We start from the raw sequence: 114880 nt of genomic DNA, 5'->3' as shown, positions 1-114880 counted from the left end.
ATCTGAATGGAGGCGATGGCGATGATTACATCAATGGTGGTTTAGGTAATGACACCTTAACTGGTGGCCTAGGCAATGATTTGTTCGATGGTAGTTGGGGCAATGACACGTTTTTAATTGGCCATGCTGATGGTGAAGATAAAATTCATAATTTCAATGGCGGGGAGGATGTTGTCAAATTTACTGATCTGGCCTCGACTGAAATTATCTCGGTAGATAGGCTTTCAGAAGGTCAATTACTTTGGCTATGTCACCGTTAATTGTTGAAGAAATTTTATTTTCTGTGAAAAGCCTTATTTCATGCGGATTGTAGTTTTTGCTTAAAGCCGCGTCGTTTAAGGCTTCCATAATTAACGGTGACATAGCCATTACTTTTGACATATAGCAAAGGAAAGCTTCTCGTAGATAGTTATTTTTCGAGCTATGGTTTTCCTCCAGTGGCTTCATTTGAGTTTAGCGATGGCGTTGTTTGGGATTGGCAAGCAATCAAGCCGTTAGCTTTAAAACCCGGTACCAACGGTAATGATGTCTTGTACGGTTATGATGATGAACACGACATATTGAAAGGCTTGGCAGGTGACGATGTTTTGTATGGTTATACTGGTAACGATGTATTGGAAGGTGGCAGTGGCAATGATCGGTTATTGGCTGGAGGCATATTTTGGCCTGAGTTTGGTGATAATGACATTTTAAACGGTGGGACAGGCGACGATTATATGTCTGGCTCGGATGGTGATGATACTTATTTGATTGCGGCTAATGATGGAAAGGATACTATTAATGAAGGAAATACATATGGAGGTATTGATGTCATAAAATTTACGGATTTGGCTTCAACAGGCATCACGGAAATAAAAAGAGTAGGAGACGATGGCAGGTCATTGCAGTTGAGCTATGGTTCTGGAAGCCAACTGACGGTGACGGATTGTTTTAATTATTTTTGGGAAGGAGATAACAAAATAGAAAAAATCCAATTTATCGACGGTGTGACATGGGACGAAAAAATTATCAGAGAAAAAGCCTCGACACCTGGCACTGACGGCAACGATATAATTTATGGTTTCTACGATAGAAATGATGTGCTAAATGGCTTGGCGGGTGACGATAAATTATACGGGCTTTTGTTGAATGACACCCTAAATGGTGGCTTAGGTAATGATTTACTGGAAGGTGGTGATGGGGATGACAACCTAAACGGTGGTTTAGGTAATGACATACTGAAAGGTGGTTACGGAGATAATATTATAAATGGTGGTTTAGGTGATGACTTACTGGAATGCGATTTTGGAAATGATACTTTTTTAATCGCCAAGAATGACGGACAAGATGTAATAGCAAATGGGATGCGTTTTGGTAATGTCGTTAAGTTTAGTAACGTTACTTCAAGCGATATTACTTCTGTTGTAAGGATTAACGACGGAAAGGATTTGCTTTTACATTATGGCAGCGATAGCCAATTGAAGATACAAGGATATTTTGATGCCAATGGATATTATCGGGCGGATCAGTTTCAATTTAGCGACAGTGTGTCATGGGGTTGGAACGAAATTAAACCAAAAGTTTTGCAAGCGACCAATGGTGATGATGAATTGTATGGTGATGATATCAATGATTCCTTAAATGGTCTGGCGGGTAATGACAAGCTCTTCGGTTATAAAGGCGATGATAAGCTGACTGGTGGTGTAGGTAATGACGCACTGTTTGGTGGAGCTGGAAACGACACTTACCTCATCTCTAAAACAGATGGCCAAGATGTTATTTTTGATGAAAGTGGGGCAGATACCGTCAAATTCAGCAATGTCGCCTCAACTGACATAACCGATGTTTCCCGTATTAATACCATATATGATCTTCAGTTAAGCTACGGCAGCAATAGCCAGTTGACCATCAGTGAATATTTTAACGTAAAAGGTTTTAATGTTCCTAAAGATAGCCATCGCATTGAACAACTCCAATTCAGCGATGGTGTGACATGGACTTGGGAAGACATTAAGCTCAAAGCATTTAAATTGGGGACTAACGGAAATGATTCCTTATATGGTTATGATGATGAAAATGATACGCTCAATGGCTTGGCGGGAAATGATACTTTAAATGGTTTGGGTGGGGATGACAGCTTAAATGGTGGAACAGGGAATGACCAATTAATTGGCTCGGATGGTGACGATACCTACCTGATTGCCAAAGCCGATGGCCTGGATACTATTTATGACTATTCGGGCAATGACATAAGTAATTTGACATAAGTTTTATGGTATAAAATATAAGCTTTTTGAGCCACCGCCCCCATGCCACGTTTAAAATTTGTCCGGCCACTCAGCGACACAGACAAGCAAGAGTTGGATGCGCTTTACAAGACCCACCCAAACTTTAAGGTGCGAAGACGCGCCCACGCCTTGTTGCTGAGCGGCAGCGGGCATACGATAAACCAGCTACAAGCCTTTTCCAGGTTGACCGTGACCCTATCAGCCAGTGGATCAACCGCTTCAACGCGCAAGGTGTCGGCGGGCTTGGGGATTTACCGCGCCCCGGGCGTCCACCGATTTACACGCCCGAAGAAATCGCACTGTTCCGGGCCCAATTGGACGAAGAACCGCGCCAAATCAAGCAGGCCCAAGCCCTTCTGGAGGCCCGGACCCGGAAAAAGTCGGCGACCGGGACGTTAAGGCGCATTTTAAAAAAACCGGTTATTCATGGCGGCGGTGCAGGCGCTCCGTAAAAAGCAGGCGTTGTGCCGAGGGCTTTGCCAAGGCCAAGGACATCCAAACCGTCATGAAACAATGGGCCGATGAAGACAAAATCAGCCTGTTCTATTTTGACGAATCCGGCTTCAGCACCNCGTCCTCCGTGCCTTACGCCTGGCAACCCAAAGGCCNGACGTTGGAAATCCCCTGTTTCCATAGCCAGCGCCTCAATGTCCTGGGGTTTGTTTCCCGGGACAGCCGGTCTTTTTTCCACACCGTTGAAGGGAGCGTCAAAACTGAACAGGTGGCCGGGGCCTTCGACCTGTTTGCCGCACACTATGGCGACGGCTACGCCGTCCATAAAAAACCGTGCGTCGTCATTATTGACAACGCTTCCATGCACACCAGCCGCGCCTTTTTGGCACGCCGCGACGACTGGATGGCGCAAGGTGTCGTGTTGCATTATCTGCCGCCCTATAGCCCTGAGCCCGACCTGATCGAAATCGTCTGGCGCAAGATCAAGTATGAATGGCTGCCCCTATCGTGCTATGCCAGTTACGGGACATTGAAACAGGCCGTATTGGACATCCTTTCAAAATTCGGCGATGAATACCGGGTTACTTTTGTGTAATTACTTAGTGAAATTCAGCAATGTCGCCTCAACGGATATTATCCAAATCAATCGGATTCGTATCGAAGGAATATTTTTTCCAAATGAAGACAGTTTGCGTTTGGTTTATGGGGCTGGCAATCAATTGAAAGTTAATGACTATTTTACATCTCAGTGGGATGGTCGTATTGAGCAGTTCCAATTCAGTGATGGTGTCGTGTGGGATTGGGCCGACATCAAGGCCAAAGTCCTGCGCCCTTCAACGGTTGGTAATGACGTGCTGTATGGTTATAACGATCAAGACGACACGCTCAATGGCCTAGCCGGTAATGACAGGCTTTATGGTGATGGTGGTAATGACAAACTTGATGGTGGCACAGGAAATGACACCATGGTTGGCGGAGAAGGGGCGGATCAATATTGGGTGGACAGCACAGGGGATAGTGTCCAAGAATATGGCTTTGCTTATGATATTGACACCGTATACAGCTCAGTCAATTTTGCCTTGCTGGGAAGTGCTGCATTTGTGGAAAATTTGAATTTACTTCCTGGAGCAATCAATGGTGTAGGCAATAGCTTTGATAACATTTTGATAGGCAATGATGCGGCGAATAGCTTGGCTGGCTTGGGTGGCAATGACACCCTGAAAGGAGGGGAAGGTAATGATAGCCTCCGTGGTGATGACGATTTTGGTGGCGACATTCTTGATGGAGGCAACGGTGTTGATATTGCACAATATTGGAATGCAAGCTCTGGCATTGTCGTAGATTTAAACAAAATAGGTTATCAGGATACGGTTAGTGCAGGTATGGATACGTTAATCAGTATAGAAAACATTAATGGTGGCAGCTTTAATGACACCCTAACAGGGAATGATTTAAGCAATAGCTTATTCGGAGGAGCCGGAAACGATGTTCTTACTGGAGGTGACGGTGCAGACAATCTAATGGGCGGTAAAGGTAATGACTTTATTGATGGAGGTAATGGTATTGACATGGCGCATTACTGGAATGCCACAGCGGGTGTTTATGTTAATTTAAGTCTTACCAACGCTCAAAATACCAAAGGTGAGGGAATTGATACATTGCTAAATATCGAAAGTCTCAATGGTAGCGGATTTAATGACATTTTAATTGGCAATACTGCCGAGAATAGATTATTAGGCGGTGCTGGTAATGATGTCCTAAACGGCCTTTTGGGGAATGATGTTTTGACAGGGGGGTTAGGAAAAGATGTATTTATTTTAAACACGGCAATTGGCAAATCGAACCGCGATGTAATTACTGATTTTTCCGTCACAGATGACACCATCAAACTCGAAAACAGAGTCTTTATAGCATTAACGGCCACTGGCCAGTTAGCGGCAGATGCCTTCAAAATTATAGGCAACGGTAACGTAGTTGATAATACTGACCATATCCTTTACAACACCAGCACAGGTGCTGTGCAATATGATGCCGATGGTAGTGGGGGCCATCGCTGCAGTATTGGTTGCTATCATTGGCAAAGGCTTGGCAGTCACCGAAGCTGATTTTATGGTGGTCTAAAGCCTAAAAACCCATTTCGATCCCACCGAAGTACGCCGTGTCGCAGGTGATAGGCCACATCAAAGGCAAAAGTGCTATCCATATGGCGCGGGTCTATGGAGATAAAAAAAGTAATTTTGTCGGGCAGCACTTTTGTACCCTAAGGGCATAAAGGCACGAGGTTACTTTGTTTCGACGGTTGGTCGGAATGAGACGATGATTCGGGAGCATGTCCGTCACCAAGAGCAAGAAGGCCAACGAATTGAGCAATTGAGTCTTTGGAACTGAGCGCCACCTTTAGGTGGCTATTATATTGGAGCCACGTTAGCGATCCCGTTTACCGCTTTGAGCGGTTCACAATATAAATCCCACGGCTTTGCCGGGGGATATTTACTAGAACTAATGGTTTCCAGTCTATATATAATTTTTGAAAGAAATAGAGGCCTCTTTTATGTGTCATACTCAAGAGCTAAACATAACTTGGCAATTTTATTTATTCAGGAGTTATCAGCAAATGCGTTTCCTACAGTCGAAAATATTTTTGGAGTAGAGAATGTAATTGGTTATCCATTTTGGCCGACTTCTTGAAAAATAAAATCCATGGAAGAAACAGCGCAACAACGTACACACCGCTACATTTCGGCGCGATCGCAGCATCCTGCTTGGAAATTGTTGGCGTCCCGTCGTGCGCCTTTGGTGCTTGGCTGCTTGCAAACGCTGTTTGAACAGGCACATGATGGTATTCCGATGGATGAGGCCCTACACGCGCTCTCTGAAATGCTGGCATCTTATGTGAGCCAAGAGATTTATGAGATCGAACCGGAAAACATACACTTGCAGGCTGGGCGTGAGCTTCGGGCTTGGATTAAGCACTTGATCGTGGAAAGGGAAGGCAGGCTCTATGCGACCGATGCCCTGGAAACGGCGATACATTTTGTCGAGTCATTGGACAATCGCATAATGACCTCTACGGCGTCCCGTTTATCCGTAGTACAGCGCGAGATCGAAAATTTGGAAATGGGGCTTAATCCCAGCGCTGCCAGTCGCATTTCCAGTTTGCGACGTAAGATTAAAGATTTGGAAACTGAGTTGTCGGAAGCAGAGGCAGGGATTTTCACGGTACTGAATGAGACTCAAGCGGTTGAAGGTATTAGGGAAGTATTCAGCCTATCTACCAGTCTTCGTGCAGATTTTCGCCGAGTGGAAGATTCATGGCGTGAAGCGGATCGGGAGCTCAGGCAATCAATCATTAGTGAACAATATCACCGGGGAGAGATCGTCGATCGGTTGCTGGAGGGTCACGAAACGCTGTTAAGTACACCGGAGGGGCGAGTTTTTGAAAGCTTTCAGGAGCAGCTTCGTCAGTCCGTTGAATTGGACCAAATGAAGGAACGTCTGAGAACAATTTTAAGTCATCCGACTGTATCCAAAGCATTATCAAGGATTCAACAGCGCGAATTACGCTGGTTGGTAATGCGACTGGTTAAGGAATCGGAAGCAGTATTTCAAGCACGGGCACGCAGCGAAAGGGACGTTAAAGGGTTCTTGAAAAACGGTTTGGCGGCGGAGCATCACCGGGTTGGAAGCCTGCTTTCCGAAATTATGAATGTTGCACTGAATTTGGATTGGCAACGTCAGGCTGTACGGCGCAAACGGACTCCTCTGCCACCCGTGGGCGTGGCCGTTTCTGGGCTGCCGTTGGTCGAGCGTTTGCGATTTAAATCCCTGGATGACGATGTAAGCGCAGACCTCAACTTAAGTACAGATTCAACGGATCTGAGCCTGATTGACGATGATTTTTGGGCGGCCCTTGACGGTCTGGATCGGGAAACGCTGATCAAGGACACTCTGGCAATTCTAGCGGCCGAAGATAGACCGCTGAGTATCGCGGAACTGGCTCATCTTTTACCACCGGCTCATGATTTGGAAACTTTTGCGCTGTGGTTGGGTATGGCACGCGAGGCTGGTATCCCGATAGTTGAGGATCAATCCGAAGAGATCGAGTTGATCGATGACGAGCAGCGCCGCTGGCTGTTTCGATTGCCATACGCCAGTCTCGATAACAAGGCACTGGATAGCATTGATTGGGAGTTGTGATTGTGGCAGGGATTTTTGATCGGATAACTGGCGGTTCTGTTGATCAGGATGGCGTAGACGAATCACCGCTCGAAGGGACTGACGAGGCATCTGATGGTGACGTATTGGGAAATTCGACAGTTGACTCGAATGATGAGCAACGCACCAACCGCCGACTGCGTGAAGCCGTACAGGAACTGCTCAAATACGGTTTACTGGAGGAGATTCACAAACCGAATCTTTACCGAATCGCGATAAGTCACGTTCAAGAACTCTCGGATATTCTGGAACCCTTGGATCTGGCTATGGGTATAGACGAGGTGCGGGGTTTGGTCTTTGTTATTGTGCGGCAGAGCAAAGTGACGGAGCAGGATGATTGGGCACATCCTTTGGTACGAAGACAACGCCTTAATTTGGAACAGTCGTTGTTGGTCGCCATACTCAGACAACAGTTTATTGTCTATGAGCAGGAGTCTGGAACGGGTGCTAGTGATGCTGTCGTTGCTATAGACGAATTGATACCTCAGTTGCAGATTTATCTAGGAGATCTCGGTAGCGATGCCAAAGAGCGTACTCGAATCATTAACTTGCTGGATCAGCTTAAAGGGCATGGCCTAGTATCCACCATCGACTCTCATGAACGTGTGACCATCCGGCCAATTATTGCCCACTTAGCTAACCCAGAGAATCTACAAGCACTATTGAGCTGGCTTCGTGAACAAACTTCTGTCGCAGGAGAAGCAAATGATGACAAGGATGAGTTGGAATGAACCAAGTCGATCTTTTTGGGAATAGTGAAACCCTGATTCTTAGCCAGTTGGAGCTTTTTAATTGGGGGGGATTCAATGGCAGGCATCAGGCAGCGATTGACCCTGCCGGCACAGCAGTGATCGGTCCAACCGGCAGCGGCAAAACGACATTAGTCGATGCCTTAATGACGTTACTTTGCGCAAATCCTCGCTACAACTTGGCATCGACCGGTGGCCACGAAAGTGATCGAGATTTAGTGTCGTATGTTCGTGGCGTTTCCGGTCCTGGTGATGGTGGGACTGATCAGTCTCACATTGCTCGTCCTGGTAAAACTGTAACCGCTATTGCGGCCACATTTAGAAACGAAGACAAGCTGACTCGCTTGGGAGCTCTGTTGTGGTTCGAAGACACTAGTTCGACGGCTTCAGATTTGAAGAAGCTATGGTTGTTTACTGAGTCACCTGAACATACTTTGGAATATTGGTTAACTATTCACCATGAAGGTGGTATGCGCGCGTTGCGCCAAATGGAAAAAGACAGCACGGGTATATGGACATACCCAAGTAAAAAAGCTTTTCTGGCGAGGCTGAGAGATTATTTTGATGTCGGTGAAAACGCGTTCACCTTGCTCAATCGTGCGGCAGGCCTAAAGCAGCTGAATAGTATCGATGAAATTTTTCGGGAGTTGGTTTTAGATGATCATTCGGCCTTCGACCGAGCGGCCGAGGTTGCCAATAGCTTTGATGACCTTACCGAAATTCACACGGAATTGGAGATCGCTCGTAGGCAGCAGCGTTCATTGCTGCCTATTGCCGATGGTTGGGAAAAACATCAGCTGCTTGAAAAGGAATTGCTCGAAAAGGAAACCCTCAAACAAATTTTGCCCGTTTGGTTTGCCGAACAAGCTCATCGGTTATGGAAATCGGAGGCCGAACGGCTGAAAACAGCTTGGCAGCAGGCTGAAGACGTTAAAGCAAGTCTGGAGTCACAGGTAAAAGACAAAAAGAAAGAAGTCGACACGCGAAGGCAAGCATATTTAAACGCGGGTGGTTCCAGCATCGAGGATCTGGAGGAGCTGATCGGGGAATGGCGAAAAACATGGGAGAAACGTGCTGCTCATGCGCGGCAATATCAACAATTGGTACAGAACCTGGGCCTACCAGATCAAATCAATGCCGATATACTTGCAGCTAACCAGCAGGAAACTCAATTTCGGTTGTCGCTGTTGAAAGAAGAAATCCAATCAGCGCAGGATGAAGCATTTAACCGGGGAGTGGGTACGCGTAATGCCAACGACCAGTTGGAAAAATTGGAGAAAGAATACGGTGAGGTGTTGAACCGGCCAGGTTCCAACCTGCCATCTCTGTACCATGAGTTCCGAAAAGCACTGGCCCAGTTCCTTGAGTTGTCAGATGAGTCGCTTCCGTTTGTGGCAGAGATGGTTCAGGTCAAGGAAGACGAGCAAATTTGGCGTGGTGCTATTGAAAGAGCAATAGGTAGCCATCGGTTGCGGATTCTGGTGCCGCCGGAAGTGGCAGAATCGGCTTTGCGCTGGGTGAATCAACGAAATAATCGTTTGCATGTCCGCTTGTTAGAAGTGAAGCAGCCAGAATCCAAGGCGAATTTCTTCGACGATGGTTTCACACGAAAACTCAGTTATAAGGAGCATTCCTATCGTGAAGTCGTAAAGGATTTGTTGGCAGGTATTGATCGGCACTGTGTCGATCGTCCTGAACGGTTGCGTTACACCCCCCACGCGATGACAGTTCAAGGGTTGATGTCGGGACAATCTCGTTTTTTCGACAAACAGGATCAAAAACGTCTCGATGAAGATTGGTTAACCGGCTTCGACAACCGGGACCGTCTTGCATACTTGCAGCAAGAAATCGGTAGTGCCAAACAACTGGTGAATGAGACGACGGTACAGCTTGAGGTTGCCAGAGCGCTTGTAGAACGCTTAACGGCGCAGTCGTTAATCCTGGAGCAAGTGCAAAACTTAGATTTTGAGCAAATCGATCTGCCGGGGGCCGAACAAAAGCTTACCGAGCTAAACAATAGACTCGAAGCATTAACCAGTCCTAATTCCGATGCGGCCGTTGCAAAGTTGGCGATGCGGGATGCTGAGAACCAGTTGAAAGCAATTGAGAAGAAACACGAGAAGGCAGTAGGAGACTGTGCTCGGTTGCAAGGTGATTTTGACCGAGCCGTTGAACAAAAACGCAAAGCGTTTCGGCGCGCCGAGGCCGGACTGAAGGACGGTCAAAAACAACTCGGAGCAAAAAATTTTCCAGGGATTTCTGCCGATCAATTGGATGATATTCAGGACCTCGAGCGTAACGAAGATGTCGCATTACAGCAGCAGATAAAAAACTTACACGAAAAACTAAGCAAGCTGGCCCAGGACCTTGCGAGACGAATGTCCGACGCCCAAAAAGAAGACAGGGGTGCATTATCCGAAGTGGGTAGAGAATTGGAGGACATTCCCAAATATCTGGAACGCTTGCAGGTATTGACCGAAGAGGCTTTACCGGAAAAGCTCAATCGGTTTCTCTCGTATTTGAACCGCTCTTCCGACGAAGGGGTTACTCAACTACTCAGTCATATCGACAATGAAGTGTCGATGATTGAGGAACGCATTCAAGACCTTAATCACACCATGCGCAGGGTGGATTTTCAGGCGGGGCGTTACCTGCGCTTGGTGTCCAATAAAGTAGTTCATGAAAGCTTGCGTACTTTGCAACGTGCGCAGCGGCAGCTTAATTCAGCTCGTTTTAGCGATGATGCCGGCGAAAGCCAGTATAAGGCATTGCAAGATTTGGTGGCCCTGTTAAGAGATGCCTGTGAACGTAACCGCACGCAGGGTGCAAGGGCTTTGCTCGATCCTCGGTTCCGGTTGGAGTTTAAGGTTTCAGTGATCGACCGAGAGACCGGCAATATCATCGAAACTAGGAGTGGCTCGCAAGGTGGCAGTGGAGGAGAAAAAGAAATCATCGCATCTTACGTGCTCACCGCTTCTTTGAGTTACGCGCTTTGTCCGGATGGTAGCAATCGTCCTTTGTTTGGCACCATTGTGCTTGATGAAGCGTTTTCACGCAGCTCTCATGCTGTCGCTGGGCGTATTATTGCCGCTCTGCGGGAATTTGGACTTCACGCAGTATTTATCACGCCCAACAAGGAAATGCGTTTGTTGCGTAACCACACCCGCTCGGCCATTGTCGTGCACCGGAGGGGGCTGGAATCCACGCTTACATCATTAAGTTGGGAGGCTTTGGACGACTTTCACCAACAACGCATCAAAGCTCAGCATGAAGTCGCCGGCTGAAATTAGCGAACGTTTAGCCAGGCAATGGCATCAAGCTCAAACGCGCTCAGAGCGTCTGTTATCACCCGGAGCCTGGCCACTTATCATACCCATTGGTAAACCTTCGGCGCGCGAATTCTCGGAAAATATAAAGGCCGTTCAACACCACGTACAATCTTGGCAGGGTATTGCCATCGGCGACGTGGAATGGGAATTTGTCAATTACCGTGCTGGGGCCGAACCCATTCGCATACCCGTGCGCTGGTGCCTGCGAAATCCGTCGGAATGGGTGGCCGCAGCGGCCGATGCCACAGTCGCCGATGAATATGCGCTGCTCGAGCGATTGGTGGAAAGCGTTGAAGAGGTGTTTCGTCCTCTATTGGTTCGTCAGCGCGCACTTTGGCTTAAAAAAGATCCCAATGAGGTCATCGCTACCGTCCAACTTGCTGCAACCCTTTCCCCTGGATGTGCTCGCGGCAGGCCTCTGCGCTTGCTTGCGGAGCATGGGGTAGATACCAAATTTTTTGAACGGAACGGTACATTTTTGACTCGGCTACTTGATGAGCGTTTTGACGGCGCAGTCAGCGAGCAAGGTCTGGTTAATTTTCTTGACGCGCTCGAAGAGAATAATCATTGGGTGATGTTGGTTCCGCTTGAAAAAGGATTACTGCCATTTAAGCGTCTGAGAATCACAACGTCGGAACTAGCAGAAACTACGCTGCCATGCTCGCGTATTCTTGTTGTTGAAAACGAGCAGTGTATCCATCTCTTGCCGGAATTGCCCGATACCGTTGCAATCTTGGGAGCCGGGATGGATCTGCAATGGTTATGTTCTGATCAGCTGGATAAAAAATTGATTGCCTATTGGGGGGACATGGATAGTTGGGGTTTGCTTATGCTTTCCCGGGCTAGGCAGTACAGGCCAAATATCTGTCCTGTAATGATGACGCAGGCCTTGTTCGATAGATACTCGTCTGATAGCGCTGTAAATGAACCAGTCGTAGCGCAACCGGCTACTTTAGAGGGATTGACAGACTGCGAAGCGTATTTTTATCAATACCTGTTAAATCAAGAACGAGGGCGTTTAGAGCAAGAGTATCTACCAGAGCATGAAGTAGTAAACGCGCTTAATGCGTGGGTCAAGCCGAGTGTGTAGGTTTTGTGAACGTCATATATTGAGTTGCAACATAAACTTGTTAGAGCCGGGGGGTGATAAATTATAAATTTGATTTCGTAATGGTTAACCGGTAATCCCTCAATCAGTGCAGGTTTTCAACCAGGATCGGTCGCTGATTTGGGATGGAATACGCATATATGAAATGGGTTTGTCCGCTATGTCCTATTTTTACACGTATGTCGGCTGTACCCCTTAATATTCTTATCTTAGCGGCTGTTTTCCGCGTCCAACATCCATTACAATGCGAACCACTTCACATTATGGTATGTTAATAATAAAAATAGTTAAAAATTATGGATGCTTATGCAGCAGGGCCCTACCGGGTAGATATTATGGTTATGCTGATTGACGACCAGGCTATCGTAGGCAAGCTGTTACAGAACATGCTCGCCGAACATCCCGACATTTGTTTCCATTACTGCCATAACCCTTCATTGGCGATTGATGAAGCCATCAGCATCCAACCCACCGTGATTTTGCTGGATTTGCTGATGCCTGGCATCAATGGCTTGGATTTGCTAAAAAGCATCCGCCAACATCCGTCCACCCAAGATGTCCCGGTCATTATGTTGTCGACTGAAGATGACCCCAGCGCGAAAGTGAAGGCGTTTGAATGGGGCGCCAATGATTATTTGGTGAAATTGCCGGACAAAATCGAATTGGTCGCCCGCTTGCGTCACCACTCCACCGCGTTTATCCACAAATTGCAACGCGACCGCGTGTTCGATGCCTTGCAAAAAGCCCAAGCGGAATTGGAAAAGCAAAATATCGAGCTGTTGCGCCTGAGCCAACTCGACGGCATGACTGAAATCGCCAACCGCCGCTATTTTGATGAAAGCATCCAAATCGAACTGAAACGAGCCGTGCGTAGCCAGCTGCCGATGGCGGTGATTATGCTCGACATTGACCATTTTAAAACCTACAACGACACCTACGGGCATTTGCAGGGCGATGATTGCCTGAAAACCGTTGCCGCCATCCTCAAGCAACAAGTGCATCGTCCGGCGGATTTTGTCGCCCGTTATGGCGGTGAAGAATTCGTGGTGCTGTTGCCGGAAACCGAGTTGGCGGGTGCCGAACAGATTGCCGAAAACATCCGTTCCGCCATTTTTGCCGAACAAATCCCCCATAAGGCTTCAAAAACAGCCGCTTATGTCACCGCCAGCCTGGGTGTGACCAGCGGGTTTCCGGCCAGCACGGACACCGCCGAACAATGGTTGCAACAAGCCGATGCCCTGTTGTACAAAGCAAAGCAGTACGGGCGCAACCAGGTGCAAGCGTCGCCCTTGCGGATATTTTAGTGACCGGTGCAAGGCGTGATTAACGATTTTCATGAAATGCTCACCGCCTATACGGGCTTGACCATAGCCGACACCGATCAGGATAAGGTGCGCACGTTTTTGCAAAATCGTCTGGCCGAATTACGCTTGGAGGGTTTGCCTGCTTATCTTGGGCTATTGCGGGGGCAAACCCTCGATGCCGACCACGAATGGCAACAAGTCGTCCAGGCGTTGACCGTACCGGAAAGTTTTTTCCTGCGCGACAAAGGCCAGATGCACCTCCTGCAACAGCAGATTTTGCCGGAACTGATCCAACGCAACCGCCACCATCGGCAATTACGTTTGTGGAGCGCGGGTTGTTCAACGGGCGAAGAGCCTTATTCGCTGGCCTTATTGCTGCAACAATTGCTGCCGGATGCGCATGATTGGGATGTGCTTATTTTAGGCACGGACATCAATGATCAGGTCCTCACCAAAGCCCGCGCCGGATTGTATACCCGCTGGTCGTTGCGCGATGTCGGCCCCGACGTGCTGGCTTACTTCCAGCCGGCAGCGCACGGGTTGCTGTCTTTGGATGCGTCCATACGCGATAAAGTGACGTTCCGCCGCGTCAATTTGCTGAAAACGCCATTCCCGGATTTCGAAATCAATAATATTGACCTGATTTTGTGCCGGAATGTGTTCATCTATTTTGACCCGCAAGCCATCGCCACGGTCTTGGACAAATTCACCCAGACCCTACAACCTGGGGGGTATTTGGTCACGGGGCATGGCGAGTTGTACCAACAAAACCTTAATGGCCTAGAAACCCGTTTGTTTTTGGAATCGGTGGTTTATCAGCGTACCGTCAAGAACCCGCCCTTGGCGTTGGCCCCGCTGCCGTTGCCTGTGTTTGACCCGGTGGCCAGCCCTCCGGTTGAGGAAGCCGTGGCAACGCCAGCAACAGCGGGGACGTCTGCGCCGGAACCCGTACCTGACCACGCCACGGCCATGAAACAGGCTTATCAGGCCGGTGATTATGCGGGCGTATTGGCGATAGCCCAAACCATGCCCGCCCAAGATGCCGATTTTGCCGTGTATTATTGGTCAGCCAAAGCCTTTGCCTGCATGGGCCAATACCATACCGCCGAAACGCGTTTGCAATTGGCGTTTGCGTTAAATCCCCGTTCCGTGCCGTGCCATTATTTGTTGGCGCATATCAAAGAATTGCAGCACGACATCGAACAGGCCAAAAGCTTGTTGCACAAAACCATTTTGTTGGATGAAACCTTTGTTTTGGCTTATCTGGATTTAGCGGCCTTATATGAAGGCGATGACCCGGAAAGGTACGGACAATTGCGCGGGCAAGCCTTGTCCTTGCTGCACAAATTGCCATCTGACCATTATCTTGACGACGTTGATGCCTATGTCCGCGACCTTATCCAAGCCTTGCCTTAGACGTGTCCGCCATGACTGAGACCCCTACACTGACGGGAATGCTGGACGAGCCTTATTTTGTGTTCGCCCTCAACCAATTTTTTTATGCCGTGCCCGCCCAGCTTGTCCAAGAAGTCGTGTATTTGCCGGAACTGACTTTATTGGCGACCACTTCCGCCGATGTGGTCGGGGTGTTTGATTTGCGCGGCAGCCTGATTCCGGTGTTGGATGTGCGTTTGCGTTTCCGCCAAGCTTGCCCGCCTTATCAGGCTAGCGACGGTGTCATTATCCTGGGCGTTGGCGGGCAAACGTTCGGGCTGATTGTCAATGCCGTGTGTGATGTGTGTACCGCCGATTCCGTGCAAGATAACCCGTTGTTATTTGCCGCCAGCATCAATGCGCAATTGTCCGAACCACTGTTGCTGGGTAGCCTGACCAAAGATGACCGGGTCATCACCTTACTGAACGCCCCGGCCTTGTTGCGGCAGGCGCTGGCCGAAGCCCCCGGCAATGACGGCGGTCATCAGGATTTTTATGGCTTCGCCAATCCTGATGACCGGGCCGTGTTCGCATTGCGTGCCGAAAAATTGAAATGGCAAGAATGCCGCGAAGATGCCAGTGGTTATTTGGCCTTGGCGGTGGTGGTGCTGAATGGGGAATATTTTGGTGTTGATTTGTTGGCGGTGCGTGAATTTGCCAACATCGGCGATATTGTCGCTATCCCCTGCACGCCCGACCATATCTTGGGTTGCCTGAATTTACGCGGCACTATCATCACCTTGGTGGATATGCGCCATATCATCCATTTGCCGCCCCAAGCTGTACAAGCCAACAGCAAAGCCGTCGTCATCAATAGCAGCGATGATTTTGCGGTTGCCTTGCTGGTGGACACTGTTGTGGAAGTCATTTATGTCGATCCGCAAAATATCACGCCTCTGCCCTCAGCGGTAGCCCCGGTTAGCGGTGATTATTTGACCGGGGAAATGCGTTATCAAGATAAACTGCTGACTTTGCTCGACCTTGGCCTAATCCTGGCGAAGGGCGAGCTGGTCGTTGATGAAGAAGTGTGAGAGCCCCTATGCCACAAACAAAACGAAAACTGACCCATAACCTGATTATCCTATTCCTGCTCACCTCGGTGCTGCCCATTACCTTTATTGGCTTTTGGAGCTACCAGTCCGGCAAGGAATCCTTAAAAAGCCAATTCCTGAATGACTTCACCGCCATTGTCCAAGCCAAGGCACAAGCCATCAGCCAATATTTGGACACGGAAGTGATGCGCGTCGAAGATTTTGCCGCCGATGACGAGCTGTACCAATTGCTGGAACAAAGCGCTGGCGGGGCAGGTGGGCCGGATAACATGGCGGTGCAATGGCAGAAATTCATCAAAAGCAAAACCATTTCTTCCCAAGCCGATTTGACGCACGGTTATGCCGAAACTTGGGTCATGGATGCCAATGGCCGGGTGTTGGCCTCCACGGACAGCCAAGCGGTGGGGCGTGACGAATCTGCTGACGAGCTGTTCAGCGGCGCAGTGGATGGCCCTTATGTCAAAGACGTTTATGCCCATGCCGCCAGCAAACAATACAGTTTTGCAGTGTCCGCACCGATCCGCCATCAAGTTTCCGGCAAATTGCTGGGTGTGATCGCCAACCGCCTGAACTTGACGGCCTTAAATGACATCACCACTAACCGCCAAGGCTTGCGGGAAACGGGCGAGGCTTATATCGTCAACAAACACGGTTATATGATCACGCCTTCGCGCTTCATCCCCAATGCCGTGATGAAACAAAAAGTCGATACCCAACCCGTGCGCCTGTTCCAAACCCAACAGCAAAATATGGCCGGCCTGTATCCTGATTACCGTAACATGCCGATAGTCGGCGTTTCTGACGGGCAATTGATCAACAAGCACTACGATTTGGGCTGGTTGCTGCTGGTGGAAATAGACGAACCCGAAGCCAATGCCGAAATTGTCAAATTGCGTAACTGGGTGCTGCTGTTCGCCTTGGTCACGGGCTGTGCCGCGGCGGCGACGGGCTTGTTTTATGGCCGTATCTTAAGCCGTCCGATCAACCAGGCCACGGCGGAAATCTTCACCACCTCCAGCGAATTGTCCATCACCACCGATGAACACGAGCGCACGGCGGCGCAACAGGCGGTGGCCGTCAACGAAACCAGCGCGACCATGAACGAGCTGGGGCGTTCGGCGCAGCAATCCATCCTGCAAGCCGACACCGCCAACCAAGAATCCCAAAAAGTCGTCAGCAAAGCCCTAGCGGGTGCGCAAATCATGCAAGAATTGTTGGGCAGCATGGAGACGCTGAAGGTCAAGGTCGAGCAAATCGGCACCCAAATCTTGCGTTTGAGCGAGCAGACCAGCCAAATCGGCCATATCACCGAAGCCGTGAAAGACATCGCCAACCAAACCAATTTGCTGGCCCTGAATGCCGCCGTGGAAGCGACCCGTGCGGGTGAGCATGGCAAAGGCTTCACCGTGGTTTCGCAAGAAATCAGGAAACTCGCCGAGCAAAGCAAAAAATCCGCCGAACACATCAGCAATCTGCTGGAAAACATCCAAAAAGTCACCAACAGCACGGTTTTGGCGGCCGAAGCAGGCACGCAAATGGCGCAACTGAGCAGCCAACAGGCTGAACACACCCAACGCAGTTGCGATGATTTGTCCGATGCCATCAATAACATCGCCGATGTCTTGCAGCAAATTTCCCTGACCGCCAAACAGCAGGCCAATGCCACCAACCAAGTGGTGGAAGCGATGAACATGCTCAACACCGGGGCCAAGGAAACCGCCAACGGCATTTCCCAAAGCAAGATCGCCATCCAAAACTTGAACAAGGCCGCCGGACAATTGCAGAACATGATTTAAAAAAACGGTGGCGCAGGTTTAGTACAATGCGTTTGAAATCATTCGGATAATTGCCTGTTTTTAAAAAAGTCCACGACCCGAAGAGCACGAAGCGAAAAACACGAAAAATTAAACAATAAATTTAATAACTTAAATGTCACTTTCGTGTTTTTTCGTGCTTTTCGTGGACATAAAATAATTCATCCACAACCTCTATTGTTTATGCGTGGCCTGACCGACAACCCCCGCGTTATTTTGGAACCGACCTGACCCCTCATGATTGACGATCCCGACTTGCGGCAAATGTTCAAGGCAGAATGCGAAGAGCGTCTGTATAACCTTGAGCAACACTTATTGCAGCTGGAAAAAGAGCCGGAATTGCCGGCCCCGACGGACGAGCTTTTCCGTGAGGCGCACAGCTTGAAAGGCTTGGCGAGGATGCTGGGCATCACCAATATGGAACAACTGGCGCACCAATTTGAAAGCGTCCTCAAGTCCGCGCTGCACAACGGGCAATGGCCCCCGGTGGCGACCCTCGAACGCCTTTATCATGGCGTGGACAATTTGCGTGGTTTGGCCGGGGAAGCGGTCACGGGCATAGCCGCCGCCGAAAGCCTTACCGACATGTTGGCGCGTCTGACGGGGGAAATGCCCTTAGCCATGGCCGCCAAACCGGAGCCTGTGCCTGCCGAAGCGGCCCAGCCCGTGCAAGAACCCGCAGAAACCCCTAGCCCGCAAGCATCCACCACCAATAAAATCGACACCATCCGCGTCGGTACGCAACAACTGGACAGCCTGATGACCCATGTCAGCGAACTGACGGTCAACAAAAACCGTTTGGCGCAACGGCTGGGCGATGCCAACGACCTGATCTTTTTATGGGAGGAATGGAAACAGTACAACCGGGAACTCTACACCCCGGAATTGGCGCAATTGGAAACCCGGCTCTATGCCTTGCGCAGCCAATTGTACGAAGACAATAACCGCTTCGACTACCTGAACCACGAAATCGGTTCCGGCATCCGCGCTATCCGCCTGTTGCCGCTGTCCACCACCTTCAACCTGTTCCCCAGGATGGTGCGCGACATTGCCAAACAGCAAAGAAAACTCGTCAACTTGATGGTTGAAGGCGATGACACGGTTGCCGACAAGCGCGTGATTGAAGAGATCAAAGACCCGTTGACGCATTTGATCCGCAACGCCATTTACCATGCGATTGAAGGGCCGCAGCAACGGCTGGCGCTGGGCAAACCGGAAGCGGGTACGATCCGCCTAAAAGCCCACCAAACGCCGACCACCATTGTGATTACGGTCACGGATGATGGCGCGGGCATTAACGTTGAAAAGATCAAGGAACGGGCGATCCAAAACCAGCTTTATACCGCCGAAGACTTGGCCGCCATGAACGACAGGCAAGTGCAGGAATTGATTTTCAGCCAAGGCTTTTCCACCTCAGACCAAATCAACGACATTTCCGGGCGCGGTTTGGGCATGGCGATAGTCCGCACCACTGTCGAGCACCTTAAAGGCCATATCGAAGTGGATTCCACGCCCGGTCTTGGCACAAGCATCCAAATTGTCTTGCCCATCACCTTGGCGACCACGCAAGTGATTATTGTCGAATTGCAAAAACGCTATTTCGGCATCCCGATGGAAGCCATCGAACTGATCCGTAGCGTCACCCCGGAACACTTGTTCAATATTGATGGCAGCCTGACTTTGCTGCAAACCGGGCAAGCGGTGTCGGTGGCGCGTTTAAGCGAATTGTTGGGCATTGCCGACACCGCCAAACCAACGGCGGGGCTGGCGGTGATTATCGCCAACAAACATGGTAGGCTGGCGGTGCTGGTTGACCGGTTATTGGACGAACAGGAAATTTTGCTCAAGCCCTTGGGCGGCGTGTTGAAGCGGGTGCGCAATATCAGCGGTGTCACGGTGTTGGGCAATGGTGATATTTGCATGGTCTTAAATCCGCACGATTTGATAAAAACCGCTTACGGCAAAAAAATGCCAGTGCCGGCCAAGCAGGAAACCACCAGCACCAACATAAAACCGCATATCCTCTATGCCGAAGATTCCGTTACGGCCCGTACCCAAATCAAACGCTTTCTTGAGAAGGCGGGGTATCTGGTGACAGCGGCGGTGGACGGGCGCGATGCCTACGAAAAATTGGTGGGCAAAACGTTTGCGGCGGTGGTCAGTGATGTCACCATGCCGAATATAGATGGCCTGATGCTGACCGAAAAAATCCGCCGCCATCCCCAGTACCAGCAATTGCCGATTATCCTGCTCAGTGCGATGGACAAGGCCGATGACCGCCGACGGGCCTTGGAATTGGGGGCGAACGCTTATCTGAGCAAGGGCGCGTTTGATCAACGGCAGTTGCTGGATACCTTAAAAACCCTTGTCTAATCAGGAGGAAACGCATTGATTGATGTGCTTTTAGCGGATGCCGACCTGGCCGCCTTAACCGCCATCCAAACGGCATTGGCCAGTTATCCTGACATCCGTATTGTCGGTACGGCGCACAATGCCCAAACCGCCCTGGCCTTAATGGCCGAGCTCAAACCCGCCGTGCTGTGCAGCGAAGCCACTTTGCCCGGTGACGCCTTAGTTTTGGTTTCTGAAGTGATGCAGCGACAACCAACGCCGATCTTGATACTGAGTGCCGCCGTCCATGGCCATCCCGCCTTAATCGCGGACTTGCAAGCGGCGGGCGTGGTGGACGTGCTGGCAAAGCCTGCGCAATACCACGATTACGGCAGCGTGCCGTTTGGCAAAGCATTAAGCCGCAAACTCAAAGTGTTGTCCGGGGTGATGGTGTTCCGGCGCAAAGCCAGTTTCACCCCGCAGCCAGCCTTTGGCGGGCCCTTGCCAGCCCCGCAAAAACGGGCGCTTGAATTGGACGGATCCGGCTTCAAAAAACCTCATCAGCCACCGCTTGGCCAAACCCGCCGCCCTGCCACGATAGTGGTTATCGGCGCGTCCACAGGCGGCCCGCATGCTTTGGAAACCGTGTTGGCAAAATTGCCCGCCGATTATCCGCTGCCGATTGTTTGTGTGCAGCATATTAGCCAAGGTTTCCTTGACCCGTTTATTGTTTGGTTGGCCGGTAAGGTGAAACTGGCAGTTGGCATCGCCAAAGCCGGGGAGCAACCGAAAAGCGGGCATATTTATTTTGCCCCCGACCATGCCAACCTCGAATTGGACTGCCAGGGCCATTTCCGCTTTAGCCACGGCGCCGAATACCTGCATTACCCAAGCATCAACGTGACCTTCCATAACATCGCCCGTTATTATGGGCGACAAGCCATTGCCGTATTGATGACAGGGATGGGGGAAGATGGCGCTGACGGCCTGCACGCCATTGCCCGTGCAGGCGGAGTGACCATCGCCCAAGATGAAGCCAGTTCCATAGTCTTTGGTATGCCCAAAGCCGCAATTGAAAAAGGGGCGGCGCAAAAAGTCCTCAACCTGGAGCAAATCGCCGAAGAAATTTGCCGCGAATGAGTACGGGAGGCATAACCCGTTGGCAAGCCACCACATAGTTTGACGGGTGAATTTTCAAGGCGTGGTGGCCTTTAGATCCGGTGTTTAGGATGGCTGGGAACGGGATGGTGTTGTGTTGGCCTTGGGCTTGATGGTCATAAGGAGCAAGTATCTCTTACGAAAGCTAACCATTGCAGGTAAGCCGATAGTGGCCCCGTAAACCGTCCCGCCTCGACCGCTTGTTGAAAGCCCTTTTCATCGGGTAGCTTGTAGGCCTTGTTTGCCCAGGGTTTGGCGTTCTTGATGGGGGTATCAACTCAACTCAAGTGAAATTGAATATGCCCCCAAAGATACCCCCACGCTTGGCGGTATGTCAATGAATCTGGTTGCACTTCGTTGGACACAAAAAAACCCGCTAAGCCTTATGGCTTGCAGGTTTATATACTTCCTTGAATCTCTTTGGAATGTTGTTTGGTGGTGATAGGTGGATTTGAACCACCGACCTGAGGGTTATGAATCCTCCGCTCTAACCAACTGAGCTATATCACCCTAATTTATTAAATAAGCTCCAAAAGAGCCGACTATTGTATGTGTGTGACTATTTTATGTCAAACATTAAATCTAAAATGTACGACATCGCCGTCTTTGACGACGTAATCCTTGCCTTCCAAACGCCATTTTCCGGCATCTTTCGCGCCTTGTTCGCCTTTGTAAGTGACGAAATCCTCATAAGAAATCACTTCGGCGCGGATGAAGCCTTTTTCAAAGTCGCTGTGGATGACGCCAGCGGCTTGTGGGGCGGAGGCACCGACAGGGATGGTCCAGGCGCGGACTTCTTTGACACCGGCGGTGAAATAGGTCGCCAAGTCCAATAATTCGTAACCCGCCCTAACGACACGGTTCAGGCCTGGCTCATCCTGGCCCAGGTCATCGAGGAATTCTTTACGTTCCTCTTCATCCAGCAAGGCGATTTCGGCTTCTATCGCGGCGCAGATCGGCACGACGCGGGCATTTTCTTTTGCCGCCAACGCCATGACTTTTTCCAGCAAGGGGTTGTTCTCAAAACCGTCTTCTTGGACATTGGCGATATACATGGTGGGTTTGATGGTCATCAGGCACAAATCCCGAATCAGGGCTTTTTCGTCATTCTCCAGGTTCAAACCACGCGCAGGTTCGCCCGCTTCGAGTTGTTTCAGCACCCGTTCCAAAACGGCTTTTTTGGCTACATCATCTTTACTGCCGGATTTCGCCATCTTGCTGACGCGTAACAAGGCGCGTTCCACAGAGGCCATATCGGCCAGGGCCAATTCGGTGTTGATGGTTTCTATATCGGAAATGGGGTCGACTTTGCCGGCGACGTGGACGACATTTTCATCATGGAAACAGCGCACGACGTGGGCGATCGCATCGGTTTCGCGGATATTGGCGAGGAATTTATTGCCTAAGCCTTCACCTTTGGAGGCCCCGGCGACCAATCCGGCAATATCCACGAATTCGATGGTGGTCGGCAAGGTGCGTTCTGGCTTGACGATTTCCGCCAGTTTGTCGATTCTCAGGTCAGGCACGGGAACCACGCCAACGTTGGGGTCTATCGTGCAGAAAGGGTAATTTTCGGCGGCGATTTTTGCGCGGGTCAGGGCGTTGAATAAAGTTGACTTGCCTACGTTGGGTAAACCCACGATTCCACAATACAGTGCCATAGTAATTTTTCAGATAATCGGTTAAGTTAAGGGGAGGGTGCAGCAAACCCCGCATTATACAAGCTATCGCCTGAATCCACACGGCAAAACGCGGATTTCTTACGTTGGCGTTGATCCACTCTGACTAACGGGACAAATATGAATTACTGGCTAATGAAATCTGAACCTGACGCTTTCAGTGTCACGGATTTGGCTAACCGCCCTGGGCAGACCGAGCCTTGGGACGGGGTGCGCAATTATCAGGCACGGAATATGATGCGTGACGCCATGAAATTAGGCGACCAGATATTTTTTTACCACTCCAACTGCGCCGAGCCAGGGATAGTGGGCATTATGGCAGTGGCGAAGGAAGGTTATCCCGACGACTCGGCCTTTGATCCCGATGACAAACATTTCGACCCGAAAAGCGACCCGGCCAATCCGCGTTGGATCAGGGTGGATGTGAAATATGTCAGGACATTGGCCCGCACCATCACCCTGCAAGAGCTGAAATTGCAGCCGGAATTAAGCGACCTGGCCTTGGTCAGGCGTGGCAACCGCTTGTCGATCATGCCTGTCACTGAGGCGCAATGGCAGTTTATTTTGGCCTTGGAATAACGCGCAAGATAAAAACGGAAAGACAGTGTCGCAAGCCATATTTGATTTTGTTGGCAAGCAGGCCAATGGCCCTGGAGTGCAGGTTCCGGGGTTGGGCAAGCGGGTGGCTGTTCTGCCCGGCCGCTTGATCCAACGCCCCACCCAAAATGGGATGCTTGGGCTTATCCTAACGCAGCCCTTAAAACCTTGGCTGCCTCGGCCATATTCGCCAAAGAACCCCTAACATCCTCCCACTGCCGTGTTTTCAAACCGCAATCCGGATTGACCCATAGCTTGTCGGAGCCGACCCGTTCGCCCGCTATTTTCAGCAACGCAACCATGTCCCCGGTTGTCGGCACGTTCGGGCTGTGTATGTCGTAGACACCGGGCCCTATTTCGTTGGGATAATTAAAATCAATGAAGGCATCCAACAGCTCCATGTTGGAACGGGAGGTCTCGATGGTAATCACATCGGCATCCAACTCGGCGATAGCGGCAATGATGTCGTTAAACTCCGAATAACACATGTGGGTGTGGATTTGCGTGCTGTCCTGCACCCCGCTGGAACAGATACGAAAAGCCCGCACCGCCCAATCCAGATAAGCCTGCCAACGTGATTGCCGTGGCGGCAAGCCTTCCCTGAATGCGGCTTCGTCGATTTGAATAATCGGGATGCCGGAGCGCTCCAGATCATTAACCTCATCACGTATCGCCAGGGCCAACTGGTAAGCCGTGGTTGACCGTGGCTGGTCGTCACGGACGAACGACCAATTTAAAAGGGTGACCGGCCCGGTCAACATGCCTTTCATGGGCTTGTCGGTCAGCGACTGGGCGTAGTGGCTCCAACGCACGGTCATCGGTGCGGGACGGCTTACGTCGCCGTAGATGATGGGCGGCTTGACGCAACGGGAACCGTAAGATTGCACCCAGCCATAGCCAGTGAATAAAAAACCGTCCAGTTGTTCGCCGAAATATTCCACCATGTCGTTGCGTTCCGCTTCGCCATGCACCAAGACGTCCAGTCCCAGGTTTTCCTGTTCCCTGACGCAAAACCCGATGGTGTGTTCCATGCGCCGGACATAATCCGCTTCGCTGATCTGGCCCTGCTTGAATTCATGGCGGGTTTTACGGATTTCCGGCGTTTGCGGAAACGAACCGATGGTCGTGGTCGGATAGCTGGGCAGCTTGAGTTTGGCCCGCTGTTGCGCTTGCCGCACAGGGAAAGGGTTTTGGCGTTGGGCCAGCGTGCCATCAAGTTTCGCCAGCCCCGCTTGGACCGCCGGGTTATGGATCAAACCAGACTCCCGGCGTGTGCGGATGGCGGTAGCCGAAGCGGCCAGCTCAGTTTCAGCGGCGGCAGGTTCTTCAATGGCCAAACGCAAGATTTCCAACTCGGTGAGCTTTTGCCGGGCGAATGCCAGCCAAGGTTTGATTGCCGGATCCAAGTCGGTTTCACGTTCCAGATCAACGGGTACATGCAGCAGGGAGCAGGACGGCGCCAACCAAAGCTCGCCTTTAAACCGCTCCCGTACCGTCGCCACGGTTGCCAGCGCGGCCTTCAAATCGGTGCGCCAGATATTGCGCCCGTCGATAAGCCCTAATGACAGCACTTTATGGTTGGCGAAATTATCCAAAACCGCCGTCAATTGTTCCGGGGCCCTCACCAAGTCGATATGCAGCCCGGCGACCGGTAGTTTGCAAGTCAATGAGGCATGTTCCCCCAGTTCACCAAAATAAGTGGCAAGCAGCAGTTTAACCGGGCAACTTTGCAGCCGGTTATAGGCCCGTTCAAACGCATTCCGCCAAGCGTAAGGTAAATCCAATACCAGGATCGGTTCGTCAATTTGCACCCATTCCACACCCTGGGCTGCCAAACGGCGCAGGATTTCACCATAAACTGGCAGCAAGCGGTCTAGCAAATCGAGCTTATTAAAGCCACTGGCCGTTTTCGCCAGCCATAACCAAGTCAACGGCCCCAGTAAAACGGGCTTCGGTTGATAACCCAGCGCTTGCAGCTCGCGGGCCTCATCGAATATTTTGCTGCCGGATAATTCAAATTGCTGGTCCGGCGTCACCTCAGGCACCAGATAATGGTAATTGGTATCGAACCACTTGGTCATTTCACAAGCCCGAAAGGGGACTCCATCGCTTGCTTGGCCACGCGCCATCCTGAAATAGGTGTCCAGGCCAATGGATGACCCAAACCGCTCAGGGATGGCACCGAGCATGATGCTGGTGTCCAAGACTTGGTCGTAGTAAGAAAAATCCCCGACCGGGATCAAATCCAGCCCGCTATTGGCTTGCAGTTGCCAATGCCGTTGCCGAAGTCCGGCGGCAATGGAGCCTAAGGTTGCGTGATCAATGTCGCCGCGCCAATAACGTTCCAGGGCAAATTTAAGTTCGCGGTTCTCGCCCAGCCTAGGAAAACCCAAGTTATGAATTTTAGTCATCAATACTGCTCCACAATGTGCTTAAAAATAAAGGCCGCATTGTAGGGTTTGTATAATATGATTAATATTGATGGTTTCTCACTGTTCAATGAAATAAATTCATCAATATGGAACTGATCCATCTTCGCATTTTGTTGGCGCTTAAACGGCGTGGCACCTTGAATGCCGCTTCAGAGTCGCTGCATTTGACCCAATCGGCCCTATCGCACCAGATGAAAAACCTGGAGCAACGTTTGGGCATTATCTTGTGGCGCAAGCAAGGGCGCACCTTAGTGCTGACCCAGGCGGGCCATTATCTTTCCGAAGTGGCCGAATCGGTGATAGCCACCGTCGATTCCGCCGAGCAGCACCTGAACCTGCTGGCGGCCGGCAAAACCGGCAAATTGGTTATCGGCATCGACTGCCACGCCTGCTACGAATGGTTCCGCACGATCATGCAGCCCTATCTGCAAGCCTGGCCGGGGCTGGCTATCGAAGTCACCTCCCGCTACCGCTTTAATTCCTTCGAGGCTATCCGGCAATACAAGCTGGACGCGGTGCTGACCTCCGACCCGGTGTTTAACGGCGTGCTGCATTACCAGCCCTTGTTTGATTTTGAGCTGGTGCTGATTGTCGCCAAAGGCCATCGGCTCGCCGGATATGAATTCATTGAACCCTCTGATTTACAGCAGGAAACGATTCTGACGTACCCGGTCGAGCGCGAGCGCCTGGATATGTTCAGGAAAGTCCTGCAACCCGCCGGTATTGAACCATTAGGCCATGTCAGCGTAGAAGAAACCGACATTATGCTGCTCTTGGCCGCCAGCCAGCGCGGCGTGTGCTTGCTGCCGGAATGGTTGCTGGCCGATAAGGTGAAAAATCCCGATGTGGTCAGCCTACGTTTTAACAATTTGCCGTTGACCAAGACCATGTATCTGGCAACTCGTCATGAAGATGTGCAATTGGAATATATCCAGTGGTTGATTGCTTATGCGCGGGGGAAGGGGTGATTGCCATACCCGATCTGCGGATGGTGACAGCGAGGCCATCAATCCTGGTTCCCAAGCTCCGGGTTCACTGCCATTAAGTTAAGGTTTTAATCAAAATAAAACAATTAGTTACGAACGAATTTGTAGGTCGGGTTAGCGATAGCGTAACCCGACATTTGGGTGCTGATGCGTCGGGTTACGCTATCGCTAACCCGACCTACGATTGATATGCACCGCAAAAATACAACCGTAACCGCATGAATATTAATATTTATTCATTCATTAATTAATTTAATGGCAATGAAGCTCCGGCTTGGGAACGAGGGTAAGCAATATATGAATTATGGCCTGGGATATGCTGATAACTTCTGTTAAAAGCCGCAATTACCTCATTTCCATACCCGACAAAAATCTGGAGCCACTAACCCGTGAACCAACAAACGCCCCCGCTCACCCATAAAAAACGTTTGCTCAATATCTTTAGCGGCTCCGTCGGTAACTTGGTGGAATATTTCGACTGGGCGATTTACGCGGCTTTTGCATTGTATTTTGCGCCCGCGTTCTTCCCAGAAGGTGACCAAACCGCACAATTAATGAACAACGCCGCCGTGTTTGCCGTGGGCTTTATCTTCCGGCCTTTAGGCGGTTGGTTGCTCGGCAGCATGGCGGACCGCAAAGGCCGCAAAAGCGCGTTATTGTTGTCGGTCAGTTTGATGTGTTTGGGTTCGCTGATTATCGCCTGCACACCTGGTTATGCCGTCATTGGCGGCTGGGCGCCTGCGCTGTTGCTGTTTGCGCGGATGCTGCAAGGTTTCAGCATTGGCGGTGAATACGGTAGTTCGGCAACGTATTTAAGCGAAATGGCGCACAGCAAACGGCGCGGCTATTACTCCAGCTTCCAATACGTCACCATTGTCTTGGGGCAATTACTGGCGTTGGTGTTGTTGATGGTTTTGCAAAAATGGCTGTTGACCAGTGAAGAATTACACCAATGGGGCTGGCGCATCCCGTTTATCATCGGCGGTTTGTTGGCGGTGATTGCCATGGGTTTGCGCGGCAACATGGCGGAAACCACCGCGTTTGTCGAACAGCACACCTTTTCCAGCCGCAATACCCATCTGCGCGAATTGCTGAAATACCCGAAAGAATTGCTCACCGTGGTCGCGCTCACCGCGGGCGGCACGGTGTCTTACTACACCTTCACCGTGTACATGCAAAAATTCCTAGTCAACACCACCGGATTCAGTAAAGACGACGCCACCACGATTTCCGCCATCGCCCTGCTGGTGTTTATGGCCATCCAACCTTTGTACGGCTTGCTTTCGGATTTTGTCGGGCGGCGTTTTATGCTGATTGCTTTTGGTGCGGGGGCAACGGCGTTTACCGTCCCGATTCTGGCGCAATTATCGCAACCACAAAGCATGGCCTCCGCGCTCATCTGGTATATCTGCGCCTTGCTGATTATCTCCGGCTATTCCTCGGTCAACGCCATCGTCAAAGCCGAACTCTTCCCCGTACATATCCGCGCTTTAGGTGTCGGCTTGCCGTATGCGCTCACCGTCGCGCTGTTCGGCGGAACCGCCGAATATCTGGCCTTATGGCTGAAAAGCGTCGGGCATCCTGAGTGGTTTGCTTATTATGTGAGCGGGTGCGCTGCGTTAGCTTTGGTGGTATCTTTGGGGATGAAGGAGACTAAGGAGGTTTCTAGGTTGGATTGTGGAGATATTCGTAAATCCTAGATCGGGTTACACTTTCGATACCAACAGCAGGCACATTAAGCATCTCGACATATTTTTAGATCCCACTTGAAAGATAGCTTAATAATAATCGATTGTAGGATGGGCTGAGGCACGAAGCCCATAGGTACTGTGTGGTTTTGATGGGCTTCCCCCTTCGTTCAGCCCATCTTACGCGTTTTTAAGTCCCGCTTGATGGATGGCTCAACGCTGATTTTTCCAACCGTTCAGCCAACCAAACTTTAATAATAGACTGCCTAGTCACACCTAATTTACTGGCTTCCCTATCAAGTGACTCAATCATCCAAGTTGGGAAATCCACATTGACCCGCTTTTGTGTTTGTAAAACGCGTCTAGCTTTTGATAAATCTAACGCAGCGGTAAGGTCAGAATTTTCATCAAATTGTTGCTCAAAATCGTTAGCTTTCATACAGTGCAACCTCCTCGGTGCGTGAGCGACGGACAGAAATAAGCCTAACATTTGTACCCCGATAGGTAATCACCGCAGACCAATGTTTACGGTTAATCACACCAATAATCAAATAACGCGGCTCATCTACGGTTTTTGCAGGAATTTCCAAGAGCATAGGATCATTCCAAAGTGCTTGTGCGTTGATAAAATCAATACCGTGTTTTTCAAGGTTGGCCTGACTTTTGGTTTCGTCGAATTCAAACGTTATCATGGTATATAAATTATACCTTTATTGCATAAAATTCAATCTGTGTGCTTATAGTGATAACATTAATACGACGTAGCATCCCGAATGGCAAAAGTATAGAGCTGTAGCTTGGGAACATGCGAATGCGCGATACCGTACAGAGATGTAGGAGCGTAGGGCGGTTTCGCGCTAGCAAACCGCCATCGGTAGTCTAAAATGGTGGATTGCTAGCGCGAATCCACCTTACGAGTTTTAATTAGGGGAAGGGTTATCCCGCTCAGGACACAATAACAATCGATTGTAGGTTGGGATGAGGAACGAATCCCAACGAATTTGGACAAGATGAGTTATTGTTGGGTTCGTACCTCACCCCAACTTACGCGCTTTAACGAGGCTTTAAAGCGAATAGCGAACACACCAAAGAGACATTATTAATGGTGTAAAAGCAAAAAGAGGCTGCCCCTCCTCCAAAGAATGGGCGGCCTCAGTTTAAACCCCTAGCAGCTAGGGTAAGAACGGTAATGCTGGCAAACATACTCTAAACGCCCAAAGCGGACGCGTGTATATTCACGCACATAAACGTCCTTTGGTTTATCGCACAAGAACATACGAACCTCCAAAAAATAATGGAGGGGTTTTGGCTTTCCAATAGCTTCGGATACGTCTATAATCGACTTGCCTGTGATGACAAACCTAGGCTATAGGCGACAAAGGGTATGCCCCTTTTCACCTTTGTCATGCCAAGCCAATGCGCGAACATTGGCTTGTTTTAAAACCGCTACGCTCCTAAATTATAAAGAGCAAATTGGTTGCCTCCTATTTATCTCTAAGTAGTTTCTTAACACAAAGCCCGTATGACTTCTCTTGCCGGAGAATTACAGTCATGCGGGTTTTTTTGTTGCCATTTTTTAAGTGGCGTTTAGACAGAATTAAACCGCGCTATGCGGCCTATTGACCCCTGTCTTAATGCTATTGTACATAACTACAATTAAATCTCAATAAAAATATTGTTCAATTGATTTTTTATCTATAAAATTGACAATAAATAAATCAATTGGAGAAAATATAATGAACGCACCTCGCACAAGAAGCCCTAATTACCCTGCAATAGATTTAGGGGCTGCAGTAGATTTGGCAACAAAATTTGAAAAGCTTGCCAAGCGCCATCCATACCCAGTATCAGCAGCAGTAGAAAAAGCCTGGGAGATGAAGCCTGGGAGCAGTCGTGGCTTGCAGATGGTGGCAGCACTTAAACAATTTGGCTTAATAACCGACGAAGGATCGGGTGACGCACGGAAAATCAAATTAACGGATTCGGGAGCAAGAATTATTGCCAATGTTCCAAACAAAAGTGAAATCCTAAAAGAACTGGCGCTACAGCCAAAAGTACATTTTGATATTTGGGAGGCTAATAATGGCTCTATTCCGCCTGACGAAACGCTAAGGCACTACCTATCATTTGATTATTCTCCTCCATTTAACAGTGATTCTATTGATGGGTTTTTGAAGCAATTCAGAGGAACTCTTTCATTTTCTGGACTTGATCTAATAGGTGAGCCCTATAAAAATGTATCCCTAGGCAATGAATTACATAATACAGTTAATGATAAATCATTAACTTCTGGACAAGTTGATTCCCCTATTGAAAATAATCGATCAACTAAAAAAGGTAAGCCAAATATGAGACAGGAAATTTTTACCCTTGATGAGGGAGATGCGATTTTTGAATGGCCTGAAAAACTAAGTCAAGAAAGTTATGATGACTTAGAAAGTTGGCTAGAAATTGTTTTAAGAAAAGCTAAAAGAGCGATTGAAATTAAAAGCAATGCTAGCGAAATTTCAGACGATGAGTGATTTTGTCTAGCCCGCGTAGGGCGTATTAGCGATAGCGTAATGCGCCGGATGTTTAAGTTCCCAACATGCAGTTCAATGCCCCTTGGTTATTGCACTCTACCTCGCTAGAATTAAAAAATATTGCCACCAGAACATCTTTATTTAGTTTCAATTACAAACGGATTAAATAACATCACACCAGCAATTTTAATAAAATCATCCTCGTTTCGGCTCATTAACGTTTGTTTCTGCACTAAAGCCGTGGCGGCAATAATGGCATCGGGTAATTTTATCCGGTAGGTTTTGCGGATTTGGATACAGCAATCGGCAATGGCTTGATGCAAATTAATTGGCTATGTCACCGTTAATTGTGGAAGCCTTAAATGACGCGGCTTTGAGCGAAAGCCGCAATCCGCATTAAATAAGGCTTTGCGCCGAACATAAAATTTTTTCAACAACTAACGATGACATAGCCAATTAATTTCTTCAAACAGTGACAGCAAAGCCTTGGCAGCAATCAATGATTGCTCGGTATGTCCTTGCCAGCCTAGAACCTCAATGCGTGTGATTATCGAAATGGTACTGCCCGATAAAATATGTTCATCAACCTCCGCCTTAACGGATTCAGGTAGCTGTTGATTCAGATAGTAAATGAGCATATTGGTGTCAATGACCATTGGTTATTCCCATTCAGAGCGCATTTGGGCAATATCGTTGTCAATTTGTTGAATGGTATGTGGTTTTTCCATACATGCCCACGCTTGTTGTAAAATTTCCTGCGCCCGCATGGGTAAGTTTTGAGGGATTGTTTCAACTAAAGTCACAATAACTTTGACGTTATCTTGTTCAGGTGCGTCATCTAACCAATCTAAATGACCTTGTTTATAAATCGCGGCGTAACTTTTTAACATGATGATTATGTGGCAATGGTTATTTGTGGAATGGATAAACGTTGGCTGCTTCACTAACAGCAAACCGCCATAAACTGAACGGCTTACTGATTATAATGCTTTGGGAAATTAACAATTTATCATGATTTAACCCATAAGGTAGTTTCGCCGATAGTCAAACCATCATGATTCTTATGGTTTGGTGGTGGTTTGTTTCGAGAAACTAGCCTCCAATCATCTGGCGCTAAAACGTTTGCATTTGGCGACTGTAATCATTCAAGAGCCAGCAAAGCAGCTATTTTGGCTTTGATGTCGCGTAATTCTTGCCCGCTTATTTGGCCTTTATATTGGGCTTGTCGAGATCGCCAATCCAGGCTTTTAACTTGATCCGCCAATGCCGCGCCAGAGACTTCCGGGCCAGAAAGTACGACTTCGAACGGGTAGCCCTTGATTTGGTTGGTGATAGGCACGTAAACCAATAAGCCAGTTTTATGGTTATATGCTTGCGGGCTGAGTACAACCGCAGGCCGCCGCCCCGCTTGTTCATGCCCTGTTTGCGGCGTAAAGTTCAGCCAAACAATGTCGCCCGCTTCGGGAATATAGGGGGTGGGCATTACAGCTGCTCTTGTCCTTGTGCGCCACCAAAATCGACTTCACCATGCCGATTCATGTCGGTAATGCCATTGAGTAAAGCATCCAAGGTATAAACAGGCTGTACGGGCTCGATGATGATGCGACCGCCTTCAGACCGAACTTCTACCGCTTGGTCTAGGCTTAATTGTGCCGATTGCATAATGGCTACGGGAATCCGCACGGCTGGGCTATTCCCCCATTTTTTGAGTATTTGGACTGTCATTATGCCCTCACTATGTAGATACGTTTGTTTATACAAAAGTATAGGAGTTTTGTTTTTGTGTAGCAAGCCATTCAAAGCCCAACCCTTCAACAATCTTAGCAATCGTTTCAAAGCGAGGGTTGCCGTCCTCTGCCAGTGATTTGTAAAGGCTGGCTCTGGTAAGGCCTGCTTGCTTGGCAATTTCGGTCATGCCTTTGGCGGGGCGGCGATGTTGAGGGCGTGGATAAAATCGGAAGGGCTACCCGAGGGCGGGAGCCTTGCCGGATTAACTCAATCCCAGCTAAGCGCCCCGCCTGTTTGATACTCCGTCACCCGTGATTCAAAAAAGTTTTTTTCTTTCTTGAGGTCGATCATTTCACTCATCCAAGGAAAAGGGTTAGTGGCTCCTGAATATGGCACATCCAAACCTATTTGCTGGCAGCGGCGGTTGGCAATGAAGCGCAGGTATTCCTTGAACATACCGGCATTGAGGCCCAATACGCCGCGCGGCATCGTGTCTTCCGCGTAACGGTATTCGAGCGTCACGGCCTGCTGCATCAAGCCTTTAATTTCATCGCGGAACTCGTTGGTCCACAACCGCGGATTTTCTAGCTTGATGGTGTTAATGAGGTCGACGCCGAAATTGCAATGCAGCGACTCGTCGCGCAGGATGTATTGGTATTGTTCCGCCGCCCCTTGCATTTTGTTCTGCCGCCCCAGTGCCAGGATTTGCACAAAACCCACATAGAAAAACAGCCCTTCCATGATGCAGGCGAACACGATCAGCGAGCGTAATAATTGCTGGTCGGCGGCTAAGGTGCCAGTCCTGAAAGCTGGATTTGTCAAGGTATTGATGAACGGAATCAGGAAGTTATCCTTATCACGGATGCTGGGGATTTCCCGGTAGGCATTAAAGATTTCGCTCTCATCCAGGCCCAGGCTTTCAACGATATATTGGTAGGCATGGGTATGGATGGCTTCCTCAAAGGCTTGGCGTAGCAGGTATTGGCGGCATTCCGGTGCGGTGATGTGGCGGTAAGTGCCCAGGACAATATTGTTGGCCGCCAAGGAATCCGCGGTGGTAAAGAAGCCCAGGTTGCGCTTGACAACCAGCCGTTCGTCTTCGGTCAGCGCCGTGCTGTCTTTCCATTGGGCAATGTCGCGGTTCATCGGGACTTCCTGCGGCATCCAGTGATTGGCGCAGCCCGCCAGGTATTTGTCCCAGGCCCAATGGTATTTGAACGGCACCAGTTGGTTGACATCGGTCTGGCCGTTGATCACGCGTTTATCGTTGGCATTAATGCGCCCGGATATTGGCGGCTGGTTGGCGGCAGCCCGCCCTAAAACCGGTGCTGCAACCGCACTTGGCCGGGCCGGATCTTCTTTAACAAAAACGTCTTCTTCGAATAACAACATGGTTGCTTCCTTATTAGTGTGGCCAGGCCGGGTTGCCTGCCTTTTGCAACCCGGCACATTGGGCGTTAAAGGTTGGGTTGAAACGGCACCAACCCGGTCTAGTGCCCAGTCATTGATTTTTTGTCGGGCCAATCTAAATCCGGGGCGGACGGTTGTCCGCCTTTTTTATGGCTTGTGCCCATATCCGCAGCGGTCAGGCGGGCAACCGCCCGTCCCTACGAATAATACTGACAATTCAACATTGACTGGGTACTAGGTTATTGGCAGGCTTCGCAACCCGGATCATCGATCAAACATTGTTTGGGTTCCGGTATCAGTGCCGGCACCGCATTCAGTTCACCGCCTGCCCCCGTTGATTTCTCGGCGGATGTCGCCCCTAAGGAGCGCAGGTAATAAGTGGTTTTCAGGCCGCGCCGCCAGGCCAGCAGATAGGTGTCGTGCAGCTTTTTGCCGGAGGGGATTGCGAAGTAGAGATTTAACGATTGCGCCTGGTCTATCCATTTTTGCCGCCGGGCTGCGGCTTCCACCAGCCAGGTGGGGTCAATTTCAAAAGCGGTGGCATAAAGCGCCTTTAGCCCGTCAGGGATCCGGTCTATTTTAGCGAGCGAGCCATCGTAATATTTGAGGTCCGCCACCATCACTTCATCCCATAAACCCAAGGCTTTAAGATCCTTGACTAGCGCCTCATTGACGACGGTAAATTCACCGGACAAGTTGGATTTTACGTACAGGTTTTGATAGTCCGGCTCAATGCTGGCGGAAACGCCAACGATATTGGCGATCGTGGCCGTTGGCGCAATGGCTACACAATTGGAGTTGCGCATCCCGTGTTGTTGGATACGGACCCTTAACGATCCCCAATCCAGGGTGCTGTTGCGATCCACTTCAACCTGCCCGCCGCGTGCCTCGCCCAATAAATCCAAGGTGTCCAGCGGCAAAATGCCCCGGTCCCATAGGCTGCCCTTGAAGCTGGAATAAGCGCCGCGTTCTTGCGCTAACTGGCTTGAAGCCGAATAGGCGTGGTAGCACACGGTTTCCATGGTGTTGTCAGCAAACTCAATGGCCGCCATTGAGGCATAGGGAAGTTGCAGGGCATGCAGGCAATCCTGAAAACCCATGATGCCCAGGCCCACAGGGCGATGGCGGTGGTTGGAATTACGCGCACTGCCGACCGCGTAGAAATTGATGTCAATGACATTGTCCAGCATCCGCATCGCGGTGGTGATGGTGGCTTTGAGCTTGGTTTGGTCCAGTACCCAGTTGCCGTTTTCTTTTTGCAAATGCGCCATCAGGTTCACTGAACCCAAATTGCACACGGCGATTTCGGTCGCTGAGGTGTTCAGGGTAATCTCGGTGCAAAGGTTGGAGCTGTGCACCACGCCGACATGCTGTTGTGGCGAACGGATATTGCAGGCGTCCTTGAAGGTGATCCAGGGATGGCCGGTTTCAAACAGCATCGACAGCATCTTGCGCCACAGTTGCAGGGCAGGGACACGCTTGAACAATTTGATTTCACCGAGATCGGCACGGCGTTCGTATCCGCAATAAGCGGTGGCGAACGCATGGCCGTACTTGTCGTGCAAATCCGGCACATCCGAGGGCGAGAATAATGTCCATTCGCCGTTTTCATTGACACGCTGCATGAACAGGTCGGGGATCCAGTGTGCGGTGTTCATGTCGTGGGTGCGGCGGCGGTCGTCGCCGGTGTTCTTGCGCAAGTCCAGAAACTCCTCAATGTCCAGATGCCAGGTTTCCAGGTAGCCACAGACTGCACCCTTGCGCTTGCCGCCCTGGTTGACCGCGACGGCGGTGTCGTTGGCGACTTTCAGGAAGGGGATCACGCCCTGGCTTTTGCCGTTGGTGCCTTTGATGCGCGAACCCAGGGCGCGTACCGGTGTCCAGTCGTTGCCGATGCCGCCAGCATATTTTTGTAATAGGGCGTTTTCCTTGATGGCCTGGTAAATGCCGTCCAGATCGTCGCTGACCGTGGAGAGGTAGCAGGATGAAAGCTGTGAATGCACCGTGCCGCTGTTGAACAACGTGGGGGTGGAACTCATAAAATCGAAGTTGGACAACAGGTTATAAAATTCGATGGCGCGGTCTTCACGGTCAATCTCGTTAATCGCAAGGCCCATCGCCACACGCATGAAAAAGGTTTGCGGCAGCTCGATACGCCGTTCCTCGATATGTAAAAAATAGCGGTCATAAAGGGTTTGCAGGCCCAGATAACCGAATTTGAAATCACGCTCCGCCACCAATGCCGTAGCGAGCCGGGCCACATCAAACTGGGCCAAGCGCTTGTCCAACAAGCCGGCTTCAATACCCCGCTTGATGGTGTGCGGGAAATATTCGGCATAGCCGGATTTACCCTCCGGGGCACCAGCCATTGCCGCAGGGCCGGCACTTTCGCCCAGCACTTCAGCACGGATCAGATCCAGCAGCAAGCGTGCGGTGACGTAGTTGTAAGCCGGTTCCCGCTCAATCAGGCTGCGGGCGGAAAGGATTAGGGCGCGCCGGACTTCGTTAAACGGGATGCCATCATAACAATCGCGCACGGCTTGCTCGACCACCGCCTTCGGGCTGACTTCGGCGCCTAAACCCAGGCAAGCTCGCGACACCCAAGCGGTCAGTTTAGCGGCATCTAACGGCTGCTTGTCGCCATCAATATTGAACTGCAATTGCGGAGTGCCGTGTGCCTGGCCGGCCCGTTCGGCGGCATGTTTTTCCCGGTAAAGCACGTAGGCTTTTGCCACATCATGCTCACCGGAACGCATCAGGGCCAATTCGACCTGATCCTGAATATCTTCAATATGCACCGAGCCGCCGGAAGGGAGCCGACGCACCAGGGCGGTGACGACAACGTCTGTCAATAGGGCGATTTGTTTTCGCGTCCGGCTGGATAAAACGGTTTTGCCTTTCTCGACAGCTAAAAACGCCTTGCTTATGGCGATGGAAATTTTTTCAGGATTAAACGGGACAGCGGCGCCATTGCGGCGGACCACTTGTAAGGGAGGGCTTGTAAGATGCTGCCTGGAATGTGGCGGAGCATTCAAAGGGCCATTGCCCTTCACGGTGGTGGTGTCTGTATCGTACATGGATAGCTCCTTAAAATTAGGAGCGGGAATGACTTCAAAAAAGACGCGGCATGTCAAGTGCGGCGGGAAACTGGAGTTGCTAACGTTTACCGTTGTTGTTGCACTGGACCGGACGCCAATCTTAAAGACCAGCAGGCGGAAAGCGGCTTGGCACAAAACGGCGCAAACAGGACTTCCCATCAGCCGAGGACACCCCGCCTCAAACGTGTTGACAAAATATACGGCAGGTCTCCTGGCTTTCGGGTCATTGCGTGTGGCCGGCCTTCCCAAGTCTGCGTTCACGACCCAGTGGCATGGTTGACGACACACTATCCGATTACAGTTGCGGGGGCAGCTCCGGTTTTAAGACCACTTTATCAGTTGATCGGTCACCGGATTCCCTTTTATCCCAACTTACAGCTTAAGCCTAAGTGTGGGAACCGTATGCGGTTTAAGGTAACACCGGCAATCTCCCTCTGTCAATAAAATTCACAATATATAGGTATTTAATTAAAATAAATAACTATATGTAGTATTTGTGAAAGTGGCTTTGCAAGTGCGCTTGTTGTGCGGCCAACAAGCGTTTAGACAGTGTTGGCGTGCGATGCTGCTGGTTAGCGGAGGATTTTTCCGGATGAAGAGGTCAGAGGCGGCATTAGCGGGCGTGTGATAGGGGGAGGCCAGGGGCGTGTTCGCCCCTGCCAGGTGATGGCTTTAGCCATGTTTTTTAACTATTTGAAAATCTCAAGCTAATTTTCTGTTGCCGTCAGGCGTGCTTGGCGCAACAGCCAACACAGGTAGGCGGCGGCCGTGACGTCATAAGCCAGGCAGAACATCGGCCACCACAGCGGCACACCGGGGTTGGCGACCATTTGCCCGTGGAATAAATCAAAAACGCCATGCGCAAACAAGGCGGCGACCAGTCATAGGTTGCGCTTGAAACCCAGCACGGCAAGGGCGACAAACAGCAGCATCCCCGTGAGTTCAACAACAATAATCCCGGCCGCGCCAACCATGGCGGCAAACAGCACATAATAGGAGGCGATGACCACCATCACCGTCGGGTAAAACGCCCTGTCCTTATCAAAACCGGACCGTGTCGCCAGGACGGAGACTATGGACGCGATAACGCAGCCAAATATAAATGCCATATCACGGTAATGGGTTGATGATGTTTAAAATCAAGCAGGCTTAATGACTAGCATGTCGTTGCCGCCCCGTTGGAACTCATAAGGCACACGTTTGACCGCTGTCCTGAAACCCTGCTGTGCAAGCTGGTCTTCAACGACCGGGAGATGCGGCGACGGCAAGCCATCCAAAGCCAATAAGGGGAACACGCGCACTTCATCGGATACCCGCAACATGTCCAAAAGGGCTCGGATATGAAAATCCGCCGACAAGTGGGCGCTGTACAAAAACAGGAAATGGGACGACAAGGCCATGTCAAAGGTTTTGTCGGCAAAAGGCAAGTGCGGCAATTCCCCGGCGACGTATCGCCCCGCCTGTTTGCCGGATCCGAAATCTGCGAGAAACGTTTCCATGGCAAACATCCGTATCTGCCCCAGTTGTTCCACCGAGGGGATGGTGTCCCAGACATAATCGCGGTGGTTCTGGTGCAGTTGCGCCATCACGGTTTCATAGGTTCCGGCAATACGGCACCTGATTTGATCGGCGCTAAAGCCATAAACCGGATCGACGGAAACGATATTCCCGCCGCGTCGGGACAGTTCCGCATTGAAGCTGGCGGGGCCGTCGCCACACCCCAGTATGCGGCGTTGCAAATCGGCTTCCTTAAGCTCGAACATGCTGACGTATTCATGATACGAACGTCCCCAAGGCACGACTTTATCGAGCGTGAATCCCATGATGGCAGGCCTTTATCTTGGTTGAAAAACGGAAATGCTGATGGTGAACCCTGTTGTCATTTGCGGTTTAACGCCGCCGCCGCATCCTGTTCATGGCCTGCCAAATGCGCATCGCGCGGCGGCAAGACATCGGCCACGACTTCCAGGCGCTTCCAGGCCGGTGCCGGGGTTTCGCAATGGGCTTTGGGCACGAACGCCGATTCTTCAATCAAGGCCATTTTGTGGATATAACGCGGGCAGTTGGGGAACATTTCGCGCAGTTTCACCCGCAACACCAGCTGGGCTTCCGGCCAATGGCCTTGCAAAGGCTCATCATCTTGTATGAAGGCGTCGCCGTTAAAACGCAGGCGGGCTTGCCGTTGGAAATCCACGAACAGCAGGCTGACATGCGGGTTGACCAGCACATTGCCGGCGGAAAGGTACATGCCGCTGCCGTCATAAAGCGGAAATGCCAGGGTTTGGTCATCGACCACTTTCACCAAACCGACGCCGCCGCCTTTATAGGAACAATTGGGGCGTCCTTCTTGGTCAACGGTGGCGAAGAAAAACATGTTTTGCGCTTCAATAAACGCCTGGTCTTCGGGGCTGATCCGGTCGCCGATGATGGCTTCGACGAGGCGGTCGGCCATCGGGCGTGTTTCGAAGCGGTCTTGCAGTTTACGGCTGCCTTCATGGAAAAATGTGCTCATCGCTAGTCCTGTAGGTTATGGGTGGGTAAAGGCGTGTTGGGGGCGCCGTCCAAGCTACCTGCTATCAACAGGATGGCGGCTTGCTTGGCTTGGTCGGCGGCGCCTGAACGGCGTTTCATTTGTTCTGAGACAATCGCGCCTTCGATCAGCAGGCTCAACTGTAGCGCCAGGCTTTCAGGGTGTGTTGAACCGCACTGCCTGGCTAAATCGGCAATATAGCCTCGGAATTTATCATAAAATTCGGCGGACACTTGATGCACGGGATTGCCCTCCAGCGGAAATTCGGCGGCGGCATTGATGAATGCGCAGCCACGAAACTCAGGGATAGCCATCCATTCGCTAACCACATCGAAAATGGCCAATAACTTGGCCTTAGGCATGTCCGCTTTGCTGTCAATCTGGGCGACAAACCACAGCCGAAAATCTTCATCCCGTTTGCGCAGGAAAGCCACCACCAATTCATCCTTGGAAGGGAAGTATTTGTACAGGCTCATCTTGGTGGTGTTGGCGGCTTTGGCGATGGCATCGACGCCAGTCGCCCTGATCCCTTGGCTATAGAACAGTTCCGAAGCGGCTTGCAGGATTTTTTCTTGCAGGTTTATGGGCATGGGCAGGCGCAAAAAGGGTGGTTAGGTTTGCAACTATACCGGTCGGTATACTATAATCAAAACGATACTGACCGGTAAGTATTTTTAATTATAACCTGACGTTATGCAGTAACGTAGTTTTTATCCCGTTTGCCGCGTCGAGCACCGCAGTATTGGTCGGGACTAGCCCGAAGGGGTGCGGCATGGATGCCGCACGGCGGCAAAGGGGCAGGAAGCCCCTTTTGCCGTCCCCCGACCAATGCGAGGAGCGCAAGACATCAGCGGCAACCGGGCCGCCTTTTCTTTGGATACTTTCTTTTGGCGGAGCAAAAGAAAGTATCTCGCCTTCGGGTGCGGGAACCCGATTAAAAAAATATCGCGATAGCGACTCTACTTTTTTATTTATTTTCAACGCGTAGAAAAAGTTTGCGTAACATCAGTTATAACAAACAATTCCAACAACTGAGGCTTTATGGACATATTATTGATAGGGGCGGTGATTATGATTTTCGCCCTTTTGGCATCGGCATGGCTGATGACGTTTGCACGATGGTTCCCCGTTAAAGGGATTGATGGGGAATTTCTGGCCGACTATAAAACGCTCATCAGGGCGCATATTGATTTTGCGTTAATGGCTTTGTTTTGCCTGGCTTTTTATGCCGTGAAAGTGCCATTGCCCGTTACCGCTTGTTGGCTGGTCGTGATCGGTGGCATCGCCAATCCTGGCGTGTTTGTCATCGCCGCCTTTAACCCTGATTTTTGGCAGAAAACGGTTTGGAAAGCCTATACCGCCATTAGCTTTATCATAACAACGATTGGTTTCGCTTGGGTAGGGTTCACCTTCTTGGCGTATGCCGCATGATAATGCGCAGGGAGGATCATAGGAACGCAGCATTTCAACCCCCGTTTTTTACTCCCGCTTTGATCAAAGCCGCCATACCGGCCGCATCCAGTTGTCCACTGGCACTAAGCCCTTCGGCAACACTGGCCTGATTGCAGGGCGGTTGGTTTTGGCTGACTTTCCACTTGCCCGACAAGCGGGTGATCACCAATTCAATGCCGATGATGGCCTCCATGAGTTTTTCAGTGAACTCATGGGGGGCATCCGCAACCGCCCACGGTTCAGGAAAAGCCGCCTCGTGTTGGTTGGTCAGGGCTTCCAATTGGCTGCGTAGCCAACTGGCGTCATCAACCACCTGCAATTGGCCATAGGCATGGACGACCGTGTAATTCCAAGTGGGGACCACTTTCCCCGTTTCCTGTTTGGTGGCGTACCAAGACGGGCTGATGTAAGTATTGGGGCCGTGGAAAATCGCCAGCACCTCAGGCTCCGGATCCAGGTCATGCCATAACGGATTTGCCCGAGCGACATGGCCGCGCAGCGTGCCGAACGGTAATGGCGCGTCGCTCAGGTGCAAAGGGATGTGGTTGGCATTGAGGCCATCATTGGCAAGCGTCACCAGCGTCGCCAACGGCTGTTGGCGTATCAGCCCGTGCATGGCTTCGAGGCTCGGTTGGACAAATTGGGCGGGTTGGTACATGGGCATTCCGGGAGGGTTGGTAGAAAGATGGGGGCTTTTTATTTCAGCCCGGCCTACTATAATTCAAAACCACCCTCCCGAAAAACCCCTAAGCCGAGGAAATCCAATGCTGGAAATTAAGACTGAGATTGAAATCGCATCTGAACCGGAACGCCTGTGGTCTATCCTGACCGATTTTGCGGCCTATCCGCAGTGGAACCCCTTTGTCCGTTCCATACAGGGCGAGGCCAAAACTGGCGGGCGGCTAAGCGTTTCCGTGCAACCGGAAGGCGGCAAGCCCATGACATTCCGGCCCACCGTGCTGCTTGCCGCGCCTAACCAAGAACTGCGTTGGCTGGGGCATTTAGTGTTGCCGGGGCTGTTTGACGGCGAGCATTATTTTCAAATTGCACCCATCGCCCCTGGGCGGGTGTTGTTTGTCCACGGCGAAAAGTTCTCTGGCCTGTTGGTCGCGCTTGCCAAAACAAAACTGGAAGGCGGCACCCAAGCGGGGTTCGAAGCCATGAACAAAGCCATTAAAAACCGCGCCGAAAACGGGCAACCAGCCCGGGCCTAACAGGAACGGAAAACACATGAAGGCAACCATGATAAAAATCAGCATCCTATATCCGAATAATCCCGACAGCCGTTTCGATCTGCCGTATTACCTTGATACGCACATGCCGATGTCGATCAGGCTATTGGGCGCACATCCAGGTTTTCGAGGGGTTTCGGTCGAACAGGGCCTAGGCGGCGCGATGCCCGGTTCAGCGGCGGCCTATATCGTCATGTGCCATTTTTTGTTTGATTCACAGGACAGTTTCATGGCGGCTTTAATGCCGCATGCCACCGTGCTGCAAGGCGACATGCCAAACTATACGGATATAGACCCAATCATCCAAGTGAGCGACGTGCTGATTGCCCAATAAGCCTTACCGGAAAGTTTCCGGCATTGCTCCTTTCAAGGAACATCGCCTATATGCAAGCGCCACATAGACCCAATAGGCCTGTTTTTGTCATAAAGGCGACAATCTTACGGCTTAACAGGCCAATCAAAGGCGTCCAGAGTCCGGCAGGGTAGGGTTGCTCCGCTTGGTATCCCTTTTGCTTCTGTTATGAAAATCGACTGTATCCATTTCCCCGGACACTCCCAACTATGACCGAATTTCCGATAAAACTGGCGGTGGCCAGCAAAGAAGGTTTGGCGATCAGCGAACACTTTGGCCATGCCAAGCAGTTCCGGATTTACCAAACAGCCCTGGGCAGTTGCCAGTTGCTGGAAACCCGCGAGGTGGCCCATTACTGTCTGGGCCAGCATTCCGACCAGAGCGCCATGGCCGGTATTCTGGAAAGCATCAAGGATTGCCAGGCGGTCTTTGTCGCCAAAATCGGCGACGGGCCGACGGAAAAGCTCAAGGCCATTGGCGTCAGTGCGGTCTCGCATTACGCCTACGAGGCCATCGAAGCTTCGCTGCTCGATTATGTGCAGAAGGTGGCCACCGGGGAGGGGGTATGACCCAAGACCAGGTGGCCCGTTGGGTGCTGGCGCATCCCTTAACGCCTATCCATGTGGATTGCGCCATCACCGTGATGTTGAAAATCCTTGATGGCAAATGCAAAATGCGGGCAGCGGAAAAGCGGGTGATGGAACTGCTTTATGATGAGGTGAAAACCCAACCTGGCCTTCTGCTGGATACTGGGCTGCACCTGTTGATAGGGCAAGCCCGCGGGCAGCTTGATGAGCCGCTGAAAAACATCATCTACGAAAAACGCCTGCTGGCGGAAACGGCCATTTCCCGTCCCGTCATGAAAAGCTTCAAGGCCATGATCAGGCAGGAGGGTCTGCTCGGCTTTGCGTTGGACGAAGACGGGGAAGCCCCGGACAGCCCCTAAAAGACGGCGTTACCGGAAGCCAACTGAGCATTGCCTACCGGCTCCGCTTTACCCCTGCCCATCCCCCGGCGATGTCGCAAACCCATCAGACCCAGAGCCAATTGTTGCCATACTGGCATCCTCGCCACGACATATCTGCACAAAATAAAGCTAACAAACTGATAAGTATAATAAATTTTTATTATTCCCTTTTGGATCAAAATTTGCTTTTTTAATGGGAACGGCGGTACAGCCCCTTGTCCTGCCATCTTGATAACAGGTGATTTATGAGCAAAATCGGCATTTTTTTCGGAACAGATACGGGCAGCACCCGGCTGGTGGCTAAAAAGATTTACAGCCTATTGGGTGACGGGCTGGCGGACAAGCCCAAAAACATCAACCGCACCAGTGCCGCCGAATTGTTGGGGTACGATGCGCTGATCCTAGGTACGCCCAGTTACGGCGTAGGTGATTTGCCGGGTTTGTCCACGGGCTGCATGGAGGCGAATTGGGCGGAGTTCATGCCTTATCTGGACGGTGCCGACTTGTCCGGCAAGCGCGTCGCATTGTTCGGCCTGGGCAACCAGGAGCGTTACGCCGACCGTTTCGCCAGTTCGATGATCCACCTATACCGGCTGTTTTACGGATACGGCGCCGACATCGTCGGCCAATGGGGCACTGAGGGCTATCAGTTCGAACATTCGCACGCCATCATCGACAACCATTTTGTCGGCTTGGCACTGGACCAGCGCACCCAGCCGCATTTGACCGAGGAACGGCTGAAAATCTGGCTGGCGCAAATCACCCCGCAGTTGCTTCCGGTAACCGCCGAAGCGGCCTGAATGATGGAGACAATAGGGCAGGGTAAGGACATAAACGATCTGACACCGCTGGCAGATTGTTCGCTTTGCGCTTACCGAGGGACATTGCTGGTCACTGGCCGTTGCAAGCCGGGGGATTGTTGCGTAGTGGCGGATAGCGGCCGGCAAATCGACCGGTTTTTCCGCACCAACCCCGGCCTTGCCGCCGATTACACCCGGGACGTTTTTTGGGAACGGCGGGCCATCGCCGCGCGGTATTTGCCGACCAGCCAATTGCAACCCTTGCTGACCGACCCCGACGAAGCGGTCAGGCGGGTGCTGGCCTACCGCGTACCGTTGGAGTGGCTGGCGGATTTGCGTGACGACCCCGATAGGGAAGTCAGGATCACCGTCGCCGACCGTTTGCCGGAGCAGGACTTGGAGCTGATGGTGCAGGACCCCGATTACTTGGTGCGGGCCTATGTCGCCAAACGCCTTCCCAAAGGCCGCTTGTTCCGTTTGGCCGCTGACCCGGACAATGAAGTCCGGCGCACCGTGGCCGAACGCATCCCGGCCGTCAGCCTGGGCCTGATGGCCAACGATCCTGAAGTCAATATCCGCCGCATTGTCGCCCGGCGCATGGAACCTGAAGAGCTTGATTTGATGGCCAAGGATAGCGATTGGACGGTGCGTTATGAAGTGGCGCTACGGGCATATCCGGCCTTGCTGCAACATCTGTTTGACGATGCTGAAGAAGATGTCCGGCTAATGGCTAGGCAACGGTATGAAACCTTATCGTTGGCACCGTAGCCTGACAACGCGTCGTTTCCGTGGAAGAATGGATGCGGGGACGGCATGGCAGGACAAAGCCGGTGTAAGCGTTAGCACCCAGTCACTGTTGAATTGTCAGTATGATTTTTGTAGGGGCGGGCGGTTGCCCGCCTGATCGCTACGGATGTTGGCACAGGCCATAAAAAAGGCGGACAACCGTCCGCCGGGATTAAACCGCCCCGACGAAAAACCAATGACTGGGCGCTAGTAGGCGTGAAGCATTTTGATCGGCTTATGACAGGACTGGCACCCTATTTCCACCGCTTATCGGGGAAACACTGCCATTCCGGGATGGATTTCCGGAACGGCAGCTTAGGTCAAGGCCTGCTTACGCTGGCGGCCCTAGTCAATGCGCTTATTGCCAAATCAATCAAGGTCTTTTGGCAAGGTGAAAATATTCACCGAGGACACCAGCAAATCTGACAAATGCACCAACGTTTCAGTTTGTAAGCCTTGGTCATGAAGCTGGAGGAAGGTTTCTTCGGTGCTTTTTTGGATTTGCTTGGCGCGTTCCAACAAGCGTTGTGAGACCGCGGACTGGTTGGTGGAACTGGCGGCGATGGTTTGGACCAACTCCACCAGATTGGCGGTGGTGTCACGGGTTTCTTGCATTTCACTGCCCGCCTGTTGGGCGAGTTCAGTACCGCGCACCACTTGGCTGATGGCGTTGTTCATGGTGGTGACGGTGTCGGCGGTCTCCACTTGGATGTTGTTGACCAGCGAAGAGATTTTGGATGTCGCTTCGCGGGAGTTTTCCGCCAGCTTTTGTACTTCGTTGGCAACCACCGCGAAACCACGCCCCGCTTCACCGGCAGAGGCCGCGTGCATCGAGGCGTTCAGCGCGAGGATATGGGTGCGTTCGGCGATGTCGTTGATCAGGTTGACCACGCCACCGATTTCTTGGGAACGTTCACCCAAGCGTTTGATACGTTTTTCCGTTTCGCGGATGGTGTCGCGGATAGTGGTGATGCCGTTGATGGTGTCCAACACCGTTTCCTGGGCTTTGTCAGTGTTGGTGATGGCCTTTTCCGCCGCCATATTGCAAGACGCGGCCAGCTTGGCGATGTCCAGCATGGCGGCCGAAGCCGCGCCCAGTTCGCTGGCGGCCCTTTCCACCTCACGTTTTTCTTCGGCGGCGACCTCAATGACTTGTGACGATTGGGCTTGCACGCCTTGGGAAACTTCGGCGACCTGATGGGCAATTTTTGTCACTTGGCTCATGACCGACGCCGTTTCTTTAGACAGCAGGTTTAACGCGTCCGCCAACGGCCCGGTCACGTTTTCCGCCACATCCATTTTGACGGTCAAATCTTTTTGCGCGAGTTTTGCCACCGACAGCAATAGTTCCACGATGGAATTGTTCAGGGAGTCGTTTTCCAGCTCCATGTTGATCCTGACCATTTCGCGTTGGTCTATCATGTCATCAAACTGACGGCCTAGCATGCCGATCTCGTCATTTGTTTTCAGATTGGCGCGGACGGTGTTATCGCCAGCCGCCAGTTTGCGCATGACGCCCACCAGAAGGCCAATGGGTTTGGTCATCGAACCGATGATGACCAAGGCGACCAAGGCAAAAACCATGATCAGGGCAAAAATAACCATCGAGATGGTCAGCATCTGTTGGTTGGCCGCCTTGATTTGCTGGTTGAACATGGCATCGAGTTCTTTGGCCCCGATGTCTATCATCTTGAACATTTCATCAATCGCTTGCGTGTATTGCTTGTAGTATTCAGTGGAGCTGTAGCTAGGCGATGACCTGCCGATGATTTCCTCTTCAGACAAGGTGATGGCCTTATCCACTAACTGCGATGCCGATTTGAGCGGCCCTGACAGTGCCGCCGCCAAGCTTGGGTTATATTTTAAGACCTTATTGAAATCCCGCGTCGCTTCGTACAAATTTGAATTGGCGATACTGGTCATCAAGCTTAATTTACTGCGGTCTTGTAAGGAAATTACCGTGGGGGTGACGACCGCTTCTTTGCCTTTCTCTTTCGGCTTTACGGTCGCCGGTTTTGCCGCTTTTGCCAATAAACTGGTGCCCCAGCCCCTGGCTTGGCCTAGATACTCGGTCAATATCGGGCTGTCCACCAAGGTGGCCCGCATCAGGAAATAAGATTCTGCGTAAGGGTCTAGGGACAAACCGGAATCATCGACCACCAAATCCAAAACTTCCAAAACTTTGGCAATGAGCCGGGTGTGTGCCTGGAAATTTTCGTTCGGCGTCACCGAACGGTCAGCCACTTTTTTGGCAATTTTAGGCCAATCCAGTTTGATGGCTTCCCAGGTTTTTTGCAGTTCCGGGTCACTGATGCTTTTGCGTAGGCCATCAAAAACCGCAATTTGCTTATCCGCCAAACCCTTGGTGGCCTGTTCCTCTTCAGCCATGGCGGTGTTGCCGCTTAGCAGCCCGGTGGAAGAACCACGGTGCCTGGGCAGGATCTGCAACAGCTTGACCAATTCCTTACCCTGATACAAGCCTTGCTGCTCATGCTGGGTCACTTTGATCTTTTCTTGTTGGTTATCGACGTAAGCATAAAAGGCGACACCTACCAGGGCGAAGGCAAGCAATGCCAAAATGCCAAACTTTTGCCGCAAGGATAAGCGGCTAAACAAACTAATATTTTCTTGGGCCATGATTCAAACTCTATTCAATAAGATTGTAAGGTAATGCTTGCCAGGCGAATGGGTAGGGGTGGATAAGGCCATCCGTTGGCTTTTAACGGGTTGTCCCAAGGGCAACCCTAGGCCGGGTCGGGCAGGGCTGCGGTGCTTGTCCACTTCGGCCCCGCCCGCCCAGGGATTGGGCCAATTGTGTCGTGGCCAGGCCTGGCCGGGTCCCATAACATTGGCTTAATGGCATCCCTAAGCCGCCAGTTCGCCTTCAAGCAGATGTTGGATGGTTGCCAATAGATCATCTTCGCGCACGGGCTTGACCAAGTAATCATTAATGCCCGCCTCTTCGGCCATTTTACGGTGCGTTTGCGTGGTCCTGGACGTGATCATGATGACGGGCAGTGACTTAAGATGTTCCCGCGTGCGGATATGCGCGGTCAGCTCGATGCCATTCATGCGCGGCATTTCCAAATCGGTCAGCACAATGTCGGGGCGGTATCCTGCCAATTGTTCGGCGGCTTCGATGCCGTCCCGCGCCGTTTTTACTTGGAAACCCGCATCTTGCAGCAATTGTTCAAGGGCGCGGCGTTGGCTGAGCGAATCGTCGACGACCAGCACCGTGGGTAGCGTGGAGACGGGCAGATGGCCAGGGCTTGCGAAATAAGCCTCATAACCGTCCATGTCGCCGGCCGTCCGCAGCAATTCGGGCAAGTCCAAGACCGGGGCGACCGAGCCGTCCCCCATGATCGCCGCCCCCGTGAAGCCTGGGATTTTTTTGATATAAAAGCCCAGGCTTTTAATGACGATATCCAAGCTGTCGGTGATCGCATCTAGTAGCACGGCAGTGGTTTGGTCATTGTTTTGCACCAACAATGCCGTCCGGTGCCCCGTTTTTAGGTAGTCAGGAAGGTTGAGCAATTTATTCAAGCTGATGGCCGGGTAGGTGGCTTCATCCACCGTGAGCCACGCCCCATCATCCCCCAAATCACCGGCACCGATGAATAGGATTTGCCTGATGCCTTTGTTGGACAGGGCAAGCCGGTATGGCCCGATGTCGGTCAGCAAGGCATGGGAACGGCTGAGCGGCAGCGGTATTTTTATTTCAACCGTCAGCCCTTGGCCGGGCACGGAGTGCAAAGCCAGGGTGCCGCCTTGGGCAAGCACTTCGTAATTCACCACGTCCATGCCCACCCCCCGGCCTGATGTTTGCGTGGTTTGGGTGCGGGTGGAAAAATTGGGGCGCAAGATGAAGCGTTTTAAATCGTCTTCGGTCACCGCTTGGTCGGTGGTTATCGCACCGCGCTGTTCAGCGGCATTACGTATCGCGGCATAATCCAGGCCACGTCCGTCGTCTTTGATGCGCACGGCGATATGGTTGCCATCACGGTCAAATTCGATGCTGATGTGGCCCTGTTGCGGTTTGCCCAGCGTCAACCGCGCCTGCCCAGGTTCTATACCGTGGTCAACGGCATTGCGCAGCAAGTGCATGAGCGGGTCGACCATCGAATTGAGCGTGTCGCCGTCCACCATCAGATGTTCACCGGACACGGACAAGTCACAGTTTTTCCCGGTCAGACGGCAAGTTTGCCGCAAACTTCTCTGTAGGCGGGGGATAATCGAAGACACGGGCACCAAGCGCGTTTTCATCATCGCTTCTTGGGTTTCAGTGGCCAGGCGTTGCTGGTCTTCCAGCAATTTGTTCATGGCCTCCAATTCCTTGCTGGCATCCAGGTTTAGCTCCCGCGCATCGAATGCCGCTTCCACCATGCGGCGGCTGGCGGTGTGCAGTTCGTTATACTGGTCCATCTCCAGGACATCAAATTTGGGCGCCGAGCCCATCAGCGAACGGCCTGACAAATCTTTTAAGTCAATCAGCTGGTCTAGCTCTTCACCTAATTGGCGCAACAGCTCAAACTGCGCTTCCATGGCTTGCAATTGGTTTTTTATGCGCCGCAGCCGTTCGTTAGCTTGGCTGTTGAGGATGATGTTTTCACCCGCTTGCCGGAAAAAGGCTTCCATTTGTTCGGCCGCCACCCTGACCATCGTGGTTTGGGCTTTTTCCACCGGTGTTTCCCCAACCTCCGCTTGCCCGAGCCCTTGTTCAGATCCGCCGGCAACCGTTTGGGGGCCGCTATGGCCCGGGTGGGAGCCAGATGCCTCGATTTCGCCTATGCCTTCCGCGTCGATCCGGTTAGCCCAATCCAAAACTTTTTGTAAGGTTTCCAGGGCATCGACAGGTGGTGGCGTCAGGTCATTGAGCGACTCGCTCATGGCTTCCAGGCAGTCCGCCGCATCAACCAAGGTGTTGAGCAATTCATGCCCGGGCAGTTTTTGGTGTTCGGCGCACGCCACCAGAATGTCTTCGAGGAAGTGGGTCAGTTGGGCGATGCCTTTAATGCCCACGGTGTTGGCCGCGCCTTTGACGGTATGGGCGATGCGCTGCGCCGTTTCCAGGTCGGCCAAACTGCCACCTGCCCGCAGGGTTTGGATGGCGGATGAGAACACTTGGGTCTGTACCGGCAATTCCTGCAACAAAATGTCGAGCAATTCTTCATTGACATCATCCGGCAGGTCCAGGGACACATCCTCTGCCGTGGCGGTTTGCTGGCGGGCCGTGGGCTCACTGGCGCTGTTGCCCGTACCTGGAGGGGTTTGTAGTTTTACCAATATCTTGGCCGCATCGTCCATGCTGATAGGCAATGCCCACACCGCCTCGCCCAGTTGCGGGAGCATTTGTAGCCCCGCGCCCGCCTCGCTAAAGCTTGCCAAATAGCCGTGGACGCCGCTGATCCATGTCCGCATTGCCTGTAACTGCCCGGCGGTGAATGGGCCGGGCCCGGCACAAAAGAGCCGGACGTTCGCGTTGACGTGCCCGCAAATCATTGCCAGACCTTCGAATCCGGCCATGTTGGCGGCGTTCTCATAGCGTTCGAGGTTGTCAATGAGGGTTTCCAACTGTCCGGCCAGCGCCCCAGTTGCTTCCAGGTTTATGGAGGACAGCAAGCGGCTAATCAAGGCCGCTTCCATCTCCAGCAATTCCACCAATTCCATGGTTTCTTTTGAGGGCGCTGATGATGGCTCCGTACCTTCCAGGTCAGCAAAAAAATCATCGGCCTCCCAATTCCCGTCATCCAACAAATTTTGCGCCGTCAATTCTGTCGCGAGCTGGTTTGCCAGCATCGCCAATTCATTTTCATCCAGTGGTATTTGCAGGCCCGGATAGGCCAAGATTTGAATAATGGGGGGTATGGAGGTTTCATCCCCGAAACAGTATCTGCCGAACACGTCCGGCAAGTCCGCCAGCACGTCAAACAATTCAGGTGGGGCGGTTTCCTGCGTCAGGAGGTTGAGGGCTTCAACAATCAGCGATCCGGCATCGTGCAGGCCATAAAAGCCATCGGCGTCAGCTTGTCCGGCAAGTTGGGAAATGTTTTCGCGGTAATTTTCGAGCCGTTGGCCAGCGGCGGAAGCGGTAAGCCCGGCTTCATCGCTTTCATGGATCAAGGTCATCGGGTCTTCACCGACAGGGCCGGACAACTCATTCATAGTGTGGCTTCTTCTTTGTGGGTTTGCCGGATACCTAGGGTTTTGAACAGGGGTTCAAACTGGACTTTAAGCCAGATTTGGCCTTGATGGGCGTAGGCGTTGCGCGCGCAAGGCATTAACTGTTGCGGTAAGGCCGGTAAGGAGGGGAGGGGGGCGGCCATTTCCGCCAGCATTTGCGGATAACCGTCTATCCACAACGCCATGGTCTTTTCGCCCCGGCCTATGGCCAACAAGTAGCGTTTTTTAGGGGGGGCGGCGGTTTCGCCGGGCAACAAATGCAAGTCTATGACAGGCACAATATTGCCACGGATATTCAGCAAGCCGCTGAACCACGGTTCAACTTTGGGGATGGGATTGACAGGCAAGGGTTCGATGACTTCACAATGCAGGCTGATGGGCAATAAAAATCCCCAGCCGCCGACCCGGAACCCTAACAGGGATGCCGATGCGGGCGCGTCTGCCGGCAAAGCGGCATCGTTGGCGGGAAGGCCGCCAAGGTATGGCGGTTCGGGAGGTTTCGGGTGTCCGGCTTCCATGGCTACGCCCTAAATTAAAACGTCGCCAGCACATCGGTGATTTCGGCGGGTTCGAAAGGTTTGGCGATCAGGTTTTTCGCACCTTGCATCATTGCCCAAACGCGGTCTGCCTTTTGATGCCGGGAGCTGACGAAAATGACCGGGATGTCCTTGGTCATAGGATGGTCGCGTAACGTCCGGCAGGCGGCATAACCATCCGTGCCGGGCATGATGATGTCCATGAAGATAATGTCCGGCCGTTCCGTCTTGGCTTTTTCCACCGCCTCATCACCATTGCTGGCGGTCAACACGACACACTGGGTGCTTTGTAAAGCGTTTTTCAGGTTGGCAAGGTCAGTTTGGGAATCATCACAGATCAATATTTTTTGAATGGCCATAATTGTGGTATCCGAATTAAATGGGGTAGGGCGGGAAATGCGTTTCCGGCTGGCGCACCTTGCAAAAGTGAGCGGGGGATTTGGCATCGCCCCGGTATGTCTTATTGATGCGCAATGGGGTTATGCCTAGTTAGTGCCGCACGATATTGGCATTTTCGCGTTGGCTTTGCTCTTGCGGTTGGCGGGCGGTCAACCACGCCAACACCCTGACGCTGAGTTTTTGGAAAGCTTCATCCTGCACGGGCTTGGTCAAATACGTCGTACAACCCGCCATGACCCCTTTCACTTCATCCAACGGCGATGTTTTGCCCGACACCATGATAATCGGGGTTTTTTTGTAGCGCGGATTGCTGCGTAGCCGGGTGCACGTTTCGTAACCGTCTATGCCGGGCATCATCACGTCCAGGAAAATCACGTCATAATGGTTGGCATCAGCCATTGCCAACGCGGTTGTCCCATTTTCGGAAAAATCAATGCCGGAAATTTGTTCCAGTGCCGACAGCTTCAATTCCAAGGATTTTTGTATGGCAAGGCTGTCATCAACGACCAAGGCCCGATAACGGGGTTTGCTGGCCAGAGCCGTCACGTTGGCGACGGGTACGGGGGTTGGCGCCAATTCAGGTTTGGGGGTTATGGCGAGGGCCGGATGCGCGAACAGGGTTGCGGATGGTCCGGCCGGTGCAGGTATAGACGCCAACACCGCCATGAGCCTGCCGGCAGTCAACATGCCCCGGATATGATAAGGAGGGGCTTTGTCCAGTGGGCCTTGGCTCACGGCAACAATGTGCGGTTTTGCAGGGAGGCTGTTGAGGAGAAGGTCTTTTTTCCGCAGCGCCAAGGGATTGTCATAGTTGACCAGCAACACATCCATATGGGAGTCAGTGGGCGGCACTAGACGGTAACTGTTTTTGTAAAGCGGTTGTTGCTGAAAAAGCTGTTTGAGCTTTTCTTCAAGCGATACCCCAAACCCCAAAACGCAGACTGATAATGATGTATTAGCCTGTCTGTCTTGGGTATTTTGATGTTCCTTGCGCATATTGTTCACTTGCATAAAGAGTACTCCTGTCCAATAGATTAGCGTCCGCTTCCGGCGATCTCCGCGCCTATATTAAGCCCTATCAATCGCTTGTAGGCATTGGCATGGAAACGATGGCTTAAGCGATGTGTCACCCAAGTTGCAATCATTTTATGCCGGAGATAAAAAAGCTATTCATTTCAGATTACTGTTGTGTCAATAATGCAAAAGCACTTTTAATGCCAAAAAAATATTTTATTTATATAACAATTTGTTATGTTTTTAAAATAACTAAATAATTTGTTTTTTATGTGAATTTTGCACCAAACAAACAGGTAAAAATACCAGTATTGCATTAATATGGTGCAAAGATTCGTGAATGACTTAAATTGGTGCGGCAGGGTTGGGTGAAGGGGTTTGCGGTTAGCCGTGGCCGAGCATTTTTGCCATGACGGCTGGAGTGATGCTTTAGAGGGGATGGGGTTGGGCGCTTGGCGCCCAGGCCTTAGCCAATAAGCTTAGGGATAGGTGGAAAGCCGCCCCATTAAAACCCGGTATTCCAAGCCAGGGCCGCATAGCAGATAAGAGGCTAAAACATGTTTTCTTGGCCCATTTTCAAATTTAAACTGATGGCATGGTTGCCAAGGCGGGATCTGTTGGCTCCCTCCCCCCATGCTTTTGGGGGCGGCCCGGAATGGGGGCATGGTTTCAGGAGATCTCCAACAGCCCCGTTATGGCGCAGGCGTTATGGAAATTAATCACTTTTTCTAACGGCTGCTGGGTGGCTTTGGCGATTTCAGGGAGGCTCATGGCTTTATTGGCGGTCATGAACGCGGTGAGCGGGAAAATATGCCGCTCTTCGGGGATAGTGGCTGACTCCCTGAGCAAGGCCTTGTCAGGATTTGCATTAAGGCGCACGGGGGAGTCCAGTAGATGCCCGTGGAGCAAACGGCCTTGCGAGGCATATAAAGCCGCCCTGAACAGCAAGTCGGAAAGTGGCCGCCCTTGGCCTTTGGGTAACGGGGTCTCTTTTTTCCGGCGTACCCATGAGCGGCCAATTTGTACGACCTCTTCTGCCGCGCCGCCATTGTCGATAAGGCCAACGTCCAATTCCGGCAAAGGCGTGGCGCAGAGCCGGGCAACCCCCGCCGCATCAAGTTCGGTGTAATATTTGCCTTCGGCCGGAACAATGACCAGCGGTGCCCCGCCCGCCAATGCGCAACGGCGGGCCAACCGGTCTGCCTTGGCTTTTTCCAGTAAGCCGGGCAAATAATTGGCGGGATTGAAGGCATTGTCCTGTTCGATTAAGCCGATTATTTCGCAGGCGTTGTAGAATTCAAAAACCTTAAATAGCGACATCCCTGTTTCGGCGGCCACAGTGAATAAATCCACGCTGGATTCGAGCATAAATGCCGCCAATATCGGTTCGTGTTCCCGATGGAACAGCCTTGAAAAATCAGGGCTGGACATTAAGCGGACAGGGGTGTCGGGGCGGCAACCGTGCAACAATTTGCCTTCGGAAGCACAAAGCGTGGCATACCAGAGCAGTTCCGACAAGGGTTTGGCAATTAGGCCGGGGGTTGCCGTTAAGGCCTTGCGATGGATCAGTGTGCGTCCGGCTTGCACGTCGTGGTCACCGCTTGTGTCGGGATGCCAATCCGGCATAGGTTTGACGTTGACATCAAACGGCGCGGCAAGGCATAGGGCTTGCAGGTCTTGGATGTCCTGCGACGCCATATAAAAGGCATATTCCGCAGGGACAATATAGACATCCGGGCAGCCAGGATGGACGCAATGGCGGGTGACGCCATCGGCGATGGCTTTTTGCATTAATCCCAGAAAATGGAATGTGGGGTTGAAATCCCCTTCTAATGTTTGGGTCATAGTAGGCTCACTGACTTTGAAGATAAGTTTGAGTACGTGATTTTGTATATGAAGCATTGATTGTGCCAAATATATACAGATATGCGCAAAGGCGGGAGCCAACGGCCTACGTAAATTAAAATAACGCGCACGGGGCGCAACACCACACCCGATCCCCAGCATGGCCAACCCTTTGTGGCATCCGCCACACTTAAAATCAAGGGTGAAAAACCGCAATAAGAATGTGCACAAAATAATTTATTTGCCTTAAATTGGTGCGGGTCTTGGCCTTCCGTTGCAGCTTCCATTGATGCGGCCAGATTATAATTACTGGTATGGATCATGCTTACACTTTCCAGTAGAGCCGGGCTTCGCCTTTAACTTCCAGGTTATTCGGATCCGGCTCCAAAGCTTAGCGTATCGGCAAGATAACCCGTTTTTAAGGAGAGTCACATGAAAAATCGATTGATCACTTTGGCATTGCTGGCCGTGCTGATGTCTTCCGGCCTGGCGGTGGCCGACACGGCGGTACCGCCGACACCTAACAAAGGTGATACCAGCTGGATGATCGTTGCCACGGTGCTGGTGATTTTAATGACAATACCCGGATTGGCCCTGTTTTATGCCGGGATGGTCCGGGCGAAAAACATACTCTCGGTCTTGATGCAGGTTTTTATGACATTCTGCATGATTGCCGTCTTATGGGCCTTATATGGTTACAGCATTGCTTTCACCGAGGGCAATATATTCTTCGGCGGTATCGATAAATTCTTTCTGAGCGGCGTTACGCCCGACTCTGTGGTGGCCACCTTCAGTAAGGGGGTGTATATCCCGGAGTATATTTACATCATGTTCCAATTGACCTTCGCAGCGATCACCCCGGCGCTCATCATCGGGGCTTTTGCCGAACGGCTCAAATTTTCCGCCGTGCTGTTGTTTATCCTGTTGTGGTTTACCTTTTCTTATTTGCCCATTGCCCACATGGTCTGGTATTGGGCCGGCCCCGATGCTTACACCGATGCGGCGGCGGCAACGGCGGCAACGGAAACGGCAGGTTTTATTTTTCAAAAAGGCGCGCTGGATTTTGCGGGCGGGACGGTGGTGCATATTAACGCGGGCATTGCCGGCCTAGTCGGCTGTTTACTGGTGGGCAAACGCATAGGTTTTGGTGAGGAGTCCATGGCTCCGCATAATGTCCCGATGACCATGATGGGCGCGGCATTATTGTGGGTCGGTTGGTTCGGTTTCAATGTCGGCTCCAACTTGGAAGCGAACGGTGCGGCGGGACTGGTGTTTGCCAACACGCTTTTGGCAACCGCCTCGGCGGCCCTGGCATGGATGTTTGCCGAATGGCTGAGACGGGGAACACCTAGCATGCTGGGGGGCGCTTCCGGTGCGGTCGCTGGGTTGGTCGCCATTACACCGGCATGCGGTTGGGCCGGGCCTATGGGGTCTATCGTGCTGGGATTGATAGCGGGGGCCGTATGTTTTTGGGCCGTGACGGAATTGAAAAATGCCTTGGGCTATGATGACTCCCTGGATGTTTTTGGCGTCCATGGTATCAGCGGCATATTGGGTTCACTGGGCACGGCTTTCGTCGCCTCCCCCGCCCTGGGCGGCACGGGCGTTTACGACTATGTCGCCAACGGAGTCGGGGAATACAGTATTATGACGCAATTGCAAAGCCAGCTTTGGGGGATTATTGTAACCCTCCTGTGGTCAGGGATCGTTTCATTCGTATCCTATAAAATCGTCGACATGCTGATTGGCTTGCGTGTGAGCGAAGACGTCGAACTCCAAGGGCTAGACCTATCCGAGCACGGTGAAATTGCTTATCACGATTAGTTGGGCTTTAGGCTAGAAAGACTGTAAAGGGGGCAAATCTAAGTTTGTGCCCCCTAAACATTGCAAGGGCATTTTTCTGCAAGTATCAAACGCTAGTTTTGAAAATTTTTGCACCCAATTAACGTGACGCTTGCCCGGCTTAATTTATTTTGGTGCAAGCATGCCACCCTTGTGCTGGACGGCCTGTTGGCGGGTTTACGGCGTTAAGCTTTGACGCGGGTGATTTTTAAGACAATTTCGAGCTCTTTCAATCGGCGCATGATTTTTGCCAAATGTACACGGTCCCGGGCTGTCAGGGTGATCAAATCAACACAGACACGGTCGTCCTGGTCAATCACGTTAACATTTTCAATATTGGACTCCATGTCCGAAATTGTCGAAGCAATGGTTGCTAAGGCGCCGCGCTGGTTCATGATTTCCAGTCGTAATTCAGCAGGGAAATCGCCGACAATGTCTTGGCTCCATTCGACTTCCAACCAACTGGTGTCTTTTTTTCTTAACACGACGCGGTTACGGCATTCATGGTGATGGACCACAATACCCGTACCCGGATTAAAAAAACCGATGATGGCATCGCCGGGGATCGGGCGGCAGCATTTGGCAAGGGTGATCACCATGCCTTCAGTGCCTTTTATGATTAGCGGGGTTTTTTGGATTTGTTCGTTGCTGTTGAGCTTTATATTGGCGTTTATGTCGTCTTGGGTCAGTTGCTTGGCAACCAAAAAAGGCATTTTATTGCCTAAACCAATGTCTTCCAGTAAGTCGTCCAGTGAATTTGAATTGATGGCTTTAAGCAATGCGTTGATGCGGGCCGGGTCAATATTGTCCAGATGCAAATTCATCATTTGCAGCTCTTTATCCAATAACCTACGGCCTAAATTAATCGCTTCTTGCTGCTTGAAGTTTTTCAGGTAATTTCTAATGCTTGAGCGGGCTTTTACGGTAATGACGTAGTTTAACCACAACGGATTGGGCCGCGCCCAACCAGCCGTAATGATTTCTACGGTCATGCCATTTTCCAATTTGGATTGTAAGGGCACCAGTTGCCTGTCTATCCTGGCAGACACGCAAGCGTTACCAATATCGGTATGCACGGCATAAGCAAAATCCACGGCCGTTGCTCCCCTAGGCAATTTGATAATCGCGCCTTTAGGTGTAAAAACAAAGACTTCCTGCGGGAACAGGTCAATTTTTAAGTTATCAATAAACTCTAACGAGTCCCCGGCAGATTTTTGGATTTCCAACAAATCGCGTAACCATTCATTGGCTAGAGCCTGGGCTTTTTCAGTTTTATCATCATCCGATTTATACAGCCAATGGGCGGCAATACCGGATTCGGCCATGCGGTGCATATCATGGGTGCGGATCTGTATTTCGATAGGCACGCCAAACGGCCCCATCAACACCGAGTGCAATGATTGGTAGCCATTTTCTTTAGGTAAGGCGATGTAGTCCTTAAAACGGCCGGGAATGGGTTTGTAAAGGTTATGGATCACACCTAACACGCGATAGCAGGTGTCAACGCTATCGCAAAAAATCCTGAAAGCATAAATATCAAACACATCCGATAACAAAAGTTTCTTATCGGTCATTTTTTTAAAAATGCTGTAAAGGTTTTTTTCCCGTCCTGCGACTTCACAGTCCAAATGGGCTTCGGACAGGCGGATTTTGATGGCGCTTTCGATGGTCTCCACGACTTTGCGGCGGGAGCCGCGTTCGGTCTTGACCGCTTTTTTTAATTCTTCATAACGCTCTGGATACATTGCCGCGAAGCTTAATGATTCCAGTTTATGGCGGATGTTATTCATACCCAGGCGGTTCGCCAGCGGGGCATAAATTTCTAAGGTTTCATGGGCGATGCGCTGTTGTTTTTCAGTGGGCATTGCACCTATTGTTTGCATATTGTGCAGACGGTCAGCCAATTTGACGATGATCACGCGCAAGTCTTTCGCCATTGCCAAAAACATTTTGCGGACATTTTCGGCTTGGGCTTCGGCGCGTGATTTATTGTCGATTTTGCCAAGCTTGGTGACGCCATCAACCAGTTCGGCAACTTCAATGCCGAACTCATTGGCGAGCTGTTTTTTACTGACTTTGCAATCTTCGATGACATCGTGCAGGATCGCCGCCATAATCCCGTTGGCATCCATGTGCATTTCCGCCAGGCTTATGGCAACCGAAATCGGATGGCAGATATAGTCCTCGCCACTTTTACGGATCTGCCCCTCATGGACCCTTGCGCCATATTCATACGCGCGGATGCAATCATTTACCTGGCTTTGCTCCAGATAGCCGGACAAGGTGTCGCTTAGGCGGCGGACGAGAATATCTTGGGGGCGTTCCAGCACGGTCATAGAAATAGGGCGGCGGATTTAGAATACTGACGGGTAATCCTGGACTTCGGCGGTGCGGTGTAGGCGTTTGATGTTCTCGTCGGTCACATGTCCCGCAGCTATTTCCCGTAACGCCAATACGGTGTCCTTATCTTTTTGGCGGGGGAGAAATTCAGTTGCGCCTTGGCTTAGTTGCCGTGCCCGGGTGCTGGCCAATAGCACCAGTTTGAAACGGTTTTCTACATGTTCTAAACAATCTTCGATGGTAATTCTAGCCATTATAATTCCTGTAATAAAAAAATTTGCGTGCTGCGCTAAAAATAAAAGCCCACCACACTATATGTACGTTATGACTATAACAGAACTATAAAAGTGCGGTGAACTTATATTAATTTGCCATTAGGGTTAATGGCGGATGATTATTGCCTTGATTTTAGGATGGCCACGGCGGGTAGTTCTTTGCCTTCCAAAAATTCCAAGAACGCGCCGCCACCTGTTGAGGTGTAAGACACATCATTTTCAATGCCAAATTTGTCGATTGCCGCCAAGGTGTCACCGCCGCCCGCAATCGAGAAGGCCGGGCTTTCGGCAATCGCTTTTGCCAATGCCTGGGTGCCGTGGCTGAATTGTTCGATTTCAAACACACCGACCGGGCCGTTCCAAACAATGGTTCCGGCTGATTTTAACAAGCTGGCATATTGGGCGGCCGTTTCAGGTCCGATGTCCAGCACAAAATCATCTTCTTCAATATCAGCAACATTTTTCACGGTGGCGACCGCAGTGTCAGAAAATTCTTTGGCACAAACGACGTCAACGGGGATAGGGATGTCAGACCCGGCTTTTTTCGCCGCTGCGATCAGGCTTTGGGCTTCGGCGATCAAATCGGGTTCATAAAGCGATTTACCGACGGGGAAACCGGCGGCGGCAATAAAAGTATTGGCAATGCCGCCACCAACAATTAGCTGGTCAACTTTTTCTGACAAGGATTTCAGGACAGTCAATTTTGTGGAAACTTTGGAACCACCCACAATGGCGACCAAGGGTTTGACTGGGGTTTCCAAGGCCTTGCCTAATGCGTCCAACTCGCTGGCCAGCAGCGGGCCGGCACAAACGACAGGTGCAAATTTGGCGACGCTGTGCGTGGAGGCTTGGGCGCGGTGCGCGGTGCCGAAAGCGTCCATGACGAACACATCACACAATTTCGCCATTTTTTGACCCAGCTCATCGCTGTTTTTTTCTTCGCCGACGTTAAACCGGACGTTTTCACATAACACGACCTCACCTGGGGCAATCGTGATGCCTTCCAGCCAGTCCTTTTCCAATCTCACAGGCTTGCCCAATAAGCTAGCCAAGCGCTCGGCAACGGGTTTCAACGATGAGTCTTCATCATATAAACCCTCAACCGGACGGCCTAAATGCGACATGACAATCACCGCCGCACCGGCTTCCAAGGCTTTTTCAATGGTTGGCACACTGGCTTGGATACGGATGTCGCTGGTCACTTGGCCGTTTTTTACCGGTACATTCAAGTCTTGACGGATTAATACACGTTTACCTGATAAATCCAGATCAACCATTCTTTGAATTGACATAGTTCACTCTCTTTTGTGCTGTTAAAGGAATCAGTTGGTTTTCCATTTGATGGAGCAGCCAATGCTGGCTATTTGCCGCTCCGGGCCATGGCCTGTTTGCGCGACGGTTTTCATAGCCTCAAATAATTCGCGTATTGTATCAGCTGGAGCGGTTTCGCGGCGGCTGGCATCCAAACGCCCGCGATATTGCAGCTCAAAACCAGCGTTATAACCGAAAAAATCCGGTGTGCAAACGGCGCCGTAAGCCTTGGCCACCTCTTGGGTTTCATCCAGCAAATACGGGAAGGGATAATCATGCAGACGCGCCGCTTGCTGCATATTGGCAAATGAATCTTCTGGATAAGCCTCGGTGTCATTGGACATGACCGCAACCGACGCAATGCCAAGTGCTTGTAACTCGCGGGTATCCCGCAAAATCCTGTCATGTATCGCCTTGACATACGGGCAATGCTGGCAAATGAACATCACCAACAAACCTTTTTCACCCATGCAATCGGCTAATGTCCAAATACGCCCGTCGACACCCGATAAGGAAAAATCCGGTGCGGGTTTACCAAAATCACAAACGGGGGGTTCCAATGCGGCCATAGCAAACTCCTAAAAGGTGATTAACCGCCGAACGACAAGTTCAGCAAGTCGTTGTCCAAGCGTCCGGCGCGGAAACTTTTGCCGGATTCGACCGCCGTGACGATCACGCTGGCAGGGCTGAACAGCATGGCGTCAACTTTAAAGAAATCGTATTTGTACTCTTTAAAAACTTGCGCGAACGGTTTGCCATAATCTTTGGAAGTCGAGCTAGGCAATTCATCCGCCAGTTTTTCCGCCGCTTCGTCGCTGCCTTTGACAAAAAGATGCACCAGGCCAGCGAACAAAATCGCGTCATTGGTGCGGCCCATGGCTTGCACGAAATCGGGGTGCGGTGGGCAAATCGGCGCACTGCCGCTGCCGTCGATGATGTTTTCCAGCGGGAAGTGCAGGGCGTGGGCTTTGTGCATCGCCACTTCCAACACCCGGCCGACGACTTGCACGCAACCTGCCAGACTGCTGGTTGGCGTGACAATGATGGTCAAATTTTCAGGTGGCACGCCACAGGCGGCGGCGACTTTATCGACAATTTCCACAGGCGGGATTTTGTCGTTTTCAATCACCAGCACGGTTTTGTCGTTGGCGTCTTGATAGGCCAGTTCCTTGTACAACTCTTCAACGGGCTGGGTCACGCCGTCTTTGGTTTTGGTCGCCATCGCCCGCGCCGGGCCGGAACCCAAGGCGTAATATTTTTCATGTGACAAACTCCAACCTGCGTATTGGCTACCCAAACACGCCAACACGGGGTTGGTGCTGTGGACATTGACCGTCAAAGGCCATTTTTCCGTGTAAGCGCTTTGCGACAAGGTCACCGTACCCATGCCGCCCAGGCAAATTTCAGTGATGATACGGCCCGCTTCTAATCCGCCGGGTACGTTGATGCCCGCGTCAATGATTGTGCAGCCATTATCCAGCGTTTGCAGGTGCAAACGTAATTTATCGGCGTTGTTAAGCAGCTCTTGCACTAAAGGTTGGGCAAGTTTGTTCACACTAGCTTTGAATTCCATGAAGATAAAAACCTGATGATTTGGGTTAGAAAAGGATGTTATATAAAGTGTAATTGGCTGAAGATAGCACGTTGTTGGTATTGTAACTGTTCGCCTACGCCCTGTGCCGTTTTATGGTGTGCAATGATACTGCAAATTGGTTGTCCTGTGCGACAGATAACACCAGATGGCGGCACATCCATACAATTTTCAGGCCATTGCATCGTCGTTGGAATGCCCAGGTCACACGGCGCGTAAATAATTTGGTAGGCGCTGGCTTGAGTGACGGGCCAGCTTTGGGCGGACGACAATTGCCCACTGATGTGGCAGGCCAGCAAATCACCAGGATATAACTGCATGCTCGCGGAAGGGCGGGGATTGATTTCCAATACCCACAAATCCCCACCATCTTGGATAAAATCCAACGAATTTAGCCCTTTCAAATTGAAAGCCGTAACCAACCCTTCCAACCAGCGGCCAATTAACGATTTTTGCTTGTCGCTTAACCCGGTTTGGTTGATGACCCCGGCAAAAATAAACAGGTCTTCGCCATGCGCCACTGTCCATTGCCGGTTAAAGCCAATGACTTGCGCATGGCGCCCATCAGCCAAAAACAGCACGGAATGGGGGCTGCCCGACCGCTGCTCCTGCCAGTAACACGCCGGTGCGCCACCCTCTGTCCGCCAAAGCCTAATACCGATCCCCCCCTGCCCATGCAGGGGTTTGCTTAACCAGCCCTCAGGATCATCAGGTGCAGTGAATACGCTAGCCGGGTAAGGGATGTTTAACCTCGCCAATACCTGAAAAAAATAGGGTTTATAGGTGATGTTGGCGAACGTTTCCGGCGCATTACCACGGAGATCCAAACGTTGCTGTAAGTAAGGCAGGGATTCCGGAAAAGCTTCAAAACCACTGCCATAAACGGCTTGCTTGATAGGGTAGTGGTTTAGGAAAAAATCCACGGCGGGGGCTATGTCGTTTTGATGTAAGGAATGCACCTGCCGCCAAGCACGGGCGGATTGGCGCGTGTCCATATCGGCATATAAATCAATCACCAGCGGTATAAAGCCCGCCCGTTGGGCGGCTTGTGCCAACATGCGGGCGGAGTTGGCGATGATTAGCAGGTGATTGCTCATTCTATGTCGGTTACGGCGTGGCGATTTGTGTCAGGCATTGGTTCTAGCGTTTTGTTAAACAGAGGGCATCCTTTGATGGCGTGTTATCTCTATCCTAAGGCATCGTTACATTGCATCCAATGCCGTCTTGTATTGGGCCAGCTTTTTTTGGATATGGGGGGTGCCAGGGCAAAGTTTATCGGCCTGCTGCAATAACCGGTACGCAAGTTCAATATCTGCCTTTTCGACATGTAATGCCAAATCCCTCCAAATATCAGATTGGTTAAATGACGGGCCGGCAGGGGACTTTGCCATCTGTTGTGTAGCCAAATCCATCACTGCATCGATACCCGCCAATGCAATGCCTTCCAGTTCTTCGTAAGAGGGTTTGATGCCGCCCGTCGGTTGGGCGACTTTGTCATCAAAGGCGGCCGCATCCCAATAGCGTTGATCGGCAATGAATTTCCCTTTGCAGTCTTCATCAATAAAATCCAGTAGGGCAAGATTACTGTCCCGAGTTTCTTCGATAATTGTTTTTATATGGGCCGGGTCGAGCACCCAATCCGCTTCGCCTTCGAGTTTCAAATGTTTTTCAAGGATAAAATCTATTGCCGAAGCATGGGGGCTAGGGCGCAACCGCTTATGTGTTTGGAACAGGCGCAAAATGCCATTAGGCAAACTCTTATTTGCCATGGCGTGCGGTGCTTGGTGCACCTGTTTATCCAAGCGGATCACGCTTGAAAAATCGTCCAGCAAATTGTTGTCCAGCAAGCGGACATGGACACGATTAACCCAGCTTAAGCCATTAAGTTGCCTAATTTTTTTTTCATATTTGACGGCGCTGACCGATTGGGCCACCCAGTCATCCAATTCTTGATTAGCCCAGGCCCCCCACTGCCACCAAGAGCTATTGACCCGCGTGACCGGTGGCCTTATATAGATAATAAAGTCCACCTCAAGCTTATTGTTTTGAAAAAAAGAAATGCCATCCCATTCTGCTTTTTTATTGCTCCAGCTTTCTTGCGAAAGGACAACATGATTTTTTTCTAGCAGCCCGATAAGCTGGTCTCCGACCGCATTAAAATACTCTTCGGGTGATGGTTTCATCAGCGGAAAGGGTATGGAAGTGATCGAACCGCTGTGGTTTTGACCCGCAAGTTGCGTTAGTTCCTTGCCATAAAGGACGCGCCGGTCATTAGTAAGCGCAGCATAAACCATATCATTGCCGTTTTCGCATTTGAATTTTTCGTAACGGGAAAGGAAGGCTTGGATAGAACTGCTGCCGCATTTACCAAAGCCAGCATGGAGATATAATTTTTTCATCTATTATCCTGAATAATGGGCAATCAATTGGGGAGCAGGCTCAATACCAGTGAGTAATGGGCCGTCATCACAAAACAGTTTTTACCACGTTAGACCCATTGCCGATAAATTTTGGGGTAAGCCCGCTGGCATCAATGGTAAAATCCAAAGCTCACAAGCTATTATATTAAAGGAAACCATGAGTCAAATTACGATTGAACACAACCCTAGCCAGGAACGTTTGGAAGCATTGGGTGTTGCCAACTGGCCTATCTGGGAAAAGGAAATCTCGGCTTTCCCGATAGATTTTGATGAAACAGAAACTGCCTATGTCCTGGAAGGCGAAATTATTGTCACCCCGGTTGGAGGGGAGCCTGTCCGCATTGTACCGGGTGATTTGGTGATGTTCCATCAAGGTTTGGACAGCCATTGGGAAGTGGTCAAACCCTTGCGCAAACATTACCATTACGATTGATTGCCGGTTTTCAATGTCATAAAAAGGCATCCATAGGATGCCTTTTTTATTGTTGCCATCACTTATGTTTTGATAAGGCCAAATTGGAAAATTATCATGGAAATGCACCAACAACCCCAACCAATAAAATCATGGGGCGTCTTGCTGGCCACTTGCCTGATCTGTTACCTGGTATTGGCGTCATTGATTTTATGGGTTGGGCGGGGGACTTTTGGCGCCTTCATGCTGGGGTTGGCATTTGCTGTTTACGTCGGATTACCCTCATTTTTCATTGCCTTGGCCGGGTTTGTTGCCGGGAAACTCCTCAACAAACAGCAATGGCTTGGCTACGCTAGGAAAGGGATGGCCGTTTCAGGTTTTATTGTCGCCTTAGTGATCCCGCTTTGGGGTTCAAATGAGGTGGCCCGTCATGATGTCAGGCAGGCACAAGCGTTTTGTGAAGCCCTTGCGCCTGTATTAGATGCGCAAAAAGCCTCGGCGGGCGCCTATCCGGCAAACCTTGCTAAGCTTATGCCCCCAAAAGGGCTGCCCTGGCTGTTTAAGGACGATAGTTTTTATTTTTCAGACGGCTTGATGTTTAAGTTTTCTGTGCCGGATGAGGCCGGGCTGATGGGTGGCTGGGAGTACACAAGCTCCAACCGGACTTGGCAACATTGGGATTAAAACGAATAAATTATCCATTGCAGGCTACTCATGAAAACTTTCTTTTCGTTCCAGGCCTTTTTGTTGCTTTTGGGCTTATGCCTGACGGCCAGGGCTGAAAACCCGCAAATGACGACCGTGCAAGGCCTCATCCATGAGCAACGCACCGATGTGAAATCACTGTCATCATGGAATGCGCCGGGTGACCCGTTTTATGTTGTTGAAAGCGACGGCGGCGGACAGAATTTACCCCTTGATATTGTTCTCCTTCCTTCAAAACATGTCAGCACCGAAAAATTGCAGAAATTTGCCGGACACTATGTGGTGTTAACAGGTTATTACAGCGGAGGGAAACGTCCTGATACCCCATTAGCCAGCACCATCGGACAAGTCCCGATTGAGCCAAAATTCGAGAGAACCCCCCAAGGCGAGTGGGCCAACGCGGATTGGCAAGTGATGAAGCGTGGCTCAGGTTTTGTCGTGCTAGCCATTGCTAAAGCATCCCCGATTAAAATGACCATACCGGGTGCGGTGGTGGATTATGAATGGGCCCATGCATCCAGCCGCTTGGCGGTATTGGTTGTGGATGGGCGACAGCAGGGCAGGGTGATGGTCATTGATGCCGGGCAAACCACACCGGTCGCCGAATTCGCGATACCCCAGGCCTACCGTCCACGTTGCTTTGCTTGGTTGGGCGATGATGCCGGTTTCCTGCTGGCGATGGCTAAGCCGGAACATGAAGATGACGTGGTGGAGGATAATTTTTACCGTTATACCTTTGCCGGGCGACAATTTGAAACGGTGTATCAGGATATTGAACGCCAGTTCGCGCATGTCTTTAGCATCGAAGTGGATCAAGGCTCAAGTTTTTGGGCGGCGGCCTCGGTTGGCGAAGGCCATCCGGATCTGGCGGTCTATCAGGATGCAAGGACGGTGCTGATGACGGATGTCTACCCAGGCTCCATCGCCCCCTTGTTCTGGCAAGACCATCATCTCTGGGCTGTGACTGAGGCATACCTTGAATTTGGGTTTACCCGAAATGAACGCGCCAGGCATCCACATTTTAATACGCGGCAATATCCCGAACGGGACTGGGGTGACGTTGTTGCTTATCGGATTGATCCCGCAACCCAACAATCTGTGCGTGGCAAGACCGAAATGGCGGACTTGCAAGCCGCTTTAGATATGTCCCATGACCATCGTTACCGTGCCGGGCTAACCCGTAATGAAAGCTCTGTCACCCTAACCATCGTCCCACAAGCACCCCAGTAAGCCATATCGGATATTAACGGTTGATGTCAGGGGTCACGGATGGATATAGACGCTTAGGCCAGCATTGACACGGCTGAACAAATCAGCGACATCGGCGTTTTTCATACGGATGCAGCCATGTGATTCGGGCAACCCCGCCATCAACTCATCCGGGCAGCCGTGTATGTAAATATAACGCCAGGCGGTGTCGACATCACCGTAACGGTTACGCCCTGGCTCCAATCCGCCTAGCCATAATATGCGGGTGAGTATCCAGTCGCGCTCCGGATATTGCTGTTTAAGGGCTTGGTTATAGATTTCCCCAGTGGCGCGCCTTCCAATGAACACGGCGTTCAAAGGCTGGCCAGCGCCTATTTTAGCGCGGATTTTATGCCAACCCAGCGGCGTGCAATAACTGCCTTTTTGTGCGCCCGTACCTTTTTTTGCCGTGGAGACAGGATACGTTTGGACAATCTGATGGTTCTCAATGATTGCTAGCTGTTGGGCACTGATAGAAATATCGAGAAAATCGGCAGGGGAAATTGGGTTGGGATCGGTCATATCCGGGGCTTTAAAATAGTGGCCAATAGGCTTGGCTAACAGCAATGGCGGCAACATCAGCGCATGAAGCTGATTTCAGTGCTTTTTGTGCCGGTGTTATTTTTTTTGATAACCGCCAAGTCACAATCTCCCCGTCCCCCCCAGTTAGATGCGAGGAAAGCATAATTGTGGTCGGTCACATGCTGTGGCGTGCCTGTTTGTAATAAATAGTGCTGAAAGTTCGTCGCACCTGACAAGACGCTCACTTCTGTGCTGCCCGTACCCGTATTATTTTTTTTGACAATAATCAAATCAGGCCAGCCATCATTATTCCAATCCGCGACGGCAAAGTTGAAACTGTCATCAGTTTGGTGCAAGGCCGTACCGGTTTGCAGCAGATATTCCTGATAATTGGACGAGCCTGATAAGATGCTGACTTCAGTGCTACCCGTGCCTGTATTATTTTTTTTGATAATGAACAAATCGGGCCTGCCATCCCCTGTCCAATCGGCAACTGCGAAACTAAAATTCCCATCGGTCTGATGCAAAGGCGTCCCGGTTTGCAATAAATATTGCCGGAAATTGGTTGCGCCCGATAAGACGCTAACCTCGGTGCTGCCCGTACCCGTATTGCTTTTTTTGATGATGACCAGATCCTGCCAACCATCTTTGTTCCAGTCTGCGACGGCAAACTCAAAACTATGGTCAGTCTGGTGCAGGGCGGTGCCAGTTTGCAGCAGATAGTGTTGATAATTGGAATCGCCTGACAAGATGCTGACTTCTGTGCTGCCCGTGCCGGTGTTGCTCTTTTTGATGATAAATAAATCCGGGCGGCCATTGCTGTTCCAATTTCCTAACGCGAAGGCAAAGGAATCATCAGTTTCGTGCAAGGCAGTACCCGTTTGGAGGATATAGTTTTGAAAATTTGCAGCCATAAAATTAATTTGTTTACAAAATGAAGGAAGTGGTGGATTAGGGATGTTTTGACGACTGATGTTGCAGCAAAAATAATACCAAAAAGAGCTTACACGTTTGACAAGCCTTTGCTGGCATGCAAGAGCCAGCTAACGGGGATCCTCAGACCTATACCAAAGGGGATAGGTCAAAATTGGCCGTCATGTTTTTGAAAATGACGGCGATTGGCCTGTGTGTCTAGCAACAATCTACATTATTTTTGTGAATAAATTCACCTTTTTTGAAAATTTTTCTGGGTTCAAAAAATATTACCAACTTACTGTGACAAACAATTTACAAACTCAGCGAAATTAACTCCTTCCTCCACCCGACCATCAATCCGAAACGACTAAAACAACCGCCTGCACCGCAATCCCTTCCTTACGCCCTTCAAACCCCAATTTCTCCGTTGTCGTAGCTTTGACGTTGATGCAATCGATCGCCACTTGCAAATCTTCGGCAATGTTCTGGCACATTGCCGCGATGTGCGGGGCCATTTTGGGGGCTTGGGCGATGATGGTCATGTCGGCGTTGACCAGTTGGTAGCCTTTTTCCTGGACGATGTTATAAACATGGCGGAGCAGGACGCGGCTGTCCGCGCCTTTAAACTCAGGGTCGGTGTCGGGGAAGTGTTTGCCGATGTCGCCCAAGGCCACCGCGCCGAGCAGCGCGTCGCACAGGGCGTGCAGCACGACATCGCCATCGGAATGCGCTTCCAGGCCTTGTCCGTAGGGGATGGTCACGCCACCTAAAATAATGTGGTCGCCCTCGTTAAAACGGTGGACATCGTAGCCTTGGCCTATGCGTATCATTGTTGTTGCTCCATATAAAAGTTGGCGAGCGCCAGATCTTCGGGACGGGTGATTTTGATATTGTCGGGGCGGCCTTCAACAATTTTGGGTTGTTGGCCTTGCAGTTCCAAGGCGCTGGCTTCGTCGGTGATTGCCGGATTGCCTTGGTGCATCTCCAAAGCATTTTTTAGGGCTTGGTAACGGAACATTTGCGGGGTCAATGCCCGCCAAATATGGCTTCTGTCCAACGTGCCGAGGATACTGCCTTTATCGACGTTTTTTAGGGTGTCGTGCGAAGCCAACGCTAAGATGCCGCCAACGTCGTCATCGCGCAAAGTGCCGATAAGCAGGTGGATGTCGCTGGCGGTGATGCACGGCCTTGCCGCGTCATGCACCAGCACCCAATCATCATCGGCCGCCAGATGCCGCAAGGCGGTCAGGGCGGATAGCACGGAATCAGCGCGCTCGATGCCGCCTTTGGCACGGATAATTTGCGGATGGCTGGCGACGGGCAAATCTGGCCAGTAGCCGTCGTCTTCGGAAACCGCCACGGCGATGCCGGCAAAAGCTTCAGATTGCAGCAAGCGGCTTAAGGTATGTTCAAGTACGGTTTTGCCGCCCAGTTCGAGATATTGTTTCGGGCGGCCCGCGTTCATCCGCTTGCCTACGCCAGCGGCCGGGACAACGGCCCAGAATTTTTGTGGTCGGGTCATTATGAGAAGGTTTTGTGGTGGTTTAGGTCAGACCGGAACGGGAAGGCCCGTTCCGTAACGTTTTTGATGTCCGTAGGGGATGATAAAACGTTACGGTTACGGTTGCAAACCCGTTACCCGATAAAAGCTAAACCGTTTCGGCTTGGGTTTTATGATGGTCCTCGCCCAACATCAGGTACACGGCAGGCACGACGAACAAGGTGAAGAAAGTGCCGATGGCGATGCCGGTGGCAATCACCAGCCCCATGCTAAACCGTGACACCGCCCCTGCGCCCGTTGCCATAATCAAGGGCAACACGCCCAGCACCATAGCCGCCGTGGTCATCAGGATCGGGCGCAAACGGATGCTGGCGGCGGATTCTATCGCTTCGCGCTTGCCCATGCCTTCTTTTTGGCGGTTGTTGGCAAATTCCACGATCAAGATGCCGTGTTTGCTGATCAGGCCCATCAAGGTGACCAAACCCACTTCGGTATAAATGTTCAATGTCGCATTGCCGATGCCTAAGGCGATAAAAACTAACGCCCCGGCAATTGACATCGGTACGGACACCAGAATGATCAGCGGGTCGCGGAAACTTTCAAATTGCGCCGCCAAGGCCAAGTAAATGATGATGAGCGCAAACAGGAAAGTAAACACAAACCCGCTGGACTCTTTGATCAATTGCCGCGATTGCCCCGCATAGTCGATGCTGTAAGTCGGCGGCAACACCTTTTTGGCAATGTCCTGCAAAGTCGCCAACGCGTCACCCAAGGTCACGCCAGGAAAAGGCACGCCCACGATCATCACGTCATTGGTGCGCTGGAAGTGGTTCAGCAACCGCGGCACGATTTCGGTGCTGAGCGTCGCAATAGTCGACAAGGGCACGCTACCGCCATCGGCGGTACGGATGGGGTAATCCAGCAATTGCTCGGGGTTCAGGCGGAATTTTTGTTGTATCTGCGGGATGACCTTGTAAGACCGCGCATCAAGGCTGAAATAATTGACATAACCGCCGCCAAGCATTGACGCCAAGGAAGCGCCGACATCCTGCATGGTCAAGCCCAACAAGGCCGCCTTATCCCGGTCAATGTTCAGGCGGGTTTGCGGTTGGTCGTAACGCAAGTCGCTGTCGACAAAAATAAACCGCCCGCTTTTACGTGCTTCCTCCATAAATTGTTCATGGACAATGTTCAGCTGTTCAAAAGATTCGTTGCTGCCAATAATGAACTGCACGGGCATGCCGCTGCTGCCGGGCAAAGGCGGCGGTTGGAAAACGGCGGCTTTGACCCCGGCGATTTTGTTCAAATCGTTTTGCACTTGCGGCAGCATTTGCGTGGCGGTTTGCGGGCGCTCATGCCAGGGTTTTAGCACCATCCCGGAAATGGAGGAACCCGGGGCTTCGAGTTGGAAAACATGGTCGGTTTCGGTGTATTGATGGAACGCCTCATAAATCTGTTGGCTATACATCAGGCGTTGCCCCAACGTGGCGTCGGGGGCGGTGTTGGCGATGCTGATGATGACACCTTGGTCTTCCTGCGGGGCCAGTTCGCTTTTGGCGTTGGCGTACAGGAAATAGATGCTGCCCAGGATGATCAGTGAAAACACCGCGGTCACCGGCAAATAATTCAACGTGGCGTGGAGCAAACGCCCGTACATTTTGCTCAGGCGGTTAAAATTCCGGTCTATCCAATCCACCAAACGCTCTTCCCAGCCGCTACGGTCATGCTTGTGGACTTTTAATAACCGTGAGCTCATCATCGGCGACAAGGTCAGGGCGACAATGGCCGACACCGTGACGGCACCGACCACGGTGAACGCGAACTCAGAAAACAAGGCTCCCGTCAAACCGCTTTGGAAGCCGACGGGCACATAGACGGCGATCAGGACGATGGTCATGGCGATGATGGGGCCGGTCAATTCCTTCGCCGCCAACAGTGCCGCCGGAATCGGCTCCATGCCGTCTTCCAGATGGCGGTTGACGTTCTCGACGACGATGATCGCATCATCGACCACCAAGCCTATCGCCAACACCAACGCCAACAACGTCAGCAAGTTGATGGAGAAGCCGAAGATCAGCATCATCGTGAACGTGCCGATCAGCGACAAAGGGATGGCGATGACCGGAATCAGCACCGAACGCGGCGAACCCAAAAACGCAAACACCACCAAGGTGACGATAATCAGGGCTTCAACCAGCGTATGGACCACTTCATGGATGGAGCTATCGACAAACTTGGTCGAGTCATAAACGATTTTTCCGTTCATCCCTTCCGGCAGTTGTGCCTGGATGTCAGGGAACACCTCGCGCACCCGTCCGATCACGTCCAACAAATTCGCGCTGGGGGCGATTTGCAGGCCAATATAAACCGCCTTGTCACCATCGAAAGACACGCTGGACTCGTAATCATCCGCCCCTAGAGTGACGTTGGCGACATCTTTCAGGCGGATGATCGCGCCACCTTGCTGCTTGATAATCAGTTCCTTAAATTCGGCGACCGAATGCAAACCTGTCGATGCGGTCAGGTTGACCTGCACCATTTGCCCTTTGGTTGTCCCAACGCCTGCGATAAAGTCATTTTGTTTCAAGGCATTGCTGACATCGGTGGCGGTCAGCGCATAGGCCATGAGCTTGTCGGGGTCTAACCAGGCGCGTAAGGAGAAGTTTTTGCTGCCCAATAATTCGGCTAACTGGATGCCTTCCACCGATTGCAAACGCGGCTGCACGGTGCGCACCAGATAATCGGTGATATTGTTGGCGGGCAAGGTGTCGCTGGAAAAACCGATGTACATCGCGTCGATGGTTTCACCAATTTTCACGTTTATGACCGGACGTTGTGATTCCGGCGGCAGTTGGTTGAGCACCGAATTCACCTTGGCGTTGATTTCGGTCAAGGCTTTGTTCGGGTCAAAATTCAGGCGCAAATTGGCGGTGATGGTGCTGACGCCGTTTTGGCTGATGGAGGTGATGTAGTCAATGCCATTGGCTTCGGCGATCACGGTTTCCAATGGCGTGGTGATAAAGCCCGCGATGACATCCGGGTCTGCGCCGTAATAGGCCGTAGTGACGGTGACCACGGCGTTCTCGGTGCGAGGGTACTGCAACACAGGCAAGCTGGTCAGCGAACGCAAGCCCAGCACCAGCAACATAATGCTGATGACCATTGACAAAACAGGGCGGCGGATAAAAATGTCGGTTAGGTTCATAGTGGCCTACTGGTCAATAGGTTGGGGGGCAGGGTCATTGCTGGGCAGCTGGGTATTGTTGACCAACACCGTGGTACCGTTATGCAGTTTGACTTGTCCGGTCGTGACAACGGTGTCCCCATCTTTGATGCCTTTGAGAACGCTGATCTGGTCGCCGCGTGCCGCGCCAGTGGCCACAAACACCTGATGCGCGACCAATTTGGCTTGGCCTTTATCATCCTTGCCCTTGTCTTCAACCACAAAGACACTCGCGCCCAAGGCATTAAAGCTGATTGCGGTGCGCGGTACCGTGATCAAGGGTTGCGCGTCACCCGTGACGACATGCGCCTTGGCATACATGCCGGGTATCAGGCGATGGCCAGGATTTTTCAAGGTGGCGCGGACTAGGACATTGCGCGTGTTGCGGTCGACTTTGGGGTCAATCACACTGATTACGCCAGCAAAATCTTGTGCCGGATAAGCATCGGTTTTTAAGTTGACGGATTGCCCGATTTTTAACACCGCGAGGTTTTGCTGCGGCAAGTAAAAGTCGGCGTAGACCGTATCGAGGTTTTGCAAGTTGGTGATGCTCACCCCGGCATCAAGGAATTGCCCGGGGTCGATGTTGCGGATGCCCAGTTGCCCGGCAAACGGGGCGCGGATGGTTTTTTTATCCACCAATGCCTGTTGCGCGGCGACATTGGCGAGGGCGATGTTCAAATTCGCCCTGTCGATGTCCACCGTCTGCTGGCTGATGGCTTTGGCGTGAAATTGCGCTTCGGAACGCCGGAAAGTGATGCGCGCCAATTCGGCGGTGGCGTTGAGCGATTTCAATTTGGCGATTTCGTCATCGGCCCGCAATTGCACCAGCGGCGCATGGGCGGCGACGTTATCACCTTGTTTGAACTGGATTTCACTCACCAGCCCCGCCACTTCTGAGCTCAGTTCGACACCTTGGGCGGCGCGTAGCGTACTGACGGCTTCAAGTTCCGGTAACCAGTCTTGGAAACTGGCGGTGATGGTTGAAACCGTTTGCGGCGGTTCGCCTTGGGACATCATGAATTGCTTGATCATGCGCCCTTTGAATTCGATAAAACCAAACACACCGCCCAGCACCACGCCGACAACGATGAGCATAATGAGCATACGCTTAACCATCTTATTTTCCTGTTCGAAATTGTTCGTTGATGTTTAATGCCGTCCACGAAATGCACGAAAGGCACGAAAAAATTTGTTGTTGGCGGATCCTGTCATAGGCCGGGGCTGGGCGGGGAATCCCCCATCCTTGCCTATGGGTTATTTTCCTGTTCGAAATTGTTCAAATTGTTCCAGTAAGGACGTGGGTTTCTTGGTTTTAGGCTGGTTGTCCGTAAGCGTTTTGGCCAAATCCGCCCGTTGCCACCAACCGCCGCCTAAGGCCAAAAACAAAGCCGCGGTGTCACTGAGTTGCGTGGCCTTGGCTTTGATTTGCCCAAGCCGCGCTTGCTGGTCATTGTGTTGGGCGGTCAATAAATCCAAATAACTGACCGCGCCAATGAGGAATTGGGTTTGGGTCAGCTCCAGGGTTTCATGGGCGGCACGTTGCGCGGATTCCTGGGTTTTTAGTTCTTCGGCATCGTATTGCAGGGCGTTTAGGGTGTCCGCGACATTTTTAAAAGCCGTTAAAACCGTGCTGCGGTATTGTTCGGCGATTTGTTGGTATGCGGCTTTGGCGGCCCTGCGCTGATGCGTCAATTGCCCGCCGTGGAAAATCGGCTGCGCCAAATTGGCGGTCATGTTCCAAATGTCGCTGCCTGGGGCGAACAAATTCCCCGCTTCCGTGGCAATCGTGGACACATTGGCCCTCAGCGTAAAATCAGGGAAGACGCTGGCGATCACCACGCCGATTTGCGCGCTGGCGACGTGTAACAGGGCTTCTTGGGCGCGGATGTCAGGGCGTTGTTCGACCAATTTGGACGGTAAGCTGAGCGGCAAATGGTCCGGCAGGGTGATTTCCTCAAGCTTGAACTGTGCCGCCAAATCGGTGCTGGGGAATGTGCCGACGAGCACTTTCAGGCGGTTGCGCAATTGCGCGAGTTGCTGTTGCAAGGGCGGCAAAGTAGTTTTGGTCTGTTCCAAGGCCGATTGCTGCGCCAATATCGCCGTTTTTGACGTGCTGCCCAACTCAAATTGCTGTTTGATCACGTCCAATTGTTGAGCCTGCGAAGCGATCATTTCTTGGGTCGCATCAATTTGCGCCCGTATGGAGGCTTCTTGCACCGCCGTTGTGACGATGTTTGACGCTATCGTCAAAAACGCGCCTTCCAATTGGAAACGCTGGAATTCCGCTTGGGCATCAAGGCTTTCGATTTGCCGGCGGATGGCCCCGAACACGTCCAGCGTATAAGAGATGCCTAACGAGGTGTTGTAAAGGTTGTACACCGACCCTTTAAAATTGGGGTTACCAAATTGTGCGCCGGAAATTTGCTGGCGGGTCGCATAGCCCGTCGCGTCGATGGCCGGCCATAACGAGCCTTCCTTGGACGAAGTGTTTTCTTGCGCCTGGACTAAGGTGGCATGTGCCGATTGCAAATCCGGGTTGTGCTTGATCGCCTGTTCAATCAGCAGGGTCAAGGGTTTGGAATGGAACAGCGTCCACCATTGCCCCGGCAATTCTTTGCCCAACCGCAAGGCTTTGACCGCGTGTTCCGCTTCGGCCTTATCCGTGTAAGCCGGAACATCGGGGCTGGCCGGACGTGTGAAATCAGGCCCCAATGTGCAACTGGACACTGTCATCATGCCCGCCATCAGCACTAGGCGTAAGCCTTGCGGTCCGGCGCTTGGCGTCTTTAAGGGATAACCCCGTCGTTTGGATAGCATGTAATATCTTCCCCTTGGATAGATGGTCTGTGCCGAAGCAGGTTAGCGGGTTAAATCGTGGGCGCCGTGGCTTGCCGGATCCGGGCTTTATTTAGTGATCAAACCATTAAGCAACAGGTCGGCCACATGGTTGGCGATCGCTTCAGGTTCTGCATACTCAGGCCGCCAACCTGGAAAATGTTTGTTCAATGGCTGGTGGTCGACATAAATTTTCACCAAACCAATAATCGACGTCGCCACCAGATAGGGATCCCGTTCCGGGGCCAATTCCGCCGCCAATTGCAACAGCAAATCAAACTGGTTTTTAAACACGCCCTGCGCCAATAACTGCATACGTTCAGGGTCGGCTTCCATAATCTCGCGCTGCACCAAACGGCAAAACGTATTGTCTTGCGACATGACTGTGATTAACGCACGGATGAATTTTTTCAGTTTTTCAACGGTAGGGCATTCCGCTTCCCACACCTGGGCAAAAACCGCCTCTTTGCCAGAAAACGCATAGCGGGTCGCCGCTAAATACAGCGCGTTTTTATCCGGGAAATGATGGTAGATGGCCGCGACACTCATATCAACGCTAGCCGCCAACTGCCGCATCGACAGTCCGGAATAGCCTTTTTCGGCAAACAACATGATGGCGGCACTTAAAATTTTTTCTTTGGAAGTCACTTTTCTTATAACCCTAACGAACGTTCGGTAAAATAGTATCACCGAAACTTTAATCGGCAAACCTTTTTTGGCCATGCCGTCGTAAAGCCGCTACCAGGCAACGCTTTTGCCAGCCGGACATCGGCATTGAAAAGTTTCTGAATATTTCCCTATCGCTTACAATAGCCGGCACCATCCTTTTCCCATCACCGTATTGGCCGCCGCCATCAAGCCAGGTGATTGCACTGACCCACCGTAATACACACAAATGAAAAAATTAAGATGCGCCGTGATTGGCACCGGTTATTTAGGTAAATTCCACGCCGAAAAATACGCCTCCTTACCCGATTGCGAACTCGTCGCCGTGGTGGATGTCAACCCCGCCGCCGCCAGCTCCGTCGCCGACAAACACGGTGCGCAAGCCCTCATTGATTACCAATCATTGCTCAATGGTTCAATCGACGCGGTCAGCATTGTCGTGCCCACGACCTTGCACCATCGTGTCGCCAAAGATTTCCTCAATGCGGGTGTGCATGTGCTGGTGGAAAAACCCGTCACCGTCACCGTCGCCGAAGCCGATGACCTGATCGCCACCGCCGCCGCCAAAAATTTGATTTTGCAGGTCGGGCATCTGGAACGCTTCAACCCCGCCGTGTTGGGGCTGGACAAAGACGAAAAACCGCTGTTCATCGAATCGCACCGCTTGTCGCCGTTCAACCCCCGCGCCAACGATGTCAGCGTGGTGCTGGATCTGATGATCCACGACATCGACATCATCTTGGCTTTGGTCGATTCTGAAGTCGAACGCATCGACGCCAGCGGCACTGCGGTATTGACGCAAGGCACGGACATCGCCAACGCCCGCTTGCTGTTCAAAAACGGCTGCGTCGCCAACGTCACCGCCAGCCGCATCAGCATGAAACTGGAGCGTAAAATGCGCCTGTTCCGCCCCAGCTCTTACGTCGCCGTCGATTTCCAAAACAAAACCCTGACCAAACACCGCACTGGCAAAAAAGAAATGTTCCCGGGCATCCCTGAGATTGAAACTGAAGAATCGGTGTTTGAAAGCGGCGATGCTTTGTTGGCGGAGATCCGGCATTTTGTCAGCTGCATCCAAACAGGCAGCAAGCCGTTGGTGTCTGGTGAAGCAGGGCGTAGGGCCTTGGAGACGGCGATCCGGATTACGGGGTTGTTGGGGGAGAAATGAGTTTTTTGTCGGTCGGGAAATATCTGGAAATTGCATTGTTTCCCAGAGTCCCCACGCCGTAACGTGAAGACTCTGTGAAAACATGGGGCGTATTAGTGTGTGTTTGGCATATTCCCCGAATATTGTTGCCACAATAAAAACGGCACTTTTAAATAATCCCTAGCAGGTGCGACCCTAAAACCATTTGGCATAAGAAGCCAATGAAAAAAGCCAGCGTCCGAAAAAACGGGACTCCGAAAGTGTACAACAGCAAATGGATGAGACGGGCGAAAAAATACAGGATGCAAGCATTTGCAGTCAAGGCCGTCGACATCCCTGTCACGTGAACCATCAACACGAGCGGTGCGAAGACCACCAAGTTTTCAACCGCGTTGTCGTGCGCCCGCATCAGCCGCTCGGCCCATTGTGCTTTCGGGCGCAAATCAGGTTGCGGATTCATCAACGCGGGCCAAGGTTGGTCTTCTACCAAACGGTTGACTATATAAGGCACCCAAATGACAGCCGTCATTAGGATGGTTAACGTCAGCCAAAAGAGTTCAACTGATAAAGTTTGCATAATATTCGCTCCCAATGGGGGGTGATTAATAAGGGATGGTGTTTTAGCCGTGCCAAATTCTCCAGCACCCTATTAATGTAGCCTTAATGGCTGTTATTGAATAGTACGCACAAATATTGTATATAGTGTCTTATTTGATACTAATGGACGCAAAAATGCGTAAACAGCGCCACCCAGCCTATACCAATTGTCCTGTTGAAGCGGCCCTTGACCTCATTGGCGGTAAATGGAAAGCGATCATCTTGTTCCGTGTCTTGGAAGAAACCCGCCGTTTTAACGAACTACGAAGGCTGATGCCAGGTTTGACCCAACGCATGTTGACCAATCAATTGCGGGAACTGGAAAGTGATGGCTTGATAAACCGTAAGGTTTACGCCGAAGTCCCGCCCAAAGTTGAGTACTCAATGACGGAATTCGGTAAAACCTTAAGCCCGGTTTTATTTGCTTTAAAAGAATGGTCCGAGGTTCAAATGTTGCCACGCATGAACCAAGCCACTGAAATATTAGATGATTCTTGAGCGATGGCGGGATTTTATCGCCTAATGCGCCCCCTGCTGGCAACCAAGCCGGTCTGGAAATAATCAATGGATGCCCTTCGGGCTGTAACAATGAACTGTTAGATGATTTAAAAGAGTATTCAGCGACTGATTTTGATTGGCTTAGTAGCTCAGGCCTTTATGGCCTGTGGGTTACATCCCACAACCTCAAATTAATAACAAACCACAAAACCGTGGAGATAAGGAAAAAACATGATACCAATGGTAAACCTCAAGGCCCAATACACTGAAATTAAAGACGAAGTCGAACAGGGCTTGGCGCAAACGATAGAAAACTGCTCGTTTATCTTAGGCCCGAACGTGCAGGCGTTTGAGCAGGAATGCGCCGCGTATTTGGGCGTGAAACACGCGCTGGGCGTAGCTTCTGGCACGGACGCGCTGCATTTGGCCTTGTTGGCGGAAGGCATAGGGAAGGGCGATGAAGTCATCACCACGGCGTTTACCTTTATCGCGACCGCGGAAGCGATCAAATACGTGGGCGCAACGCCGGTGTTTGTCGATATTGACCCGCGCACCTTCAACATCGCCCCTGAAGCGATCCTCAAAGCCATCACCTCACGCACCAAAGCCGTGATGCCCGTGCATTTGTTCGGCCAGCCTGCCGATATGGCGCAAATTGTGGAAATTTGCCAAGAACACGACCTAAAATTGATTGAAGATTGCTGCCAATCCTTTGGCGCCAGCGTCAACGGCAAACAAACCGGAGCCATCGGAGATTCAGCAGGGTTTAGCTTTTTCCCTAGCAAAAACTTGGGCGCATTTGGCGATGGTGGCTTGGTCGTCACCCATTCCGACAGCACAGCGGCAAAACTAAAACAACTGCGCAACCACGGCTCCAATGTCCGTTATTACCATGACATCATCGGCTACAACAGCCGCTTGGATGAAATGCAGGCGGTGATCTTGCGGGCGAAACTCAAACGCCTGGAGCAATATAACGAGGGCCGCCGCCGCGCCGCGCACCTTTATTCCAAGCTGATGGCGGATCTGCCGCTTACCACGCCCTTCGAAGACGGTTTGGGGGTGCATGTTTACCATCAATACACATTGTTATCCGAACGCCGCGACGAAATCATGCAAGCCCTGCAAGCCAAGCAAATCGGCTGTGCGGTGTATTACCCAGTGCCGCTACATCAGCAAATTGCCTTTAAGGAAGAGTGCGAAGGCATGTCGTTGCCAGTAACCGAATCCGTCGCCGCCAACTGCTTCTCCCTACCGATTTGTCCATTTTTAAAAGACGAAGAAATTCACGAAATTGTTGATGTCATTAAAAGCGTCTTTTAGTGGTTTTAGATTGGGGTAAACCCAAAAAATGTAGGGTGGGCAATGCTTTTCTGCCCACCATTTGCCATGACAAGGTGGGCAGAAAAGCGTTGCCCACCCTACCATAAGCGTACAAAAGCCCTCCATGTCAAAACCCTTAACCGTAATGTTCAGTGCCGGTGAATCGTCCGGTGACCAACACGCCGCCAATCTGTTTCTGGAGCTGAAAAAACAACTGCCAGACCTTCAGGGCATTGGCATGGGCGGCACAAAAATGGCGGAAGCGGGTGTCGATATCCGTTATGACTCGGCGGCTATCGCGGTTATCGGCGTGGTGGAAGTCATTAAGCATTACGGAGAAATCCGTCGCGCCTTGGCCTTGATGCAAAACCTCATCGCCAGCGAGCGGCCTGATTTGCTGGTGTGCGTCGATTACAAAGAATTCAACTTCAAACTGGCGAAGTTTGCCAAACAGCAAGGCATCAAAGTCCTGTTTTACGTCAGCCCGCAAGTCTGGGCCTGGCGGGCAGGGCGGGTGAAGCAATATGGCAAAGTCATCGACATGATGGCGGTGATTTTCCCGTTTGAAACCGCGTATTACGAAGCTGAAAACGTGCCCGTGCGTTATGTCGGGCATCCGTCGGTCGATAAGGTCAAACCGCAACGCAGCAAAACCGAGGATTTGCTGGCCTTTGGATTAACGGAAGGCAAGCCCATTGTCGGCTTGTTACCAGGCAGCCGCGCCAATGAAATCAAACGCCTGTTGCCTGTCATGCTACTAGCCGCCGAGCAATTGCACAAACTTGTGCCTGGCCTGCAATTTATCCTGCCGCAAGCCGATGCCATCTCGGATGCCTTGCTAAACAGCCACTTATCACAAACTACGGTCAACGTGACCGTCATCAAACACCAGCCCTACGATGTCATCCAATGCTGTGATGCGGTCATGACCACCTCCGGCACGGCAACCCTGGAAATCGTCTTGCTGGGCGTGCCGATGCTGATTTGCTACAAACTCGCCGCCATCACCTATTGGCTAGGCCGCTGGCTGGTCAAAACCCCGTTCATCGGCTTACCGAACATTGTCGCCGGCAAGCTAATCATCAAAGAATTCATCCAACACGAAGCCAATCCCGAAAATCTAGCCACCGAAATGCTGAAAATGTTGACCGATGGGCAATATGCCGGACAAATGCGTAAGGATTTGGCGGATGTTAAAGCGGAACTGGGGCAGGGCGGTGCGTCAAGGAATATGGCGGATTTGGTTGTGGGGATGCTTTTAGGTGACTGACCCCATTATGATTGACCACAAGCAAGCCCATCAAGACGGCTACGCCTTGCTGCGTGGGGCGATCCCGACCGGATGGTTGGATGAGCTTCGTGCTGCGTTCGATGCGGGCGTGATGCCTTCGGATCAATGGCCCGTGCCGCGTGGGGCGGACTGGCGCCATTCGTTGTTAGACCTCGACCCGAACGTGCAGGCCGTGTGCCGCCTGCCGGAGCTGCTGGCCGTGGTCGGCGGGCTGATTGGCGAACGGTTCTTCCTCTCGCAAGTGGAAGGGCGCGAGCCCTTGGCGGGCGGCGGCTACCAGAACCTGCACCGCGACCTGTCGGCCCAACGGCCAGGCGATACGGTGAATGCCATCGCCTATTTCGACGATTATGGCTACGAGAACGGCGCGACCCGTATCGTCCCCGGCAGCCACCGCCCTACACAGGATGAACCGCCGTTTGACTTCAATGACGAGTCCCGGTCGGTGCAGCTCTCAGGCTCCGCTGGCGACATCCTGGTGTTCGATGCCGATCTGGTGCATGCGGGCAGCTTGAACCCGACTGGCGCGCGCCGCCGCTCCATCCTGATCGGCTATTTCGCCGGGCCGCTCTACGCTACACATCTCGAAACGGTGAGTCTCCGCAACATCCGAATGGATAAGGTTGGCTGGTTTGATCCGCCGGGGCTTGTCTTTGGCGAGTGACAGCGGGCAAGGTGGGAATAATCCCGTATTGCGCTACCGCTCCATACGGGTCACGTCTGGAAGGCGGGGTTGTTTGGAAGAAAATTGGTAGTGCTTGCCCAGGCAATGATCCAGCCATTTTTGCAAAAAGTAATTCAGCCGCCATTTGTAATTCATGATGTCGCGGCTTTTGCGGGGATCGGGGAAAACCCGCGCCACCCGCGCCCTGGCATGGTCGCTTAACACTTCCGCTAGCCGCGCATCCAAGTACACGCGGATAATCACCGCCGGGGCCATGAGTTCGTTGGTGTTGTTGCTAAAACAATGGCTGAGTTCGACGGTTTTGGTGTACGGCGTTTCTTCTATCACTTCCAGATACAGCGTGGTTTGCGAAGCCGCCAACCCTATCGCCGCTTCTTTGATATCCGACAGATCAGGAATCAGGCGCAGCAATTTCTGGAAGTTGGATTCGCAAATTTGCTCCAGGCAATACGAGGTGTTGACGGGCAGGAAGACGCTCATGGCCTGTCAGTTTTCATGGTAACAGGCATACGCGCTGGCGGTTTCCCACAGCGCTACCTGGGCGACGTTGAAGCCGGATTGTTTGAGGTATTGGTAGAGCATTTTGCTCAATACTTCGGCGGTGGGGTGTTCATCCAAGGCCATAAAGCGTTCGTTCTGGGCCGTTAGCATCGGGATGATGGGGTCGTCTTTGTGCAGCAAAAAATTATGGTCCAGGTTTTCATCAATGTATTTTTCCACGCAATCGCGGATGTCGGCAAAATCACAGACCATGCCCTGCCCGTCCAAGGTTTCCTGCTGGATGGTGATTGACGCTTTGACACTATGCCCATGCAAATGGCGGCATTTTCCGGCATGGTTCATTAGGCGGTGCCCGTAGCAAAAATAAACTTCTTTGGTAATGCTGTACATAAAATCTGACAAATCGGCGGGGGGTAAAGAGGGAGGCAGTTTACTATAATTCGTCGCCTTTGCGGGTATGATTTACTTATCCACGCCACGAAGGGCGTGTAAAACTGTTAATTTTTATCTTTCCGTCTTGAGGTTCCCATGCCTGAAAAACTAACGCCCAGCGCCGTTATTGCCGCCGAACAGCCCGCACGCAGCAAACCTTCGGTATATCCTGAACCGTTCGCGTCGCGGATGGCGGGCAGGGAGAAACAGCCGCTGGGCGATGTCTTCGGCCTGAGCAACTTTGGTGTCAACCTCACGCGTTTGGCCCCTAATGCGGTTTCGGCATTGCGCCATGCCCACAGCAAACAAGACGAATTTGTCTATATCCTCCAAGGCCAACCGACACTGCACACCGACGAGGGCCGGACTTTGCTATCGCCCGGCATGTGCGCAGGTTTTAAGGCGGGTACAGGCAACGGGCATTGCCTAATCAATGAAACGGACGAAGACGTTGTCTACCTTGAAGTCGGCGACAGGACGCCAGGGGACGAAGGCAGTTATCCCGATGACGACCTCAAGGCCTTGCTTGTTGAAGGGGTTTGGCGGTTTTTCCACAAAGACGGCATACCCTATCCGTGACCGAAGGCCTTTAGTTGCAATGGCATGGCAACGGGCCTTCCTTGATGGGCGGCTAGCCACGCCAGCAAAAAATTACAATTTATGTTTAGAATAAATCGCCAATTTTCTATAAAATCTACGGTTTACCTTTAATTCGTCATAGCGCATCTTCATGGATTTAAAATTTCTCGATTTCGAACAACCTATCGCTGAATTGGAAGCGAAAATCACCGAACTCCGCAATGTGGAATTCGACAACAGCATCAATATTTCTGATGCCATCAAACAATTGGAAGATCGAAGCCGCTCGCTGACCGAAACCATTTTTGCCGAACTGTCCGATTGGCAAATTTCCCAGCTTTCCCGCCATCCAGGCCGTCCGTATACGCTGGATTATATCGGGCTGATGATGACTGATTTCCACGAATTGCATGGGGATAGGGCGTATGCCGACGACCCTGCCATCATTTGTGGTTTGGCGCGGCTGGATGACCAACCCGTCGTCATCATTGGCCACCAAAAAGGCCGTGACACCAAAGAAAAAATTTACCGCAATTTTGGCATGCCACGCCCTGAAGGCTACCGTAAGGCCTTACGCATCATGAAAATGGCGGAACGTTTCCAACTGCCGATTATCTGCCTGATTGACACCCCGGGCGCATACCCGGGCATCGGCGCGGAAGAACGCGGGCAAAGCGAGGCGATTGCCAGAAATTTGTTTGAAATGGCGAAACTGAAAACCCAGATTATCTGCACCGTGATAGGCGAAGGCGGTTCTGGCGGCGCATTGGCGATAGGCGTGGGCGACCGTTTGATCATGATGGAATACAGCACGTATTCAGTGATTTCCCCCGAAGGTTGCGCGTCAATTTTGTGGAAAAGCGCCGAAAAATCACAATTGGCGGCGGAAGCGATGGGCATCACCTCCGACCGTATCCGTGAACAAGGCTTTTTGGATGAAGTCGTCCGCGAACCTTTAGGTGGCGGCCATCGTGATTTCGTCACTACGGCAAAGAATTTGAAAGAAACCTTGTTGCGTCATTTGGCTGAATTGAAACAGCAATCTTTGGATGACCTGCTGGCAAGCCGTTACCAACGGATTATGAATTTTGGGGTGTTTACGGAATAATCACTAAGATGGCAAATTGCGCTAGATGACCATGTGCCGACCTATAGAACTAGAAACCGGGCGTTTGTGCTTGCGGCAATGGCAGCCCAATGACCGCGCACCCTTCGCCGCCCTAAATGCAGACCAGCGGGTCATGGAATATTTTCCCAGCCCGCTTGACCATGCGGCTAGTGATGCTATGGCTGAGCGTTGCCAATTGCTAATTCACGAACGTGGCTGGGGGTTTTGGGCCGTTGAAACGAAGGCAAACCGCCAGTTTATTGGGTGCGTCGGTTTGCATATACCGAGTGCCGAATTGCCTTTTTCGCCGTGTGTCGAAGTCGGTTGGCGGCTGGCTTATCCATTTTGGGGCAAAGGTTATGCGACTGAAGCGGGGAAAGCGGCTTTGGAAGTTGGTTTTGGGCGGCTAATGTTTGCAGAGATTGTTTCTTTTACGGCGGTGGGCAATACCAAATCTCGTGCGGTCATGGAGCGGTTGGGTATGAACGGGGACAGCGCAATTTTTGAGCATCCGGATGTGCCGTTGGGGCATCCGCTGCGCCCACACTGCCTGTACCGTTTATCACGCAACCAGTGGCTGGCACAAGATGGCCAGGCACGGCCGGAAGAGTAGTGCGGGTTTTACTGTTCGAATACATTTCCGGCGGCGGTTTCAACCAACAGGAACTGCCGCCTTCATTAGCCAAGGAAGGCTGTTTGATGTTGCAGGCCTTGCTGGATAATTTTGCCCAACTGCCGGCTATCGAGCTAAGCGTCATGCTCGATTACCGCTTGCTAGGCCAGCTCAATACCTCGGCGGTAAAACAACTCATCATCGTCAATCCCGATACCCGTGTTGAGGCCGAATTCGCCCGGCACATTACCAATGCCGATGCCGTCTGGCCGACCGCGCCGGAATTTGACGGCATTTTGCAACAACTCTGTGGGCTAGTGGCAAAGCAAAACAAAGTCTTGCTAACCTCTCCTGCCGATGCCGTGGCGGTGACAGGCGACAAATACCAAACCTTTCTGCGTCTGCGCCAACACCAAATCCCTACCGTTCCCACGCAACTGGCCGAATACGCCGATTATGCTGAAGGCGAGTGGATAATCAAGCCTAGGGACGGGGCAGGGTGCGGCGATAGCGTCATACTGGCAACGCAACAAGATTTTACCGACCAGCCCCGTAACGACCGCTTTATCATCCAACCACATGTGCAGGGCGATAAAACCAGCTTGTCTTGCTTATTCCAACACGGCAAAGCGTGGCCGTTGTCGGTAAATTTACAAGGCTTTGCTATCATCGGGCAACGCTACCAACTCACCGAAATTGTAGTCAATCATTCAGACGACCACGATAAATACCGTCCGCTAGTTAAGCAACTCGCAGCAGCATTTCCTGAATTATGGGGCTATGTCGGAATTGATTTGATTGAAACCGGATCTGCCGTGCTAGTGCTAGAAATCAATCCGCGCTTGACCACGTCCTTTGCCGCTTTACAAGCCGCTTTGGGTTTAAATATTGCCGACTTGGTGCTGCAATTGCTGGAAGGCGAACCAGCCATTTACCCACGCCAAAATCAATCCATCACTTTGAAAGTCCATTCATGACAACGACTTATAGCCTAGGCTGGGACATCGGCGGGGCGCACTTAAAAGCAGCCGTGATTAATCCTGACGGCATCATCATTGATATTTTCCAGCAGCCTTGCCCTTTGTGGAAAGGCTTGGCAACTTTACACGCGGCGGCCAACGCCGTACTGCAAGCCTTGCCTGACGCACATTACCGCCATGCCATCACCATGACGGGTGAATTGGTGGATTTGTTTGACGGTAGGGATGAGGGGGTCCGGCAAATCATCGCCACCATGGAGAGGTTATTGCTGGATGCCGGCATGTTGGTTTTTGCAGGTAAACACGGCTTATTGCCGCATCATCAAATTACCGCCGCGCATTACCCGGACATTGCCTCGGCCAATTGGCTGGCAAGCGCCGGATTTGCCGCACAAACGGTAGGTGAGGGGATGTTTATCGACATCGGTAGCACCACGACCGATGTGCTGGTGTTGAAAGCCGGCAACGTGCAGGTGCAAGGCTATACCGATTACCAACGCCTCATCAGCAAAGAGTTGGTGTACACGGGCATAGTCAGGACAGCGGTGATGGCGGTGGCGCAAACGGCAACGGATGAAGGCCATGAGATCGGGCTGATGGCGGAATATTTTGCGACGATGGCGGATGTCTACCGCGTCACTGGCGAATTAAACGAAGCCCATGATCAAACTGACACGGCTGACGGTGCGGAAAAAACGCCTCAGGCCAGTGCCAGACGCTTGGCGCGGATGATAGGCTGCGATTTTTATCCCGGACAATTGCCGCGTTGGCAACGGTTTGCCCATAACCTCCGCGGGCAGCAAGTGCAAAAAATCCGCTTGGCCTGTGAACAGTTGTCGGCAAACAGTGGCCTATCAGCAAATGCCCCCATCATCGGCGCAGGCATAGGCCGTTTTTTGGCGCAACAACTCGCCGGGCAATGGGCTAGGCCTTATCTGGATTTTTCACGGCTATGCCAGAGTTCCGCAACAACACCCAATGCCGCCGATTGTGCGCCTGCGGTGGCGGTGGGGTATTTGAACCATCACCTTAAGTAGTAAGGTGGGGTACGGAAAGGTCAGTCTGCCGGGCCATAAACCGTTTTGCAATCCAAACCCTCGCTATCGCAAACCACGTTTTTCTTCCACGTTTTCGTTTCGGTAGCGCCCAGGCTTATTTCATCATCGCCGTAACCTTTATTCGGGATCAGCCTTAAGGTGTTGCTCTCTAAAACCATTTGGAAATGCTTCAGTGTGGTCATGCCAATCAGCACTTCTTCCAGGGTAAAGTTAATATCCGCTTCCGTATCTTTTAATACCGCGTTACCCAGCTTCATTTCCTTGATCCTGGATTTTTGGCCAACAGCAAGGCCATTGGCCGTTTCCACTTGATTTAATTCACCTAGAGGCAGGTTAGCGAGTTTTGCCAATTTCAAGGGTACGGTTGTGATTGATGCGCCCGTATCAATCACATACGGCATACTGACCCCGTTGATCAAAACCTTGCCCCGAAAATGCCCACGGCCATCCCCGTGGATCACAATAGTGCCGTCGGCTAACTCGCTGTCATCAGCTTGCGGTTCTTGGGTTATTTGCGGCAGCGAAGCTATATATTCTTGGGGATAAGCCGTGTCTTGCGGTTCCGATGGCTCAAGCCCGGTGTCCACAGGTGGATCGGTTGGCACGGTTTGTTGCAAAACCATAGGTTGGGGCTGGTCTTGTTGATTTTGCGGATAGTGCGGGTTGAAATGCATGTAAACCCACACGGCAAGGAATGAGCCTACGACGTAGCCCATAAATTTTAACCATAGATTCATAACATTGCCTTGGGTGTAGGTTAATTTAAGTTTTAATTTAAAAGACTTATTGAGGTTCTGCAAGTTTAAACCTATTTGCAATACCTTTTGCTTTTTGCCACCACTATACCCATCAAATCTAAACGTTACGAAATGCCCTAGCTATTGTTACAATAATAAAAACAATCTATATCAATCAGACATTTCCCCATTATGGCTACATTAACCTTTGACACCCATGAATTCGTCACCGAATTGAAACAAGCGGGTTTGACGGAAATACAAGCTGAAGCCATCACTAAGCTGCACCAACAAGCCACCAATGCCGTTGTCGAGTTTGTCAAACATGAACACAGCTTAGAAACCTTGGTCACCAACAAGGATTTGGATGCCCGTATCAAGGAAACCGAACTAAAAATAGAACTGGTGCGTTCTGAATTGAGGCGGGATATTGCTGAAACCAAAGCCGAACTAATCCGCTGGGTGGTGGGCGTGGGCATATTGCAGATAACCATCATCACGGCATTGCTCCTTAAACTGATTGGCAAACTTTAATCACACACAGCAAGCGGTACCCCGAAAAATCCAATCACACCATACCCAACGCCCACCAGCTCAGGGTCACCTCCCTTTTGACGAGCCGCTACAGCCGTTCAATCAGGTTTAGATTAGGCGAATAGCTGGGCAAAAAGCACAACCCGATGTGCAAACGGGCGGCGGCTCCAGGGCAAGCGCATATAAATAAATTAAACAATCAATAAGTTACGAAATTTTGGGTTTGTCGGCACCAACCCAGCATCAAGACAAGAGTGCTGGAACGGGTTTGTAACCCGTTCCGTAACGTTTTTAGTGTCTATTAGGTGGCTCAAAACGTTAAGGATGGGGTTTCAAACCCCATCCCGCATTCATCTATACGACGTTAAAATATAAGTCATTGATATTTTATTCATTTTATATGCGCTTGCCCTGGCGGCGGCCCCCCCCATCTTTAAGTATCTTGTTTAATGGTGCGTAGGCTATGGGGTATTGCAGGACTATACCCGGAACTGTAAAGTTTTCAGATGGCATAATCTGGGCTGCCCCCTACAGACACATGTCTATATTTCATTGAATTTGTGGTGATTTTTACAGTTACGCATAGCTTGGCCAGCTAAAAAACTGAAAACTTGAGCGTTTAAAGCATATCTATTCACTGACCCGTGAGGAAACCACCATGCCCAGAAAGCAAAATCCAGTTAATGCGCCCATCAAGCAGATTATGCAGTGTTGGCGCAGTTGGCTAGACCACAATGTTTACGATCTTGCCAGGCAATTGCGCTGGAGCTATCTGCCGCCGTTAATGATCTATTTTGCGGCGGGCGTATCTGGGGTCACCGCGATTGTCAGCACTTTTTTCGTCAAGGAATATCTGGGCTTGTCCGCCGAATTTCTGGCGACGCTGAGCTTTTGGGTGATGTTGCCTTGGACGCTAAAAATGCCCCTAGGCCATTTGGTGGATTTGCTGTGGCGGTATAAGTCCGTATTGGTTTACGTGGGCGCCGCGCTGATCGCCGCCAGTTTGCTGATTATGGCTAACTTGCTGGCAGACTTAGACTATATGGCGCAACTGATGCCCGCCGAACAGTGGTTTGTTTTGGCTTCGCTATTAGCGCCTATCGGGTATGTCATGCAGGACATCGTCGCCGATGCGATGACCGTGGAGGCGATAGCGCGTTTTGACGGCCACGAAAACCCCATTCCCCCACCACAAATCCTGCTCGCGCACACGACCATGCAATCCTTAGGGCGGGTGGCGATTATCAGCGGCACGCTCATAGACGCCCTCGCCAATGTCTATTTGTTCAATGGCGTAGAGGCGATGGATACGGCGGCAAAGGCGGACGTTTATCTCAGCATTTACCATTGGGCATTGTGGATTCCGATCATCTCAATTTTCGGTGTCCTGCTGGCGTCTTGGTTGCGCTCGCAAGAAGAATGGCGGCTGGCGGCGTTGGGTTATGAATTCGAAGATATGGAACGCCTGTTAGGACGGTCCATGACGGAATTGCCGGAAATCAATTGGTGGTTATTGGGCGGCGGGCTTGGCTTTACCTTGTTTTCGGTGGTGATGGGCTTGGCGGATTTGCCTTATAACGAAGTGATTGTTTTTGTCGGCTCCCTAACCATCGTATTGTTCCTGATGTGGCATTTGACTAAAGAGCTAGCCGTGCCGGAAAGGAAACAGTTGTTTGGTACGGCCTTGGTGATTTTCGCCTTCCGTGCGGTTCCTACCACGGGGGCTGGCGAAACTTGGTGGATGATCGACGTGCTCCGCTTCGACCAGCAGTTTCTGTCCCAATTATCGTTGACTGCCAGCGCCCTGACTTTGCTCGGCATTTTTCTGTTCCGCCGCTTCATGGCGGAGCGTCCGATCACCTATATCATCGCCACGTTGACCGTCGCCTTGACGGTGCTTTATTTACCGAACATCGCCTTATTCTATGGCCTGCATGAATGGACCCAGGCGCATACCGGCGGTGTTGTGGATGCCCGTTTCATTGCCTTGGTCGACACGGCAATGGAATCGCCGCTTGGGCAGGTCGCTATGATCCCTATGTTGGCATGGATTGCCAATTCAGCCCCGGCAAGGCTCAAGGCGACTTATTTTGCGGTCATGGCGGCTTTCGTCAATCTGGCCTTATCGCTGTCACAATTGCTGACCAAAATGCTCAACCAGTGGTTTGTCATCACCCGTGAAGTGAAGGATGCGACAGGCGCTGTGACCGTGCCGGCCGATTACAGCGACTTGGGCGGGCTATTGTTCTGTGTCATGTTGCTGGGCTTGGCTTTACCGTTGTTGGCTATCCTGGTCAGCAAACGTGCTTTTTTATCCAAGTAATACCCCCACTGCCATTAAGTTAATGAATAAATGTTAATATTCATGGTGTTACGATTGTATTTTTGCGGTGCATATCAATTGTAGGTCGGGTTAGCGTCAGCGTAACCCGACATTTAGGTGCTGATGCGTCGGGTTACGCTATCGCTTTTATGCCCTTTGGGTAAACCCGACCTACAAATTCGTTCGTAACCAATTGTTTTATTTTGATTAAAACCATTAACTTAATGGCAGTGAAGTAATGCCCCCCCCCCCGACCGTAATGTCGCGTATGCCCGGTACGATTTAATGATGGCCAATACAAATTGGCCATCGCGTTTCCTTCCCGCAACATTACGGCCAGTGCTTTCCAAATGTTAGGCCCATGATAGGCAACCGAACCCGATGCCTAATGGTTCCATAGCCATGCAGGTATAGGTTAAGGTTTTAGTCGAATCAGCTTGATAAATAACAAACTTTTCTTTTCATGCGCTTGTATAAAAATGCTGTTCAAGCATTCCGGAAAGGTCTCGAATTGACAAACAATGAAGTTGGTTTTGCTAAATGTCCTGGTTTTCCAGCAAGCAATTGAACCTTTGCGGCGTTGCTAGGATTAACAAGCCAGCTAACGGGACGCGCCGCCTGTTGGCGATCTTGAAATTTTGTTATCAAGGTTAGGTGGCTTCGTTCAAGTCTTATCAGAGCCCCCTTACCGAAACCTTAGGCCTTGGTCACCGGAACGGGCGCCGCGTCGTCAAGTGATGGGCAATCAGTCCACGGCGGGTTAGCCGCTGGGGATGATAGCCGGAGGCCTTGCATATAAGCCCTCAACCTGCGCATAAAGTGCGCAAGGAAAACATTATGAAAAACTGCAATGCACCAGAGAATCAGGCCACGCGTGGCATCCTGCCCATCGCGGGCGCCATGGCCCTAGTCTTGGCTTTCGCGGCCTCACACCCACAACCCGCCCACGCCGGACGAGTCACACCGCCACCCGTGCCTACCGACATCCAGGTGCCAGCCGGGAACACCGCGTTCCTAGAAGGCCACGCGGTTGGAACCCAGAACTACGTCTGCTTACCGTGTCCGAACCCGATCACACCTACGGCGGTTTGCCCGGCCTCCGGCTTCGCCTTCACGCTCTTTACACCGCAGGCCACGCTGTCCGCTGACAACAATAGGCAAATCATAACCCACTTTTTTAGCCCTAACCCGGCCGAAAAGGGCACAATTCGCGCTGCATGGCAGGACTCACGGGACACGAGCACCGTTTGGGGCGGGCGGGCGACCGCCTCGTCCGACCCGGACTTTGTCGCACAAGATGCCATCCCCTGGCTCCTGCTTCCGGTGGCCGGAACCAAAAAAGGCCCGACCGGTGGCCGCTCGCTGACCGCGGTCACATTCATCCAGCGGTTGAACACCTCTGGAGGGGCCGCACCGTCAACGGGCTGTGATGCGTTAACAGATGTCGGCACGAGGGCTTTCGTGCCTTACACGGCCGACTACTTTTTTTACAAGAAGACCCCCAGAGGCTACCCGGACTACGGCTACGACTAGGGTATTACCAAAGGGTTTTGCAAGAGCCGGACGGCACACCCGTCCGGTTCGCTTTTTAGACGTACTTCGCTTTCCAGGCCAGGCTCCGGGAAATTGAAATGGACAGGTCTTGAGGCAAAGTAAAAAATTTATCCGTAGTTTCTATCATTGCGCGTAGGCTTGCTTCAACTGTTCGATGTCGATTTTCGTCATTTTCAGCATAGCCTGCATGGCTCTTGCGGATTTTACCGGATCGGGGCCGGCCAATAATTCAATGAGGATGTCGGGCACAATCTGCCAGGTCACGCCGAATTTGTCATCCAGCCAAGCGCATTGATGTTCTTTCCCGCCTTCTGATAGTTTCTCCCAGTAATAGTCGACCTCGGCTTGCGTTTCGCAATGCACGACAAACGAAGTGGCGGGCGAGAACTTGTAAATAGGCCCGCCGTTAAGGGCGGTGAACACTTGCCCATCCAGCTCGAAAGTTGCCGTCATCACCGTGCCCTTAGGCGCGGGCGCGCCATCGCCATAGCGGCTGATGCCTAAGATTTTCGAGTTCTTAAAAATGGACACGTAAAAATTCATGGCCTCTTCGGCCTGATCATTGAACCACAAAAAGGGGGTGATTTTTGGCATAGTGGTTTACTCCGAAGGGTGTAAATGGTCGTATAGCGTGAACCGTGGTCGGCGGGCCTTGATAGGGTGCCCGCCACCTGTTTTGCCAGACCGGGAAGGAGGGTTTGGGCATCCGGCCTACAAGCCTGCAAGCAACTCGGCAAGCTGGTCTGTGGCCTTAGACCAGCCCTCATGAAAGCCCATTTCTTCGTGGGTTTTCCGGTCGGCCGCACTCCAATGCCGGACACGGGCGGTGTATCGGGTTTTTCCGCCGTCATCCTCAAAGGTGATGATGGCGGTCATAAAGGGTTTTTCGGACGGTTCCCAGGCTTTCGTATAGGCATCGGTGAACACTAAACGCTCATTCTTGACCACCTCAAGATAGACCCCGCTGTTCGGGAAGTCCTGGCCTTCCGGGCTACGCATGACGATCCTATTGCCGCCACCCGGCCTGACATCAAGTTCGGCGGAGGCGACTGTCCATGGCTTGGGCGTGAACCACTGTTTGAGCAGTTCCGGTTCTGTCCAGGCCCTAAACACGTTTTCCGGTGGTGCGTCGATCAGGCGGGCCAACACCAGTTCCCGCGATTCGGCAGGTTCATTTACGGTATCCATTTTTTTCTCCCGGATTAATTTAAAAACGTATCCCCACGGTTCATCTTGGCTAGAATGGCCTTTACTCTTTTTCGGTGACGGTTTTCAATGCCGCCAAACGCTCTTCAAATTTTTCACCGGCCATTTTGTCCATGCTGAACATCAGCCCCATTAACGTAAAGCTAAGGGGCTTGCCTTTCACGGAAGATTAGCTAAGCCGGAACATAACGAATTCCAAGACCGCCACGAAAAGGCGCATCCCGCTTGAGCGTAATGTTAGGCTGCAAAATCCGCTTCCTCATACTCTGGACGAATTTCAATGTCAGAGTCTTCTAGCATTGGATTCGGACAGCGCTTAACCCATTCGACGGCCTCATCCACTGATTTGACCTGCCAAAACCAGTAACCAGCAATTTGATCTTCCGGTTCGGGGAATGGGCCGTCGATTACCGTGCGCTGTGAGCCGGAGAACCTGACGCGCTTCCCCAGCGAAGTGGGCTTTAAACCACCGCAGCCCAGCATAATGCCGGCCTTTATTAGCTCCTCATTGTACTTACCCATTGCCGCAAGTATTTCGGAGCTCGGATCAAAACCTTGTTTTTCGCTGTTCTTGCTTGCCTTAACAATAACCATGCATTTCATTGAAATTTCTCCTTTTTTTAAGTAAACCCGTAGGATGTTTGAAGTTAAAGCGCTACCTTATTCTTTGGTAACTCGTTGTCATGAATAACTGCCATTCCCTGTCTTCGCCCAGCAGGTACGAATTCAACAAACGCTGACCGGCATTTTTGACCTCAATGACGTCCCTCTGTTTGACTAATTTGCCGTCACTCGCGCAGCACGGGCTTTCGGTATTGAGCGTGAGCACATTTTTCTGGGCGTCCAGCGAGCCGTCGTATACCCAGAGATGGCCCATCATCGAACCGATCCAAGAGCCTACAAACCGTTGTTGGCGCGAGTCATAGCCTAATGTCATCAACATGGCCGCCATGCCGCCGGGCATTTCACTGCGGCCATCGCACAGCACCCAAAAACCGCCCAGCGTGCGCACGCTTTCTGAGCCCTTGAATTTTTCAGGCGGCTTGCCGGGTTCCATCATGCATTCGCATTCATAGGCCCATTCGCCCACCCACTGCTGTAGCCATTCGTGCTCTTTCTGCGGTCTGTTATCCATGGCTAACCCTTATCTGTCTTATGCTTAAACAACCGGTAATCCCGGCAGTTCGATCAATGGCCTGACTTCAACCACGCCCTTGCGCGCCATCGGAATGTTGGCGGCGATGCTTATGGCGGCGTCGAGATTCTGGGTGTCGACCAGAAAGTAGCCGCCCAATTGCTCACGGGTTTCCGCGAACGGGCCGTCGGTCACAAAGCGTTTGCCTTCGCGCACCCGGACGCTGGTCGCCATCGCGGTGGGTTGTAACGGGCTGGCGGCCAGAAACTGGCCTTCCGCTTTGAGCTGGTGGATGAGCCGGGTGGATTCCTGGTAACAGGCTTCCCGCTCGTCTTCACCCAGAGCTTGTTCTTCATGGTAAATCAACAACATGTATTTCATAACCGTCTCCGCTCGTGCATTGTTAGGCTTGGCAGGCCGTGCCTGGCTCCATGTAAAAAAATTCCCAGATGTGGCCGTCCAAATCCTGAAAGCCATGCCCGTACATGAAACCGTGATCTTGCGGCCCGTTATAAAGCGTTCCGCCAGCGGCGACGGCTCTACGCACCATGTCATCGACAGCCTCCCGGTTTTCGGAAGACAAGGCGACCAGCACTTCCGAGCTTTGCGTCGCATCGCAAAGGGTTTTGGGAGTGAAGGATTGGAACATAGCCTCGGTCAACAGCATGACAAAGCTGTTATCGCTAACGATCAGGCAGGCGGCGTTCCCGTTAGTCAATTGCGGATTGAAGGCAAAACCGAGCCGAGTAAAGAATTCAACGGATTGGCTGAGATTCTTTACCGGCAGATTCACGAAGATTTGTCTGGACATGGCGGTTCCTCAATTGGCTTTGGGCAAGTAAGTGATGACGCTGATCATCGCGCCTTGTGGGTCTTGCAGCACGCTGAAGCGTCCGACGTCAGGGATGTCGTGCGGGGGCATGAGCACTTTGCCGCCCATCTCCACGGCCAGCTTGGCGGTGGCTTCCACGTCGTCCACGGTGACGTACACGCCCCAGCAGGGCGGCTCCCCCTCAACCGCAGGCGGTATCGCCATGATGCCGCCCATCTTTTCGCCGCCGGACTTCACCAAGGTATAGTCCAGGCCAGTGATAGGCGCGGGTTCCAAGGCCCAGTTGAAGAGCTTGCCATAAAAGTGCTTGGCGGATCCGGTGTCGGTGGTCAGCAGTTCGCACCAGCTGAAGGCACCGTGAACTTGGCAGTTGTTACCCATAGTTTCTCCTAATGGTTTGTTGGCAGTAAATCTAACAAAAATGCGTGTGAGGGTCCCGTCTGTGCGGGCGCCCGCCATCCGTGATTGGGCGCCTGCCGCCGAGCTTGGCTAACCGTTACAACCCGCCTGTGCCGCGAAGAACGCTTCCATCCGGCCTTGCAGTTCGCCCGGAGCCACCTCTTCAATATGCGTGGCGATCAGCCAGTGATGGCCAAACGGGTCAGCCACGCCGCCCATGCGGTCGCCCCAGAATTGGTCGGTGGGCGGCATGGTTTCGGTAGCCCCGGCTTTGATGGCGGCGGCAAAGACGGCGTCGGTGTCGCTGACATAAAGATGCAGTTTGACTGGCGTGCCGCCCAGCGTTTTCGGGGAAACATCGCTGCACTGGGGATTTTCGTCCGAAATCATAAAAACTGAATCGCCGATTTTGAATTCGGCATGGGCGATTGCCCCGCCAGGCGCGTCGAGGCGGAACAGCTCAACAGCGGCGAAGGCCTGTTTATAGAACTCCAGCGCCTCGGCCGCGCCTTGGACGACCAGGTACGGGGTGACTGTGTGGAAGCCGTCTGGGATGGGTTTGATGGTTGTGGTCATGATTGTGCTCCTGTTTAGCGTTAAGTGGATGTAAAAGGTGCTTGCACCCTTGGTCGAATGGCGGCTGCCGGAATCGACAGGCCGCCGGATTTTTTATTGGCGGGCGGCCAATGTTGGCGAGTTGCTATGGTAAGTCAGCCTTCCTGACAGCGTGGTGTCAGTAGTGTTTGGGCGGGTGGATTTTTAACGTTAGCCTTGCCAACGCCGGACATCAGGCTTCGGCAAAACCGAGCGCCTGCAATGTCTGTTCGTCCTCGGCGACCGGCCGCACTTCAACGCAGCCATGCTTTGCCCCGGGTATGCGCGAGGCGATCTGGATCGCCTCGTTCAAATCCCTGGCCTCAATCAGGTAGTAGCCGCCGAACTGTTCCTTGGTTTCTGCGAAGGGCCCGTCAGTGGCCGAGACCTTGCCGCCCCGTACCCGCACCGTAACGGCGGCGCTGGGTGGTAGCAGCCGGTTGCAGCCCAGGTAATGGCCGCCTTCCTTGAGGTTTTTGGTGAATTCCGCGTATTCCTTAAAATGGTGTTCGGCAACGTCGTTGTCCATTTGCTCCATGACGGTTTCGGCGCAAATCAGGCATAGGTATTTCATGGTTTATCTCCGGTTGGGTGTGGAAAAAGGGTTTCCGCCTTATAGTCGATTGGAGCATGGCCCATTCGACAGGCACATTGCCAAATGCGGAAAATGTTCACGGAATTACCTGGCGCACACGGTCTGGGCATTCCGGTTTTCCAATAGCCACCCTACGCTGTAGATGCCCGTAATCATCGGGATAATGGCGGTGTAACGGCCCGGAAAATAGTATTTCCCGGTGACGGCAATATGAGGGTTCGCCATGCTGGCGATGGCGTACGCCTTTAATGACGGCGGCGATCGTGGGCGGGGGTGGCCGGATAGCTGGCGATGCTGTAGTAAAAAATTAGGGGGCAGGGCGCTGGATACCAAGATTGCCGACAAAGGCCTGTAGCGCCATGCCAATTTCAGTGGGGGAATCTTCCTGAAGATAATGTATGCCTTTGACAGCCACTTCCCGCTGGTTCGGCCAGGTACGGCAAAATTCAAGCGCCCGTCCGGTCAACAGTGCCCCCGGCCCGGCGCTGATCAGCAGTTTCGGGAGAGTGCTCGTGGACAACCATTGCCCGTAACATTCGACAATCCCGGCGACATCCGCCGGTTCGCCGTCAATCGGCAGTTCGCGCGGCCAGGCCAGGGTGGGCAAGCGTGACTCCGGCGTTGTGAACGGCGTGCGATAGGCCGCCATGTCCTGTTCCGATAAGGTGCGGAGTATGCTCTTAGGCAGCACGGTTTCGACGAAAAAATTGTCATGCAGCACCATTTCCACGCCTTTCTCCGAACGCAAGGCACGGAACATCGCCTCGCGGCCAGGGGGGAAGTCGTCCCATGTCCTAGGTTGTACTAAAGCTTCCATGTAAGCGATGGCGCGGATTTGCCCAGGATGGCGGTAGGCGCGGTAAAAGCCCAAGGCCGATCCCCAGTCATGCAACACCAAAACGACGTTTTCAGTCAGGCCCAAGGCCTCGAACCAGGCATCCAGATAACGCGCATGATCCAGGAAACGGTAAGCCCCGGTAGGGGATGGGCCGGATTGGCCCATCCCCGCCAAATCCGGGGCAAGGCAACGGTTCTGTTGGCTGAGGAAGGGTATGATGTTGCGCCAAAGGTAGGATGAGGTCGGGTTGCCATGCAAAAACACGATGGGCTCGCCTGATCCGGCATCGACATAGCTGAGCTCGGTGTCGAGCACCACTAGTCGTTGGCGTGGGAGGGTATCGGTAGGGGATATTTGCGGTTCGGACATGTCAAGGCTCCTTTCAAGTGGGTTTTGGGTTAACCAGGCGGCGTGGTCTGAAGGTTGCCATAGTGCCCAGGCAGCTAACGGCAACATTAAACCGCCTGGGCTTAATGCGTCGAAATCTGGATGCGGTTCCATAAATTGATCATCGCGACCGTCGAGGTCAGCACTCCAATTTGCGCATCGCTGAAATGCTCGCGCAGCCAGATACGCAGGGCCGTATAATCGGTGTCCTTTTGCAAAGTGGTCAAGGCCTCGGCCCACGCCAAGGCCGCCTGTTCGGCGGGTGAGTAGGCGTCGCTGCGCTCCCAGACCACCAGCTGGTCCAGCCTGGCGTTGCTTTCGCCATCGGTGCGGGCTTCGCCCGTGTGCATCTGGACGCAATAAGCGCACTGGTTGATTTGGGACGCCCGCAGTTGGACGAGGTGGTGGAGCTTGCGGTCAAGCAGGCCGGTGGCGTCCATCACGGCATGGACTTCTGCTAGCGCCCCGAAAATTTCCGGGATGACCTGTTGGTAATTCACTGCATCGCTGATATTCATAGTGGGCCTCTTAGTTCACATCGCTGTTTTGCCCGCTGATAACCGGGTGTGCGGTTAGAATAAGCCAGACAGCGATACCCCAAAAGAGCCACCCTTTAGGAAAACCATGGAACCACTTTTTGATTTGGCAATCGCCTTGCCCGAAAAAGGGGAGGGCGACCTGCTCCGCGCCCTGCACCGGCAACTTAGGGCGGCCATCCTCGATGGCCGCTTGCAGCCGGGGTTGCGCCTGCCGGCAACGCGCCCGCTGGCGGCGGGATTGGGAATTTCGCGCAACACCGTCGTGGCGGCCTACGATTTGTTGCTAAGCGAAGGTTACCTGCGGGTCCGTCCGGGAGCCGGAACCTATGTGGCCACTATTTCCCCGTTATCGCCCGGGGGCAAACCGCCGGGCAGCGGCATTTTGCCTGATACGCGTTTAAACGAATTCTGGCGCGATCCGCAGCCCGTTTTTTCGACGACGCGGCTTGATGTGCTGCCTTATGATTTTCGGATGGGATTGCCCGATAAGGCCGCATTCCCCTTCCCGGTCTGGCGGCGCTTGTCGGCCAGGGCCTTACGGGCGTTATCGAAAGCCCCCGCCGCTTATGCCGAACCGGAAGGGCGGGAAGCGTTGCGGGCGGCGATCACCCGGCATGTGTCTTACGCCCGGGCGGTGGCCTGTCTGGCGGAAAATGTGGTGGTGACGGCAGGGGCGCAGCAGGCGTTTGATTTGTTGGCCAGGATACTGGTGACGCCGGGGCAAACCTTGGTCGCCGTCGAGGAACCCGGCTATCCGCCCGTGCGCTCCACCTTTGCCGCCGCCGGGGCCAAAATCGTCGGCATTCCGGTCGACGGCGAAGGCATGGTCATTGACCGCTTGCCGGATACTACCCGGATCATCTACGTCACGCCCTCGCACCAATGCCCGCTGGGCGTGACGCTGTCGGCGGGGCGACGTGCCGCCTTGCTAGACTTTGCGCAGGCCCGTGACGCCGTCGTGATAGAAGACGATTACGACGGCGAATTCCGCTTCAATGGCCGCCCGCTTGACGCCTTGCAAACCCTGGACCGCAACGGGTCGGTGTTTTATGTCGGCACGTTTTCCAAGAGCCTGTTCCCGGCCTTGCGGCTAGGCTTTGTGGTCGCGCCGCCCTGGGCGCGGCAGGCATTGGTTGCGGCCAAGGCTTACAGCGATTGGCATAGCGCGGTGCTCCCCCAGGACACCTTGGCCGCGTTCATCGGCGAGGGGCACTTGGCCCGCCATGTCCGTAAAATGCACAAAATCTACGGCGACCGCCGCGCCACCCTACAACAAGCCATAGCCCGGCATTGTGGCGGCCGGTTGCGCGTGATCGGCACCGACGCCGGTTTGCATCTTGCCGCAGAACTGGGCGTAGCTATACCCGCGGCTGGACTGGCGGAAAAATTGGCCGCCGAGGGTATCCGGCTGCAGCCGTTAGACCGTTATGCCGCCGAAAAACCGGCGGCGGTAAACGCCTTGGTGTTAGGCTACGGCATGATCCCTGCGGGCCGGATCGACGAAGCCGTCCACCAGCTGGCGAGGACGATGGACGGAATGGTTTAGGCTGCTTATTGCCCTTTGCGGCCACTAACGTTTAATCAATTTCAATGACTGTGATGTTAGTCTTAGCAGTCCTTCATAGGTGAATCACAAACTGTTTTCAGTTTGTCGAATTTGACTGACGCTCATCGGAAACTTTGTATTCTCATGCTGTGGACACCTGATTGATAAAACGATTTAGTGTTTTTTTGAAACATCCAGTACAAAAACATCAATCAGTTTTTGTTCCTGTGGGGTCATTGTATTTTTAAGCATCGCGGCTAACTGTTCCGTTGAAGTTGGCGGAGGCAGGCCTTGAGGATGAGTCGGCAATTTAAACCAAATGACCAAAAATAGACCTCGGCCTTCGGTTTCCGGAGCGATTGTATAAAACGGGATAAGTTGCTCATGAATGGTTTTCCAGAGATCCTTGTTGTAATCGCATTTTATTTCGACGGGAAACTTTAAGGTTTTGCCGTCACGAATAAATGATAGTTCTAGGTCAGCGCGTTTGGCTTTGGCATGATGTACCTCCAGATCAACCTGAATATCATACTTTGCCAAAGAAGCCTTTAGCTTCCCGTATAAATAATCACGACAAATATTCTCAACCCTATAATTTGTGGGTTTACCATTGCTATCGACATTCCAAAATTGTTTATAGCTATCGTTACTGCTGCCGTGTATTTCTGCTGCCAGCTGTTCCAAGCAATCAACAGTAAGTGCCGCCAAATCAGCAACATTAGCTGGTTTTAAATTGCTGAGTGTATTGATGACTTGCGCCGCATTGGGATGTTTGAACAATGCTTCTCTTCGGCTGAGCTGTTGAGTTTGTTGGGCGCTCTGAATTTGAGTATGCCAAGCACTTAATTTTGGCTGGCTCAGTAAATCGGCCAAAATTGCTGCACTCTCTTCGCTGGGATTGTAGGCAAGGCCGTTAAGTAAAAACTGAACATAGTCTTTTTCTTCCGTTGCGGGCGTCACAGTGCCGCTTCTAGGCCATAACGGATTGCAACGTGGCGCCAATACTTCGATCAACATTCCTTTAGTTGAAGCAGGAAAGTCATATCTGTCATAATCCGAACGGGAAATTTGGATTAGAAAGCTACTTAAACGATTGATACGTTGGCTTTTTCCTGTAACAGTTTGTTTGACTTGAGCTTCGTATACTTTCGGCTCTATAACCAAACCGGTAGCAAGCCAATAAATACGTTGTGCTAAATCCATGCCCTTGCAAGTCAGTTTTTTTTCAACCATTGTCAGTAATTCGATTTTATCTACGTCTGCAATAGCTCCTTCCAGCAAGTATTTGAGGTGGGTAACATGATTTTTATAGCCTCTAACTGGATATTTATTGAGTAAAGGCATAACTGTCAGCTTAGCAGTTTTCTTTAAGTCTGGGTCATAAGCCAGATTATGCAACCCATGAATAAATTGACTCTTGGCGGCTAATAGCGCTCTGACATAATCGATGAATAAGCGCGAGACCAATTCCGGCTTCGACTGGTAAAGCGATTTAAACCAAGCCTCATGAGAAGTACCTTCCGCGAAACAAAAAGCCACCGCTTTGCTAAGTAACTCATCACTTAATGATTCGAGCATGGCAGGATTTTCCTGATAAAGCGTATCCATACAAACCAGAAAAGGTAGGCGAATGTAATGGTACTTACTTTTCACCGCCGACGTATATATCTCAAGTGGCGTTGGCAAATCGGTTCGTTGTAGTATTTTTCGTAAACCCGTTTTTGCTGCGTTTATAAGTATTTCATCGTTGTTGAGATATTCAGCCAAACGCTCTTCGCGTGATTTTCCGTTTGTTTGGACAAGATGATTAAATGCTATCGCTAGCTGATTAAAAATATGCGGAGGTGCGCTACCGTCGGCAATTTGTGCTTGATGTTCATGTAAGTAGCTCAGCTTTTTGTTTAGCTCCTCATCACGTTCAGCAGCCCATATTTTTTCTGAGTTAATATGTTCATATCGCCAGTCTGGAATATTGTAATAAGTTAAGTGCTGATAAGTTTCAAGATATTCGGGATGATCTTCTAACCAATTAACAAAGTAATCCAGGGATAAGCCAGTATCGTTCTGTTGGTCGTACAGTGTTATAAATGCCTGTTCAAAATAAGCACAGCTCAATTTGAAGTCAGTTTCCGAGAGTGCCTGATTAAGCCACCATTGGGCAATAGTTTTGGGTGGAGTAGTATCGTGTAACCGCGAAAATATTTTACGAATTTCCCCAAAGATGTTTTCAAAAGTTTTTATTTGCTTTAATCCTTCACCGATAATTGCCAGGTAACGATCAGGATGGGAGTCAAGCCAACTGTTGATTTGCTGGCGCTGTTCCAATGGGAGCGTGTAGTGATTATATTCATTAATGTCAATGGACAACCAGCGATAGAGGCGCTCAGAGCTAATGGTTAATCCATGAATTTGCAAACCTCGTATTAATAATTGACCCACAGTGTCGATTATTCCTACTATTTTTTTGTGACCCATAGGGCCAAGAGAATCTGTTTTCAGTTCAAAAAGCTGATCCAGAACCACGGCAAGATCAGTATCTGTTAAGCGCATTGGAAGTAGATTTCGCCAAAAATTACGGTAAGCAATTACGAAATTATTTTTTGGTGGTAGTAAATATTGAAAAATGTTGAAAGCCGTTATTTTTGTGGGAAATAATTTATCCAGCAAATTTTCCAAAAGGCCATTTTCGGTGTCCTCAATTTTGCCTTGTCGAATATCATCCGCCAATAGTAACAAGCTATCCAGGTCTTCGGGATACTGGTGGAGAAATGCGTCCAGTGCGTTGCCACGTACTCCCTCCCAATAAGAGCTGTCCCGAATAATGGTTAGCAATGATGCTTTAATTGTTGCTATCGGTTCGGAACAAAACAAACCATTTAGTAAACAGTACAAAAGAAATTGCTCGCCATTGCTACGACTCGTGTTGTTGAGTACCGCGCTTAACTCATTCGCCATATCTCTGGTGGTAATCGCTGAGAATGCGGTGGTATGCCAGTCCCGATTGGGAAAGCTTGTGGATTTTGCTTCCTTAATCAGGGCCTGGAATAGTTGGGATTTAGCTGATCTGGGAAACAGCAGCGCATCGCCATTGACGATGACGCCGACTGGATCAATCTCAATCAAACGCTCGCGCGCTTGTTCGGAATGCACACTAAGCCAAGCCATCAAACCACGCAATGCCGCGACTATGCCGCCGTCAAACCCACTGGTTAACGCCAGTACCCGGTTAATCAACAAACCTTGCTTTATCTTTCCTGCTATGAATTGTGCCGCCAGATATTCCGCCACGCTGCGATGCACGTAGCTGAATTCATTATTTCCGGTCTTATTAAACAACCGTGTTTTTAAGGCGGCTTGTATTGGTAAAGCATTCGGAATGGTCAAGTCTCTTAGGCTAATCCGGCCTTCGCCGGCTTGGCCTTCCGTGAAGCCGGAAAGGTTAGCGATAAGTTGTACCGCACACAAAAAACCTGCCGCTTCCATTAATTGGGGAGTCGTGGCTGTTTGTGTTACCGAATGATCGTCATTAAACTCGGATGCCAGTTGTTTACAGGCTAATTCGTAAACTTCCTGTTTACTGATCGGCCACCCGTGACCACCTTTGACAGCATTAATCAACATATCCAAGGTTTGCGGGTTATTTAGCAAACCGGACAAGCCGAATTGTTCGGCTTTTTCAATAAAGCCGTTTGTATCAGGCACTCGCTGATCGTTGCTTATTATCTGCTCAATGTCGTCACTGCTAAGCGGGTTTAAATGCAGAATGGTTATGGCCTGGTTAGGGCTGATTCGGGCTAAATCATTGGCATCGGGTGAGCCCAGCCAGTCGGCTTCCCGGCAGGAAATACGGAAATATTGACAGCCTAATTGACTGAGTTTGCTGCGAATTGCGCCTAACGGTGTGCGGGCGTCGTCTTTGCCCGCCCTTGCTTCATCCAGGCCATCGATAAATAAGGTTTTATCCCGCCATTCGTTGCGGTCGAGATCAATGAAGTCACGGGCGGAAATGTAAAAGCCGTTGTCGGTGTTTTGCGCTTCTTCTATGAACAGGCTTGATTTCCCTGCCCCCGGTTCGCCTAATAATACATAAGCTGCCCGCTCCCTAAAGTTGGTAATTGGACTTGGAAGGCTCTCTTCCCCATCATCCATTTTCTTTTCGGTGCAGGTACGCGGAACGTGGTACATAACTCTAATCCAACCAATAATCGGCAGGCTGAGATAAAAATTCCGCCAGTGCTACGCCGCCATTCCCCACTAAAATCTTTTTGGCATGGCTGTACTTTTGGCCAAATACGTCCAGGCCTTTTGACAACACCGGATTTGGCGCACTTTTCACTTCTATGGCGGCCAATTTTCTCCCTTTAGCCAATATGAAATCGACTTCCTGATTGCCTTCACGCCAGTAATAAAGTTTGGTATCTTCGTAGCTGGTATTAAGTAGATGTGCGCCGACGCAGCTTTCCACCAATCTGCCCCAATAACTCCTATCAGCCTGCGCTTCGGCAAAGCTGTAATCCTGAATTGCTGACATTAAAGCTGTGTTGAAGACGTGAAACTTTGGTGCTGAGTTGCGTTTACGGACTTCCTGCGCCGCATATTTTTGTAATCCGGTTAGTAATTTCGCTTCAGCTAATAAATGCAGATAATCTGCCAGGGTTTCGGTGTGTTTTGCTTCGTTGATAGCATCAATCATTTTGGTCAGTGACAATTCCTGGCCTGAATAATGACAACCCAATTCAAAAAGTTGTTTCAGCAGCATAGGATTTTTGATGCGCACCATTTGCAAAATATCTTTTTCAATATTGGGTTGGATCAAGCTTTCCCTCACATAGCGTCGCCAGCGTGTTTCATCTTTGATTAGCCAAGCACTGCCGGGATAACCGCCGAAATAAATGTATTGCTCCAAGCTAAAACCAAAAGCTTGCTGCATTTCGGTGAATCCCCAGTGACTGACAGGAATCACTTCATAGCGCCCGGCTAGGCTTTCGGACAAACCTTTTTGCATGAGCAATGGTGCGGAGCCGAGCAACACAACATGCATAGGAACACCATTAGTCCTATCGGCATCCCATAGGCCTTTGACTATGTCTGACCACTGTTCGATTTTCTGGACTTCGTCGATAGCAAAGACGAAGGCGGCAATTTGCCCGTTTTTGTCAGTATTTTGCCTAGACTTTAACCATTGTGCTGTGCGGTTCCTGGCTTCTTGCCACTGAAATTGCAGCCAAGTTGCATCCTTTCTTTGAGGTGGCGAAACACTAGCTGGTTTACCGGCAAAATTATAAATTTCATTGCCTATGGCTGGCTCTTCATCAACTGAGATGTAGTAACCTTGAGCTTGGATTTGCGAGATAAGATCTCGAATGATCGTGGTTTTGCCAACTTGTCTTGGGCCTGCCAGCAGATTAATAAAATGCACGGGGTCGCTAAGCCGCGATTTAAGCAAATCTTCTTGTGGTCTTTGGTATTTCATCGTGTTACGTTACTGAGTAAATTTACTCAGTAACGTAACACGATGAAATAATATTGTCTATTTTTGTATATACGTAGGCACAAACATGCTGTCCGTTGCTTATGAAATGTGATATTTGGCAGTGCAATCTGTTTGCATGTGATTGGTAGAGCAGGATATAGTGAACGGCTGCTTTTATAGTATTTACCTGACTTATAAATACACTTGAATTCAAGATCTCGGATGTCTGCAAAGAGCCGATACTTGACGGTTACCTCAATAAAACCAATCATTGCCAGCGGCCGGTTTTTTGCCGGAATATCTGGCAGGTTTGCTATAAAATAGGTGGCATTTTGACTGGAATACTCCGTTCGTAACAGACTCGCCGGGATTTTCGGCGGTTTGGGCTTACACTTCCGGGATGGGCGTACTGTCCGCGTCCTATTCCGTAGCGGCGCTTCGATAACCCTTTAACCCATATTCCAACCGATAGGATCTCTCATGACTATGGCCTTAATCATCGGCAACAAGAATTACTCGTCCTGGTCCCTGCGCCCCTGGCTGTTTTTGAAACATCACGGCATTGCGTTCGAGGAAGTGCGGATACCCCTTTACCGGGACGATACACAAGCCCGCATCGCCGGGTTTTCTCCCGCTGGAAAGGTACCGGTGCTGATGGACAACGGCATTACCGTCTGGGATTCGCTGGCGATCCTGGAGTATCTGGCCGAGCGCTTCCCGGAAACTCAGGGATGGCCGGTATCGCGGGCCGGCCGCGCCCAGGCCCGTTCCCTGGCCGCGGAAATGCACACGGGCTTTGCCAACCTGCGCAGCCATTGCGGGATGAATTGCCGGCGGCCACTTGTCGCCAAGGCATTGCCCGATGTGGTCCATAACGAAATCGCGCGGATCGGTCGAATTTGGCGCGAGTGCCGGGAAAATCACGCCGCCGACGGCCCTTGGCTGTTGGGCCGTTTCAGCATTCTCGATGCCATGTACGCGCCGGTTGCCTTGCGTTTCCATACCTATCGGCTAGAAGCGGGGCCGGCGGCTCAAGACTACGTGGATACGGTGCTGGGTCATCCGGCGATCAAGGAATGGATCGCATCGGGCCAAGCGGAAACCGAAATCATTCAGGCGTTCGAAGATTGAGGGCGAAGGTTTGGGCCGCGTTGCTGGCGGTCTATGTGGTTTGGGGATCGACCTACCTGATGATCCGTTTTGTGGTCGAGACGCTGCCGCCGTTTTTGTCGGCGGGACTGCGTTTTCTCGTTTCCGGCGTCATTTTGCTGGGTTGGCGGTGCCTGGCCGGGGATGCCGTGCCGACTTTGCGCCAGTGGCGTTCGGCCGCCATTGTCGGCACCTTGTTATTGCTCGGCGGCAACGGCTTGGTCTGTTGGGCCGAACAAACCGTCCCGTCCGGCGTTGCCGCGCTGATCATCGGTACCGTGCCTATGTTCCTGGTGATTGCCGATGCGCTCAGACCCAATGGCACCCGGCCGTCGCTGCGCGTGCTTGCCGGTTTGGTCATCGGTTTCTTGGGGATTTACCTGCTGGTCGGCCCGTCAGCGATTTCCAACGGCATGCCGTTAAACGGGCCCGGCGTGGCGGCGCTTCTGCTCGCCAGTTTGCTTTGGGCGGCCGGTTCGATCTACAGCAAGAACGCGGATTTGCCGGAGACGGCACTGATGACGACGGGCGCGGAAATGCTGTGCGGCGGATTTGCCTTGATGACCGTCAGCGCCCTTAGCGAAGAATGGGGCGTGTTCAGCTTTGCCCAGGTATCGGCCAGCTCATGGCTGGCCTTGGCGTATCTGATTCTGTTCGGCTCAATGATCGGTTTCGCGTCCTACGCCTGGCTGCTGCAGAACGCGTCGATCCCGCTAGTGGCGACTTATGCTTACGTCAATCCACTGGTGGCGGTGTTTTTAGGCAATTGGTTCGCGCAAGAGCCGCTGACGCCGCGCATCCTGAGTGCATCGGCGATCATCATTGGATCGGTCATATTCATGAACAGCTCATACCGGGGAAAGCCAGCGGCGACGCAAGGCGCGGGCAAATGATGCGCCCCAACCGTTAGGCTTAGAAGCTGTTTAAAAACGTCGCGAGCTCGTTCAGGACAAGGCGAAAAAGCGCGAAAAATCGGAGTGTACATGGAGTACATGAGGATTTTGAGCGCTTTTTCAACGCAGTCATGGGCGAGCGCAGCAGTTTTTAAACAGCTTCTTAGGGAACCGCCCTGAGCCTTGCGCATCTGTCCACGAACGCCCTGTCCGCCCTATACCGCGCGAATTCAGGAGGAAAAAGAGAGGCGTTCATCGGGGCGGTTTTCGCGAACAATGCTGGTGCGCTTGGTATAGAGAGACTATCAGAAAACAAGGATAATCAAGTGACTGGCAAAATAATTTCAACCTTGAGGCCTCCCTCTACTCGATTGCTCACGTTGATCTTGCCATGATGGGTCTCTAGCGCTTTCAGCGCGATGGTTAGTCCCAAGCCGATGCTTTGGGATTTTTGGCTATGGGAGCCACGAAAAAAGGGGTCAAAAATAGAGGATAATTCTGTTTCGGCTACGCCGGGGCCCTGGTCGGTAATGTCTATATGCAATTGGTGGCCACTGACGCCAAGCTTGGCGTCCACGCTGACTTTACTATGGCTGCGGGTATATTTGACCGCATTGCGCAGCACATTTTCAACGGCTCTGCTGAGCAGGTCATAGTAGCCTTGAAGAAATATTTCCCCGGCTATGTTTAAGTCGATTTCGACGTTTTTGCTGTCCGCTTCAAGCCGGGCATCTTCAACAATTTCAGTGATTAATTCATTGATATCGACCACTTCCAGTTTGCCAATGACCCCGGCTTCCAGCCTTGAAATGGCCAGTAATTCGCCGATCAGATCATTCATCCGTTGCGATTCCTTTTCAATCCGTTCCAGCATTAGGGGGATTTTATCCGGCTGCTGGTAGGCCAAACCGATAGCCGTCTGAATTCTGGCCAGAGGCGAGCGCAGTTCGTGCGAGACATCATGAAGGAGCCGCTGTTGCACATTGACCGATAGTTGAATTTGGCTCACCATGTGATCAAAGCTAAGGCCTAAATCGGCCAGCTCATCGTGGCGTTGGCCCATAGTTTGGCCGGCACGGGTATCAAGATCACCTTCGGCAACGGCTGTAAATGCTAACTGCAATTGCCGGATCGGTTTGGCAAAATACCAAGCCGATACGCCACTAAAAATAAGGCTGACAAAAAAACCTAAGGTGATCGGCAACCAGGGTGGCGGCGGATCGGGGTGTGTTGATGGATTATTTTCAGAATGCAACGCAAATAGCAGATAGGTCTGGCCATCCCCGGTTTTTATGCGCCGGACGCCATTAGCATGGGAAGCCGCTAAGGATTTAGCCTGGGCTAGGATTTTTGGCGCTACTTCGCGCCCCAGCAAATCCTTACCAAAATCATCGATTGCAAAGAGGGGTGGCAGTGCCGGATTATGGCGGGATTCAGCCAGGAAGCTGCGTAACCCGTCTACGCCGCCTTTACTGAAAATCAGGCTGGCAGCGTTTAGATAAGGGGCGGCAGAGTTGACGGCTATTTGTGGTTCAGCCCCATTGGCATTCAGCGCCGCATTGCGCTGCAACCAGAAGGCCGCCCCCATGCCGCCGCCCATCGTCAACAAGGCCAGCCAAATGACGATGAAAAACTTCCAGAATAGCCTGCCCATGGGTCGTCACACTTTAACGAATAAGTAACCTTTGCCGCGTACCGTCAAAATACAGGAGCGGCCGTCCGGCAGGTTGCCGAGTTTTTGCCGGATACTGCTCACATGGACGTCGATACTGCGGTCAAAGCGCGCTAAAGGTCTGCCTAAGCCTTTTTCTGAAAGTTCTTTTTTGCCGACAATGGCGCCGGCATTAACAGCCAGGACTTCAAGCAAACTAAACTCCGAGCTGGTCAAATCCAGCAGCCGGCCTTGCCATTGTGCTTTGCGTTGCTTCGGCCATAAAGTCAAAGGCCCCTCAACGAGTTTATCATCGGGATGTTGGGAGGAATCTAACCGGCGCAAGATTGCGCGAATGCGCGCCACCAGCTCACGGGGCGTACACGGCTTTGGCACATAATCATCCGCCCCCGATTCAAGGCCGACAATACGATCCACATCATCGCCTTTGGCCGTCAGCATCAAGACCGGAATCTGGCTGTCCAGGCGGATCCGGTTTAAAACCTCAATCCCTTTCATGCCGGGCAGCATGACATCCAACACCACCAAGTCGTAATTACCTGAGACGGCCTCTTGCCTGCCGGCTTCGCCCTCGTGAATGGCAACCATGTCAAAACCTTCCTGCGTCAGATATTCCGCCAGCATTCCGGTGAGTTCAACATCATCGTCAATCAGCAATATTCTAGTCACTATGTAAACCCTGGTTTTAATGTCAGTAATAGTAACGGCTTTTACCGGACATAAGCCAACATTTACCAAAATTTACATTCTGTTAACGGTATTTAACACTATTTCAGCGATACTAAGCACAGCGAAAATCAAGACGGTTTTCGAATGATTGAATTGGATTTGCAAACTGATATGCCGGAAATTGAAATAAGCCCTACTTGCCCGTCACAAATTGCGCGTTTTTTGCGCTAAGCAAATGATTGATCTGAAGACTATCAAAAGATTGCTTATTGTTGCCTGGCTAATGCCATTGTTGCCTGGCTGCGTGGCCGGGCCGGATTACCAGCGTCCGCCGACGGCTTTTCAGGCCAAATGGGCCTCGGCATTGGCAGATCAGCCCTTAGGTAGTCGGCAAAACCTGCATGCCTGGTGGCAATCCTTTCATGATCCCCTATTGAACTCACTGATTACCCAAGCCCGTTTGGGCAACCGCGATGTGTTCCAAGCCGAAGCCAGATTGCGCGAAGCCCGTGCCAACCGGGATTTATCAGTCGCCAACATTCTGCCGACCTTATCCATGAACGCCTCGGCGAGCAAAAACCAGCCCAGCACGGCGTCCCGTTTTGGCCAATTCGGCCAATTCGGCAGTTCCTATAATCAGTTTAGCCATGGCCTGGATGCCAGTTGGGAGCTGGATTTATGGGGCAAGCAGCGGCGTTCCATCGAATCTGCCGAAGCCACGCTGGACGCAAGCGCAGAGGATTTGCAGGATGTGCTGGTCAGCTTGTACGCCGAAGTTGCCTTGAATTACATCGATGTAAGACGCTACCAGAACGAATGGGTTATTGCCAAAAACAGCCTGAAAGCGCAACAGGAAACCTATGATATAGCCCGCTGGCGGGCGCAAGCCGGGCTGGTTTCCGAAGTGGATGTGCTCCAGGCCAGGCAATCGGTCGAGAGTGCCCGCGCCGATATACCCAAATTAACCAGCGCGCTCGAACAAGCCAAACATGGCCTGGCGGTGTTATTGGGAAAACAGCCTACGGAATTAAACGCCTTATTGGCCCAGTCCGCGCCCATTCCGGCCGCAGCTGACCACATTGTCGTCGGCATCCCGGCGGATGTGTTGCGGCAAAGGCCGGATGTGCGCCGGTCGGAGCGCAAACTGGCGGCGCAAACCGCCCAAATCGGTGTTGCCGAAGCCGGCGCTTACCCCAGTTTTACGCTGTCCGGGTCGATAGGCTTGGAATCCCTGTTGGCGGCCAATTTGTACACGGCCGCCGCCAAAACCTTTCAAATGGCGGCCAGCTCGGCATGGGTCCTGTTTGATTCCGGCCGTATCCGCAGCAATGTGAAAATACAAACGGCGCTTCAGGAGCAGGCTTTAGGGCTTTATCAAAACACTATCCTGACGGCGTTAAAAGAGGTCGAGAATTCACTGACCGCGCTTGACCAGGAATGGCAACGCCGCGACGCGCTCAAAGCCTCGGCAACTGCCGGAAAAGAGGCATTGACGCTGGCCCAGCAACAATATCAAACAGGCACAGCCGATTTTCAAAGGGTATTGGATGCGCAGCAATCCTTACTGACGGCCCAAAACCAATTGGTCGAAAGCGAAGCGGAAAGCGCTTCTAACCTGATCCGGCTTTATAAAGCGTTGGGCGGCGGCTGGGATGTTAATGCCACCCAGCCACATCAGACTCCTCATTGACAGACATGAAAACACAAAAAGACATAACAAAAGTCCTTGAAATGGCAAATCCCGACGGTAAATCCCGCTGGCTGTGGTGGTTGCTGGCGGCTGTTATCTTGCTTTTGATCCTATTTGCCGTTTTGCGGATAGACCAGCCAGCACAGGTGCGTTATCAAACCGAAAAGGCACGGCGCGGCGATTTGGTAGTGACGGTCAGCGCCACCGGCACACTCTCGCCGGTCAATGAAGTTGAAGTGGGTATTGAAGTGTCGGGCACTATCGAAAAAGTGTTTGCCGATTACAACGACCAGGTGAAAGTGGGGCAAGTGCTGGCCAAGCTGGATACCCGTAGGCTGGAAGCGCAAACCCTGCAAAGCCAATCGGCGTTGGAGGTGACGAAAGCGAAAGTGTTGCAGGCGGAAGCAACCTTGCAGGAAGCGCAATTAAAACTGGGCCGTTACGAGCAGACCCGGCAATTAAGCGGCGGCAAAGTGCCATCCTCGACGGAGATGGATACGGCGCGGGCAAACTTGGCTAGGGCTAAAGCCGATCGGGCGAGCGCAAAAGCTTCGGTGCTGCAAACCGGGAACACCTATAAAGACAACCAGATTCAGTTGAACAAAGCCGTTGTGCATTCCCCCATCAACGGCGTTGTGCTGGATCGCTCGATCGAACCCGGACAAACGGTCGCCTCGTCGTTCGAATCCCCGGTTCTGTTCAAACTGGCGGAAGACCTGACCAAAATGGAACTGCAAGTCGATGTCGATGAGGCGGATGTCGGCTTGGTCCGGGAAGGCCAGGAAGCCGCGTTTACGGTGGACGCCTATCCCGACCAGACCTTTCCGGCGCTTATCACCAAAGTCCGCTACGGTTCCGAAACGGTGGACGGCGTCGTGACCTATAAAACCGTCTTGACTGTCGATAACACGTCACTTTCGTTGCGTCCAGGCATGACCGCGACGGCAACGATCATCGTCAATAAAAAATCCAACGTGCTGTTGGTCAGTAATGCCGTGCTGCGGTTTTCTCCGCCGCAAACCGCCGCTACCGAAAAAAAATCCACAGGCGGATTGCTTAGCGCCATGCTGCCGCGCCCGCCTGCTTCCGCTTCCAAACTGGCGGCTGGTGCAAACACAAGCGGTAACCAGCAGCAAGTGTGGACAATCAGCCAAGGGAGTTTAAAACCTGTCCCCATCACTAAAGGCGCAACGGATGGCGCCTTTACCGAGATTGCGGGCAGTGCAGTCGATGCCGGTACCGACTTAGTGACCGGGATTTTAGAAACATCTAACCAATAGGATCACAATGGCCGACCATCCATTACTGGCGTTACAGGGCGTGACGAAGACCTACGGCACGGGCGATGCCCAAATGCACGCGTTAGCCGGGATCAATTTAAGTATCAATCCGGGAGAATTTGTGGCCGTCATGGGGCCGAGCGGTTCAGGGAAAAGCACTTGCATGAATATCCTGGGTTGCCTGGATACGCCCAGCAGCGGCGAGTACCGCTTCCAGGGCGTGAACGTCGGCGGCCTGACCCGAAACCAGCGCGCCCTGTTGCGCCGGCATTATATCGGCTTTGTCTTTCAAGGCTTTAACTTGCTCAACCGCACGACAGCCTTGGAGAATGTCGAACTGCCGCTGATCTACCGGGGAATGGATACGGCTACACGGCACCGCTTAGCCAAAGCGGCTTTGGATGCCGTCGGGTTGGCGTCCCGTGAAAGCCATACGCCGGGCGAGCTTTCTGGCGGCCAGCAGCAACGCGTTGCCATTGCCCGTGCGATTGTAACGGAACCTGCCTTGCTGCTGGCAGACGAGCCCACCGGAAACCTCGATTCGAAACGCAGTGTCGAGATTATGGAGCTATTAACGGCCATTAACCGGGATCAGGGCATTACCGTCGTCATGGTCACGCATGAACCGGATATGGCTGATTATGCAAAGCGCATTATCTCCTTCAAAGATGGCTTGATCGAAAGCGACCAAAAATTGAAAGGCTACCTATGTTAGGAAACGCATTCTTACTGGCTTTCAGGGCATTACGGCGCAATGCCATGCGTTC

General features: G+C 51.7%; 109 protein-coding genes, 1 tRNA gene, 2 pseudogenes and 1 riboswitch (2 of these 113 running past the window's edge). Of the genes and pseudogenes, 51 read left to right on the top strand and 61 right to left on the bottom strand.

The genetic code is table 11. The annotated features are described in order from the left end of the window. The 16 genes and pseudogenes from METMI_RS0118980 to METMI_RS0118905 form a co-directional block, all read left to right on the top strand. Positions 1 to 260, top strand: partial view of a calcium-binding protein gene (locus METMI_RS0118980; RefSeq protein ID WP_019867887.1) — the 3' portion only. The gene continues 88 nt to the left of window position 1, outside the view; 260 of the gene's 348 nt are visible here — the last part of the coding sequence; its start codon lies off the left edge, out of view; it ends in the stop codon at positions 258 to 260. A 114-nt stretch (positions 261 to 374) separates the two neighbouring features. Next, on the top strand, positions 375 to 2246 hold the full coding sequence (locus METMI_RS0118975) for a calcium-binding protein (RefSeq protein ID WP_156829900.1): 1872 nt from the start codon (positions 375 to 377) through the stop codon (positions 2244 to 2246). Positions 2247 to 2437: 191 nt separating this feature from the next. Beyond that, positions 2438 to 2665: pseudogene (locus tag METMI_RS28335) on the top strand (helix-turn-helix domain-containing protein); the annotation flags it as partial. Further along, positions 2581 to 3315 (top strand): IS630 family transposase, encoded by a 735-nt coding sequence (locus METMI_RS27160; protein WP_408630397.1) that lies wholly within the window; start codon positions 2581 to 2583, stop codon positions 3313 to 3315. The pseudogene METMI_RS28335 and the gene METMI_RS27160, both read left to right, overlap by 85 nt. Further along, entirely contained in the window at positions 3290 to 4825 is a 1536-nt protein-coding gene (locus METMI_RS24615; protein ID WP_019867883.1) for a calcium-binding protein, read from the top strand. Before METMI_RS27160 ends, METMI_RS24615 begins: the two co-directional genes overlap by 26 nt. A 29-nt stretch (positions 4826 to 4854) precedes the next feature. Continuing rightward, positions 4855 to 5108: pseudogene (locus METMI_RS26450) on the top strand (transposase); the annotation flags it as partial. Positions 5109 to 5420: 312 nt separating this feature from the next. Next, positions 5421 to 6917 carry a DUF3375 domain-containing protein gene (locus tag METMI_RS0118950; RefSeq protein WP_083930403.1) on the top strand — a complete coding sequence of 499 codons (1497 nt, stop codon included), beginning with the start codon at positions 5421 to 5423 and terminating at the stop codon, positions 6915 to 6917. After that, positions 6914 to 7666 carry a DUF4194 domain-containing protein gene (locus METMI_RS0118945; protein WP_232215316.1) on the top strand — a complete coding sequence of 251 codons (753 nt, stop codon included), beginning with the start codon at positions 6914 to 6916 and terminating at the stop codon, positions 7664 to 7666. Before METMI_RS0118950 ends, METMI_RS0118945 begins: the two co-directional genes overlap by 4 nt. Then, on the top strand, positions 7663 to 10968 hold the full coding sequence (locus tag METMI_RS0118940; RefSeq protein WP_019867880.1) for an ATP-binding protein: 3306 nt from the start codon (positions 7663 to 7665) through the stop codon (positions 10966 to 10968). The genes METMI_RS0118945 and METMI_RS0118940 overlap by 4 nt, the downstream gene beginning before the upstream one ends. Continuing rightward, entirely contained in the window at positions 10952 to 12103 is a 1152-nt protein-coding gene (locus METMI_RS0118935) for a DUF3322 domain-containing protein (RefSeq protein WP_019867879.1), read from the top strand. The genes METMI_RS0118940 and METMI_RS0118935 overlap by 17 nt, the downstream gene beginning before the upstream one ends. 353 nt (positions 12104 to 12456) lie before the next feature. After that, positions 12457 to 13425 (top strand): diguanylate cyclase, encoded by a 969-nt coding sequence (locus tag METMI_RS0118930; RefSeq protein WP_019867878.1) that lies wholly within the window; start codon positions 12457 to 12459, stop codon positions 13423 to 13425. Positions 13426 to 13440: 15 nt separating this feature from the next. Beyond that, positions 13441 to 14841, top strand: a complete 1401-nt coding sequence (locus METMI_RS25745; RefSeq protein WP_156829898.1) for a CheR family methyltransferase — start codon at positions 13441 to 13443, stop codon at positions 14839 to 14841. Positions 14842 to 14852: 11 nt separating this feature from the next. After that, positions 14853 to 15890, top strand: a complete 1038-nt coding sequence (locus METMI_RS0118920; RefSeq protein ID WP_156829897.1) for a chemotaxis protein CheW — start codon at positions 14853 to 14855, stop codon at positions 15888 to 15890. Between the two features lie 8 nt (positions 15891 to 15898). Next, on the top strand, positions 15899 to 17707 hold the full coding sequence (locus METMI_RS25740; protein ID WP_019867875.1) for a methyl-accepting chemotaxis protein: 1809 nt from the start codon (positions 15899 to 15901) through the stop codon (positions 17705 to 17707). 255 nt (positions 17708 to 17962) lie between these two features. Next, positions 17963 to 20098 carry a hybrid sensor histidine kinase/response regulator gene (locus METMI_RS0118910; protein WP_019867874.1) on the top strand — a complete coding sequence of 712 codons (2136 nt, stop codon included), beginning with the start codon at positions 17963 to 17965 and terminating at the stop codon, positions 20096 to 20098. 24 nt (positions 20099 to 20122) lie between these two features. After that, positions 20123 to 21196: a chemotaxis protein CheB gene (locus tag METMI_RS0118905; RefSeq protein ID WP_232215315.1), complete on the top strand. Its 1074-nt coding sequence runs from the start codon at positions 20123 to 20125 to the stop codon at positions 21194 to 21196. Positions 21197 to 21647: 451 nt separating this feature from the next. Here the strand turns inward: METMI_RS0118905 and METMI_RS0118900 are convergent. Both METMI_RS0118900 and ychF read right to left on the bottom strand, forming a co-directional pair. Further along, positions 21648 to 21724, bottom strand: a tRNA-Met gene (locus tag METMI_RS0118900). Between the two features lie 59 nt (positions 21725 to 21783). Next, on the bottom strand, positions 21784 to 22875 hold the full coding sequence (gene ychF, locus METMI_RS0118895) for a redox-regulated ATPase YchF (RefSeq protein ID WP_029151806.1): 1092 nt from the start codon (positions 22873 to 22875) through the stop codon (positions 21784 to 21786). 138 nt (positions 22876 to 23013) lie between these two features. Here ychF and METMI_RS0118890 point away from each other — a divergent pair, with 138 nt between their 5' ends. Beyond that, positions 23014 to 23472 carry an EVE domain-containing protein gene (locus tag METMI_RS0118890; protein WP_019867871.1) on the top strand — a complete coding sequence of 153 codons (459 nt, stop codon included), beginning with the start codon at positions 23014 to 23016 and terminating at the stop codon, positions 23470 to 23472. Between the two features lie 161 nt (positions 23473 to 23633). Here the strand turns inward: METMI_RS0118890 and metE are convergent, their stop codons facing one another. Further along, on the bottom strand, positions 23634 to 25901 hold the full coding sequence (metE, locus tag METMI_RS0118885) for a 5-methyltetrahydropteroyltriglutamate--homocysteine S-methyltransferase (protein WP_019867870.1): 2268 nt from the start codon (positions 25899 to 25901) through the stop codon (positions 23634 to 23636). A gap of 107 nt (positions 25902 to 26008) precedes the next feature. Between metE and METMI_RS0118880 the strand changes: the two genes are divergently transcribed. Both METMI_RS0118880 and METMI_RS0118875 read left to right on the top strand, forming a co-directional pair. Then, a complete protein-coding gene (locus tag METMI_RS0118880) occupies positions 26009 to 26890 on the top strand; it encodes a LysR family transcriptional regulator (RefSeq protein WP_019867869.1) in 882 nt (293 codons plus the stop codon). A 407-nt stretch (positions 26891 to 27297) separates the two neighbouring features. After that, a complete protein-coding gene (locus METMI_RS0118875) occupies positions 27298 to 28608 on the top strand; it encodes an MFS transporter (protein ID WP_019867868.1) in 1311 nt (436 codons plus the stop codon). Positions 28609 to 28786: 178 nt separating this feature from the next. On the opposite strand, the gene brnA is transcribed toward METMI_RS0118875, so the two are convergent. Next, positions 28787 to 29035 carry a type II toxin-antitoxin system BrnA family antitoxin gene (gene brnA, locus METMI_RS0118870; protein ID WP_019867867.1) on the bottom strand — a complete coding sequence of 83 codons (249 nt, stop codon included), beginning with the start codon at positions 29033 to 29035 and terminating at the stop codon, positions 28787 to 28789. Further along, positions 29025 to 29288, bottom strand: coding sequence for a BrnT family toxin (locus tag METMI_RS0118865; protein WP_019867866.1), 264 nt, complete (start codon positions 29286 to 29288; stop codon positions 29025 to 29027). Before METMI_RS0118865 ends, brnA begins: the two co-directional genes overlap by 11 nt. A gap of 1044 nt (positions 29289 to 30332) precedes the next feature. Here METMI_RS0118865 and METMI_RS0118855 point away from each other — a divergent pair. Then, the gene (locus METMI_RS0118855; protein WP_019867865.1) at positions 30333 to 31118 is read left to right on the top strand and encodes a hypothetical protein; all 786 of its coding nucleotides are present in this window, start codon (positions 30333 to 30335) and stop codon (positions 31116 to 31118) included. A gap of 137 nt (positions 31119 to 31255) precedes the next feature. On the opposite strand, the gene METMI_RS0118850 is transcribed toward METMI_RS0118855, so the two are convergent. The 14 genes from METMI_RS0118850 to METMI_RS27155 all read right to left on the bottom strand — a co-directional run bounded on the left by METMI_RS0118850 (position 31256) and on the right by METMI_RS27155 (position 40865). Then, on the bottom strand, positions 31256 to 31441 hold the full coding sequence (locus METMI_RS0118850; RefSeq protein WP_019867864.1) for a PIN domain-containing protein: 186 nt from the start codon (positions 31439 to 31441) through the stop codon (positions 31256 to 31258). Between the two features lie 114 nt (positions 31442 to 31555). Further along, complete coding sequence (locus METMI_RS0118845; RefSeq protein WP_019867863.1) at positions 31556 to 31774, bottom strand: PIN domain-containing protein; 219 nt, start codon at positions 31772 to 31774, stop codon at positions 31556 to 31558. A 3-nt stretch (positions 31775 to 31777) separates the two neighbouring features. Beyond that, positions 31778 to 32008 (bottom strand): hypothetical protein, encoded by a 231-nt coding sequence (locus tag METMI_RS0118840; RefSeq protein ID WP_156829896.1) that lies wholly within the window; start codon positions 32006 to 32008, stop codon positions 31778 to 31780. Positions 32009 to 32259: 251 nt separating this feature from the next. After that, positions 32260 to 32601, bottom strand: coding sequence for an endoribonuclease MazF (gene mazF / locus METMI_RS0118835; protein WP_019867861.1), 342 nt, complete (start codon positions 32599 to 32601; stop codon positions 32260 to 32262). Continuing rightward, positions 32601 to 32843 carry an AbrB/MazE/SpoVT family DNA-binding domain-containing protein gene (locus METMI_RS0118830; protein ID WP_019867860.1) on the bottom strand — a complete coding sequence of 81 codons (243 nt, stop codon included), beginning with the start codon at positions 32841 to 32843 and terminating at the stop codon, positions 32601 to 32603. Before METMI_RS0118830 ends, mazF begins: the two co-directional genes overlap by 1 nt. A 28-nt stretch (positions 32844 to 32871) precedes the next feature. Further along, positions 32872 to 33033, bottom strand: a complete 162-nt coding sequence (locus tag METMI_RS26445; RefSeq protein ID WP_019867859.1) for a helix-turn-helix domain-containing transcriptional regulator — start codon at positions 33031 to 33033, stop codon at positions 32872 to 32874. 80 nt (positions 33034 to 33113) lie between these two features. Then, positions 33114 to 34238: a ribonucleotide-diphosphate reductase subunit beta gene (locus METMI_RS0118820; RefSeq protein WP_029151805.1), complete on the bottom strand. Its 1125-nt coding sequence runs from the start codon at positions 34236 to 34238 to the stop codon at positions 33114 to 33116. A 257-nt stretch (positions 34239 to 34495) separates the two neighbouring features. Further along, complete coding sequence (locus METMI_RS0118815) at positions 34496 to 37333, bottom strand: ribonucleoside-diphosphate reductase subunit alpha (protein ID WP_019867857.1); 2838 nt, start codon at positions 37331 to 37333, stop codon at positions 34496 to 34498. Positions 37334 to 37538: 205 nt separating this feature from the next. Then, a riboswitch (cobalamin riboswitch) is annotated at positions 37539 to 37772 on the bottom strand. A gap of 289 nt (positions 37773 to 38061) precedes the next feature. After that, the gene (locus tag METMI_RS27960; protein WP_019867855.1) at positions 38062 to 38223 is read right to left on the bottom strand and encodes a hypothetical protein; all 162 of its coding nucleotides are present in this window, start codon (positions 38221 to 38223) and stop codon (positions 38062 to 38064) included. Positions 38224 to 38235: 12 nt separating this feature from the next. Then, on the bottom strand, positions 38236 to 38463 hold the full coding sequence (locus METMI_RS27955) for a hypothetical protein (RefSeq protein ID WP_019867854.1): 228 nt from the start codon (positions 38461 to 38463) through the stop codon (positions 38236 to 38238). Between the two features lie 30 nt (positions 38464 to 38493). Next, positions 38494 to 39177 (bottom strand): class I SAM-dependent methyltransferase, encoded by a 684-nt coding sequence (locus METMI_RS0118800; RefSeq protein WP_019867853.1) that lies wholly within the window; start codon positions 39175 to 39177, stop codon positions 38494 to 38496. A gap of 56 nt (positions 39178 to 39233) precedes the next feature. Further along, positions 39234 to 39866 carry a pyridoxamine 5'-phosphate oxidase family protein gene (locus METMI_RS0118795; protein WP_019867852.1) on the bottom strand — a complete coding sequence of 211 codons (633 nt, stop codon included), beginning with the start codon at positions 39864 to 39866 and terminating at the stop codon, positions 39234 to 39236. 2 nt (positions 39867 to 39868) lie between these two features. Beyond that, positions 39869 to 40474 (bottom strand): TetR/AcrR family transcriptional regulator, encoded by a 606-nt coding sequence (locus METMI_RS0118790; protein WP_019867851.1) that lies wholly within the window; start codon positions 40472 to 40474, stop codon positions 39869 to 39871. Positions 40475 to 40562: 88 nt separating this feature from the next. Beyond that, the gene (locus METMI_RS27155) at positions 40563 to 40865 is read right to left on the bottom strand and encodes a hypothetical protein (protein ID WP_156829895.1); all 303 of its coding nucleotides are present in this window, start codon (positions 40863 to 40865) and stop codon (positions 40563 to 40565) included. A 60-nt stretch (positions 40866 to 40925) separates the two neighbouring features. On the opposite strand from METMI_RS27155, the gene METMI_RS0118785 reads away from it, so the two are divergent. After that, on the top strand, positions 40926 to 41315 hold the full coding sequence (locus tag METMI_RS0118785; RefSeq protein ID WP_019867850.1) for a hypothetical protein: 390 nt from the start codon (positions 40926 to 40928) through the stop codon (positions 41313 to 41315). 34 nt (positions 41316 to 41349) lie between these two features. Here METMI_RS0118785 and METMI_RS0118780 read toward each other — a convergent pair whose 3' ends face one another. After that, the gene (locus tag METMI_RS0118780) at positions 41350 to 41994 is read right to left on the bottom strand and encodes an FMN-binding negative transcriptional regulator (RefSeq protein WP_019867849.1); all 645 of its coding nucleotides are present in this window, start codon (positions 41992 to 41994) and stop codon (positions 41350 to 41352) included. A 106-nt stretch (positions 41995 to 42100) separates the two neighbouring features. Here METMI_RS0118780 and METMI_RS0118775 point away from each other — a divergent pair, with 106 nt between their 5' ends. The 6 genes from METMI_RS0118775 to METMI_RS0118745 all read left to right on the top strand — a co-directional run bounded on the left by METMI_RS0118775 (position 42101) and on the right by METMI_RS0118745 (position 45455). After that, positions 42101 to 42550, top strand: coding sequence for an SRPBCC domain-containing protein (locus METMI_RS0118775; protein ID WP_019867848.1), 450 nt, complete (start codon positions 42101 to 42103; stop codon positions 42548 to 42550). Between the two features lie 16 nt (positions 42551 to 42566). Beyond that, a complete protein-coding gene (locus tag METMI_RS0118770) occupies positions 42567 to 42902 on the top strand; it encodes an EthD family reductase (protein ID WP_019867847.1) in 336 nt (111 codons plus the stop codon). Positions 42903 to 43129: 227 nt separating this feature from the next. Further along, positions 43130 to 43489 carry a NifB/NifX family molybdenum-iron cluster-binding protein gene (locus METMI_RS0118765; RefSeq protein WP_019867846.1) on the top strand — a complete coding sequence of 120 codons (360 nt, stop codon included), beginning with the start codon at positions 43130 to 43132 and terminating at the stop codon, positions 43487 to 43489. After that, positions 43486 to 43866 carry a hypothetical protein gene (locus METMI_RS0118760; protein ID WP_019867845.1) on the top strand — a complete coding sequence of 127 codons (381 nt, stop codon included), beginning with the start codon at positions 43486 to 43488 and terminating at the stop codon, positions 43864 to 43866. Before METMI_RS0118765 ends, METMI_RS0118760 begins: the two co-directional genes overlap by 4 nt. Before the next feature lie 266 nt (positions 43867 to 44132). Beyond that, the gene (locus METMI_RS0118750) at positions 44133 to 44687 is read left to right on the top strand and encodes a flavodoxin (RefSeq protein ID WP_019867843.1); all 555 of its coding nucleotides are present in this window, start codon (positions 44133 to 44135) and stop codon (positions 44685 to 44687) included. Beyond that, positions 44688 to 45455: a 4Fe4S-binding leucine-rich repeat protein gene (locus tag METMI_RS0118745; protein WP_019867842.1), complete on the top strand. Its 768-nt coding sequence runs from the start codon at positions 44688 to 44690 to the stop codon at positions 45453 to 45455. Positions 45456 to 45842: 387 nt separating this feature from the next. On the opposite strand, the gene METMI_RS25735 is transcribed toward METMI_RS0118745, so the two are convergent. From METMI_RS25735 to METMI_RS0118710, 6 genes are all read right to left on the bottom strand, one after another. Further along, positions 45843 to 48110, bottom strand: coding sequence for a methyl-accepting chemotaxis protein (locus METMI_RS25735; protein ID WP_019867841.1), 2268 nt, complete (start codon positions 48108 to 48110; stop codon positions 45843 to 45845). Positions 48111 to 48338: 228 nt separating this feature from the next. Further along, positions 48339 to 51635 (bottom strand): hybrid sensor histidine kinase/response regulator, encoded by a 3297-nt coding sequence (locus METMI_RS0118730; RefSeq protein ID WP_019867839.1) that lies wholly within the window; start codon positions 51633 to 51635, stop codon positions 48339 to 48341. Next, a complete protein-coding gene (locus tag METMI_RS24590; protein ID WP_019867838.1) occupies positions 51632 to 52171 on the bottom strand; it encodes a chemotaxis protein CheW in 540 nt (179 codons plus the stop codon). The genes METMI_RS0118730 and METMI_RS24590 overlap by 4 nt, the downstream gene beginning before the upstream one ends. A 14-nt stretch (positions 52172 to 52185) precedes the next feature. Then, entirely contained in the window at positions 52186 to 52548 is a 363-nt protein-coding gene (locus METMI_RS0118720) for a response regulator (protein WP_019867837.1), read from the bottom strand. Positions 52549 to 52678: 130 nt separating this feature from the next. Then, the gene (locus METMI_RS25730; protein WP_019867836.1) at positions 52679 to 53599 is read right to left on the bottom strand and encodes a response regulator; all 921 of its coding nucleotides are present in this window, start codon (positions 53597 to 53599) and stop codon (positions 52679 to 52681) included. 672 nt (positions 53600 to 54271) lie between these two features. Next, complete coding sequence (locus METMI_RS0118710; protein ID WP_019867835.1) at positions 54272 to 55447, bottom strand: hypothetical protein; 1176 nt, start codon at positions 55445 to 55447, stop codon at positions 54272 to 54274. 432 nt (positions 55448 to 55879) lie between these two features. Between METMI_RS0118710 and METMI_RS0118700 the strand changes: the two genes are divergently transcribed. Continuing rightward, positions 55880 to 57271: an ammonium transporter gene (locus METMI_RS0118700; protein ID WP_019867833.1), complete on the top strand. Its 1392-nt coding sequence runs from the start codon at positions 55880 to 55882 to the stop codon at positions 57269 to 57271. A gap of 203 nt (positions 57272 to 57474) precedes the next feature. Here METMI_RS0118700 and METMI_RS0118695 read toward each other — a convergent pair whose 3' ends face one another. The 7 genes from METMI_RS0118695 to METMI_RS0118665 form a co-directional block, all read right to left on the bottom strand. Continuing rightward, the gene (locus METMI_RS0118695; protein WP_019867832.1) at positions 57475 to 59625 is read right to left on the bottom strand and encodes a RelA/SpoT family protein; all 2151 of its coding nucleotides are present in this window, start codon (positions 59623 to 59625) and stop codon (positions 57475 to 57477) included. Between the two features lie 18 nt (positions 59626 to 59643). Beyond that, entirely contained in the window at positions 59644 to 59883 is a 240-nt protein-coding gene (rpoZ, locus tag METMI_RS0118690) for a DNA-directed RNA polymerase subunit omega (RefSeq protein WP_019867831.1), read from the bottom strand. Between the two features lie 140 nt (positions 59884 to 60023). Continuing rightward, entirely contained in the window at positions 60024 to 61196 is a 1173-nt protein-coding gene (locus METMI_RS0118685; RefSeq protein WP_029151801.1) for a phosphoglycerate kinase, read from the bottom strand. Positions 61197 to 61226: 30 nt separating this feature from the next. Then, positions 61227 to 61784 carry a thioredoxin family protein gene (locus METMI_RS0118680; RefSeq protein ID WP_019867829.1) on the bottom strand — a complete coding sequence of 186 codons (558 nt, stop codon included), beginning with the start codon at positions 61782 to 61784 and terminating at the stop codon, positions 61227 to 61229. A gap of 20 nt (positions 61785 to 61804) precedes the next feature. Further along, positions 61805 to 62788, bottom strand: a complete 984-nt coding sequence (gene mch / locus METMI_RS0118675; RefSeq protein ID WP_019867828.1) for a methenyltetrahydromethanopterin cyclohydrolase — start codon at positions 62786 to 62788, stop codon at positions 61805 to 61807. Between the two features lie 38 nt (positions 62789 to 62826). Then, positions 62827 to 63903, bottom strand: a complete 1077-nt coding sequence (locus METMI_RS0118670; protein ID WP_019867827.1) for an ATP-grasp domain-containing protein — start codon at positions 63901 to 63903, stop codon at positions 62827 to 62829. 105 nt (positions 63904 to 64008) lie between these two features. Continuing rightward, positions 64009 to 65205 (bottom strand): hypothetical protein, encoded by a 1197-nt coding sequence (locus METMI_RS0118665; RefSeq protein WP_019867826.1) that lies wholly within the window; start codon positions 65203 to 65205, stop codon positions 64009 to 64011. 178 nt (positions 65206 to 65383) lie between these two features. Here METMI_RS0118665 and METMI_RS0118660 point away from each other — a divergent pair, with 178 nt between their 5' ends. The 3 genes from METMI_RS0118660 (at position 65384) to METMI_RS0118650 (ending at position 67573) form a co-directional block, all read left to right on the top strand. Then, positions 65384 to 65659 carry a cupin domain-containing protein gene (locus METMI_RS0118660; protein WP_029151799.1) on the top strand — a complete coding sequence of 92 codons (276 nt, stop codon included), beginning with the start codon at positions 65384 to 65386 and terminating at the stop codon, positions 65657 to 65659. Between the two features lie 96 nt (positions 65660 to 65755). Then, positions 65756 to 66322, top strand: coding sequence for a hypothetical protein (locus METMI_RS0118655; RefSeq protein ID WP_019867824.1), 567 nt, complete (start codon positions 65756 to 65758; stop codon positions 66320 to 66322). A 30-nt stretch (positions 66323 to 66352) separates the two neighbouring features. Further along, positions 66353 to 67573 carry a hypothetical protein gene (locus METMI_RS0118650; protein ID WP_019867823.1) on the top strand — a complete coding sequence of 407 codons (1221 nt, stop codon included), beginning with the start codon at positions 66353 to 66355 and terminating at the stop codon, positions 67571 to 67573. A gap of 33 nt (positions 67574 to 67606) precedes the next feature. Here METMI_RS0118650 and METMI_RS0118645 read toward each other — a convergent pair whose 3' ends face one another. The 8 genes from METMI_RS0118645 to METMI_RS0118610 form a co-directional block, all read right to left on the bottom strand. Next, on the bottom strand, positions 67607 to 68113 hold the full coding sequence (locus METMI_RS0118645) for a L,D-transpeptidase (protein WP_040573223.1): 507 nt from the start codon (positions 68111 to 68113) through the stop codon (positions 67607 to 67609). Positions 68114 to 68169: 56 nt separating this feature from the next. Next, positions 68170 to 69027, bottom strand: coding sequence for an FG-GAP repeat domain-containing protein (locus tag METMI_RS0118640; RefSeq protein ID WP_019867821.1), 858 nt, complete (start codon positions 69025 to 69027; stop codon positions 68170 to 68172). A 354-nt stretch (positions 69028 to 69381) separates the two neighbouring features. Further along, entirely contained in the window at positions 69382 to 69858 is a 477-nt protein-coding gene (gene ispF / locus METMI_RS0118635) for a 2-C-methyl-D-erythritol 2,4-cyclodiphosphate synthase (protein ID WP_019867820.1), read from the bottom strand. Then, on the bottom strand, positions 69855 to 70550 hold the full coding sequence (gene ispD, locus METMI_RS0118630) for a 2-C-methyl-D-erythritol 4-phosphate cytidylyltransferase (protein ID WP_029151796.1): 696 nt from the start codon (positions 70548 to 70550) through the stop codon (positions 69855 to 69857). Before ispD ends, ispF begins: the two co-directional genes overlap by 4 nt. 127 nt (positions 70551 to 70677) lie before the next feature. Continuing rightward, entirely contained in the window at positions 70678 to 73734 is a 3057-nt protein-coding gene (locus METMI_RS0118625) for an efflux RND transporter permease subunit (RefSeq protein ID WP_019867818.1), read from the bottom strand. A 6-nt stretch (positions 73735 to 73740) separates the two neighbouring features. After that, the gene (locus METMI_RS0118620; RefSeq protein WP_019867817.1) at positions 73741 to 74871 is read right to left on the bottom strand and encodes an efflux RND transporter periplasmic adaptor subunit; all 1131 of its coding nucleotides are present in this window, start codon (positions 74869 to 74871) and stop codon (positions 73741 to 73743) included. Between the two features lie 138 nt (positions 74872 to 75009). Further along, positions 75010 to 76572, bottom strand: coding sequence for an efflux transporter outer membrane subunit (locus METMI_RS0118615; RefSeq protein ID WP_019867816.1), 1563 nt, complete (start codon positions 76570 to 76572; stop codon positions 75010 to 75012). An 87-nt stretch (positions 76573 to 76659) separates the two neighbouring features. Continuing rightward, the gene (locus METMI_RS0118610) at positions 76660 to 77238 is read right to left on the bottom strand and encodes a TetR/AcrR family transcriptional regulator (protein WP_198007943.1); all 579 of its coding nucleotides are present in this window, start codon (positions 77236 to 77238) and stop codon (positions 76660 to 76662) included. Between the two features lie 247 nt (positions 77239 to 77485). Between METMI_RS0118610 and METMI_RS0118605 the strand changes: the two genes are divergently transcribed. Continuing rightward, the gene (locus tag METMI_RS0118605) at positions 77486 to 78424 is read left to right on the top strand and encodes a Gfo/Idh/MocA family protein (protein ID WP_019867814.1); all 939 of its coding nucleotides are present in this window, start codon (positions 77486 to 77488) and stop codon (positions 78422 to 78424) included. Between the two features lie 148 nt (positions 78425 to 78572). Here the strand turns inward: METMI_RS0118605 and METMI_RS0118600 are convergent, their stop codons facing one another. Further along, a complete protein-coding gene (locus tag METMI_RS0118600) occupies positions 78573 to 78980 on the bottom strand; it encodes an MAPEG family protein (RefSeq protein WP_019867813.1) in 408 nt (135 codons plus the stop codon). Positions 78981 to 79135: 155 nt separating this feature from the next. On the opposite strand from METMI_RS0118600, the gene METMI_RS0118595 reads away from it, so the two are divergent. The 4 genes from METMI_RS0118595 to METMI_RS0118580 all read left to right on the top strand — a co-directional run bounded on the left by METMI_RS0118595 (position 79136) and on the right by METMI_RS0118580 (position 82776). After that, positions 79136 to 79498: a winged helix-turn-helix transcriptional regulator gene (locus METMI_RS0118595; protein ID WP_019867812.1), complete on the top strand. Its 363-nt coding sequence runs from the start codon at positions 79136 to 79138 to the stop codon at positions 79496 to 79498. Between the two features lie 231 nt (positions 79499 to 79729). After that, the gene (locus METMI_RS0118590) at positions 79730 to 80821 is read left to right on the top strand and encodes a DegT/DnrJ/EryC1/StrS family aminotransferase (RefSeq protein ID WP_019867811.1); all 1092 of its coding nucleotides are present in this window, start codon (positions 79730 to 79732) and stop codon (positions 80819 to 80821) included. A gap of 124 nt (positions 80822 to 80945) precedes the next feature. Further along, complete coding sequence (gene lpxB, locus METMI_RS0118585) at positions 80946 to 82091, top strand: lipid-A-disaccharide synthase (protein WP_040572805.1); 1146 nt, start codon at positions 80946 to 80948, stop codon at positions 82089 to 82091. Between the two features lie 7 nt (positions 82092 to 82098). After that, on the top strand, positions 82099 to 82776 hold the full coding sequence (locus METMI_RS0118580) for a phytanoyl-CoA dioxygenase family protein (protein WP_019867809.1): 678 nt from the start codon (positions 82099 to 82101) through the stop codon (positions 82774 to 82776). Positions 82777 to 82809: 33 nt separating this feature from the next. Here METMI_RS0118580 and METMI_RS0118575 read toward each other — a convergent pair whose 3' ends face one another. Both METMI_RS0118575 and METMI_RS0118570 read right to left on the bottom strand, forming a co-directional pair. Beyond that, entirely contained in the window at positions 82810 to 83277 is a 468-nt protein-coding gene (locus tag METMI_RS0118575) for a DUF1249 domain-containing protein (protein WP_019867808.1), read from the bottom strand. Between the two features lie 6 nt (positions 83278 to 83283). Then, entirely contained in the window at positions 83284 to 83688 is a 405-nt protein-coding gene (locus tag METMI_RS0118570; RefSeq protein WP_019867807.1) for a 6-pyruvoyl trahydropterin synthase family protein, read from the bottom strand. Between the two features lie 138 nt (positions 83689 to 83826). Between METMI_RS0118570 and METMI_RS0118565 the strand changes: the two genes are divergently transcribed. From METMI_RS0118565 to METMI_RS0118545, 5 genes are all read left to right on the top strand, one after another. Beyond that, on the top strand, positions 83827 to 84309 hold the full coding sequence (locus METMI_RS0118565) for a cupin domain-containing protein (protein ID WP_019867806.1): 483 nt from the start codon (positions 83827 to 83829) through the stop codon (positions 84307 to 84309). 151 nt (positions 84310 to 84460) lie between these two features. Beyond that, the gene (gene accA / locus METMI_RS0118560) at positions 84461 to 85417 is read left to right on the top strand and encodes an acetyl-CoA carboxylase carboxyl transferase subunit alpha (protein ID WP_019867805.1); all 957 of its coding nucleotides are present in this window, start codon (positions 84461 to 84463) and stop codon (positions 85415 to 85417) included. Between the two features lie 31 nt (positions 85418 to 85448). After that, entirely contained in the window at positions 85449 to 86030 is a 582-nt protein-coding gene (locus METMI_RS0118555) for a GNAT family N-acetyltransferase (protein WP_029151795.1), read from the top strand. Beyond that, positions 86030 to 87007, top strand: coding sequence for an ATP-grasp domain-containing protein (locus tag METMI_RS0118550; RefSeq protein WP_019867803.1), 978 nt, complete (start codon positions 86030 to 86032; stop codon positions 87005 to 87007). Before METMI_RS0118555 ends, METMI_RS0118550 begins: the two co-directional genes overlap by 1 nt. Next, entirely contained in the window at positions 87004 to 88047 is a 1044-nt protein-coding gene (locus tag METMI_RS0118545) for a hydantoinase/oxoprolinase family protein (RefSeq protein ID WP_019867802.1), read from the top strand. The genes METMI_RS0118550 and METMI_RS0118545 overlap by 4 nt, the downstream gene beginning before the upstream one ends. A gap of 20 nt (positions 88048 to 88067) precedes the next feature. Here METMI_RS0118545 and METMI_RS25725 read toward each other — a convergent pair whose 3' ends face one another. Beyond that, complete coding sequence (locus METMI_RS25725) at positions 88068 to 88805, bottom strand: retropepsin-like aspartic protease family protein (protein ID WP_156829894.1); 738 nt, start codon at positions 88803 to 88805, stop codon at positions 88068 to 88070. A gap of 192 nt (positions 88806 to 88997) precedes the next feature. Here METMI_RS25725 and METMI_RS0118535 point away from each other — a divergent pair, with 192 nt between their 5' ends. From METMI_RS0118535 to METMI_RS25720, 3 genes are all read left to right on the top strand, one after another. Then, on the top strand, positions 88998 to 89339 hold the full coding sequence (locus METMI_RS0118535) for a CCDC90 family protein (protein WP_019867800.1): 342 nt from the start codon (positions 88998 to 89000) through the stop codon (positions 89337 to 89339). Positions 89340 to 89997: 658 nt separating this feature from the next. Next, a complete protein-coding gene (locus METMI_RS0118530; protein ID WP_019867799.1) occupies positions 89998 to 91662 on the top strand; it encodes an MFS transporter in 1665 nt (554 codons plus the stop codon). An 837-nt stretch (positions 91663 to 92499) separates the two neighbouring features. Next, positions 92500 to 93195, top strand: a complete 696-nt coding sequence (locus tag METMI_RS25720; RefSeq protein ID WP_019867797.1) for a DUF3455 domain-containing protein — start codon at positions 92500 to 92502, stop codon at positions 93193 to 93195. Between the two features lie 144 nt (positions 93196 to 93339). Here the strand turns inward: METMI_RS25720 and METMI_RS0118515 are convergent, their stop codons facing one another. From METMI_RS0118515 to METMI_RS0118450, 12 genes are all read right to left on the bottom strand, one after another. Then, positions 93340 to 93810, bottom strand: a complete 471-nt coding sequence (locus tag METMI_RS0118515; RefSeq protein WP_019867796.1) for a VOC family protein — start codon at positions 93808 to 93810, stop codon at positions 93340 to 93342. 117 nt (positions 93811 to 93927) lie between these two features. Next, a complete protein-coding gene (locus METMI_RS0118510) occupies positions 93928 to 94404 on the bottom strand; it encodes an SRPBCC family protein (RefSeq protein ID WP_019867795.1) in 477 nt (158 codons plus the stop codon). A 255-nt stretch (positions 94405 to 94659) separates the two neighbouring features. After that, complete coding sequence (locus tag METMI_RS24570; RefSeq protein WP_019867793.1) at positions 94660 to 95025, bottom strand: YciI family protein; 366 nt, start codon at positions 95023 to 95025, stop codon at positions 94660 to 94662. A gap of 52 nt (positions 95026 to 95077) precedes the next feature. Beyond that, entirely contained in the window at positions 95078 to 95557 is a 480-nt protein-coding gene (locus tag METMI_RS0118495) for a DUF1579 domain-containing protein (RefSeq protein WP_019867792.1), read from the bottom strand. A gap of 24 nt (positions 95558 to 95581) precedes the next feature. Further along, positions 95582 to 95938 carry a YciI family protein gene (locus METMI_RS0118490; RefSeq protein WP_019867791.1) on the bottom strand — a complete coding sequence of 119 codons (357 nt, stop codon included), beginning with the start codon at positions 95936 to 95938 and terminating at the stop codon, positions 95582 to 95584. Between the two features lie 22 nt (positions 95939 to 95960). Beyond that, positions 95961 to 96368 (bottom strand): VOC family protein, encoded by a 408-nt coding sequence (locus METMI_RS0118485; protein WP_019867790.1) that lies wholly within the window; start codon positions 96366 to 96368, stop codon positions 95961 to 95963. A gap of 9 nt (positions 96369 to 96377) precedes the next feature. After that, the gene (locus tag METMI_RS0118480; RefSeq protein WP_019867789.1) at positions 96378 to 96770 is read right to left on the bottom strand and encodes a VOC family protein; all 393 of its coding nucleotides are present in this window, start codon (positions 96768 to 96770) and stop codon (positions 96378 to 96380) included. Positions 96771 to 96878: 108 nt separating this feature from the next. Beyond that, the gene (locus tag METMI_RS0118475) at positions 96879 to 97364 is read right to left on the bottom strand and encodes a VOC family protein (RefSeq protein ID WP_019867788.1); all 486 of its coding nucleotides are present in this window, start codon (positions 97362 to 97364) and stop codon (positions 96879 to 96881) included. Positions 97365 to 97575: 211 nt separating this feature from the next. Beyond that, positions 97576 to 97956 (bottom strand): YciI family protein, encoded by a 381-nt coding sequence (locus METMI_RS0118465; protein ID WP_019867786.1) that lies wholly within the window; start codon positions 97954 to 97956, stop codon positions 97576 to 97578. Between the two features lie 105 nt (positions 97957 to 98061). Next, positions 98062 to 98202, bottom strand: coding sequence for a hypothetical protein (locus METMI_RS27150; RefSeq protein WP_019867785.1), 141 nt, complete (start codon positions 98200 to 98202; stop codon positions 98062 to 98064). A gap of 82 nt (positions 98203 to 98284) precedes the next feature. After that, positions 98285 to 99184 carry a haloalkane dehalogenase gene (locus METMI_RS0118455; RefSeq protein ID WP_029151794.1) on the bottom strand — a complete coding sequence of 300 codons (900 nt, stop codon included), beginning with the start codon at positions 99182 to 99184 and terminating at the stop codon, positions 98285 to 98287. Positions 99185 to 99285: 101 nt separating this feature from the next. Further along, on the bottom strand, positions 99286 to 99720 hold the full coding sequence (locus METMI_RS0118450; RefSeq protein WP_019867783.1) for a carboxymuconolactone decarboxylase family protein: 435 nt from the start codon (positions 99718 to 99720) through the stop codon (positions 99286 to 99288). 106 nt (positions 99721 to 99826) lie between these two features. Between METMI_RS0118450 and pdxR the strand changes: the two genes are divergently transcribed. Next, positions 99827 to 101287: a MocR-like pyridoxine biosynthesis transcription factor PdxR gene (gene pdxR, locus METMI_RS0118445; RefSeq protein ID WP_019867782.1), complete on the top strand. Its 1461-nt coding sequence runs from the start codon at positions 99827 to 99829 to the stop codon at positions 101285 to 101287. 174 nt (positions 101288 to 101461) lie between these two features. Here the strand turns inward: pdxR and METMI_RS0118440 are convergent, their stop codons facing one another. Then, positions 101462 to 105472 (bottom strand): NACHT domain-containing protein, encoded by a 4011-nt coding sequence (locus tag METMI_RS0118440; RefSeq protein WP_019867781.1) that lies wholly within the window; start codon positions 105470 to 105472, stop codon positions 101462 to 101464. Between the two features lie 4 nt (positions 105473 to 105476). Then, the gene (locus tag METMI_RS0118435) at positions 105477 to 106760 is read right to left on the bottom strand and encodes an ATP-binding protein (protein WP_019867780.1); all 1284 of its coding nucleotides are present in this window, start codon (positions 106758 to 106760) and stop codon (positions 105477 to 105479) included. 480 nt (positions 106761 to 107240) lie between these two features. On the opposite strand from METMI_RS0118435, the gene METMI_RS0118430 reads away from it, so the two are divergent. Then, complete coding sequence (locus tag METMI_RS0118430) at positions 107241 to 107891, top strand: glutathione S-transferase family protein (protein ID WP_019867779.1); 651 nt, start codon at positions 107241 to 107243, stop codon at positions 107889 to 107891. Then, positions 107888 to 108802 carry an EamA family transporter gene (locus METMI_RS0118425; RefSeq protein WP_019867778.1) on the top strand — a complete coding sequence of 305 codons (915 nt, stop codon included), beginning with the start codon at positions 107888 to 107890 and terminating at the stop codon, positions 108800 to 108802. The genes METMI_RS0118430 and METMI_RS0118425 overlap by 4 nt, the downstream gene beginning before the upstream one ends. A 322-nt stretch (positions 108803 to 109124) precedes the next feature. Here the strand turns inward: METMI_RS0118425 and METMI_RS0118420 are convergent, their stop codons facing one another. Together METMI_RS0118420 and METMI_RS0118415 are read right to left on the bottom strand one after the other, a co-directional pair. Beyond that, positions 109125 to 110456 carry a sensor histidine kinase gene (locus METMI_RS0118420; RefSeq protein ID WP_019867777.1) on the bottom strand — a complete coding sequence of 444 codons (1332 nt, stop codon included), beginning with the start codon at positions 110454 to 110456 and terminating at the stop codon, positions 109125 to 109127. Between the two features lie 6 nt (positions 110457 to 110462). Next, positions 110463 to 111143, bottom strand: coding sequence for a response regulator transcription factor (locus METMI_RS0118415; protein ID WP_029151793.1), 681 nt, complete (start codon positions 111141 to 111143; stop codon positions 110463 to 110465). A gap of 283 nt (positions 111144 to 111426) precedes the next feature. On the opposite strand from METMI_RS0118415, the gene METMI_RS0118405 reads away from it, so the two are divergent. The 4 genes in view from METMI_RS0118405 to METMI_RS0118390 are tightly spaced (at most 7 nt apart) and all read left to right on the top strand, a layout consistent with a single transcriptional unit that may run on beyond the window. After that, positions 111427 to 112833, top strand: coding sequence for an efflux transporter outer membrane subunit (locus tag METMI_RS0118405; RefSeq protein ID WP_232215253.1), 1407 nt, complete (start codon positions 111427 to 111429; stop codon positions 112831 to 112833). A gap of 5 nt (positions 112834 to 112838) precedes the next feature. Then, positions 112839 to 114113: an efflux RND transporter periplasmic adaptor subunit gene (locus tag METMI_RS0118400; RefSeq protein ID WP_019867774.1), complete on the top strand. Its 1275-nt coding sequence runs from the start codon at positions 112839 to 112841 to the stop codon at positions 114111 to 114113. Positions 114114 to 114120: 7 nt separating this feature from the next. Next, the gene (locus METMI_RS0118395; RefSeq protein ID WP_019867773.1) at positions 114121 to 114828 is read left to right on the top strand and encodes an ABC transporter ATP-binding protein; all 708 of its coding nucleotides are present in this window, start codon (positions 114121 to 114123) and stop codon (positions 114826 to 114828) included. Further along, positions 114822 to 114880: the 5' portion of an ABC transporter permease gene (locus tag METMI_RS0118390; protein WP_019867772.1), read on the top strand. It continues 1147 nt past the right edge of the window; 59 of the gene's 1206 nt are visible here — the first part of the coding sequence; the start codon lies at positions 114822 to 114824; its stop codon lies off the right edge, out of view. Before METMI_RS0118395 ends, METMI_RS0118390 begins: the two co-directional genes overlap by 7 nt.

The organism is Methylovulum miyakonense HT12, from assembly GCF_000384075.1.
GTDB classification, from domain to species: Bacteria; Pseudomonadota; Gammaproteobacteria; order Methylococcales; family Methylomonadaceae; genus Methylovulum; species Methylovulum miyakonense.
Note: the sequence above shows the minus strand (reverse complement) of the source record. Positions and strands in the feature narration are given on the sequence as shown.

What these genes read in the sequence shown, in the direction of transcription:
- METMI_RS24615 (WP_019867883.1), top strand. Translation starts at nt 3,290, where the DNA reads ATGAATACCGGGTTACTTTTGTGTAATTACTTAGTGAAATTCAGCAAT.
- METMI_RS0118950 (WP_083930403.1), top strand. Translation starts at nt 5,421, where the DNA reads ATGGAAGAAACAGCGCAACAACGTACACACCGCTACATTTCGGCGCGA.
- METMI_RS0118940 (WP_019867880.1), top strand. Translation starts at nt 7,663, where the DNA reads ATGAACCAAGTCGATCTTTTTGGGAATAGTGAAACCCTGATTCTTAGC.
- METMI_RS0118935 (WP_019867879.1), top strand. Translation starts at nt 10,952, where the DNA reads ATGAAGTCGCCGGCTGAAATTAGCGAACGTTTAGCCAGGCAATGGCAT.
- METMI_RS0118930 (WP_019867878.1), top strand. Translation starts at nt 12,457, where the DNA reads ATGGTTATGCTGATTGACGACCAGGCTATCGTAGGCAAGCTGTTACAG.
- METMI_RS0118920 (WP_156829897.1), top strand. Translation starts at nt 14,853, where the DNA reads ATGACTGAGACCCCTACACTGACGGGAATGCTGGACGAGCCTTATTTT.
- METMI_RS25740 (WP_019867875.1), top strand. Translation starts at nt 15,899, where the DNA reads ATGCCACAAACAAAACGAAAACTGACCCATAACCTGATTATCCTATTC.
- METMI_RS0118910 (WP_019867874.1), top strand. Translation starts at nt 17,963, where the DNA reads ATGATTGACGATCCCGACTTGCGGCAAATGTTCAAGGCAGAATGCGAA.
- ychF (WP_029151806.1), bottom strand. Translation starts at nt 22,875, where the DNA reads ATGGCACTGTATTGTGGAATCGTGGGTTTACCCAACGTAGGCAAGTCA.
- METMI_RS0118890 (WP_019867871.1), top strand. Translation starts at nt 23,014, where the DNA reads ATGAATTACTGGCTAATGAAATCTGAACCTGACGCTTTCAGTGTCACG.
- metE (WP_019867870.1), bottom strand. Translation starts at nt 25,901, where the DNA reads ATGACTAAAATTCATAACTTGGGTTTTCCTAGGCTGGGCGAGAACCGC.
- METMI_RS0118880 (WP_019867869.1), top strand. Translation starts at nt 26,009, where the DNA reads ATGGAACTGATCCATCTTCGCATTTTGTTGGCGCTTAAACGGCGTGGC.
- brnA (WP_019867867.1), bottom strand. Translation starts at nt 29,035, where the DNA reads ATGAAAGCTAACGATTTTGAGCAACAATTTGATGAAAATTCTGACCTT.
- METMI_RS0118865 (WP_019867866.1), bottom strand. Translation starts at nt 29,288, where the DNA reads ATGATAACGTTTGAATTCGACGAAACCAAAAGTCAGGCCAACCTTGAA.
- METMI_RS0118855 (WP_019867865.1), top strand. Translation starts at nt 30,333, where the DNA reads ATGAACGCACCTCGCACAAGAAGCCCTAATTACCCTGCAATAGATTTA.
- METMI_RS0118845 (WP_019867863.1), bottom strand. Translation starts at nt 31,774, where the DNA reads ATGGTCATTGACACCAATATGCTCATTTACTATCTGAATCAACAGCTA.
- METMI_RS0118840 (WP_156829896.1), bottom strand. Translation starts at nt 32,008, where the DNA reads ATGTTAAAAAGTTACGCCGCGATTTATAAACAAGGTCATTTAGATTGG.
- mazF (WP_019867861.1), bottom strand. Translation starts at nt 32,601, where the DNA reads ATGCCCACCCCCTATATTCCCGAAGCGGGCGACATTGTTTGGCTGAAC.
- METMI_RS0118830 (WP_019867860.1), bottom strand. Translation starts at nt 32,843, where the DNA reads ATGACAGTCCAAATACTCAAAAAATGGGGGAATAGCCCAGCCGTGCGG.
- METMI_RS26445 (WP_019867859.1), bottom strand. Translation starts at nt 33,033, where the DNA reads ATGACCGAAATTGCCAAGCAAGCAGGCCTTACCAGAGCCAGCCTTTAC.
- METMI_RS0118820 (WP_029151805.1), bottom strand. Translation starts at nt 34,238, where the DNA reads ATGTTGTTATTCGAAGAAGACGTTTTTGTTAAAGAAGATCCGGCCCGG.
- METMI_RS0118815 (WP_019867857.1), bottom strand. Translation starts at nt 37,333, where the DNA reads ATGTACGATACAGACACCACCACCGTGAAGGGCAATGGCCCTTTGAAT.
- METMI_RS27955 (WP_019867854.1), bottom strand. Translation starts at nt 38,463, where the DNA reads ATGGCATTTATATTTGGCTGCGTTATCGCGTCCATAGTCTCCGTCCTG.
- METMI_RS0118800 (WP_019867853.1), bottom strand. Translation starts at nt 39,177, where the DNA reads ATGGGATTCACGCTCGATAAAGTCGTGCCTTGGGGACGTTCGTATCAT.
- METMI_RS0118795 (WP_019867852.1), bottom strand. Translation starts at nt 39,866, where the DNA reads ATGAGCACATTTTTCCATGAAGGCAGCCGTAAACTGCAAGACCGCTTC.
- METMI_RS0118790 (WP_019867851.1), bottom strand. Translation starts at nt 40,474, where the DNA reads ATGCCCATAAACCTGCAAGAAAAAATCCTGCAAGCCGCTTCGGAACTG.
- METMI_RS0118785 (WP_019867850.1), top strand. Translation starts at nt 40,926, where the DNA reads ATGGACATATTATTGATAGGGGCGGTGATTATGATTTTCGCCCTTTTG.
- METMI_RS0118780 (WP_019867849.1), bottom strand. Translation starts at nt 41,994, where the DNA reads ATGTACCAACCCGCCCAATTTGTCCAACCGAGCCTCGAAGCCATGCAC.
- METMI_RS0118775 (WP_019867848.1), top strand. Translation starts at nt 42,101, where the DNA reads ATGCTGGAAATTAAGACTGAGATTGAAATCGCATCTGAACCGGAACGC.
- METMI_RS0118770 (WP_019867847.1), top strand. Translation starts at nt 42,567, where the DNA reads ATGAAGGCAACCATGATAAAAATCAGCATCCTATATCCGAATAATCCC.
- METMI_RS0118765 (WP_019867846.1), top strand. Translation starts at nt 43,130, where the DNA reads ATGACCGAATTTCCGATAAAACTGGCGGTGGCCAGCAAAGAAGGTTTG.
- METMI_RS0118760 (WP_019867845.1), top strand. Translation starts at nt 43,486, where the DNA reads ATGACCCAAGACCAGGTGGCCCGTTGGGTGCTGGCGCATCCCTTAACG.
- METMI_RS0118750 (WP_019867843.1), top strand. Translation starts at nt 44,133, where the DNA reads ATGAGCAAAATCGGCATTTTTTTCGGAACAGATACGGGCAGCACCCGG.
- METMI_RS0118745 (WP_019867842.1), top strand. Translation starts at nt 44,688, where the DNA reads ATGATGGAGACAATAGGGCAGGGTAAGGACATAAACGATCTGACACCG.
- METMI_RS25735 (WP_019867841.1), bottom strand. Translation starts at nt 48,110, where the DNA reads ATGGCCCAAGAAAATATTAGTTTGTTTAGCCGCTTATCCTTGCGGCAA.
- METMI_RS0118730 (WP_019867839.1), bottom strand. Translation starts at nt 51,635, where the DNA reads ATGAATGAGTTGTCCGGCCCTGTCGGTGAAGACCCGATGACCTTGATC.
- METMI_RS24590 (WP_019867838.1), bottom strand. Translation starts at nt 52,171, where the DNA reads ATGGAAGCCGGACACCCGAAACCTCCCGAACCGCCATACCTTGGCGGC.
- METMI_RS0118720 (WP_019867837.1), bottom strand. Translation starts at nt 52,548, where the DNA reads ATGGCCATTCAAAAAATATTGATCTGTGATGATTCCCAAACTGACCTT.
- METMI_RS25730 (WP_019867836.1), bottom strand. Translation starts at nt 53,599, where the DNA reads ATGCAAGTGAACAATATGCGCAAGGAACATCAAAATACCCAAGACAGA.
- METMI_RS0118710 (WP_019867835.1), bottom strand. Translation starts at nt 55,447, where the DNA reads ATGACCCAAACATTAGAAGGGGATTTCAACCCCACATTCCATTTTCTG.
- METMI_RS0118700 (WP_019867833.1), top strand. Translation starts at nt 55,880, where the DNA reads ATGAAAAATCGATTGATCACTTTGGCATTGCTGGCCGTGCTGATGTCT.
- METMI_RS0118695 (WP_019867832.1), bottom strand. Translation starts at nt 59,625, where the DNA reads ATGACCGTGCTGGAACGCCCCCAAGATATTCTCGTCCGCCGCCTAAGC.
- rpoZ (WP_019867831.1), bottom strand. Translation starts at nt 59,883, where the DNA reads ATGGCTAGAATTACCATCGAAGATTGTTTAGAACATGTAGAAAACCGT.
- METMI_RS0118685 (WP_029151801.1), bottom strand. Translation starts at nt 61,196, where the DNA reads ATGTCAATTCAAAGAATGGTTGATCTGGATTTATCAGGTAAACGTGTA.
- METMI_RS0118680 (WP_019867829.1), bottom strand. Translation starts at nt 61,784, where the DNA reads ATGGCCGCATTGGAACCCCCCGTTTGTGATTTTGGTAAACCCGCACCG.
- mch (WP_019867828.1), bottom strand. Translation starts at nt 62,788, where the DNA reads ATGGAATTCAAAGCTAGTGTGAACAAACTTGCCCAACCTTTAGTGCAA.
- METMI_RS0118670 (WP_019867827.1), bottom strand. Translation starts at nt 63,903, where the DNA reads ATGAGCAATCACCTGCTAATCATCGCCAACTCCGCCCGCATGTTGGCA.
- METMI_RS0118665 (WP_019867826.1), bottom strand. Translation starts at nt 65,205, where the DNA reads ATGAAAAAATTATATCTCCATGCTGGCTTTGGTAAATGCGGCAGCAGT.
- METMI_RS0118660 (WP_029151799.1), top strand. Translation starts at nt 65,384, where the DNA reads ATGAGTCAAATTACGATTGAACACAACCCTAGCCAGGAACGTTTGGAA.
- METMI_RS0118655 (WP_019867824.1), top strand. Translation starts at nt 65,756, where the DNA reads ATGGAAATGCACCAACAACCCCAACCAATAAAATCATGGGGCGTCTTG.
- METMI_RS0118650 (WP_019867823.1), top strand. Translation starts at nt 66,353, where the DNA reads ATGAAAACTTTCTTTTCGTTCCAGGCCTTTTTGTTGCTTTTGGGCTTA.
- METMI_RS0118645 (WP_040573223.1), bottom strand. Translation starts at nt 68,113, where the DNA reads ATGACCGATCCCAACCCAATTTCCCCTGCCGATTTTCTCGATATTTCT.
- METMI_RS0118640 (WP_019867821.1), bottom strand. Translation starts at nt 69,027, where the DNA reads ATGGCTGCAAATTTTCAAAACTATATCCTCCAAACGGGTACTGCCTTG.
- ispF (WP_019867820.1), bottom strand. Translation starts at nt 69,858, where the DNA reads ATGATACGCATAGGCCAAGGCTACGATGTCCACCGTTTTAACGAGGGC.
- ispD (WP_029151796.1), bottom strand. Translation starts at nt 70,550, where the DNA reads ATGACCCGACCACAAAAATTCTGGGCCGTTGTCCCGGCCGCTGGCGTA.
- METMI_RS0118625 (WP_019867818.1), bottom strand. Translation starts at nt 73,734, where the DNA reads ATGAACCTAACCGACATTTTTATCCGCCGCCCTGTTTTGTCAATGGTC.
- METMI_RS0118620 (WP_019867817.1), bottom strand. Translation starts at nt 74,871, where the DNA reads ATGGTTAAGCGTATGCTCATTATGCTCATCGTTGTCGGCGTGGTGCTG.
- METMI_RS0118615 (WP_019867816.1), bottom strand. Translation starts at nt 76,572, where the DNA reads ATGCTATCCAAACGACGGGGTTATCCCTTAAAGACGCCAAGCGCCGGA.
- METMI_RS0118605 (WP_019867814.1), top strand. Translation starts at nt 77,486, where the DNA reads ATGAAAAAATTAAGATGCGCCGTGATTGGCACCGGTTATTTAGGTAAA.
- METMI_RS0118600 (WP_019867813.1), bottom strand. Translation starts at nt 78,980, where the DNA reads ATGCAAACTTTATCAGTTGAACTCTTTTGGCTGACGTTAACCATCCTA.
- METMI_RS0118595 (WP_019867812.1), top strand. Translation starts at nt 79,136, where the DNA reads ATGCGTAAACAGCGCCACCCAGCCTATACCAATTGTCCTGTTGAAGCG.
- METMI_RS0118590 (WP_019867811.1), top strand. Translation starts at nt 79,730, where the DNA reads ATGATACCAATGGTAAACCTCAAGGCCCAATACACTGAAATTAAAGAC.
- lpxB (WP_040572805.1), top strand. Translation starts at nt 80,946, where the DNA reads ATGTCAAAACCCTTAACCGTAATGTTCAGTGCCGGTGAATCGTCCGGT.
- METMI_RS0118580 (WP_019867809.1), top strand. Translation starts at nt 82,099, where the DNA reads ATGATTGACCACAAGCAAGCCCATCAAGACGGCTACGCCTTGCTGCGT.
- METMI_RS0118575 (WP_019867808.1), bottom strand. Translation starts at nt 83,277, where the DNA reads ATGAGCGTCTTCCTGCCCGTCAACACCTCGTATTGCCTGGAGCAAATT.
- METMI_RS0118570 (WP_019867807.1), bottom strand. Translation starts at nt 83,688, where the DNA reads ATGTACAGCATTACCAAAGAAGTTTATTTTTGCTACGGGCACCGCCTA.
- METMI_RS0118565 (WP_019867806.1), top strand. Translation starts at nt 83,827, where the DNA reads ATGCCTGAAAAACTAACGCCCAGCGCCGTTATTGCCGCCGAACAGCCC.
- accA (WP_019867805.1), top strand. Translation starts at nt 84,461, where the DNA reads ATGGATTTAAAATTTCTCGATTTCGAACAACCTATCGCTGAATTGGAA.
- METMI_RS0118555 (WP_029151795.1), top strand. Translation starts at nt 85,449, where the DNA reads ATGTGCCGACCTATAGAACTAGAAACCGGGCGTTTGTGCTTGCGGCAA.
- METMI_RS0118545 (WP_019867802.1), top strand. Translation starts at nt 87,004, where the DNA reads ATGACAACGACTTATAGCCTAGGCTGGGACATCGGCGGGGCGCACTTA.
- METMI_RS25725 (WP_156829894.1), bottom strand. Translation starts at nt 88,805, where the DNA reads ATGAATCTATGGTTAAAATTTATGGGCTACGTCGTAGGCTCATTCCTT.
- METMI_RS0118535 (WP_019867800.1), top strand. Translation starts at nt 88,998, where the DNA reads ATGGCTACATTAACCTTTGACACCCATGAATTCGTCACCGAATTGAAA.
- METMI_RS0118530 (WP_019867799.1), top strand. Translation starts at nt 89,998, where the DNA reads ATGCCCAGAAAGCAAAATCCAGTTAATGCGCCCATCAAGCAGATTATG.
- METMI_RS25720 (WP_019867797.1), top strand. Translation starts at nt 92,500, where the DNA reads ATGAAAAACTGCAATGCACCAGAGAATCAGGCCACGCGTGGCATCCTG.
- METMI_RS0118515 (WP_019867796.1), bottom strand. Translation starts at nt 93,810, where the DNA reads ATGCCAAAAATCACCCCCTTTTTGTGGTTCAATGATCAGGCCGAAGAG.
- METMI_RS0118510 (WP_019867795.1), bottom strand. Translation starts at nt 94,404, where the DNA reads ATGGATACCGTAAATGAACCTGCCGAATCGCGGGAACTGGTGTTGGCC.
- METMI_RS24570 (WP_019867793.1), bottom strand. Translation starts at nt 95,025, where the DNA reads ATGAAATGCATGGTTATTGTTAAGGCAAGCAAGAACAGCGAAAAACAA.
- METMI_RS0118495 (WP_019867792.1), bottom strand. Translation starts at nt 95,557, where the DNA reads ATGGATAACAGACCGCAGAAAGAGCACGAATGGCTACAGCAGTGGGTG.
- METMI_RS0118490 (WP_019867791.1), bottom strand. Translation starts at nt 95,938, where the DNA reads ATGAAATACATGTTGTTGATTTACCATGAAGAACAAGCTCTGGGTGAA.
- METMI_RS0118485 (WP_019867790.1), bottom strand. Translation starts at nt 96,368, where the DNA reads ATGTCCAGACAAATCTTCGTGAATCTGCCGGTAAAGAATCTCAGCCAA.
- METMI_RS0118480 (WP_019867789.1), bottom strand. Translation starts at nt 96,770, where the DNA reads ATGGGTAACAACTGCCAAGTTCACGGTGCCTTCAGCTGGTGCGAACTG.
- METMI_RS0118475 (WP_019867788.1), bottom strand. Translation starts at nt 97,364, where the DNA reads ATGACCACAACCATCAAACCCATCCCAGACGGCTTCCACACAGTCACC.
- METMI_RS0118465 (WP_019867786.1), bottom strand. Translation starts at nt 97,956, where the DNA reads ATGAAATACCTATGCCTGATTTGCGCCGAAACCGTCATGGAGCAAATG.
- METMI_RS27150 (WP_019867785.1), bottom strand. Translation starts at nt 98,202, where the DNA reads ATGGCGAACCCTCATATTGCCGTCACCGGGAAATACTATTTTCCGGGC.
- METMI_RS0118455 (WP_029151794.1), bottom strand. Translation starts at nt 99,184, where the DNA reads ATGTCCGAACCGCAAATATCCCCTACCGATACCCTCCCACGCCAACGA.
- METMI_RS0118450 (WP_019867783.1), bottom strand. Translation starts at nt 99,720, where the DNA reads ATGAATATCAGCGATGCAGTGAATTACCAACAGGTCATCCCGGAAATT.
- pdxR (WP_019867782.1), top strand. Translation starts at nt 99,827, where the DNA reads ATGGAACCACTTTTTGATTTGGCAATCGCCTTGCCCGAAAAAGGGGAG.
- METMI_RS0118440 (WP_019867781.1), bottom strand. Translation starts at nt 105,472, where the DNA reads ATGTACCACGTTCCGCGTACCTGCACCGAAAAGAAAATGGATGATGGG.
- METMI_RS0118435 (WP_019867780.1), bottom strand. Translation starts at nt 106,760, where the DNA reads ATGAAATACCAAAGACCACAAGAAGATTTGCTTAAATCGCGGCTTAGC.
- METMI_RS0118430 (WP_019867779.1), top strand. Translation starts at nt 107,241, where the DNA reads ATGACTATGGCCTTAATCATCGGCAACAAGAATTACTCGTCCTGGTCC.
- METMI_RS0118420 (WP_019867777.1), bottom strand. Translation starts at nt 110,456, where the DNA reads ATGGGCAGGCTATTCTGGAAGTTTTTCATCGTCATTTGGCTGGCCTTG.
- METMI_RS0118405 (WP_232215253.1), top strand. Translation starts at nt 111,427, where the DNA reads ATGCCATTGTTGCCTGGCTGCGTGGCCGGGCCGGATTACCAGCGTCCG.
- METMI_RS0118400 (WP_019867774.1), top strand. Translation starts at nt 112,839, where the DNA reads ATGAAAACACAAAAAGACATAACAAAAGTCCTTGAAATGGCAAATCCC.
- METMI_RS0118395 (WP_019867773.1), top strand. Translation starts at nt 114,121, where the DNA reads ATGGCCGACCATCCATTACTGGCGTTACAGGGCGTGACGAAGACCTAC.